The organism is Elusimicrobium sp. An273, assembly GCF_002159705.1.
GTDB lineage: Bacteria > Elusimicrobiota > Elusimicrobia > Elusimicrobiales > Elusimicrobiaceae > Avelusimicrobium > Avelusimicrobium gallicola.
In genome coordinates, this window is the sequence record NZ_NFJD01000004.1 from 57,515 (window position 1) to 171,670 (window position 114,156).

A 114,156-nucleotide genomic window follows, 5' to 3' on the forward strand; every position below is an offset into this window, starting at 1 on the left:
TCAGAAGTGCTGACATAACGCTTTTGGTTTTGCACAAAATGGTTCCAGTTGGTAGCCGGAATTTGCTGTTGCAGCGCCGGCGGAATATACCAAATAAAAGGTACTCTGACTGATTCTTCGTGCAAATCTTGGTTATGGAAATAAGCTCCGTGTTCATAAAATCCTTCGCCGTGATCGGAAGTGAGGACGACAATCGTCCGCTGGAGGTCTATTTCGTTTAACAAATTTGCTTCCAGGTGGGATAAATAATAAATGGCATTGTCGTAGCAGTTAACAGATGCTTGCGGCCAATGCGTGCGCTCCGTTTCGCACGGTTGAAACGGGGTAAAGCCTTCTTGTTGAAAATAAGGGAAATGCATACTGTTGGCATGAAAAACACCTACGAAATGCGGATGCTGTTTAATCACTTGTCCCACCTGCTGGAGAGCAATTTCATCTTGGATGTAGTCCAGTGCGTCTTTTTGCCCAGCATCATCGGCAGCACTCCAGAGGTATTGCATATTAAACGAATTAAAGAACTCATCTAATCGGGCCCATTTTTTCCCGGCCGTTAAGATATAAAACGTAAAAAATTTTTGTGGGAAATAGTCCCATAATGTAAGGGCGTCTTTGATGGCGGAAGGGTGCCGCTGGGGGCCTTGACCGGTGAATAGGGCTGGGATGGCCGTATCGGTATAATTAGCCGGTGAAAGTGCCTGGAAGACGAATGATTTTTGATAAAAAGATTTTAACGGATTGTCCGGGTAACGATCGTATCCATATATGCCCATATTGCGTGCCCGCTGGGCATCGTTAACAATGACCAGCACATTAAATGGGATATCCGGGGCCTGGAAGGCCTGGTACTTGTCAGAGGCAGTTTCGGACTGTTTAAGGCTTTTATCCCGTTCCGGGCTGAACAGACTGTCAAAAATTTCTACCATAAACTGAGCATCAAACGCTAAGCGCGGAACTTGATTTTTGAGCGGCCCTCCTAGCAAAGCGAAAAAAAACGCACTCAAGCTAAATCCGCTTATGAAAAGGATTTTAAGGGAGCGTTGTTTACTCTTGACTATAAATGCGAGGAAAGACACTGTTCCAAATAGGCCCACTATATACAAACTGCGGGGGAATACCTGGTGCAGGTCGTATTTGAAACACCACTTCATTTGTATGAGCCATATTGTCAGGGCGGGCAGCCAGATAAACCATTTTTTTAATAAAGCAAAAGGCTGTTGTTTTTCTCCTTTAAATAACGGGTGAAGGCACCAGCAGGAAAAGAAGGCAAGGCCGCTTCCGGCCAGAATAATCCAGCCTGCATAGGGCAACAGCTGCATTTTGAGCGTAGCAAGCAAAAAAAGCGGCTCGCGCATCAAAGCGGTAAGCAGCTGGGAAGGAATAAAGGCGCCGTAATTTTGGTAATAAAAGAAATTAAGCAGTGGCAAAGCGGCCGCCAGTGAGCATAGCACCGCCCAGCCGCGGCCATATTTGCAAAGAAATAGCGAGGATATAAATAGGGAGAATGTGCCGTACACACAAAGCGAAAAACACCAAGAAACCATTAGCCAGGGTTGAAAAACCGGCTGTAAAACAAGTTGTAAAATGGCAAACAGGAAAACGAAAGAAACTGCCCAAAGCAGATTTTTTTTCATAGAGCTGACCTCGTTATTATTTCAATCTCAAAAATAACAGGCCAGCACGAGAAAAGAATAAGCAGCAGCGACGAGGAAGGCGGTACAAGGCAGTAAAAAACGGCTGTTAAATTTGAGCCAGCTCTAATAACCCAAATATAAACAGCCGTGGCTTTCTGCCATATTATATGGCAGAAAGCACTCGGCACGGCATATTTAAGGGATCAGTTTAAATATGCTGTGCCTAAAAACGACTGCTTTTGGATTAGAGCTGTGCCGTTGGTTTCCCAACAGCGCACCGTATTCTTCATACGGTTCCAAAAACAGATTTAAATTGTATATAAGCCACGTTGAAGGCTTATTTGTGGTAAAAACTCCTTTATTGAATAATAGTTATTATAAAAAATTTTAATGTGCTTTTCAGTTTTAATTTAAGCGGCGGTTGCCGCGGACGTATTCAAAAAAGTGTTTCACGCGCGCGTCGCACAAAATATCTTTGACGGAAATTTCCTTCTTTAAATGCACGCCCGCCAGGGTGCGGCAGCGGCCTTGCTATTTACGGCGGGCATGTCGCCCAAACCTAAAAAACAGGAGACGCAAGTCATGAAAAAAGCACCCATTGATACGATTTTTAACCAAGGAGAACCCAACCCGTACACCAAATAACTTTGGTTCTGCCGCATACCCCGGCCCGCAAAAGGCCGGGGTATTTTTTGTGTTCCCGCCTGCCATAAAAAATAGGTCTTGACCTGGAGCAAGCTCCAGCCTGTATACTAATTTCAGGAGGGTTTATGAATTTAACACAAAAACGCATTACAGGGCTGTTGGCCGCCGGGCTGGTGGGGACGTCCGGCCTGCAAGCCTACGACTGGAAACAAGCCCAGAAAAATCTGTCCCCCAAACAGCAGGCCATTGCCCAAACCGCGGCGCTTAGCGCCGTAGGTAATTTGGAAAAACTGCCCGCCGCTTTTTACCAAGCATTAGACAGCGGCCTTACGGTAAACGAACTGAAAGAAATCGTGCTTCAGCTGTATGCCTACACCGGTTTCCCCCGCTGTTTAAATGCGGCCGGGGTGCTGGAAAGCGTGGTCAAACAGCGCCGCGCCGCCGGGAAGGAGGACGTTACCGGCCTTTTCCCCCAGCCCATTCCCGCCGGAACGGATAAATACGAACTGGGCAAAAGAAATCTGGAAGTATTAACCGCTTCCAAGCTGCCCAGCCACCCGCCGGTATTTATTCAAGGAACGGATACCTTTTTAAAAGAACATTTGTTTGCCGATATTTTTGAGCGCGGCGTGCTGACGTACCCGGAGCGGGAAATCGCCACCGTATCGGCGCTGGCGGCGCTGGGCAATGTAGCCCCGCAGCTGCAAGCCCATATTTCCATGGCTATGAACGTGGGCGTAAGCGCCCCGCAAATAGAAGGCATTATGGCGGTGATTAAAAAAGCCGTCGGGCGCAAAACGGCCGTCAGCGGATTGCACGCTTTAGAAGCCGTACTCTCGGCTCAAAAATAACCTTAGGAGAAAATTATGTGTTCCAAAAAAGCACTTTTGCTCTGTGCGGCGGCGGCCTTGCTGTGTACGGCGGGCATGTCGCCCAAACCTAAAAAACAGGAGACTCAAGTCATGAAAAAAGCACCCATTGATACGATTTTTAACCAAGGAGAACCCAACCCGTACGGTAAATTTTTTACGGGGCAAACCTATTTAAATATGTTAAGCCCCAAAGACGATGTGTTTAATGCGCCCATCGGCAACGTAACCTTTGAACCCGGCGCACGCACCCATTGGCACAAACACGACGGCGGACAGATTTTGCTGGTGCTTAACGGCGAAGGCCGCTACCAGGAAAAAGGGAAAGAAATCCAAATCCTGCACAAAGGCGATATCGTGCGCATTGCCCCCGGCGTAACGCATTGGCACGGCGCGGCGCCGGAGAGCTGGTTTGTGCATATTTCGCTGGAAACAAACGCCCACCAAAACGGTCAAACCGAATGGCTGGACGCGGTAACGGACGAACAATACAAATAAGGAAACTCTATGAAAAAAATGACGCGATTATTTTATTCTGGTCTGATCGTGCTGTCGGCCGCCGCCTGCCGGGCAGACACGCCGGACACGGGAACTTCTTCCGCCGGCGCGGTGCAAAATCCTTTTGCCGGCAAAAAAGTGCTGGTGGCGTACTATTCGCATTCCGGCAACACGCAGGCCGTGGCGCGCCAAATTGCGCAGGCCGCGCAAGGCGACTTGTTTGCCATTGAAACCGTGCAGCCCTATCCCGCCGCGTACAACGACCTAACCGCCCAGGCCAAGCGGGAAATCAACGCCGGGTTTATGCCGGAGCTGAAAAACAAAGTGCCGCAAATGGAAACCTACGACGTGGTGTTTATCGGCTCGCCCAACTGGTGGGGCACCTATGCCCCGGCAGTAAAAACATTCCTGTCGCAATATGATTTCAGCGCCAAAACGCTGGTGCCGTTCTTTACGCACGGCGGCGGCGGAATGCAGCGCTGCGAAAGCGATATGAAAGCCCAACTGCCGCAGGCCCGCTTTCTAAAAGCGGCCTCTTTCCCCGGCCGTTCTTCGGGCGCGTCGCCGGAAGCACTGCAAAATTGGTTGGATAAGCTGGCACAATAAACGCTATAATAAATAAAAAAGGAGAACGGATATGACTGCAAAAACGCGCTTTAAATTCAGTGTGGATTTTGTGATGTCCGTTCTCTTTTTGCTGGCGCTGGGCTACCCGTTTACCGGCAAACTGCCGCACGAATGGTTGGGAACGGCTTTATTTGTAGTTTTTATCTTGCATAACGTGCTTAACGCCGGGTGGTACGCAGCCTTATGGAAAGGCAAATACACGCCCTTTCGTTGGGTGTTAACAACCGTCAACCTGCTTTTGTTGGCCGCCATGATTGGCTTGTGCGTAACGGGCATTTTTCTGTCGCGGGATGTATTTTCCGTTTTGCATTTAGGCGGCTCCTGGACGGCCAGGCGCCTGCACCCCGTATTTGCGTATTGGGGCTTTTTATTATCGGCCGTGCACCTAGGGTTAAACGGCGGCGTTTTTAAGCCGCTTCTCCAGCGCGCCCAACGCCGATTTTCCCGCTGGGCCTTGGGCACAGCGGCCGGCTTGGCGGCGGCGTACGGTCTATTTGCCGTTTTCTACTGGAAAGTACCCACCCAGCTGGGCCTTGCATTTACCCATATGCCTCGGGGGCGGTCTTTTATTTCTTTCTTATCGGCGCACCTGGCCATTTTGTTTCTGGCGGCGGGCGTAACCTACTGGCTGGTAAGCAAAGCTTCATCCAACAAAAAAATTTCAGGAGGGAACCCTCATGCTTAAAACCATTTTACTGCTGGTGCTGGCCGCGGCCGTAATCGGCGGCGGTATCGGCGCCGTGCACTTGATGCGCGTGGCCCAACGAAACAAAAAGGAAATGGCTCCTTTTCAGGGAGAAAAAATCGCCTATACCGCCCAGTTGGGCAAGGCGTTGGTCATTTATTATTCCCGCTCGGGCCATACGCAGGATATTGCCCAGCGGATTCAACAGCGCACCGGGGCCGATTTGTACCGCATTGAACTGCAGGAGCCGCTTTCTTCGGCTCCGTGGATGTATCTTATCCTCAAACGCCAACTCTCCACCGGGCGCTACCCGCCCCTTCAACCCCCCTTGCCCGACGTCTCGCAGTACGACGTGGTGTTTGTCGGCTCTCCTATTTGGTGGTACACGGCCGCCACGCCGGTACTTCAATTTTTGCGGGAAATGGATTTTAAAAACAAAAAAGTGGTTCCCTTTTCCACCCAAGGCAGCAATTACGGCACTTTTTTTGAAGACTTCGCCGCCCGCGCCAAAAACGCTCAACTTCTAAAAGGGGAGTCTTTTAATAACTTGGGCCCGCAGTATAACGACGCCGTAGACAATAAAATCACTTCCTGGCTAAACGCCTTACCTTAGTTCTCCGCTCCCCGGTTTGAAAACCGGGGAGCACATACCTTTCCATAAAAGCTACAATAATAAAAGTGTGATACTTTTTCCGCAGCAGCATAATATAAGTAGCATGACCTCATTTGAAGCATTATATAACCAATACTTTAAGCCCGTTTATGCCTATGTCGTTACCCGCATAAACGACCCGGCCGCCGCAGAAGATATTTGCGCCGGCACTTGGAAAAAGTGCTACGAGCACCTTGCTTCTTATGACGAAGCCAAGGGGACGTTTTCCCAATGGATTTTTACCATTGCCCGCAATGAAACCAATATGTACCGCAGGCTGTTTTGGGTGAAACATTTCTTTTCGCTCGCCCAAACGCCCGATGACCTGCTGCCGGGCAAAGAAAAATCCCCCCTGGAGCAACTGGAGCAAGATTCCCTGCAAAGGCAGCTGCTTGCGGCCATGGCCACCCTTTCCGAAAAAGAAAGGGATTTACTCTCGCTTAAGTTTTACTCCGGCCTGACCAACCGCGAAATTGCCGCCGTAACCCGCTTAAGCGAAAGCAATGTGGGGACTATGCTGTACCGCGCCGTACAAAAAATACGCCGCTATATGGAGCCGCTATGAGCACAGAAAAAGAATTTTTGGAAAAAGTATCCGCCTTGGATTTTGATCCGGCCCGACAAGCCCAGCAACGCGTCTGGGCGCGCGTACTGCACCAAAGTGCGCCGCGCCGTTCCCTTAAGCCGTTGGCTTGGGGCATTTGCACGGGCTTGTTATTAATGCTGGGCGGCATTGCCGGAATGTACTGGAGCGATTCCCTGCAGGACAAGGATTACCCGCAGTCAACCGCCTTTTGGCAGCGCGCCCAATGCAAAAAAGCGGACGGGCGCGTGCTGGTTTCCACCGAGTTGGAATGCCATGGAGAAAAATGCTCCTGTACCAAAACCATGACGATTTGCGACGAACACCCCGTTACCCGCGTAACCCGCAAAAACTGCAAAACGCCGCCTTCCGATTTTGATCCGCAGGATCCGTGGAGCCTGTGGAACGATGATGCTGCAAAACAAACCAAAGACCTGGCTTTCTGCCAAAATCAATGTTAGGAGTTCAACCGATTATGTTAAGACGTATGTTCAAATTCTTGTTACTTACAGCCGCCCTCTTTTGGGGAACGGGCGCATCCGCTTGGGCGGCCCCGGTGCAAGCCGTGCTGTTTACCTCGCCCTATTGCCCGCACTGCCGGCATTTAAAAGAGGACGGGTTTCCCCAGCAATTTAGAGAAAAATATAAGGGAAAAGCGGAACTGTTTGAATATGATTTAACCGAACAAGCCAATAACGTTTTGTTCTTCCAAACCTTGCAAGCCTACGGGCTGGACTCGGCTGGCATTCCTATGCTGGTCATCGGCGAAACGGTACTGCAGGGGTACCCCACCCAAATCGGTTCACAGGCAGACGAAGCCGTCCAAAAAGCGCATTCCAACCGCGAAAAAACGCGCGTGCCCGGCCTGCCGGAACCGAAAGCAGAAACCGCTCCTGTAAAGAAGGCCCAACCAGCCGCCCCCGCCACAACCGAACCGGACCCGGCTGAACCCGCCCCCGTACAAACGGCTCCGCAGCCCGCGCCCGTGCAAGCACCCGCAGCTTTAGCAGAACCCGCACCGACCCCCGCGGCGGCCGCGCAAGAGAACTCCCAACTGCAGGCCCACGAAGCATTGTTTAGCCAAATTACGCTTTGGGCCATTATCGGCGCCGGACTGGCCGACGGCATCAACCCCTGTGCGTTTGCCGTTATTGTGTTTTTTGTATCGTTTCTGGCGGCTTATAAATACACCAAAAAAGAAATTATCGTCGTGGGAACGGCATATTGTACGTCGGTTTTCCTGGCGTATTTGCTGATGGGGCTGGGCGCGTTTCACTTTTTGTACGCGATGAAGGGCTTTCGCTACGTAACACTGGCCGTACAGTGGGGTACCATCGTACTGTGTGTGCTGTTTTTGGCGCTGAGTCTGTATGATTTCATTATTTACCAGCGCACCAAAAAATCCGAAAAAATGCTTTTGCAGCTGCCCAAAAGCTATAAAGAATACATCCACAAGGTCATGCGTTTCTTTTTAAAGGATAAACACAGCTCCATGTGGCGGCTGCTCTTGGCGGCGTTTGCCGTGGGGTTTGTAGTGTCGGCGGTGGAAGCCGTGTGCACGGGGCAGGTTTATCTGCCTACTTGCGTGGTGATTTTAAAAGAAGCGGGCAGCCAGTCCTGGAAAGCGGCCGAATACCTGATTGTGTACAACCTGATGTTCGTTCTGCCGCTTGTGTTGGTGTTTGTGCTGACGCTGTGCGGCAAGGAATCGGCCACGTTTAACAATTGGCTTAAGAAACATTTGGGACTTTCCAAATTTTTGCTTTGCTGTGTGTTTTTAGGATTGTTATTGTTGATGCTCGCCAATATGTTTTAACAAAAATCCCCGGCGAAAGCCGGGGATTTTAATGCTAAACATATTGATAAATATCAATATATTTATTATAATTTAATCTGTTATGACGGAACTTCAACAAACCGCCCGGCTGTTTAAAACGTTAAGCGATGAAAACCGGGTACAAATCGTCCAATTGCTGGCCCGCCGCGGCGAAATGTGCGCGTGCCAATTATTGGAATTACTTCACATCGGCCAGTCCACCCTGTCGCACCATATGAAAATTTTATGCGACGGCGGCATCGTATCGGCCCGAAAAGAAGGCAAATGGATGCATTATTCCCTTCAGGCAAGCGGCCTGCAAAAACTGCTGCATTGCTTAAAGCAGCTGTCCGCCCCCGTCCCTAAAAAGGCCTGTGCGGCCTGCAAAAAATAATTTTTTTGGCATATGCATCTATATATTTAAATATATAGATAATAGGAGAAAAATATATGTTTTCAATTTTTACAAAAATAGCCGACGCCTTGACAGCTTGGATGGGCCTCTCGCCCGATACTCACTTGGGCAGCGCGATACACTTTTTTATAGAGGACATTACCAAAATTTTTGTTCTTATTTACGTTTTAATTTTTATTATTTCGCTCTTTCGTTCCCAGCTCTCGCCGCAAAAAGTGCGGGAATATCTGTCCGGCAAAAACCGATGGTATGGTTACTTTTTAGCGGTCTTTTTGGGCATTGTTACGCCTTTTTGCTCGTGTTCGTCCATTCCGCTGTTTATCGGATTTATCACCGCGGGCATTCCGCTCGGCATCACCATGGCTTTTCTTATCAGCTCTCCGCTGGTCAGTGAAATTGCCACTTTTATGTTGATTAGCATGAAAGGGGCCGGGGTGGGCGTAGCCGCGGTATACGTGCTGTGCGGCTCGTTGATTGCCGTTTTGGGCGGCTGGCTGGCAGACCGGCTGCACTTGGAACGTTTGTGCACGTATCAGGCCCCGCAGACCGTGCAACCGGCTTGTTCGTGCAGCTCCCCTAAAACGAAATCCCAGCAGTTAAGGGAACTGACGGCTTATGCGCACTCTTTTGCATGGGATACTTTAAAAAGCATCTGGCTTTACGTGCTGGCGGGGCTCTTGGTGGGAGCGCTGATTCACGGATATGTGCCGGTAGCCTTTTTAAGCAAATATCTGGGGGCAGACAACCCCTGGGCCGTGCCGCTCGCGTCGGTCATCGGGGCGCCTATGTATGCCAATCACGTAAGTGTTATTCCCGTCATACAGGCTTTGTTGTTAAAAGGCGTTCCGCTGGGAACGGCCCTGGTTATTTTAATGAGTATCACCGCCATTTCACTGCCGGAAATGATGATGCTTAAAAAAGTACTTTCCGTAAAAATGATCGCTTTGTTTACGTTGTATCTGATTGTATCTTTTATCTGTGTAGGATATATTTTAAACTGGATATTATAGGAGGCTGTATGAAAATTCAAATACTGGGCATGGGCTGCAGCAAATGCCATATTTTATTTAACAACACCCAAGCGGCGCTGCAGGAACTGGGATTGCCTGCCGAGTTGGAAAAAGTGGAAGATTTTGACCGGATTGCCCAAGCCGGCGTACTGCAAACCCCGGCGCTGCGGGTGGACGGAAAAGTAATTTTGTCCGGCCAAACGGCAACGGTGGAACGGCTCAAAAGCCTGTTGGCGGATTGCCAAAGCGCAAGTTCTCCGTCGGGAAATGCGCAAGCTAAACATTAATTTGCTATAATAAATAGGTACTTAGTCCGCAACATCCTTTTGGAGAGGTGGCCGAGCGGTTTAAGGCACAGTCCTGGAAAGACTGCATACGGGAAACCGTATCGAGAGTTCGAATCTCTCCCTCTCCGCCATTTCAAAAGCCCCGCAAAGGGGCTTTTTTAACGCTTATTTGAGGTATTTTATGCGCAAACATTTTTTTACTCTTTGCGCACTTTTTTGTGTGCTTCCGTCCTGCGCCCAGCTGCAGGAAAATTTACAGGTGGTCGACCTGCTGCCTACGGAAAATATCACTTCGCTGGAAATTAAACCGCGTTTTAAAGCCAAACACGATTCGGCAAACGATATTTCTTCTACCATTGAAATCAAGCCGTCTTTTAAATTAAACCGGCACTGGAAATTCGGCGCCGAAATTCCGATTGCCCGCGTAGGAAACGATACTGCCGCCGCCAAGGGCTTAGGCGATATTATGGTATCCGGCAGTTATGTGGACTATACGCCAAGTAAAGTGTTTTCGTACGGATTGGCGATGGAACTGACTACCCCCACCGCCACCGACCGCAGCCTGGGAGACGGCAAATGGGTGGCCGAACCGGAAATTTTTACGGTGTGGAAATTAAATTCCTCTTTCTTTATAGAGGCGGAATACCGCCACATTTTTTCGTTCGCAGGCAGCAGCAGACGAGACGACATCAACGAAAGCCGCTACCGGATGATTTTCGGCCTTATCGGGCCGGACGGTTGGTGGTTTGAATTTGACCCGCGCTACACCGTGGATTACCAAAATCCCGGCGAAGCAGAACTGATCGGGGAATTTGAACTGGGAACGATGGTCAATGTGGGCTCGTCTATGTACGTACGCGGCGGGTGGCATTTGGCCGGCAACAAATACTCCTACGATTGGGAACTGATGCTGGGATTTAAAATCCTCTACTTATAACAAAAAAGCCCCGCCAAGGGGCTTTTTTTATAAAGGCTTTTTGTTACCGCCGAAACGTTCGCACCTGCATGCCGAACAATCTCCCCAGCAACATCAGCGGAAGCAAAATACAAATACTGAAAATCGCCACAAAAAGCGTAACGATAAACCCAAACGCCAGCACAAATACGCCGCCTAAAAGGCCGCCAGTGTCCCCTTTGGGGCGGGCGGAGTCTTTAGCCGGTTCCGGAGAAATGGGCCGTCCGTTTTCATCCAAAATTTCGGGCTCTATCACTTCTTCCGTTTGGATGATTTCTTTTTCTTGCATATGTATATTATGGCATAATCGGAAGCACTTGCCCACGGAAATTTTAGGCTGGCTAGGCAAGGGAAAAAGATATTGGTAGAATATTAGATATTTAAACAGGAGACTCTTCTCTTATGCGCAAAATAGCCGCCTTCCTGCATAAACGCTTTTCTATTTCTTCCGGCCATCTGATTACATTGCTTTCTTTCTACTTTTTACTGCTTCTAAACATCAGTTTCTGGCGTTTTATTTTTGTCCACGCCGAACCGGCCGGCCTGACGGGATATTTGTTTATGGCGTCTATTCCGCTGCTTATTTTTACGCTGCTGTATCTGACGTTTAGTTTGCTTACGCTTCCTTATGTAGGCAAACCGCTTCTTATCCTGATTCTGCTTATTTCGGCCGGCGTAAATTATCTGTCGTACCAGTTCGGCGTATTTATAGACGCCGATATGGTGCGCAACACTTTTGAAACCAACCCCGGCGAAGTAAAAGACCTGATCACCCTGCGCTCGCTGTTATGGTTTTTTGTGCTGGGGGTGATTCCGTCCGTTCTGTTGTGGAAAACAAAAATTACGTTTTCCCCTTTTTGGAAAGAACTGCTTACCCGTTTAAAACGCTGCGGCTTGGTGCTTTTGTGTTTAATTCTGTTTACGCCGTTTGTATACAAGCAATACGCTTCATTCGGGCGCAACAACAACCAAGTGCGCCGTCTGGTCATTCCGTTAAATTACATTTATGCCACTTTCCGCTATTTTCAAATTGAACACCAAAACAAACGCCCCTTTACCAAACTGGATGAAGCAGCGGAACACGTGCCTTATCCCGACGAAGAAAAAACGGTATTTATCTTGATTTTAGGGGAAACCGCCCGCGCGCAGAACTTTTCTTTAAACGGATACGTCCGCGAAACCACCCCCCTGCTTAAAAAGCAGGATATCGTCAATTTCCGCCACGTACAGTCGGCCGGCACCGCTACGGCGTTTTCCGTCCCGGCCATATTTTCGTTCACGCCGCGCAGCCGCTTTAGCCCCACCGATGCCAAATATACCGAGAATTTGCTTGATCTGTTGCAGCAAACCGGATATGAAATTTTGTGGAAGGAAAACGACAACGGCTGCAAAGGCGTCTGCCAGCGGGTACCCAACGTGGAAATGGACGTAAAAGACAAACGTTTCTGCGACGGTACCTACTGCCACGACGAAATCCTGTTGGAAGGGCTGGAAGATTATTTAGCCAACTTCCAAGGCAATAATTTGTTCATCGTGCTTCACACCATTGGCAGCCACGGGCCGACCTACTTCCGCCGCTACCCGGAACAATTCAAAAAATTCACCCCCACCTGCGACACGGAAGAAATTCAAACCTGCACCCAGGAACAAATCGTAAACACTTACGACAACACCATCTTGTATACGGACTATATTGTTTCTTCCGTCATTGACATCTTAAAGAAATTCCCCGCCTACGAAAGCGGGCTGCTATACGTGTCCGACCATGGGGAATCCCTGGGGGAAAACGGCGTTTATCTGCACGGTATTCCTTATGCCATTGCCCCCAAAGAGCAGACTTCCGTGCCCATGGTGCTGTGGATGAGCGAGGTCATGAAGAAATCCGACCATTTGGATTACGAATGCTTAAAAAAGAAAGCGCAAACGGGCCAGTTTTCGCATGATAATCTGTCCCACTCCATTTTGTCTCTGATGGAAGTGGACAGCCGGGTGTACGATCCGAAAATGGACTTTTTTGATGAATGCCGCTTAGATCCGCTCCCGCGCAAAGCCAACTGACGTTTTCTTCGGCCGCCGGCAACCGGCGGCCGTTTTGCATATAACCTTTTCTTAGGCTTGCTTAATGGAGCCAAATTGATCAAAATAGGAAAAAACAAACAGGGGGCAATATGGAACGAATTATTTTTTCACCGATGAAATACGTACAAGGGCCGGGGGCGTGGCAGCGGCTGGCGGAGTTTGCCGCCGGGCTCGGCGCAACCGGCGCCTATGCCGTGGCGGGGCCGCACGTGCTAAAGCATAATTGGGAACCGATTGAAAAAAGCTTTCAGGCCCGACACTTGCCGCTGACGGCCCATGCGTTTGCGGGCGAGTGTTCCATGACGGAAATTAAACGCATCGTAAACGAAATTCACGAAAAAAACTGCGGCGTGGTCATCGGCATTGGCGGAGGCAAAGCGTTAGACACCGCCAAAGCCGCGGCTTTTTATGCCAAACTGCCGGTTATTATTGCACCGTCCCTGGCCTCCACGGACGCACCGTGCAGCGCCCTCTCCGTCATCTATACCGAAGAAGGCGCGTTTGAAAGTTACCTCATTTTGCGCAACAACCCGGATGTAGTGCTGGTGGACACGTCCGTCATCGCCCAAGCTCCGGTGCGGATGTTGGTAGCCGGAATGGGCGACGCGCTGGCTACTTATTACGAGGCCCGCGCCTGCTTTGCTTCGGGCAAGAAAACAACCGCCGGCGGCAAATCTTCGCTCTCGGCGCTCGCCATTGCCCGCGCCTGCCGCGACAGCCTGTTTAAAAACGGCCTGCGCGCCAAACTGGCGGCAGAAGCCAAAACCGTTTCCGCCGCGTTGGACGATATTGTGGAAACCAATACTTATATGAGCGGCGTAGGCTTTGAAAGCGGCGGCCTGGCGGCGGCGCACGCCATTCACAACGGGCTGACCGTCCTGCCGCAGACGCATCCGTTTATGCACGGCGAGAAAGTGGCTTTTGGCCTGTTGGTGCAGCTGGCCTTGGAAAACGCCCCGCAAGTGGAATTTAACGAAGTGCTTTCGTTCTGCCGCCGGGTCGGCCTGCCCACCAATTTGGCGGCCTTGGGGCTGGAAAACGTGTCCGACGACGAACTTCAACAAGTGGCCGCCGCCAGCTGCGCCGAAGGCGAAACCATGCACAATATGCCTTTTGCCGTTACGCCGCAGGCGGTGTTTGCGGCCCTTAAAATAGCCGATAAGTTAGGCGCCTGACGGCCCGCTGTTCTGTGTTTTGCCCGCCCCGGGTTTCCCCCCGGGGCGGCTGTTTTTCCCCCTCTTAAATTGGTAAAATGTAAATAAGCGCGTAACGTCACATTACGCGAAGAAACCAAGCAAAGAGGACTTACGAATTATGTTACCCAAAGCGTACGAACCGCAGGAAGTAGAACAAAAACTAGCAGACAAATGGCAAAAAGCCAAATTATTTGCCGCCCATGTAGACCCCGCCAAAAAACCTTTTGTAATCGTCATTCCGCCGCCCAACATTACGGGTGCGCTGCACATGGGGCACGCCTCCACCAATACTTTGCAGGACGTGCTGATCCGCGCCCATCGGATGTTTGGCGAAAACGCCTACTGGGTGCCCGGCACCGACCACGGCGGTATCGCTACGCAAAACGTAATTGAAAAGAAACTCGCTAAAGAAGAACACAAATCCCGCCACGACTTGGGGCGCGAAGCCTTTGTCCAAACCGTATGGGACTGGTACAACGAATGCGGAAACGCCATTTTCAACCAGTTCCGCAAAATGGGCTGGAGTTTGGATCTGTCCGACATCCGCTTTACCATGGACGAAAAACGCGCCAAAGCCGTATACGAATGCTTCCGCCAATGGTGGGATAAAAAATACATCTACCGCGGCAAACGCCTGATCAACTGGTGCGTACGCTGTTCCACCGCGTTGTCCGACATTGAAGTGGAACACGAACAGCACGCCGGCAAATTGTGGTACCTGCGCTATAAAGGCGAAGACGGCTCGGACGGCATCGTCATTGCCACCACCCGCCCCGAAACCATTTACGCCGACGCCGCCATCGCCGTCAACCCCAAAGACGAACGCTACAAAAATATGGTGGGCAAGAAAGTCATCATCCCGCTGGCCAACCGCGCCATCCCGATTATTGCCGACGAGGCCGTAGAACTGGGCTTCGGCACGGGCGCTTTAAAAATCACCCCGGCGCACGACGCAACCGACTACGAAGTCGGCCAGCGCCACAACCTGCCCATTATGACGGTGATCAACGACAAAGGCAAGATGATTAACTGCCCCGAAAAATACCTGGGCATGGACCGCGAACTCTGCCGCAAGGAAACCGTCAAAGATTTAGACGCCGCCGGCCTCTTGGTAAAAGAAGAAAAATACAACAACGCCGTTTCCACCTGCTACCGCTGCCACAGCGCCATTGAACCGTTTATGAGCGAGCAATGGTTCGTCAAAATGGACAAGCTGGCCCAGCCCGCCATTGAGGCCGCCGAATCCGGCGCCTTGCAGTTTCACCCGGCCAACTGGAAAAACCCCTTCTTAAACTGGCTGAAAAACATTCAGGACTGGTGCATCTCCCGCCAGATTTGGTGGGGGCACCGCATTCCGGTGTGGTACTGCCGCCACTGCAGCGAAAAAGGCCTTACCTTTGCGACCGATCAGCAAGGGCGCGAACAATTAACCAAAGTATCGTTTGAAGACGGCGCCCAGCCGATCGTTTCTTACGAAAAACCCGAAAAATGCCCCGTTTGCGGCGGGCACGACTTGGTGCAAGACCCCGACGTGCTGGACACGTGGTTCTCTTCCGCACTGTGGCCGATTTCCGTATTCGGCTGGCCGGAAAAAACGCCGGAAATGGATTACTTTTACCCCACCAGCGTCATGGTAACCGGGTATGAAATCCTGTACCTGTGGGTTGCCCGTATGGTAATGACCGGGCTGGACTTTACAGGCAAACTGCCGTTTAAAGACGTGTATTTAAACGGCATCGTGCGCGACAAACACGGGCAGAAAATGTCCAAATCCAAAGGAAACGTCATTGACCCGTTGGATATGACCGCCAAATACGGCACGGACGCCGTGCGCTTTTCGCTTTTGATGCAGGCCGTCCCCAGCAAAGACATCCCGTATTCCGAAGACAGCATCACCGGCGCGCGCAACTTCTGCAACAAGCTCTATAACGCTTCGCGCTTTATCTTGATGAATATGGAAGGCATCCAAGGCCCGCTGGCTATGCCCAAAGAAGTAACCGAACTGGCGGACAAATGGATTTTAGACCGCTTTGCCCACGCCATTAAAACCGCCCGTGAAGGCATTGAAAAATACAACCTCGCGCTGACGGCAAACACCTTGTACCACTTCCTGTGGGGCGATTTCTGCGACTGGTACGTGGAGCTGGCCAAACAACGCTTCCAAACCCAAGAAAAAGAAAAAGTAATGGCGCTGTGCGTAAACATCCTCTACAACACCTTAAAAGCACTGCACCCGTTAATTCCGTATATCACCGAAGAAATTGCCTCTTCGCTGCGCCCGTATGTGGCGGCCGAAGGCGGGGAATTCCTGCTGCAGCAAGCCTACCCGGAATTTGACCCGGCCCTGTGCGATAAAGAAGCCGTACGCAAAATGGAAATTATCCAAGGCGTTACGCGCGAAATCCGCACCATCCGCGCTCAGTTTAACGTGCCGCCCGCTTTGAAGATCAGCGCCGTTTTAACGGCCAAGGACGAAGCGGATTTGGCCGTCGTAAAAGAATACGAAGGCTACATTAAACTCATGGCCAAAGTACAAAAACTGGATATCGGCGTAAATTTGGCAAAGCCCAAACAAACCGCCACCGCCGTGTTTGAAAACATCGCCATCTATGTCCCGCTGACGGGCCTGATTGACTTTGAAAAAGAAAAGAAACGCCTGGAAAAGGACTTAGCCGCCGCCAAGGCCAACATCGCTTCGCGCGAAGCGCGCCTGGCGCAGGAAAACTTTATCAAACACGCGCCCAAAGAACAAATTGAAAAGACGAAGAACGAACTGGCCGCCGCCAAAGTGGCGCTGGCGCAGGTAACGGCTTCGCTGGAGGATTTGGCCTGATGAACAAATACGTGAAAACCGCACTACTGGCCGCCGTCTGCTTCCTGCCGCTGGCGGCCGCCGCACAGGAAATGGATTGGAAGTCCGTTACCCGCTATAATAAAGCCGAAGCCAAAAAACAACTGACCGAACGCTTTACCAAATACGTAACGTTTGACACCCAATCCAGCGACCAAACGGACAAAGTGCCCAGCACCGAAGGGCAAACGAAATTCGCCAAAACGCTGGTCAAAGAACTTAAGAAAAACGGCGCCAAAAACGTAAAAATGGACAAAAACGGCATCGTGACGGCCGACATTCCGGCCAATTCCGACCGCAACGCCCCGACCGTCGCTTTCTTGGCGCATATGGACACGGCGCTGGAAGTTTCCGGCAAAGACGTCATCCCGCAGGTACACGCCAACTACCAAGGGGGCGACATCGTCATCAACGCCCCGCGCAAGCTGGTGCTAAACGCAGCCAATTCTCCCCAGCTCGCCCGTGCCCGCGGGCACGATATCGTTACCGCGTCGGGCGGTACGCTCTTGGGCGCGGACGACAAAACCGGCATTGCCGTTATCATGACTATGGTGCAATACCTGTATGACCATCCCCAAATGCAGCACGGCCCCCTTAAAATTGCTTTCACGCCCGACGAGGAAACCGGCGCCGGCGTGGCCCGCTTTGACGTGGCTTCCTTCGGGGCGGACTATGCCTATACGCTAGACGGCATGGATACGGGCGCCCTTACGAACGAAACCTTCAACGCCAAAGCGTTTACCGCCGTGTTTGAAGGCATGCGCTCCGTACACCCCGGCGAAGCGATGAATTCCGCGTTTTCCGACAATGTGCTGATGGCTTCCGACTTTCACACCCTGCTTCCCCGCCACCGCCGCCCCGAAACCACTTCGGGCCGCCGCGGGTTTATCTTGGTGGACTCCATTACCACCCAAGGCGATAAAACCGAAGTAAAAGGAATTATCCGCGCCTTTACGGACGAAGAAATGCAGGACTTGGTAAACGAAGTAACCCGCGCGTTTAATACCGTCAAGGGAATGAACTACAAGGGCAAAGGATTCTCGCTTACCTTTACCGACCAATATAAAAACATGAAACAGGCCCTGCCCGAACAAGTGGTTTCGCTGGCGCAGCTGGCCATGCAAAACGAAGATATTACCCCCGTATTAACCGCCGCCCGCGGCGGGACGGACGGCTCCGCCCTGTCGTTTATGGGACTGCCGACGCCGGATCTTTTTGCCGGGCAATTCAACGTCCACAGCGAATACGAATACGCCGATGTGGATGTGATGGAAGCCTCCCTGCGCACGGTGCTGCGGCTCATCTCGCTGTGGCATATGCAGCAGCCCGCCCAATAAAACCCGCTGTTTTGATTGCCCGCCCCGCCTCAAACGGGGCGGTTTTTTATGCCCAAAAAAGACCTAAACCCGCCTAGGTCTTTTGGCCCTTGCGGTTTTTAGCGCCAGATTAATACAATGAGAAAGAAGAGATTGCGTGACGTGTTTTGCAACTATTTTTGAACCAAGGAGAACAACATGAAAAAACTTTTGGCATGGCCTCTTGTTGCGGCGTTGTTTTTAAGCGGCGCAACGGCATTTGCCCAAGGCATGATTGCCGACAAATACCGCGCCGAGATGTTGCCGCGTTTTGTGTCTTATGTGCAAATTGACAGCATGAGCGACAACCGGGCGGAATGGATGACCCCCGGCCAAGAAAAAATGGCCCAGTTTCTGTACGACGAAATCAAGGCGTTTGGGTTTCCGACTTACTTTTCCAAGGACAAATACATCTATGTAAACATCCCGTCCAACCTCAAAACCCGCAAAGCCCCCAAATTGGGTCTCAGCGCCCACTACGACACCACGCCGGACATCATCGGCAACGGCGTCAAACCGCAGGTAATCAAAAATTACGACGGCAATCCGATCGTGCTGAAAAACAACCACGTCATCAATTTTAAAAGCGATCCCTACCTGAAGAACATGATTGGCAAAACCATCGTTACTTCCGACGGCACCACCAACCTGGGTGCCGATGACAAAGCCGGCCTTACCATTATTGTAACGTTGTTGCAAACCCTGGCGGAAAACCCCAAAATGCCGCACGGCCCGATTGATATCGTGCTGACGCCGAACGAAGACGTAGGACGCAGCGCCGAACGCTTGGAGCTGGAATACTATCATCCGGACTATGCGTACGATTTTGACGGCGGCGTGAACGGCGAAGTCGTAATTGCCAACTTCTCAGCCGACCGCGTGGTGGTTACGGCCCAAGGCGTAAACGGGCACCAATCGTATGCGGCCGACAACGGCTACCTCAATTCCGTTAAACCCATCGCAGATTTAATTGCGGTCGCGGTCCCAACCAAATTCCTGCCCAACCACAGCCGCGGGGATCAAGGATATTTGGAACCGCATCATATTGAATACGATCCCGTCAAAAACACCCATATGGTAGATTGCCGCCTGCGCTATTTTGACCCGGAAGAAGGCAAACGCTATTTGCAAGGCATTCAGCACACGGCCGATAGCCTGCAGCAAGTGTTGGGCACCAAAATTACCGTTGAAATCACCAAGCAATACGAAAACGTGGCCTATGGCGTGAAACCGGAAGCGTTGGGCTTGTTGACGGCTGCCATGAAAGAAGCCGGAGTAACCCCCAAAACGCAAAAAGAACGCGCGGGCACCACTTCTGCCATGATTATGGCCAAACACGGTTTTGGCGGATACACGGTATTTACCGGGCAGAACAATCCGCACGCGTTTACCGAATGGCTGAGTGAAGAAGATATGTTTAAAGCTTATAAAGTAGCTTTAAACCTGGTAAAACAAGTAGCCCAGATGAACGCGACCAAATAACGTATGAAAATTTTAATTGCTACGGGCAATCCGCATAAATTTAAAGAGCTCATTCATATTTTGCCCGCCAAATTAAAAAACGGGACGCCGATAGAATATGTAAGCCTGGCTGATTTTAAAGGGCTTACGCTTCCGCCGGAAACCGGAAACACGCTGGAAGACAACGCGGAAACAAAAGCCGTTTATGCCGCGCGCGAGAGCGGTCTGCCGGCGGTGTCGGACGATACCGGCCTAGAAGTAAAATTTTTACATGGCGCCCCGGGCGTCCATACGGCCCGTTACGCCGGCGAACACGCCGACGCGGACGACAACAACCGCAAGCTTTTAGCCGCCTTGGAAGGGCAGTTATTGCCCGCCCGGGCGGCCAGTTTTCGCACGGTAGCCTGTTTGGCTACCCCGCAAGGGCGCGTGCAGCTGTTTGACGGCACGCTCGACGGCTTTATCGGCTTTGGATACAAGGGCGAAAACGGATTCGGTTATGATCCTATTTTTCTGGTGGGATCCTCCCAAAAAACACTGGCTGAATTGACGGAACGTGAAAAAAATCAAATCAGCCACCGAGCCAAGGCATTTAAAAAGCTGGCGGATCATTTAGTCCTTCTTAAAAACAGAAAATAATAAAACCCCCGGTCAAAACCGGGGGTTTTTAACATCGGCACTCTTTGCTAAAGGCAGGCCCTAGAAAAAACTAATTCACTTGCCGAAAGCGGCCTTGCCTGCAAACAATTAAAAACCTCCGACAGATTTATCGGAGGTTTTTTGGAGATATTTCCATACACTTAAATTTCTATCACTAACATCGCCGGCTTAATCAGCCACAGCAGGTTAATCAGGGCGCCCAGGCTTAAAAACGGGCCGAACGGAATGGCGTCGCCGCCTTTTTTCCCTTTAAAAATCATCAAAAACAGGGCATACACCAATCCGAAAAACGAGGCAAACACTACCGTGGTAATCACGCCTTCCCAACCGATAAACGCGCCTACGCCGCCCATCAGCTTCACGTCGCCCCCGCCCATGGCTTCCTTCTTAAACATCCACGTTCCTATCAGCGCTATGGCCAACACGCCAAACAATCCTACGCCCGCACCCAACAGCGAGCTAAGCTCCTTCTGCCACCAAACGCCGGAAAAATTGGGGTTGGCCCACGCAAAAGCAAGGCCCAGCACAATCAGCCCCAGCGAAAACCGGTCTGGGATAATCATTAGTTCCAAATCAATTACAGAAAGAATAATCAGCGCATATACCGCCGCCACGGTAACAAACGTCCATACGCTAAGTCCAAACCGCCACACGAATAACACCGTCAGCGCCCCCGTAAGCAGTTCCACCACCGGGTATTGCAGCGAAATAGGCTGCTTGCAGCTGCGGCACTTGCCCCGCAGCCATAAGTAACTCAGCACGGGGATATTGTCGTACCATTTAATCCGTGCGTTGCAGCCCGGGCACGAAGACGGCGGCCACACGATGGACTTGTCCCGCGGAATGCGGTAAATGCACACATTTAAAAAACTGCCAAACAGCAAGCCAAAAATGCCTGCAAAACATAAAATCAGCGTATCCATAAATCCTCTTTACAGTAAGACATAAAAATCCCCCGCCCAAAAAGCGGGGGCTTAAATCAGTGGGTGTTCCAAGGCTTGCCGTAGCTGTCTTCTTTATCCGTGTTGACAAAGAAGTCGCCGTAGCGCGGATCCGTCGGATCGTTTACATACGCCCAGCCGCCCGTTTTGGTAAAGCATTGTTCGAAGTTCCCGACGGAAACATGCGAAGAGGGCGTATACCCCGGAATAATTGCCTGCGGAATGCTTTCAATATAAGTAGGCACCAAGCTGGATAAGTCATCCGTGGGATAAGTACCCTGATGTTCCCCATAATAAGCGGCAATGGCACTGCGCACTTTCACCAACTGATGTTTGGTGCTTCCTTCCTGCGCTTTATGCACCAGCATGAGAAATTTCGGTACGGTAAACCCCAACAGAAGGGCGAAAACCACCACCGTAATGAGAATTTCCGTTACCGTAAATCCTTTTTTCATAAGCACCTCTACTTAAAGTTCAGTGAAACCAGCGCAAACACCTTTGCATCGCCCAGCGTATTCTTGATGCTGGAATACTCGTTGGGTTGGTGCGCCATTTCATCTAATTTGGAGTATACTACCGCCGGATAGCCCGCATTGCGTAAATAAGCGCCTACGGTTCCGCCGCCCACGCCCATGGTGCGGGGCGTATTTTTATAAACGCTTTTTACGGCCGTATGCGTCAGCTTTACGACCAACGCATTTTTATCCGTCGGCTTAGATCCTTCGTTGATAACGGGCTCTATTTTAATCTTCACTTTAAACTGTTTTTCAACGCCTTTGGCAATTTTGGCAATTTCTTTAAGGACTTCTTCATTGCTATAGCACGGCAAAATGCGGCAGTCCAAATAAAACACATCCGTTCCCGGAATGGTGTTTACATTGGGCACGTTGGCTTCGCGTTTGGTCGGCTCAAAGGTGCTGGCGCTTTCCGGGGCGAACAATTTGTCTTTTTTATTGAACTTTTTGTACAAATCGTCCAATTTGGTTACAAAATAAGCGGAAGCCCGGTGGGCATTGATGCCGCTGTGCGGAGTGGAAGCATGGGTCTGCACGCCGCAAACGGTAAATTTCACCCACAGCATATTTTTTTCGGCCACTTCCACCATCGTGCCTTCGGCGTTGCCGCCGTCCGGCACCAAGAAGACGTCTTCTTTTCCAAACGTCTTACCGTGTTTTTTAAGAATGGCGCTGATGCCATATACGCTGCCGATTTCTTCATCCGCATTGAGAAGCAGGGCATAGTTGCACGGAGGGCGAACACCGCAGTCCATCATGGCTTTCACGGCCAATACGCCCGATACCAAACCTTGTTGGTTGTCTTCCGAACCGCGGCCGTAAATTTTATCCCCTTTGACCACCGCTTTAAACGGATCGGTTTTCCAAAGCGACAAATCCCCCGGAGGCACCACATCCATATGCGCCATTACCCACATCGTTTTTTGTTTATTCTGCCCATAGTATTTGGCTACAATGTTGGGGCGGATGCCGTCTTTGGCTTTAGGATCTTTGATGTTGATCATATAGAGTTCGTCAAACTTCATTTGTTTTAAGACGGACATCAAATAAGCAGCTTTGGCATTTTCCCCCAGGCCGCCGCTATGCGGCGAAACGGCCGGGCAGGCAATCATATGGGTTTGCAAATCAATTACCGTTTGTTTATAGGAATCAATTTTCTTCAGCAAGTCTTTTTCCATTCTTTCCTCCGTGCGCCGGTTTAAATCGGGTTGGGCACGTCAATAAATTCGGTTTGTACGTCAAATCGTTTGGCCACCAGCTCCATCAGAGCCAGCACGCCCGGCTTTTCGGAATTGTAATGCCCTAAGGCGATACAATTCAGTTTTCCTTCCCGGCACCACTCCTGGGCGGGTTCATCCAAGGCACCGGTAACATACAAATCCAACTTTTGGGCAATGGCCTGCGGAATCATACTGTACGCGCCTCCGCTTACCACCCCCACCGTTTCTATGCGTTTAGGGCCGTACGCCAGCACTTGGGCGCGGGCCCCGCAATAGGCTTGCAGCGTGCGGGCAACATCTTCCACGCTGCAGGGCGGCACATAACCGCAAAAACCAATTTGCACGCCGTGATATTCCCCAAACGGCTTTAACCGTTCCGCCCGCAGGGCACGCATCAAACACGCATTGTGCCCCACCACGGGATGAAGATCCAGCGGCAAATGATAACCGGCTAAATTCAAATCGTTCTTGAGCAAAAACGCAATCCGTTCCCGAAACAACCCCGTAATCGGCTGTTCCTGCCCCCATAAAAGGCCGTGGTGCACCACGATTAAGTCCGCTCCCGCGGCTTTGGCTTTTCTAAACAGTTCCAGCGAGGCGGACACGCCAAACACAATTTTCCCCACGCGCGGCGTTCCCGCCACTTGCAAACCGTTGCGGCTGGCATCGGGAATTTGGGCACTGTTTAGGTAAGTATCCAAAAAACGGATGACGTCTTCACAATTGACCATAGAATTATGTTATCATTTTATAAGGATGAAAAGAATACTTTTTTTGCTGTTTTCTCTCTTCGTATTTGAGGCCGCGGTACACCCCCAAAACATCCCCACCGCGCCTTATCTGCCCGCCCAAGGCCGTTCATCCGCTCCAAACGATTCCATTACGGTGCAATTTCCCTATGAAAAAATGACCGTTACCCGGGGCGCCGCGCGCATTTTTTTATTTGGGCAAATTCATTTGTCCGGCCCGGTAAAGCTGGATATCAACGGGGAAAGCGTCCCCGTGCAGGAAAACGGCACTTTTATCGCGTTTTTGCCCGTTAAAAGCGGCGAATTTGAATTTTTGCTTACCGCCTCCAACGGGCGGGAGACGGTGCAAGCCGTCCGGCGCATTGTGGTGCCGGGAGTGGATATTAAAGATTTTTCGTCCCGGGCGGAATTTGACCCGGAGGAAATTTTTCCGCAATCGCCCGCCGAATTATTGCCCGGCGATGTGGTGGGGCTATATGTACGCGGCACGCCGGGAGCGGAAGTAACGTTTACCCTCTCGGGCCTAAAAGACGCCAAAAACATTCCGATGAAAGAAGATGTTTCTTCTCCGGGGATGTACCGCGCCAAATACTTAATCCGCGAAGACCAAAAGCCCAAGACGGCAAAAATAACGTACAACATGGAAAACGGCCCCGACGGCAGCAAGGCCAAAATCACGGCGCCCGCGCGCTTGAAAGTGCTGGACGCCAAAGACCCCTTCACCCGCGCCCAAGTGCTTTCCGCCGGGGTAAAACTGCGCAAAATTCCCACGCCGCGCGAAAATTTGTATCCTTTCTACCGCGCCTACGGGGAAGTGCTGCTAAACGGCCGCATGAACGGGCAGTACCGCATTGCTTTAAACGAAAACGAATCGGCCTGGCTGGAAGAAAAGAATTTAAAAACCTTGCTCTTTTCCGGCTATACGCCCAACCGCATTACCGAACTGAAAACCACCGCCCTGCCGGATAAGACGCGTTTGTCCTTTGCCGGCAGCCGCATCATTCCCATCAGCGTCCACGAATTTAACGACCGCATGGAACTGACGCTCTACTATACAGACGGTTTTGACGAAAACTATAGTTTTGACACCACCAGCCCCATTATTGAAAGCATTACCTGGTCGCAGCCGGCCCGGGATACGCTGTTGTTTAAAATTTATTTTAAAAAAGATTCCCCTCTTTGGGGTCACGCTTACGATTTTGAAGGCAACAACCTGATTATAGATTTAATGCACCGCCCGGGGTTGACCCCTACAAAAGACAAGCCGCTGCAAGGCGCGCGCATTTTATTAGACGCCGGGCACAGCCCCCGCCGCACCGTTCCGTACGACGGCGCCGTCGGGCCGAGCGGCTACTTGGAATACGAGGCCAACCTGGCCTTGGCCGAAGATTTAAAACCGCTTCTGGAAAAAGCCGGTGCCACCGTGATTATGACGCGCCACGGCAACAACCGCATGAGCCTGCAAAACCGCTACCAATTGGCACTTAAGGAAAAAGCGCATATCTTTGTCAGCCTGCACTACAACGCCTTGCCGGAAACCGTCAACCCGCTGGCCCGCGCGCGGGGTTTTTCCGTGTATTACAACTATCCCCACAGCTTTAAGCTGGCCCAATCCGTTTACGACGCGTTCACCCGCCATGTACCCCTGCCCGATAACGGCATGATTGCCAACGACGTACTGTTTATTCCGCGCATTCCGCAGCTGCCCAGTATCTTGGTGGAAAATGCCTACCTGATCCTGCCCGAACAAGAACAAATGGCCAAAACGGCAGACGGCCGCTCGGCTTTTGTACAAGCGCTGTATGAAGGAATTTTAGATTTTTACGGGGTGAAGCCCCGCCCCGAAAAGAAACCGCTCCGGCGCAATGCTTTTAAAAAACCGGGAAGGCGGATTTTTTAAAACATCCACCCGGTGCGCAAGTGCACCGCTGCTTCCCAGCGGTGCGGAAAGTAAAAATACACATTGCGAGCAGACTGCAGGTGATACATGCCGCGCAGTTCCAACCCGCCAAACCAATTTTCGGAAAAAGCAGTTTCCACTCCCGCTCCAAAAGCCAGAAACGGAACCGAAAATTTTTCCTGCCACAAACTAAAATAAGAAACGTCGTGCTGCTGCCACCCCATGCCTGCCGTAATGTAGGAGCGGGGACTGGCCTGCGGCGTAAGGGTAACCTTAAGAAGGGCTTCCAAACGGTAGGTGCGGTACTTGTCCACAAGTTCCGTTTTCTTCAGCGGGCCGGAAACCCCTCCGGATACTCCCACTGCAGCCCAATCGGCCAAGGAATAGAACGCCCGTACTTCCGCGCCCAGCTCTCCCTGCACCAGCCGTTGGCCGGTAAAATCGTGCATTTGCCCCGAAAAAGCGGCCGCCCCGGCCGACACTTCCCACCGCGGGGCCGTAAACCGGGCCGGTTCTTCTTGGGCGGTATAATCACGGGCACGATAAATTTGGGAAAAGCAAGGAATAGACAGACACAACCACACGCTTAAGCACACAAACCGTTTCATATCTTATATTGTAACAAGATCGTTTTTGCGCTTAAATAATGCAATACAGTTATATATCCCGTGGGGCTTGTTTGGGGGATACTGCGAGCCCTTTTGCAAAAAAAAACCTTTGACTTACTCGTCAAAGGGTTTAACTTTTTAAAATCTTACCGGGGAAGGGACTTGAACCCTTAAGCCCGAAAGGGCAATGGTTTTTGAGACCATCCTGTATACCAATTCCAGCACCCCGGCATAACAGCTAATAATTTATTTTAGCAAATTTTTTCCTAAAATAAAATTTTTTTCATTTTTAACCGCCTGCAAAACCGCCTGCGCAGTTAAAATTTCAGCATGGAGACGTATTCTTCCAACCGCTGGTCTACATCCTGTTTGGAAAGATTGGCCAAACGGTCTACGCTAAAGGACTCAATCGTAAACGAAGCCATCACGTTGCCAATCATCATGGCTCTTTTAATCGCCGTCAAGTTATTCCAGTCTTCCAAGCTGGCCAAATAGCCGGTAAATCCGCCGCCGAAGGTATCCCCGGCGCCGGTCGTATCGTGCACATGCTCCAGCACAAAAGGAGGCAGCTGCACCAGGCCTTTGTTGCTTACCAGCATCGCCCCGTTGGAACCAAGCTTAATGACCACATACTTCACGCCCTGTTCCAGCAAAATCCGCCCGGCTTTAATCAGGTTGTACTCGCCGGTTAACTGGCGGGCTTCGCCTTCGTTTAAAAAGAACACGTCAATGCGTTTTACCACTTTCAGCAACGTCTCTTTTTTGGACGAAATCCAATAGTTCATCGTATCGCAGGCCACCAGCGACGGATGCTTTACCTGGTTTAATACCGAAAGCTGCAGCTCGGGGTCTATATTGGCCAAAAACACGGCTCTGGCATTTTTTTGAATGTCGTTTAAAACGGGATTAAAATTTTGAAAAACATTCAAATCCGTAAACCGGGTAACGGCGGTGTTGAAATCTTTGTCATAACTGCCGCCCCAGTGGAAGGTTTTTCCGTCCCGCACTTCCAGCCCGTCCAAGTTTACCCCGCGCTTTACAAACGGGGCCCGGTCTTGCTGCGTAAAATCCGTCCCCACGACGGCCACCACGGCGGGGCTTGCAAAATAGCTGGCACAAATGGAAGCATAGCTGGCCGCGCCGCCCAACACGCGCTGCACGCTGCCATTGGCGTTTTCAATGGTATCAAAAGCTACCGATCCGACTACTAACACTTCGTTATTCACGGCTTAGTCCTGTAAGAAAGTTTTGATTTCCACTTCGCTGTTGAACTGGTCAAAAAAGCCCGTTTGAGCGGTTTGCATTTTCGTATCCATCAACTGAGAGGCAAACTCGTTTTTGTTTTCGTCAAAATTTTTCAAATTGCCGTGCTGTTTTTTGTATTCGTATTTAATTTCTTCGGGCGTCAGTTTGTAATAGGAATACAACACCCCGCGGAAGCGATCCGCCAGTTTGCCTTTGCGCAGCTGGTTTTCAAACTGGGCCGGCGTCATGCCGACGGAGCGTTTTAAGGCATATTCGTAAGCAGTTTTGTTAAACTGCCCGTTTTGCGAAAAGAAAGGAGAGGTTTGAATATCGTAGGCGATTTCGTAATCCGACACTTCCAGCCCCGCCTGATGCGCCGCTTGGTTGAGCACTTCTTCGCTGATCAGCGCCGCCAAAAATTGCTGCTGCAGGAACTTCATCATATTTTCGTCCACATCCACGCCTTGGTTGCGCAGCACGCGGGCGCGGTCTTCGGTAACGCGGTACAAATCGCGGTAGGTAATATCGGCAGATCCCACCTGCGCCGCCGTATTGCTGAAGTTGCCGCGGCGATAGGCATCGGCCCCTAAATACACGATACTGCCCAAAAAGAAGGCCAGCGTGATGATAAGAATTATTTTTTTGTGTTTGATCAGGAACGAAATCATATTCCAAAACTCCCGTTGTTAGTTGTCTTTTTCCGTCTTGTCTTCTTTTTCGGAGGCCGCGGATTCTTCCCCGCCGCCAATGCTGCACTGGCCGTCAATGCGGCCGCCTTCTTCCACAATCATTTTTTTGGCGCGGATGTCGCCTTTAATGGAGGCCGCGGCCAACACTTCCAACATATCGGCGCAGACATTTCCTTCAATCACGCCGCCGCATACCACGATTTGGGCCGTTACGTCTCCCACAATTTTTCCGTCCGTACCCACAATCACGTGGCGGGCGTTATCCACCGAGCCTTCCAGTGTTCCGTCCACGCGCAAAGAGCCCTGCACGCTCAGCGTTCCCTGGAAGTAACATTCCGCGCTGACGACGGAAAAATGTTCACCGGAAGAAAAATCCGAATCCTTCTTTAAAAATCCCATACCTTCCTCCTGAATTATTTAAAATAGTCCCTTGGATTGACGGCCTGCCCGTCTTTCCACACTTCGTAATGCAAATGCGTCCCGGTCGAGCGGCCGCTGGAGCCCATGGTGGCAATCCGGTCGCCGCGTTTGACCACGTCCCCCGCCTTTACCCGAATTTGGGTGGTGTGGGCGTAGAGGGTGGAATACCCCAGCCCGTGGTCTACCAAAATGGCTTGCCCGTAGCTGGGCACCCAGCCGGCATGGCGCACCACGCCGTCTGCGGTAACCACAATGGGGCTGTCGGGCTTGCCGGCAAAATCAATGCCGTTGTGGCGTTTGGTGGTGCGGTGTCCGAACGGATCCAAACGGTAACCAAAGCCGGAGCTGATGCGCGCCGTAGACGGGCGGATAGACGGAATGGAGTTTAAGCCTTCGCGGCGGTTGGCAAAGTACCAGGCAATTTCCTGAAAGCTGGCCAAACGCGTTTTGGCGCTGTCTTCAATAGAATCAATATACTGCTCAAACTCTTCCGTATCCAAGTCTTTCAAATCTTTGCTCATGGCCTCGCTGAAGCGGGCGTCTTCTTTGGCTTTGGCTTCTTCCCAGCCTTTGGGCAAATTGATAAATTTTCCGCCGGGCATGCCCAACATTTGGCGCATTTGCGTATCGGTGGTGCGGGTTAAATCCAAATACTTGCGCCCGCGTTCCAGCTCGTCGGCAATCAGCTTCATTTTAACGCGCATTAAATTGTTGTCGGCTTTGGTAATGTTGTAATCATACGCCCGGATAAAAAACAAAAATCCGCACAGGGTAATAATCAGCCATAGCACAAACACCAGCACGAGCGTAAGCACGCGCACCTTGAACTTTTTGGAAGAACCCATGCGCGGCATAATTAAAATATCCACGCGTTCTGCCAGAAGGCGGCCTAAAGAATTGATTAATTTACCCATCTTTTGTATTCTATCATATACGGAGCCCGCAAGGGCGTTTTTCGCATTGGAAAGGAGAAAAAATGAAAAAATTACTCGTTTTAACCGTTGCCGCGCTCTTGGCGGCGGCCTGTATGAAACTGCCGGAACTTCCCACCATGGGCCTTGTGCAAATACCGATTGCCGGGGAAGAAGAAGCGCTGTGGACGTCCACCGATTACGAAGGAAAACCGGTGCTTATGATGTACATGGGATCGTGGTGCCCGTATTGCAAAATGTCCATGCCCGCGCTGAACACCGTGGCGGAAAAATACGCCGGCAAAGCCGAAGTGGTGGGCGTGTTTTTGGATGCGGATCCGGAAACGGTGTTAAAAGTAGCCAAAGAACACGGCTTAAACACCAAAGTGTTGTACAACGGCCAAGGCCCGGCGGACGTAATGAAGGTAACGGGTCTGCCGCATGCCATTTTATTTGACCGCAAACACCGCGTGGTCAGAATTTGGGAAGGCTTCAGCCCCACGCTGGCGCAAGAGTTTGACGAACACTTGCAGCGCCTGACCAAGTAAGTACTTTCCTGTTAACAAAAAGCCCCGCCAAAGCGGGGCTTTTTAGTGGGCTAAGCGCGTTAAAACGACTGAACCAACCGAGGATCTTCCATACACAAATAAACGTGCGTATGCGGAAACACTTTTCGCAAAAGCGGCAGCAGAAACTGATAGACCTCTTTTCGCTGCGAGTCCCCGTAGCGCATTTTTCCGTCAAAATCCAACAAAAATTCGCCGTCTAAAATCGTATTTTGCGGGAAGCGGTTTTCAATCATCTTTTTTAGCTCCCGGCTAAAGCGCAACGTGCCCACGCTGATCCAAGCCACTTTGTCTTTCGGCAACGTATCGGCCATTTGTTCCACGGTGCGGGCATAGTCCTGCTGCCAGCCGTCATAGATAACCACCGGATCAAAATGGAATCCCAACCGGTAGCCCGCGCGGGCTACTTCGCAGGCGGCCGCCAGCCGGGCGGAAAGGCCGGGCGTAAAATGTTCGGCCGTATCGGTGATTTTGGCGGAATTGACCGACCACGACACCACCACGTTTTCACATCCGCCCGCTTCCAATAATCCGCCGATGTTGACGCTTTTGGTTTTAAACTCAAACTGCAACTGCGGCCGCGCGCGGAAAAACGGCACCAGCTTTTGGGAGTAACGGGTCAGGTCGTCAAACACCAGCGAATCGGTAAACTCCCCGCTGCCGATGCGCGGGCGGTCAAAAGGCCCTTTGCGAAAAGAGGCCCCGTCTATCTTGTTTAAAAACTCATCCAAGTTGGCGGGCAGCAAGACGGCGTGCAGATTTTGGTATTGCTGCAAAAAGCAATACTCGCATTCAAACCGGCAGCCAAAGCCTAAATTAATTAAATTATACCCGCAGCACGCCGCCGCACAGCTGCAGGGGCACGGTTTTAGAAAGTCGTATTTTTCGCGGTGGATAAGCAGGGTGTCTAAGCGGCGGGAAAAGTTGGGGCTGCCCACTTGGGTTTTGCCGTCCGTTTCTTTAAACTGGGCGTTTGGAAATGCGGCGCGCACGCGCGCGGCCAGTTCGCTGTCCTGCACCGACGTTTCAATATAAACGGTTTTGGGGTAAAACGGCCGTGGCGTCAAATCGGCCTGCAGGGCGGGACTCAGTTCCAGTTTGGGCAAGTAAAAGCGGTCTTTGGCGGCGGTTTTAAAATTGACGGGATACCGGCGCGCCAACAACTGCTTTTTGGCGGACTCAAAATTCAAGTTTTTCTGCGCCGGCAGAATTTCCGAAAAAGGCGCCCCGTCCCGCTTGGCGATTTCATACACCAGCCGCACCAGTTCGCGCCGTTTGTTTACGCCTAATTTGGGCAACACGCCCAACACATATTCTTCAGCGGCCTGCACCGTCATTTTCCTTCCTCCAAAAATTTTAATTCCGCCGAACTGACGGCTATATCCGCCGCCGCGGCGTTTTGCAGGGCTTGCTGCACCGTTCTGGCGCCCGTCAGCACGCAGGACACCTGCGGATGTGCCAATGCCCACGCCCCCGCCAGCGAAGCCGCCGCGCAGCCCTTTTTCTGCGCCGCTTCTTTCACACGAAGCACCGTTTGATAAACACTTGCAAACGCGTCGCCCCGGTAGCATTTATAAAAGTAGTTGCGGGCGTCTGCGCGGCGCAGGTTGGGCTCTTTTTTATATTTGCCGCTTAAAATACCGCCGCACAGCGTGCCGTAGCCGATAAAGCCCAGGTGTAATTTCTCACAGGCCGCAAATACCGCCCGCCCTTTTTGCGGATGGAGCAACGAAAATTCGTTTTGCACGCAAACCGCTTGCCCGGCCGCGGCGGAGATTTCTTGTCCCCCCGCATTGCATAAGCCGATATAGCGGATTTTGCCTTGTTCCCGCAACCGGATTAAAACGGCCAACGCTTCTTCCAGCGGCACGCGGGGATCGGGATAGTGAATTTGGTACAAATCAATGTAATCGGTTTGCAGACGCGAAAGGGATTGTTCCAACTGGGAAATAATCGTTTGGGGGCGCAGGTCGTGGTCTGTCCAGGAGCCGTTTTTAACAAGGCCGCATTTCGTGGCCAGTACCACTTGCGGGCGGCGGCCTTTTAAGGCGCGGCCCAAAAAGACTTCACTTTCCCCGTAAATGGGGGCGGTGTCAAAAAGCGTAATGCCGGCGTCCAGCGCGGCAAAAATAGTGCGGCGGGCGTCCGTTTCCTCCGTCGCGCCCCAGTCCGTTGCGCCGCCCAGGGCCCAGCCGCCCAAGCCCACCGCCGAAACGTGCAAATCGGTACGTCCCAAGCGGTTATATTTCATAGGTTACCACAGCCCGTTGTCGGCCATAAAGCAGGAGTCCACCGCTTCCATCCCGGCGTTTACCGCCTGCTCATGCGCCTGTGCAGACTGTGCCCCGGGCTGAAACCAAATTTCTTTTACCCCGGCCGCAGCACACTGCCGCACGGCTCCTTCCAGCGCGGCGGGCGGGATGACCATAATCGCCACGTCCGGTTTAACCGGCAGGAAAGCCAGCTCTTTAAACACGGTCTGCCCCGCCACTTGGCCGCCTTTGGGATTAATGCCAAACACGCGAAACCCTTTATCCAGCAGGGTTTTAAAAATCTTATACCCGTACTTGGAGGGATCTGCCGACACGCCAAACACGGCAATCGTTTTGTTTTCGTACATATTAAGCTTGCGGCATGCCGAAATTGCCCATAGTCTGGGCGGCCATGGTTTGGCTGTCGCGCACGGCTTTGTTGATGACGGCCTTTAAATCTTCGGCAATTTCCGCTTCTTTAAAATTTTTAATCAAGGCGTCCACCCGCACTTCTTTTACTTCCTGCGAGCCGGAAATGGTTACTTCAAACAAATGGCGCGGGCTGTCTACTTTAATGACCATATTGTCCAGCCGTTTTTTGATTTCTTCCATTTGGCTTTTGAGTTTCCACAAATCTTTTAATTGTCCCAATTTATCAAACATAAGTACCTCTTTTTAAAATTTTTTATATTTTATCTTTTATAAGTCCGCCGCCGCAAACGTGCGCAAAAACACCGCCGATCCCCGTACCTTCCGCCCGGCAAACAATTTTTGCGCCGCCCGGACATATACCTCCAGCTGCGGGCGGTATTTTTCGTCCAGCACGGCTTTTTCCGCACCGGGGCGGATCTGATCGGTTTTATAATCCAACACCCACACCGTTCCCTCGGGCGTTTGCAACACGGCGTCCATCACGCCGGAAACGATTTCCCCCTCCGGCTCCGCAAACGAAAAAGGCATTTCGCACGCCAACACGTTACACGCCGTCATTTGACCAAACAACGCGCTTTGCAAAAACGGCTCCAGCAACGCTTTCGCTTCCGGTGCGCGTTCCGGCGCGCCCGCTTGGGCCGCGGCCAAAGAAACGGCGGTCTGCAAATCGGTCTGCGGACGCGTCAGTATTTTTTCCAACGTGCGGTGGCAGACCGTCCCCAATTGGGCGGCCGCCTGCTGGGCGGGCGTTAAGGGGAGATCCTCCAACACCCGTTCGCTGGGGGTTTGGGCAAGCGCCGTTTGAAGCAAGCGCTCATATTGCGTTTTGCGCCGTTCATGCGCCGTGCGCCAGGCGGCAAGTTCCCGTTCGGTTTCGGCCGCCGCGGGGGCCGCGGCATGGCGGTAGAGAAACGTTTCCGGGTTTTGATAAGGAGCGTATACGACAGGCACCTGCAGGGCTTCTTCCTGCAATACCGGCGGGCAGGTTTCCTCGTTTGGAAACAAGCCGGCCGCCGCAAAAGCGGCCGCGGCTTTCAGGGCGCCTTTGCGGCCGTCGGCGGCTAAAATCAATTTTTCGCGGGCGCGCGTCAGCGCCACATACAGCACGCGCACCTCTTCACACTTGCCGTGCTTTTTTTGTTCTTCTTCCAAAAAAGCCAAATTCACGTCGCACACTTTTCCGGCGCGCAGGCCGTGCATATTATACTGCCACGAAAAAATATGCCGCGCCGGCTGGGAAACCGCCGCCGAATCCTTTTTGGACAGATCCGCCAAAATCACCACCGGGAATTCCAACCCCTTGGATTTGTGCACCGTCATTACGGATACGGCGTTTAACGCTTCCTCCGGCAAAGGCGCTCCCAGCCGTTCGGGTTCTTCTTCCAAAATTGTCTGCACCTCTGCCAAAAACTGCTGCAGCGACGCCGCCCCGTCCGCCGCATATCCCTGGGCCAACGTAACCAAGCGGTTTAAATTGGCCAGCGTTTGTTCGCCCTCGTACGCGGCGGCACAGGCTTCGGGCAAAAAGGTTTCGTCCAGCACCGCCTGCAGCAATTCTTTCAGCGGCGTGCGCCCGGCCCGGCGGCCGAATTGTTTTAATAAGGCGTAACTCTGCGCCAAACGCGCATCGGCCGGGCGGGCCGAAAGCGTCAGTTCCCCCCGGCGTGCGATTTGATAAATTTCTTCATCCGTAAACCCAAACAGCGGACTTCGCAAAATGCCCGCCAGCGCGGTGCGGTCTTGCACGTCCTGCGCCGCACGCAAAAAGTTTAAGAAATCGTTTATTTCCTGTTTGCGGTAGAAATTTTTATCGGTTTCCACATTAAACACAATGCCGCGGCGGCGCAGGGCGTCGGTATACGGGCCGGCGGTGGTGGCGGCGCGCGTTAAGAGGGCGATGTCGCGGTATTGCAGTTTGCGGCCGTCCGAAAGGGTCATCCTCCCCACGTTGGCTTCTATCCAGTCCGCAATGCGCTCGGCCTGATTGTCGCGGAAATCATCCGCCCCCGCCGGGCCGTCCGGCGCGGGCGTAACAAACAGCCACTGCACCGCGCCCGTACGGGCCGTTTTTGCGGTGTAAATGGGCTCATACGCGGGCTGGAAAGCCGTTTGCTGAATCATGGCGCGCGAGCAAACGGCGTTGGCGGCGTCTATAATTTCCGCCTCGCTGCGGAAATTTTGCCGCAGGAAACATTTTACGCCGCCTTGTTTTAAAATCAAATCGGTAAACAGTTCATAAGCGGTAATATCCGCCCCGCGGAAGCGGTAAATGGACTGCTTGGGATCGCCCACCACAAACAGCTTGCCGGGCGCCAAGCGCACGTCCTGCCAGCGGCCAGCCGAGGATGCTTTCTCTTCCGCCAAAAACAGCAGCAATTCCCCCTGCACCGGGTCGGTGTCCTGAAATTCGTCAATAAACAATACGTCAAATTTTTCTTTTAGCAGCCGCCGCACATAGAGGTTTTTTTCCAGCAGGTTGCGGGTTTTGACGATTAAGTCGTCAAAACTCAAAATCCCTTCCCGCGCGTAATCGGCGCGGACTTCCTCGGTTACGCGCTGCACCAACTCCAGCGCGGAGAGGAAAATTTGTTGTTTTTCCGGGGCGGTTTTTTCGGCAAATAAAACCAGCGAGCGGGCTTGTTCAAAATCGGCTTCGTCCCAATCTTTGTAAGCGGCCGCCGGAAACGCGGGCGCCGTTTGCGCCGCGGGGGCGGGGACGGGTTGCCCTTTCAAAAAAGCCGCCGTGCGCCGCAAAGACTGCCCCGCCGCCGCCAGTGCCAGTTCCCCGTTGCGCGCTTTTTTGCCCGGGCGCGTCAACGCGGCCGCCAATTCCTCGGCCTGGCGGGCGCGCTCCAAACAAACCGAGGCCAGCAAATCCCGGTGAGTGTAGTAATCGTAGGCTTCTATTTTCCCGCTGCACAACTCTTGCGCAAAGGCTTTTAAATCCGGCAAGGAAATTTCCGCCAGCACCCGCTTCCACGCTTCGGCCCGCGGGGCGTTTACCCCCAATTCTTCGTCTAAAAACGTATTCCAGCGCGCATCAAACAAGCGGGCCGCCCGCTGGCCGGCGTCAATTTCGGCATGGGGCGAAAGCCCCGCTTCCAGCGGGAACGCTTTTAAAATGTCTGCACAGAAGCCGTGAATGGTGCCGATGGCGGCCCGATCCAGGCGGGACAAGGCGGCCTCGGCGCGGGACGCAATGTCCGCATCCGAAACGGAAAAAGAATTTTGCAGCAGCTCCAGCGTGCGATCCGGCTCGTGTTCTTGTACGGCGCGAATCAGATGCTGGAGTTTATCCATAAAACGGGTTTTGATTTCCGCGGCGGCTTTTTCGGTAAACGTAAGCGCCACCAGTTTTTCCACTTGAATGCCGCGCGCCAAAACGGCCAGGCACAGCCGGTCAATCAGCAGGGTGGTTTTGCCGGTTCCCGCGCCGGCCTCCACGACCATATTTACGTCCAGCCGGGTTTGTACTTGGCTGCGGTCTTCCGTAATCATCGGCGGGCCTCCTCCAGCGCTTGGCTGGCGGCGCTTTTGCGCGCGCGCAGCAGGGATTTAAAACTGTCTCGCCGGCAAATGCCCGCATACGGGCAGTAGGCGCATAAATCGGACGGAGAAATAAAGAAAGTGCCGGTTTGAATCATTTCCGCCAGCTGTTTTAAAAATCCGCACGCCCGCGGCTGCATCCGGCGATAAGCGTCGGCGGATAAATCGCGCCGAACATAGCCTTTATTAATGGAAAGCAGGCAGGAGCCGTCCGACTCATACCCCTCAAACGCCGCCAGCCGGCGGGCAATCCATACGTAAATAAAGGGCTGGAAAATAAGATGAGTGAAAAAATCCGAAGCCAAATCTTTGGTGCCTTTGCGGGACGATTTATAATCCGCCACCCGGAAGGTTTTATGCACGCCGTCCACGTCCACCCGGTCTATAATGCCGCGCAGCCGAAGGGGCAGTTCTTCCGACGGTTCGGACGACACCGGCATTTCAAACCACGCCGGCGTATACGGGCCCAGCTCGTGCAGATCTTCCAGCACAAAAGCGGACAGTTTTTCTTTCATTTCCTGCAAAATCAGTTCCCACACCACGGGATAAATGCCAAACAGCCGGTACCCGTCCGCCCGGCAATGTTTTTCAAACGCGCGCTCCAAATACTCCAAGGCGGCCGCGTCGGACACTTCGTGCGTAAGGCCGCGCTGGTACAGGTCTTCATAAAAATCTTTTAAAATTTCGTGATACGCCGTCCCCCGCCGGTCGGGCGAGAGTTCCTGGCGGCTAAGCGGATCGTCGGGTTCTTGCAGATGAAGGCCCTTGTCCAAGAAATACTTCAGCGGGCATTGGCCCAGCTCCTGCAGGGCCGAAGGAGAAAACCCCGCCGCGTTTTCTTTGGCAAAGATTTCCGCCCCGCTTTGCACCACCCCGTCAAACGCGCCCAACGCGCCGCTTTGGCGCAAGGCGGCCGCGGCCGCAAGCGTATGTTCTTTTTCGCCGCTCCACAGCCCCGCGCGGCGGTATTGCGCGGCGGCGGTTTCCGGGTGCAAAATAAAAGAAAGAGAAAGTTCTTTAGGCGTTAAAAATTCGCTTTCGGTTTGGTTGATCCGCTCGGACAGCCGCCCGCTTACGCGCGCAGCGTCCTGGGCGGCCAAATCCAGCCCGCACGCCCGCGCCAGTTCCGCCGCATACAGCGAACGCACGGCCTCTTTTCCGTCCTGCCCCGCGCGGGCATAGGTGGTGTAGAGTTTTTCCGTCCCCGCCGTAGCCGCGGCAAAAAACAGCAGGCGTTCTTCGTCGGCGCGGTCTAAACTTTGGTTGATCCAATAGCCCAATACATCGCGCAGGACGTAGCGGTAATAATCCCGCAGGACGGGGTCTTCGGGCGTAATGAGCGGGAATACTTTGTCGTTAAGCCCCAGCAAAAACACAACCTTAAACTGCAGGCCGCGCGCACGCGAAACATCGGTAACCGTTACCCCGCCTCTAACGGCCTGCGTTTCGTGAAACGAAAGGCCCGTCAGCGCGTCGGTCAGCTCCCGCACCCATTCGCCGGGCTGCACCGTGGGGCGGATGGAAGCATAAAGCGAAAAACTTTTTATCTTTTCGCACACGGTTTGAAAAATTTCCGTTTCTTTTCCCTGCAGTTGGGAAACATCGGTGTTTTGCTCCAAAAACGCAAGCGCCAACGCCGCGCCGCCGGCCCAGTCGCGCACGCGGGCCAAAGCGTCCAGCCGGGCGTGCGTATCCTCCAGCCAGGCCAAAAACGAAGTATCGTCCTCCGGGCCGTGGGGCAGCAAATCGCGCCACTGGCTTAAATCCCGGCTGGCTAACGATTGCGCCGCCTGCCGGCGCCAGACGTTTTTTTGTGCAGGTTTAAAATACGGTGAAGACACCACCGCCAGCACGGTTTGGCGGTCAAAACCGTTGGCCAACAGCGAAAATAAATTTAAGCAAAAAACACCCAGCGGAAATTTGGAAAGCGGATAGGAAAACGAGCCGTTAAACGCAATGCAGTTTTCCGCAAATACGCGCTGAATTTCCTCCTGATACGGCGCCAGCGAACGCGCCAAAACGGCAATGTCCGAGAGGCGGTAGCCTTCTTTTTCGGTTAAACGCAAAATTTCTTTGGCCGCATAAAACACTTCGCCGCGCGCGTCCGCCGCGCTGACGATATGCACCCCCGCCTGGGGCGCACTGTCCGAAGAAGCAAACAAAAATTGACCGCTTTTTCCCAACGCGCCAAAATGCCCCCGGTCTACATTTTCCCCGCTGCCGGCGCCCAGCCAGTTGGTTTCAAAAAATTTCTGGGCAAAGCGGTAGGCCGGATGTTTGAGATACGGGGCAAAGACCGTCACCGCATACAGCGCGCGCAAGCGGTTAAACAGCTCCAGCTGGCGGCCGGTCATATCGTAAAAACCGTAGAAAATAATTTCATCAAACCCGTGCAGAAAATCGGAATTTTCCGCCTGCTGCAATGCCCGCTCAAAGGCTTGCTGATAGGGTCTGAAACCCGGCACGGCGGCGGCCGCCGCCAAATAACGGCGGTAGAGGCGGTTGAACCATTCCAGGCGCGCCCCGTCCTGCTCCAGCACGGCGTCCGGCGCGGTGCGAAGGTGCTCGTCCAGCACATCCGGCTCGGCCAGGGCGTCTTCCAAGTCCCGCAGGGCGCTTTTGACGGCCTGCACAAACCCGCGCGACGCGGGATAACGGTTTAAACCCGGCTCCGCGAGTAAATTTTTAATTAAAAAATCGCGCAGATTATCCTGCGGCAGCAACGCCGGCGGCTGGCCGGGGGCCTCGCGGTCCAGCTCGCTTACCAGCGCGCCCGCCGTTAAAAAATAAAAATTGGCCGCCGCCCCCAACTCCCGCGCCAAACGCTCCCGCAGGCGCTGCGCCAATAGCGAAGAAGAACACACCACCAGCCACCGCGACAAAACGCCCGAACGCCGCGTTTGCACGCGGCGCACAAAAGCGTCTTCCAGCGAAGGATAATGGGCGTAAAAGAGTTCCATAAATTTGTAGAATAAAGGTACTTATTTTTTTATTACATTTTTAAGCATTTAGTCAAACGATATGAAAACACTGCTTTTAATCCGCCACGCCCACGCATTGCCCGCGTATGAGGCCGGCGTGCCCAATGACGCCCTGCGGCCCCTTTCCGAACCGGGCCGGCAAAAAGCCGCCCGCACCGCCAAAGCCATTGCCGGCAAAGGCCTGCACCCGCAGATCGTTTTTTCAAGCCCGCTCCTGCGCGCCGTGCAAACCGCCGAAATCATCGCACAAACGCTCCATGCGCCTCTTTCCAAAGAAACCGTATTGAACGGGTTATACGACGAAAAAGACGTGCGCGATTTTCTGGCCGAACAATTCAACACCTACGACACGATTGCCGCCGTGGGGCACAACCCCAACGTGTCGTACCTGACGCACCTGCTGTGCGCCGAAGTGCATAGCTTTATGCCGGGTTCTTTTGCCTGGGTGGATATGACCGACCCGAAAAACCCGCGCTTAACTTATTTTGGAGAATAGAAATGACGATTTTGGACGCCGTTTTATTGGGACTTTTACAAGCATTGGGTGAATTTCTGCCTATTTCCAGCTCGGCCCATTTGGTGCTTTTGCCCTACTTTCGCGGGATGGAATACCAAGGATTGGCCTTTGACGTACTGCTCCACGCCGCTACGCTGCTGGCGGTGATTCTGTACTTTGCAAAAGACTGGTTTTACCTGTTAAAAGACGGTCTGACGCACCCCACCTCCGCACAAGGGCGAATGCTGTGGTATTTGGCGGCGGCCACCGTGCCGGCGGGGCTCGCGGGGCTTTTGCTAAACGATTGGGCCGAAAGCACTTTTCGCAATCCGCTGATGATTGCCGGCTGTTTAATGGTATTTGCCGCCCTTTTGTGGTGGGCCGACCGAAAAGGAGCCAAAAACGAAACCCAAGAAATTACGTTTAAAACGATTATGCTGATTGGATGCGCCCAGGCGTTGGCCATTATGCCGGGCGTCTCCCGAAGCGGCATTACGATTACCGCCGCCCTGCTGTTGGGGCTTTCGCGGCCGGCGGGGGCGCGGATATCGTTTTTGCTTTCCACTCCCGTTATTGCGGGGGCGGCTTTGTTGGAAATGGGGCAGCTGTCGGCGGCGGATATCCATGCGCCGCTTGTGTGGGGGTTTGTCAGCGCGTTTGCGGGGGCGCTGGCCGTCATCGGCTGGCTGATGAAATACATTAAAACCCACAGTTTTGACATCTTTGTCTATTACCGCTGGCTGTTGGGCGCGGCTATTATCGTATTTTATTTTTGTAAATAATTTAAACCGCCCACAAAAAACCGGAACAGACTTTTCTGTTCCGGTTTTAATTTTTTAACGGGTTTATTTGCCGGCCGCTTCCTGGGCTTTTTGCACCGTCGCGGCAACGGCGCTTTGCAACGCTTCTTTCAGCCCCGCCGCCTGCAAGGCCTCCATTCCCGCCGCCGTACAGCCGCCGGGCGTGGCTACTTTTTGCGCCAGTTGCGCCGGCGCAATTTTTTCCGCCTTCACCATTTGGGCCGCGCCCAATACGGTTTGCACCGCCAGTTCCGCCGCCTGCTTGGCTTCAAGCCCTTGGGTGGCGCCCGCCTGCGCCAGCGCGTCAATAAAAGCATACACAAACGCCGGGCCCGAGCCCGATACGGCCGTCCCCGCGTCAAACAACTGCTCCGCCAGTTCCACCGTTTGGCCTAAGCGGGCAAAAATGGCCTCTATGTCTTGCCGCTGGCGGGCACCCACCCATTTGCCAAAAGCAAACAGCGTTACCCCTTCCCCCAGCGCAAGCGGCGTGTTGGGCATAATGCGCACCACGGGCCAGCCGGGCAAGGCGGCCTGCAACTTTTCAAGCGTCCACCCCAAGGCCATACACACCACCGGTTTTGGCGAAAGCATTTGAATTTCCGCCAATACTTGCGGCACAACGCCGGGCTTAACGGCAAGCAGCACCACATCGGCCTGCTGAGCCGTTTGGCGGTTATCCGTGCCGGCGGCAAGGCCGTATTGCTCCCGCCAGCGCGCGGCCGAAGCCTGCGAAGAAACCGATACCAAAATATCGGCTTTCGGCCAGCCGCTTTTCAGTAATCCTCTAATTATAGCGCCGCCCATTTCGCCGGCGCCGATAAACCCCAGTTTCATTGTTTGCTCCCTATTTTTTTGTGCGTAAACGGCTTGGCGTTGGCACCCACGTAATCGGCCACGACTTGGCCGTTTCCGTACAGCTTATATTTATAAATCGTCAGCCCTTCCAGCCCCACCGGGCCGCGGGCATGGGTTTTGCCCGTGCTGATGCCGACTTCCGCCCCGAAGCCGTAGCGGTAGCCGTCGGCAAAGCGGGTAGAGGCGTTGTGATAAACGCCGGCGGAATCTACCAAGTCCATAAAGATTTGCGCTTCTTCGTGTTCGGCCGTTAAAATACAGTCGGTATGGTGCGAGCCGAAACGGTTGATGTGCGAAATGGCTTCCAGCAAATTTTTAACCTGCTTGACGGAGAGCTTTTTCTCACCGTATTCGGTATGCCAGTCCGTTACCGGGCCCGATACCCGGGCCAACGCCGCAATATCCGCACCGCCAAAAAGCGATACGCCGTTTTTTAATAAAGTTTCCAATAACGCTTTCTTATTTTTCTCCGGCCACCGCTCATCCAGCAAAAGCGTTTCCACCGCGTTGCAGGCCGAAGGATACTGCGTTTTGGCGTCCACGCAAATGCGGCAGGCCATTTCCAAATCGGCCGACGCCGCCACATAAATATGGCATACGCCGTCCGCATGGCCCAGTACGGGGATTTTGGTGTTTGCTTTTACATAGGCAATCAGCCCGTTGCCGCCGCGCGGAATGATTAAATCAAAGTATTGGTCTAAGGCCAGCATCTCGGCGGATTCTTCCCGCGTGTGGATCAGCTGCAGCGCCTGCGCTGGATAGCCGGGCACGGAAGCAAGCGCCGTTTGAAGCGTGCTGGCCAGGGCGTCGTTGGTGTGGGCGGCCTCGCTGCCGCCTTTTAACATCACGGCATTGCCCGATTTTACCGCCAGCGCCGCAATTTGCGGCACCACGTCGGGGCGGGCTTCAAAAATAACGCCAATAAGGCCAATGGGGCAGGAAATCTTATAGAGGCTTAAGCCTTCGTCCAGTTCCGTGGCCGCCAGCACGCGCCCGACCGGGTCGGGCAGTTCCACCAGTTCTTCCACGCCTTTGATGACGGTTTCTAATTTTTCCCGCGTCAATTTCAGCCGTTCATAAAGCGCAGGTTTCATGTGGCCCGCTTCCACGGCCAGCCGGGCTTGCTGCAAGTCCAGCCGGTTGGCGGCTAAAATTTCATCGGCGTGCACGCGCAGGGCGCACGCCATGGCGTTTAACGCGCGGTCTTTGGTTTCGGGCGGCAGGGCGGCCAAGACGTAAGAAGCTTCTTTGGCGCGGGCCGCTTGTTGGGCTACGGTCATAATTTCCTCACAGTAAAACAATGTTATCGCGGTGGACGGCTTCGTCGTAGTTTTTATAGCCGATTTTCTTGGCGATTTCTTCCGAGCGGCAGCCCGCAATTTTGCGGCATTCCTTATCGGAATAGTTGGCCAGGCCTCGGGCAAACTCCACACCGTGTTCGTCCAAAATGGAAATGGCGTCCCCCGCTTCAAATTCGCCGCCCACGGCCACAATGCCCGCCGGCAGCAGAGAAGATCCTTTCTGGCACAGCGCTTTTTTGGCGCCCGCATTGACGGTTACGCCGCCCGCCACATTGGTGGCATACGCCAGCCATAATTTTTTGCCGGGCAAATCTTCCACCGGCAGAAAAAGCGTGCCCGCAAAATCCGGCCCGAACACGGCAGACACCGCCCCCGGCCGTTTGCCGTAGGCAATCACCATGGCCGCACCCGAGCGCGTAACCACTTTGGCGGCTTCCAGCTTGGTTTTCATTCCGCCGCGCCCGCGGGAAGAAGCGCAAAAACCCAAGGACTCTATCTCGGGCGTAACGCCTTTGACCACGTCAATGCGTTTGGCGTTTTTGTCTTTGCGCGGGTCGCCGCTGTACAGGCCGTCCACGTCGCTCATCACACACAGCAAATCGGCATCCATGCCGCTGGCCACCAGGGCGGAAAGTTTGTCGTTGTCGCCAAAGCAGACTTTAATTCCTTTTTCTTTGTAGCCGCGCAGTTCGTTGGTGGAGACGGTATCGTTTTGGTTAATGACGGGAATGCACCCCAGCTCCAGCAGGCGGTTTAACGTATCGCGCAGGCTTAAATAGCGGCTGCGGTGGGAAAAATCGTCCTCCGTCAAAAGTACCTGCGCCGCCACCAGCCCCAACTGTTTAAAACCGTCTTCGTAAAATTTCATCAGGCTGATTTGCCCCACCGCCGCGCAGGCTTGTTTTAAAGCCAGCACGTCGGGGGCGCTTGTAAGCCCCAAACGTTTTTTGCCCAGCCCCACCGCACCGGAAGTAACCACCAAAATTTCTTTCCCCTGGGCGTGCAGGGCGGCAATATCCTCTATAAAAGAATACAGCCTCGACAATGCCAAATCTCCGCTTTCGGTCGTTAAGGCATTGGTTCCGAATTTGATGACAATGCGCTTGGCCTGTTTAATTAAATCTTTCATTTGTTCCCCATAAATAAGAAACCCCGCCCCGAAAGGCGGGGGCTTGGCAATAAAAAAGTTATTCGGCTTTTTCCGGCTTTACGCAGGAGTGCTCACAGCGCGTTTGAAACGGGCAGGAGGCACAATGCTGCAAATTCGGTTCAAAGTCGTTTACTTCTATTTTTTTGCCGATGTCAATAAACGTATCCAAAATTTTGGCTTCGTCAAACGCCTCAAACGGGGCGCTCATTTTTTGGTTAAACGCCACAAAATAAAAGGTGGCTATCCCTTTTTGCATATTCCACGCGCGGCGCGCTCCCACGGCATAAATGCCCAGCTGCAGGGAGTCCGTCACCGGCAGGGACAAATCCACATCCGTTCCGGTTTTGTAGTCAATCACTTCCCAAGACCCGTCGGGATGCTTGTCAATGCGGTCAATTTTGCCGCGCAGCGTCCATTGCCCTTCCTGAAAAATAAATTCGCGTTCGGTGCTGTCTACCGTGGTTTTGCGTTCGTATTCGGCTTGAGCGTACGTCTCCAGCATTTTTTTGCCTTTTAAATACCACTCCATCTGCTCGCCGGCGCTGGCGTATCCGGCGCCCAGCCAGCAATCGTCATAATAAGAAAGCAGTTCGGAAGGATCGTTGCTGCTGCGGTGGTATTCTTCCAGCGCGCGGTGAATGGACACCCCCAGCGAAGACGCCGGCACCAGCCCTTCGCGTTTGCCTTCTATATACTTCAGCTTATACAAGACCGGACATTCCAAATAGGTCTTGATTTTGGAATAGTTCAGTTCGTATACGTCGCTATACATGGCTGTCCTCTTTTAAGGGCTGCGCCGCACGCAGGAAATGCACCAGCGTGTCTCCGTATTTTTCCACGCGGTAGATTTCCAGCCCCTGCGGCACGTCAAATTCTTCGGTTTTGTGGGTTTGCAAAACGATAATCCCGTTGGGCGCCAACAGCCGCGCCGAAGCCACGTTGGCCAAAGCCGGCTGGGAAAACGCCAACATTTTGTTGTTGATGTCGCGGTAGGGCGGGCCCATAAAAATGATGTCGTAGCCTTCGTTGTCGCTGTAGGGCAGCAGCCAGTCCAGCGGTTTTAATACGTCGCCGCGGAGCACTTTGGCGCGGTCTGCAAAGCCCAGGTGTTCCAAATTGCGGTGGATGTTTTTAATGCACGCAGGTTCCCGGTCTACCATCACGGTTTTTTGCGCCCCGCGCGACAAGGCTTCCAGCGACACGTTCCCCGTCCCGGCAAACAAATCCAGCATGATCGCCCCCGTGATGCGCGGGCGCAAAATATCAAACAGGGATTGTTTGATCCGGTCGGAAATGGGTTTTACGGGCAGATTTTTAGAAACGGAAAAGATTCGCCGCCCGCGGGCGGTTCCGGCAATAATACGCATACGAGTCCTTTTTATAACTGGGCAATGCCCTCTTTAATTGCATAGCGCACCAGCTCGGCCTGTTTATGGATGCCAAGCTTTTTCATAATGTTATTGCGGTGCACGTGAATCGTGTTTAACGACAAATTAAACGATTTGGCAATTTGTTTGCTGCTGTAGCCTTCGGCAATCAGCTGCAGCACTTCTTTTTCCTTGGGGGTCAGGCCGGTGGCGTCGCGCTTGCGGGAAGAAGTTTTGCCCAAAAAACCCTGCACGATGTATTTGGATACTTTGCTGCACAAATAAAACCGGCCGGCGGCCACTTCTTCAATGGCGTCCACAATTTCGTCTGCGGTGGAAACTTTTACGATAAATCCTTTGGCCCCCGCCTTGAGGGATTTCTCCACCGATACGCGGTCGTCATACATGCTTAAAATAACGACTTTGGCCTGCGGGTCGTGCTTGACAATCCGCTCCGTGGCTTCAATGCCGTTTAAAAGCGGCATGGAAATGTCCACCACGTACACGTCGGCCTTGTGTTTTTGGGCGTACTCCACCAAATCTTTCCCGTTGGAAATTTCGGCTACGATTTCCATATCTTTGCCCAAATTTTCCAACACCGCCCGTACTCCGTTGCGAACGATGGCATGATCATCAGCTAATACAATTTTTTTCTTCATTCGTTTCCCCCATACACCACGCACGGGCACGCGACCTCGATACGGGTTCCTTTTCCCGGCGTACTTTTGATGGATATCGTCCCGCCCAGCAGGCGTACACTGTCCTGCATGGCCAGAAGCCCTACTTTGCGGATAGAGCGCTGCTTTACCGGCTTAAAACCAATGCCGTCGTCTTCCACCACCAGGCGGATTTGATCGCCCTGCCGGGCCAGCAGCACATAAATTTTGCTGGCGCGGGCGTGTTTGACGATGTTGTTTAGCGCTTCTTGCACAATGCGGTAGAGCAAAATTTTTACACTGTCGGAAATGCCGTTTTCCTTGGTGGCCGGATCATAGTCAAACGTATAGGGAATATGCACATACCCGCTGATATTTTCCAACAGTTCCTGCACCGAGCCTCCCAGCGCACCGTCGTTCTCCAGGCTGGGCGGACGCAGGGACACGATGATATTTTTCACCCGGTCTACGCTGTTTTTAATCTGCGCGTCCAATTTGGCGATATCTTCCAAGGCCTGTTTGCGGTTGCCCTCTTTTACGCTGGCTTTTACCAGGCTAAGCAAAGCCGTTAAAATCACCACGGCCGAGCCGATTTCATCATGCAGCGCTTTGGAAATTTCCTTTTTCTCCGTTTCCCGTGCGGCCAGCAAAATCTGGGAAAACGTCCGCGGGGCCGAGCCTTCCCGCAGCATTTCTCCGCCGCGGTACACGCCGCCCCAATAGGTTATATCACGCGTCAGGAAAAGAATCCGGTCAATTTGGTTATTCTCCCCGCTAAGCGGGATGAGCGTGGTTTGGTAAAAACAATGTTTGCCGGCTTTTTCAAGCCCCCATTCATAATGCTGAATATGGCCTTCCAGCGCCTGTTTAAGCGGGCGGGAATAGGCTGTTAAATTATCAGTAATATCCGCGAGAGAAAGCCGGCCGGAAATGTTGCTGACCACCGTGGCCTGCCGGGTATGAGCGTCCACCACCGCCACCACGTCGTAGCCTTCCACGCCGTGCTTTTGAATGGATTTTAAATCTTCGGGAGCCAACGCCCCCAGCAGCCCCTGTGCCGCTTCTTGCGGGGCCGGCTGTTGTTTATGTTGAGGACAGGAGAAAACGCGACAACGTTCTCCCTTAGATTGGGAAATTCGTTTTTTAGTCATAAGCAGCCTCTAATACATCCTAACTGCTATTTTACAATAGTTTTACCCTTTTTTACTACCCACACGCCGCCCGGAACAAGCAGTTATCAGCGGGTATTTTTGATATAATTTAGTGTATGTATAAACGCTTTCAAAAACTCATTACGTCCAAACCCTTTATCTTCTCCGCGCTGGCGGGGCTGTTTGTACTGATTATTTTATGCGCCGTTTTTATGCGCTATATTTTTTCGGGTCTGCCGCCGGTCTATGAAATGGAAGAATATACCCCTTCCCTCACGACCAAAGTGTTTGACCGAAACAACAAACTCATCCACGAATTTTCCATTGAAAAACGCAGCATGGTGCCGCTGGAAGACATTCCGGTGGATCTGCAAAACGCCGTGGTGGCGATGGAAGACCGCGATTTCTTCTCCCACCCGGGTTTTTCCGTAAAAGGCATTTTGCGCGCGTTGATGCACGATATCTTAACCGGGCAGGCCAAACAAGGTGCCTCCACCCTTACCCAGCAGCTTTCCCGCGGCGTATTTCTTACGCAGGAAAAAAAGATTATCCGCAAAATCCGCGAAATTATTTTGGCCATTCAAATTGAACATCAATTCAGCAAACGCGAAATTTTGCAAATGTATTTAAACCAAATTTACCTGGGAAGCGGCGCCTACGGGGTAAAAGCGGCGGCCAAGAAATACTTTGACAAAGAACTTTCCGAACTGACCACCGGCGAAGCGGCCCTTATCGTGGGGCTGATTCCCGCTCCGGGCCGCTACAATCCGTTTGCCAACCCCGACTTGGCCCGCCAGCGCCGCAATTTGGTGCTGGACGTGATGTACCAGCAAAATTACATTACCAAAGACGAACTGGAAGCCGCCAAGCAGGAACCCCTGCCCGAAAAACCGCCCGTGCCTGAAGACGCCCCCGGCCAATACTTTATTGAACACATCCGCCGCATTCTGGAGCCCAAATACGGCATGGACGTCTTATGGAAAGCGGGTTTGAGCATTTACACCACCGTGGATATTGACCAACAGGCCGCGGCCGAAAAAATCATGAACGAATACCTGCAGCAATACGACGAACAGGTAGCCAAAGGGCTGGGAATTGAAATAGACCCCAACGATACCGAGGCCGACACGGAAGAAACCGCCGCACAGGAGGAGGAACCCACCGACCCCAAGGCCGAATATCCCCGCCTGCAGGGCGCATTTATGGTGCGCGACGTCAAAACCGGCGCCGTGCGCGTGCTGGTGGGCGGACGCGGCTTTGACGAAAGCAAATTCAACCGCGCCACCCAAGCCAAACGCCAGCCGGGTTCTTCGTTTAAACCGTACGTCTGGATGGCCGCCTTGCAAAAAGGCTACACACCGGCCACCTTGGTAAAAGACCTGCCCACCATGTTCTACTACGACGGGCGCAACTGGCGCACCTTTGATGAAAATTCGGATTTGTATTCCTTGGATTTGGCCAAACAATCCTTTATCGCCAGCAAAGATTTCAGCGTCTGGGTGCCGCAAAACTACGGCGGGCGCAACGAAGGATGGATTACGCTGCGCAAAGGGCTGGAAAAATCCAAAAACTTAGTGGCCGTCAACTTAATTGACGCCATCGGCGTGCCGGCCGTGGTGCGCGTAGCGCGCAAAGCGGGCATTACTTCGGCCCTGCCGCGGGTGCCGGCCTTGGCGTTGGGCGTAAGCGTGGTGGCGATGGATGAACATCTGGCCGCGCTGACCACTTTTGCCAACGGCGGCATTCACACCGACAACTATTATATTGAACGCGTGGAAGACGCCAACGGGCGCATTTTGGAACAGCATGTGCCGGTGGAAGAGGCGGCTTTCTCGCCGCAGGATTCTTATTTGTTAATTAATATGATGAAGGGCGTCGTCCAGCGCGGAAGCGGCGCGTACGTATCCCGTTTGGGAAGAAATATCGCCGGCAAAACGGGCACCACGCAAAGCCACCGCGATATGTGGTTCGTCGGGATGACGCCGCACACCGCGGCCGCCGCGTGGATGGGGTATGACGACGACGCTTCCCACGAAAAAGGCGCCCGCTTTACCGGCAGCACCACCGCCCGCTGGTGGACGGCTATTATGCAGGAAATTTTAAAAGACGAACCCAACGACGATTTTGCCGTTCCGGAAGGCATTTCCTTTGCCTACATCAACCCGACCACGGGCAAGCTGGCCATGCCTACGGAGCGCAACAAATTTTTGGAAGCGTTTATCGCCGGCACCGAACCGCAAAGCTTTTAAGCCCTTTGGCGGCGGATAAAAAGTTGGACGTATGACAGACAAAAAGCAGACGTTTCCCTCCCGTTACTACGGCCTGCCAAACGGCGCCGCAAAGGCGTACTTTGTCTGCCAAAAATACCTCAACCGCAACCAAAACGCCCTTTTTGTTACTTCCTCGGATACCGACGATTTTGACAACGCCGCCCACGAATTTGCCCCCCGCGGCGCACAAGTGTTCCACCTGCCCGATACCGACACCGGCCGCATGGACGCCCTGTACGATTTGCTTTCCCCCGCGTCCGGCCCGCGCGTTTTAAGCGCCTCGTATGAAGCGCTTTCTCTGCCGCTGCCCAGCCCGCAGGAATTTAAAGCGCGTCTTTTCACCGTCCGCCGCGGCGATACGCTACGCCGCCAGGAACTGCTGGATAACTTGCAAGCCGCCGGCTACACCCGCGAGGACTACGCCGAAACCCCCGGCCAATACGCCGCACGCGGCAGCGTGGTGGACATTTTTTGCCTAAACCGCCCGGAACCGCTGCGCCTGTATTTTGCCGGCAACCGCGTAGACGTCATCAGCGCGTTTGACCTGGATACCCAAAACACCAAAGAACACGTAGACGAAGCCGTCGTCATTCCGCTGGCGTTTAGCCAAACGCCCGCCACCTTGGCCGATTATACCCCGGGCTACACCTTTATATTTGACGAGCCGGACAAAGAGTTCCCGCTGGCGGACTATCCCGGCTGCGCCGTTACCACCCTTTTGCCCTCGGCCGACGCTACCGACTGCGGGTTGAAATCCAACATTGCCTTCAACGCCAATATGGAACTGCTGGAGCACGAGGTGGCTTCCCTGCAGGAGCGCTCCATGACGGTTACCATTTGCTGTTTAAACCGCGGGGAATTAGACCGCATGACCGAACTGACGGCCGATTACCCGCACCTGAAAAAAGCCGTTTTTAAAATCTCTCCGCTGACGCAGGGGTTCTACAGCCCCGAAGATCATTTTGCGCTGATTACGTCCAACGAAATCTTAGACCGCCGCTACAACACCTCGCGCGTACTGAAGCGTTTTGACGTGGAAGGCGCCAAGCGCGTGCGGTTTAAAGAATTGCAGGCGGGGGATTATGTCGTCCACCAGGAGCACGGCATCGGCCGTTATTTGGGGCTGGAAGTGTTGGACAAAGAAGAAAACCCCACCGACTGCCTGGTCATTGAATACCGGCGGGGCAGCCGCCTGTATGTGCCGATGTACGACTTTAAAAAAGTGCAAAAATATATCGGAGCCGGCGGCAAGCGGCCGGCGCTGTCGGCTTTGGGCGGCGTGGCGTGGAAAGACGTCAAAAAACGGGTCAAAGAAGAAGCCCAAAAAGCCGCCAAAGAAATTTTGCATTTGGAGGCTCTCCGCCAAGCCACGCCGGCGCCCGAAGTGCCCGGAGACCCGCGCATTGAACAGGAATTTGCCGATTCGTTCCCTTACGTGCTGACCCCCGGGCAGGAGCAGGCCATCCGGGATACGCTGCACGATTTGGATCTGCCCAAACCCATGGACAGGGTACTGGTGGGAGACGTGGGCTTTGGCAAAACGGAAGTAGCCATGCGGGCCGCCTTAAAAGTGGCGCTTTCCGGCAAACAAGTGATGGTGCTGGTGCCCACCACCATTTTGGCCGACCAACATTATAAAACGTTTTCCAAACGCATGGCTGGTTTTCCCGTCAATGTGCGGATGCTGTGCCGGTTTCAAACGCCCAAAGAACAAAAAGCCGTCATTGCGGAACTTAAAAGCGGCGTGTGCGACATCATCATCGGCACCCACCGGCTGATGAGCAAAGACATTGAATTTCACGACTTAGGCCTGGTGATTATAGACGAAGAGCACCGCTTCGGCGTCAAGCAGAAAGAAAAAATCCGCTCCAAGCTCACCGGCGTGCATTCCCTGCTCTTAAGCGCCACCCCCATTCCGCGCACGCTCAACCAGTCGCTCTCGTCCCTGCGCGATATTTCGCTCATTGACACGCCCCCCCGCGGCCGCACCCCCATTAAAACCGTCGTTACCGCTTGGAACAACGACCTCGCCGCCGCCGCCATCAACCAGGAACTGGCCCGCGGCGGGCAGGTGTACTATGTCTACAACAGCGTGCAGAGCATGCAGTCGCGCTATTTGTTTTTAAAGAAACTGGTTCCGCAGGCGCGCATTTGCATGGCGCACGGCCAAATGGACGAAAAGGAACTGGAACAAACGCTGTGGGATTTTAATAACGGAAAATACGATATCCTGCTGGCCTCCACCATTATAGAATCCGGCATCGACATCACCAACGCCAACACCTTAATTGTAGAAAACGCCCAGAACTTCGGTCTGGCCCAGCTCTACCAGCTGCGCGGGCGCATCGGCCGCGGCAGCACCAAAGCGTATTGCTATCTATTCCACCCGGATTGGCTGTTTAAAAACAAAGAAGAACCGCAGGACAATTTTGCCGATTTGGCCGCCGTGTACTGGAAACCCAAAGAAGAAAAAGACCCCACCGAAGAGGCCCGCAAACGCTTGGCCGCGCTTATGGAATTTGGCGAACTGGGCAGCGGCTTCCGCCTGGCGCTTCGCGATATGGAAATCCGCGGGGCGGGCGATTTGCTGGGCGTCAAACAGCACGGCTACGTAAACGAAGTGGGGCTGAGCCTGTACTGCGATTTGGTGGCCGCGGAAGTAAAAAAATTAAAAGGCGAGCGGGTGGAGCGCAACCTGCATGCCAAAGTCAATTTGCCAGTAGCGGCTTATATTCCGCCGGATTATATCCCGGACGACGCCGACCGCCTGCGCTATTACAAAGAACTCATGAGCGCGGACGAAACCAAAACGCAAGCGCTGCTGGCCAAATTAAAAGATTTAAGCGGCCCGCTGCCGCCGGAAGTCGTGCACTTGGCGGAGCTGTTTCGGATGTCGGCCCGGGCGGGCGCGTTGGAAATTTACCATGTGGACTGGCTGGACGGCCAGTTGGAACTGTTGTTTACGCGCCGCTTTAAAATGCCGCCCACCCTGCCCGGCGAATTATTCAACCGCTTCGGGGCCGACCGGGTGGAATTTGTAAAATCCAAAAACGGAGACGGCCTGCGCCTTACGGCGCCCGCCGGCAAAGACCCGGTGGCTTTTGCCCGGGAAGTTCTTTTATTTTTTGAACAAATTTTAAAACCGCAAAAATGATATAGTATATGCATATGAAAAGATGTTTGCTTATCGCCGTTTTATGCCTAGCGGTCTGGGGCTGCAAAAAAGCCGCCGACACCATCCCGGACGATGCCGCCGCCCGCGTGGGGCGCGAAACCATCACGGAAGAAGACATTGCCGCCCGTACGGCGCTGCTTTCAGAGGATGACCGCGCCTTCGCCAAAACGCCTATCGGCCGCCAGAATTTGCTGCAGATTATTACGCGCGAAAAACTGATTGCCGCCGCCGCCAAAGACGAACAGCTGGATCAGTCGGACGTGTACCTTTCCATTATGGAAGACAAGCGCGCCCAACTGGCCGACATTTACCGCCAATTCGGCGAGCAAACGCTGGAGCAACTGTGGTATGACGAGCTTAAAGAAAAAGGCGACACGGCCGTAACGGACGAAGAAATAGACGCCTACTACGACAAATACCCGTATGAAATGACCATTCAGCAAATCATCATCGACAATGCCCAAACCGCCGACCAAGTGCTGCGGGCGCTCAAGGCCTCCCCCCGCCGCTGGAACGAACTGGAACGCCAATACAGCTGTGCGCCGGATGCGCTGCGCAAACTTTCGTTTATGCCGGGGGAATACCTGCCGGACATTGAGGTCATCGCCGCCAACTCCCCCACCAACAGCGTGCAAGGTTTTTTCAAAACGGCGCAGGGATTTCATATAATAAAGAAAACAGGCGAGAAACGCCTTTCGCGCAAAGCGGCCGAGCCGCGCATCCGCGAAGTGTTGGAAAATAAAAAGTTGGATAAAATTTTGGATGCTCTTAAAAACAAGTACGAGGTTGTGATATATGAAAAAAGCGAATAAACTGTTTTTAGCCGTCTTGCTGGCGGCGTTAGGGGTAAACGGGCAGGCCAAGGTAATGGAATCTTCCGTTGCCACGGTGAACGGACGCCCGATTCTCTCCTCCGAGTATGACACGTATCTGGACGGCGTCATCGAACAATATGAACTGGCTGCCCCGCAATTTTTGCAGCAGCCCTACGCCAAAGATATTTTAGGGCGGGAAGTGCTTAAAGAACTGATTTCCAAAGAACTTTTGTATCAGGCCGCGGAGGAAGAAAAAATCCAAGTAAAAGATTCCGAGGTGGACGCCGGGTTGAACGAAATCAAGAGCCGGTTTATCGTGGATGAAACCACCGGCAAGCCCGATCCCAAAGGGGCCGACAAACGCTTTACCGAAGCCCTTAAAAAACAGGGCATGAGCCTGAAAACCTACACCAAAAAGCTTTCCCAAGATGTGGCCGTGCGCAAACTGATGGAAGAAAAGCTCAAAGCCACCGTCAAACCCGTGGAAGAGGCCGACGCCAAAGCGCTGTATGACGACGTGGAAGCCGTCATGAAAAATAAAACCAAAAAGATAAAAGAACTGGAAAAAGAAGATCCGGCCCGCCTTAAAGAAGCACAAGCAATCGCCGCCAAACTCAAACAGCTGACGGGCGAACAAGTGCGCATCGGGCACATTTATCTGGCCGTTACCAAAGATATGAAACCGGCCGACGTCAAGAAAAAAGAAGAATTGGCCAAACAAATCAAAAAAGAAATTGACAACGGAATGGATTTCTCGGAAGCGGTCAAAAAATATACCGAAGACAAAAACGCCCTGGCCAGCGGCGGAGATATGATTTTGCTCAAAGGTGTAGCGCCCAAAGCCATTGACGAAAAAGCGTTTTCGCTCGCCGTAGGCAAAGTAAGCGATCCGATTAAAAGCGATGTGGGATTTCACATTATTAAAATTAAAGAAAAACGCGCAGAAAGATCGATTTCCTACGAAGACATTGCCAAAGATTTAGCCCAATACTTGGCCCAGCAGCGCGTACAGCTGGCGATGGCCCAATATATTGAAGAGCTCTACAACAAGGCCGACGTCAAAGTAACCATTGAATTTGAATCGGACGCCCTGCTGCAAGACCAAGCCGCCGACGCCAAAGCGGCCCCGGAGAAATCCGCCGCCAAAGACGCCAAAGCGGACGCCAAAACGGCTAAAGAAGACAGCAAAAAATAAAACGGAGTCTGTCCATTCGTTTCTAAACCTAAAAGGCAAAACGGTTCCTCACCTCCCTTTTGAGTTTAATTAGATTCGGACAATTCATGAAACCCGTTGTATTTATAACCGCGGGCGACCCGTTGGGGATCGGCCCGGAAGTAACCGTTAAAGCTTTAAAAAGCCCGTTAGTACAACACGCCTGCTCTCCGATTGTCATCGGAGAGCCGTGTTCGCTTTTCCGCGCCGGATTTTCTGACCGGCTGGCGCGGCTTATTAGTATGGACACCTGCGAATGCCTGCAGGACGCGCCCCACGGCCCCACCGAAGCCGGCGGGCTTTCTTCCTTTAAATCCGTAGAACTCGCGTGCAAGCTGGCCCTTCGCACCCACTGCCCGTTGGTAACGGCTCCCATTTCCAAACAAAGCTGGTCGTTGGCGCATATCCCGTATGTGGGCCACACCGAACTGCTGCGCGAACGGGCGGGAAAAGAGGGGCTGATGATGTTTGTCAGCGGGCCCATCCGCTGTGCGCTGGTCAGCGAGCATTTTGCCATTTCCGATTTGCCCCATATTCTCACGCGATCGCGCGTTTCTCAGGCCGCCCGGCACTTTGCACAGGCTTTGCAACGCTTGGGCGTCAAGCACCCGCACATTGCGTTTTGCGCGCTTAATCCGCACGCCGGCGACAACGGCAAATTCGGCACCGAAGAACATTCCGTCATTGAACCCGTCATCCGGGCCATGCGCCGCAAAGGAATTTGCGCCGAAGGCCCCTTTCCCGCAGACAGCATTTGGGCGGCCCACGCCCACGGGAAATACGACGGGCTGTTGTGCATGTATCACGACCAGGCGCTTTTGGGCCTTAAACTGGCCGCGCGCGAGCCGATTGTGCACGTAACGGCCGGGCTGAAGTTTTTGCGCACCTCCCCTACGCACGGCACCGCGTTTGACATTGCCGGCAAAAACAAAGCCAACGCCCAAAGCATGACGGCGGCCATCTTGTTTGCTGCCGCCCGCGCCAAATGCCCGGAAATTTAAAGCGACGCCTCATTTCCAAAAAGAGTATAGAAAAAAGCCTTTTCCCCGTCTGTTTTCTTCTGCGTCTCTTTTAAAACTTTTTTCTTCTTTTTGGATGCCAGAAAATCCAGCCCGCTCCTCTTTTTATTTGTTACAATGGGGATATGAGCTCCAGCGTGCATTTTAAGGAAATAGATTCCACCAATAATTACCTCAAAGAACACTGCGCCCAACTGCCGCACGGATTTATTGTAACGGCGGACAAACAAACCGCCGGCCGCGGCCGTTTTAACCGCAAATGGGTATCGCAGGAAGGCGGGCTCTATTTCTCCGTATTAATCAAGCCCGAGCAAACCGATTTTTGGCCCAATTTTACGCAGCTGATGGGCCTTAGCCTCTGCCGCGCAATTGAAAAACGCTACCCTAAAACATATCTCAAATGGCCCAACGACGTGCTGGCCGACGGCAAAAAACTGTGCGGCATTTTAAGCGAAGGCGTGCTCTGCGGCGGGAAATTGGAAGGAATGATTATCGGCACGGGCGTAAACGTGGGGCAAAAAACCATGCCGGACGTGGGACAGCCGGCCACCTCGCTCTATCTGCTGGGCGTGCAGGCGGACAAGCAAACCTTGCTGGGCGAGATTATGGACTATTTTTGGCAGGACTATCCGGCGGTGCAAGCCCGCGGATTTGCCGCCATTTGCGAGCCGTACCGGGCAAGATTTCCCTTCATCGGCAAAGAAATCACCGTTAAAAACGGCGAAAAACCCCTTTGTGGAACAGTGCGGGACGTATCTTCGCGCGGGACGCTTCTGTTGAACACCGCCGACGGCCCGGAAGAAATATACATAGGAGACCTGATTGTATGAGTGCAGATAATCTGATGATGCAATCCGTCAACATTACCATTATCGGAATGTTGGTCGTTTTCGTGTTTCTGATTATAATGGTCGGAATCATGAAAGTGTTGGGCAAGCTGGTAGAGGCGATGGAAAAGTATTTTCCGCAAACCGTACCCGGCGCCGAAGACAACGCACTAATTGCAGTGGCCGTGGCCGCCGCCAGAAGATTTCAAGGAAAATAAACCGGGGGAACCAATATGAAAAAAATTAATTTTATGCTGACCGCGTTTCGCGACGGCTTTCAGTCCGTCTACGGCGCGCGCGTACTGACCAAAGACTTTATGCCGGCGGTAGAAGCCGCCCGCCATGCGGGAATTAACCACATGGAATTTGGCGGCGGGGCCCGCTTCCAGGCGTTGTTTTTCTACTGCAACGAAAACGCTTTTGATATGATGGACACCTTCCGCAAAACCGCCGGGCCGGACGCCAACCTGCAAACCTTGGCCCGCGGCGTAAACGTGGTGGGGTTGGACAGCCAGCCCTCGGACGTGATCAAAGCCCACGCCCAACTGTTTAAAAAACACGGCACCACCACCATCCGCAACTTTGACGCGTTAAACGACGTAAACAACCTGATCTATTCCGGCCAGTGCATTCACGACGCCGGCCTCAAACACGAAGTGTGCGTGAGCATGATGTCCTTGGCACCGGGCTGGGATCCCACGGGCCAAATCCACACCGAAGTTTTCTACGAAAAAATCCTGCGCCAAATTTTAGACTCCGGCGTTCCGTTTGACTCCGTCTGCTTTAAAGACGCCTCCGGCACTTCCACGCCGGCCACCGTCGGCAAAACCATTGCCATGGCGCGCCGCCTGCTGCCCAAAGGCACCAAAATTGTGTTCCACACGCACGAAACGGCGGGCAACTCCATCGCCTGCTGTTTGGAAGCCATCCACGCCGGGGCCGACCAGCTGGATCTTTCCATGCAGCCCGTATCCGGCGGCACCTGCCAGCCCGACATTTTAACCATGTGGCACGCGCTGCGCGGCACGGAATACACCTTGGACATTGACCCCAAGAAAATCCAGGAAGCCGAAAACGTGTTTCAAGACTGCATGAGCAAATACTTCCTGCCGCCCGAGGCCACGGCGGTCAACCCGATTATTCCCTTCTCTCCGCTGCCCGGCGGCGCGCTGACGGCCAACACCCAAATGATGCGCGACAACGGCACCTTTGACAAATTCCCCGAAGTGGTAAAAGCCATGGGCGAATGCGTCAAACTCGGCGGATTCGGCACGTCCGTTACGCCGGTTTCCCAGTTCTACTTCCAGCAGGCCTACAGCAACGTAATGTTTGGCCCCTGGAAAAAAATTACCCCCGGCTACGGCAAAATGGTACTGGGCTACTTTGGCAAAACGCCGGTGGAACCAGATCCGGAAGTGGTCAAAGAAGCCAGCCAGCAGCTGGGCTTGCCCCCCACCAAGAAAACGCCGCTTGAAATCAACGACGCCGACCCCAAGAAAGGGCTCAAAGTGGCCGAGGCCAAACTCAAAGAAGCCGGCCTGCCGGTAACGGAAGAAAACGTATTCATCGTGGCCACCTGCGCCGACAAAGGGCTCTTGTACCTGAAAGGCGAAGCCAAAGTAAACGGCATCCGCTGGGCGGCCGACGCCAAGAAAGCGGCGGCGGCTTCGTCGGGTGCGGTAAAAGTAACCGTCAACGGGAAAGCCTACGAAGTCGTGTTTGACGGGGACAGCGCCGTCGTAAACGGAAAACGCTACAACGTGTCCACCGCCGCTTCGGACGCAAAAGCCGAAGCCAAACCCGCCGCCAATACGGGCGCGGGCGGAACGGTGAAATCCCCCCTGCCGGGCGCTGTGTTGCGCCTGAGCGCAAAAGACGGGGAACACGTCAGCGAAGGGCAGGAAATTATAGTATTGGAAGCCATGAAAATGGAAACGGCCGTTTCCGCCACGGCGTCCGGTACGGTGCATTTCCTGGTCAAACAGGGCGACCAAGTTCAAACCGGCGACGCGCTGGCCGAAATTAAATAAGGGGAGCCGCATATGGATATTTTAACTTCTCTTACGAAAATAGCGCACGCCACCTCGCTTTATGCGCTTACGTGGCAGCAGCTGGTGATGATTGTGGTATGCTGTTTCCTCTTGTGGCTGGGGATTAAAAAGCAATTTGAACCGCTGTTGCTGATTCCCATTGCCTTTGGCGGGCTGCTTTCCAACATTCCGCTGGCGGGCATTGCCGAAACGGGCGGGTTTCTGCGCGTCGTATACGATGCCGGTATTCAGACGGGGCTTTTCCCGCTGTTTATCTTTATGTCCGTAGGCGCCATGACGGACTTCGGCCCGCTGATCGCCAACCCCAAAACGTCCCTTTTGGGCGGGGCGGCGCAGTTTGGCATTTTCGCCACGCTGATTGGCGCCATTGCGCTTTCCTACGTGCACTTTGGGGACGCCCAGCCCTTTGCGTTTGGGCTTAAAGAAGCGGCCTCCATCGGCATTATCGGCGGGGCGGACGGCCCGACGGCCATCTTCTTAACCTCCCGCCTCGCGCCCCAGTTGTTGGGCGCCATTGCCGTAGCGGCGTATTCGTATATGGCGCTGGTGCCGATTATCCAGCCGCCCATTATGAAGCTCTTGACCACGGACGCGGAACGCAAAATCAAAATGACGCAGCTGCGCCCCGTTTCCAAACGCGAGAAAATCTTGTTCCCGCTGGTGCTCTTGCTTTTGTGCGCGTTCCTGCTGCCCGACGCCGCCCCCTTAATCGGCGCGTTGACGTTTGGCAACCTGATTAAAGAGTCCGGCGTGGCGGAGCGTTTGTCCAAAACCCTGCAGAACGACTTCTGCAACATTACCACCATTCTGCTGGGGTTGTCGGTCGGTTCCAAACTGCAGGCCAGCCAGTTCTTAAAAACCGAAACGCTGGGGATTTTGCTCTTGGGCATTATTGCCTTCTCCATTGCCACGGCTTCGGGCGTGTTGCTGGCTAAGCTGATGAACTGCTTCAGCAAAACGAAAATCAACCCGCTTATCGGTTCCGCCGGCGTATCGGCCGTGCCGATGGCGGCGCGCGTTTCCAATAAAATCGGTTTGGAATACGACAAAAACAACTACCTGCTGATGCATGCCATGGGCCCCAATGTGGCGGGCGTCATCGGCAGTGCGGTGGCGGCGGGTGTGTTGCTGTCGCTGTTGGGAAAATAGTATATTTTTCCGCCTGATTGTAAACGCCCCGTGTAAACGGGGCGTTTTTGTGCTACAATAACCCATATGGATTCCCACTTTATCCCCTCTTCTTCTAAAAAAAATACGGCCGTTGTGCTGGGCGCAACGGGCAACCTGACGTTTGCGCTGGGCGTGGTGCTAAAAGGCTTAAAACGCCATAGTGCAGCCCTGTTGGAACGGGCGGACGTCATCATCTACTATCAAAATATGGACGAAGCCTGCCGCCGGGCGCTCAACCAAATTACGCCCTGCCGGTTTGTGGAGTACCACTTTCCGCATATGGAAGGCCTTCGCCCCAAAGCGCTGCGCGACTATGGCGAAATGACCTTCGTGCGCTATGAATGTTTCCGGTTTCTGTATCACTATGAATATGTATTGTGGCTGGATGCGGACATTTTAATTCAAGAAGACATCGCCGATATCGTACAGCACATTCCGCACGGAATCGGGTTTCGTCGCGAGTATTACGATGAGCGCGTACGTATGAATTTTACGCAGGATATCGCCGGTTTTAAAATGGATGCCCCCCACTATAACGCCGGGATTATGGCCATCAGCCGTCAGCTGCCCGCCAAAGACTTTAACGCGCTGGCGGACTGGTGTTACCAAAAAACAGCCGCGATTACCCAATATCTTGTTTTCCCGGATCAGGGGATTTTGCTGCTGATGTGCCAGCACTTTGGCCTGACGATAGACGCTTTGCCGGAAGCCTACAACTGCGAAGCGCGCAGAAAGGCCTCCGCCCTGAAACACGCGGCGATCGTACACGCGGTAGGGCACCGCAAATTTTGGAAGTATTATTATTTTGACGAGTGGTACCAGACCTACCGGGAATGGGTAAAAGAAACGGGGCTGGTGTGCCAGAACGATTTTCCCCTGCTCAAGAAACTCGGCTTACTTAAATACCCGCTGTTTCAAGTGGCGCCCAATCCGGGCAAGCACCCGCTTAAATTGGCTACGTATTTGCTAAAAGCACTGCTGCGAAGAAAATCCTAAACAATTCAAAAAATCCCGCCGTTAGGCGGGATTTTTAATTTAATCAATCAACCAGCAATCGCCGGACACATAACTGCAAGTGGTCGGCTCCTTGCCGCCACTTAAAATTTTGCATAAGTTTTTGCTTTTTTCATCAGTATTGTCCATAGCATTGCATTTAATTTGGAATTTTTTATCCAATCCCGATTCGCCAGCCCAATGCACCGGCAGCATAAGCCGAATATAATACGGCCCTTTTTTATAATACTTATAGGCATGGGCCGTGCCGGTAGCAATAAGAGATTTGTTGCCCATCATAATTTTAGAGTCGCCGTTTACGCAGCTGCCGTCTTCTTTTTTGCCCAGTACACACCCCAACGTAGCACCGGCCGGAAGTTGCAAGTCCGGATAATTGTTTAAATCCTGATCGCTGGTGGATCCGCCCTCCATTAAATATAACTGGCGGGCGCGGTAAATTTCGTACATAATATCACGCGTCTGCACGAACTCCGCTTTGGCCACGGCTTTTTCATATTGCGGAAGCGCAATGGCCGCCAAAATACCAATAATTTAAACAACAACTAACAGCTCTATCAGCGTAAATCCGCTGTGTTTCCCCAAGGGGAAAAAGGAATAAATGTTTTTCATCATATTCTCTTTAACCTCGCTTCAAAAGCAAACCTGCTAAGCCGATATTTTTACCCCTTTTCGCGGGCAGAACCCGGCCAGCGTACAGCGCGAACATTCCGGCTTGCGCGCGTTGCATACCTGGCGGCCGTGCAAAATAAGCGCAATGCCAAACCACGCCCAGTACTTGTAGGGAATCACTTTCATCAAATCTTGTTCCACTTTTACGGGATCGGTTTGCCGGGTAAGCCCCAGGCGAAACGATAAGCGTTTGATGTGCGTATCCACCACAATGCCTTCGGGTTTCTTAAAATAATCGCCCAGCATCACATTGGCCGTTTTGCGCGCTACGCCGCGAAGGGTAAGCAAATCCTTCATATTTTGCGGCACTTCGCCGCCGTATACGTCACAAATGCGTTTGGAACTTTCTATTAAAGACAGCGCTTTACTGTGGTAAAAACCCGCCGAGTGGATTAATTTTTCCACCTCTTTGATATCCGCCCGGGCCATGGCCTGCGGCGTGGGGAACGCCTGAAATAAGGCGGGCGTAATTTGGTTTACGCGTTCGTCGGTGCACTGGGCCGACAAAATGACCGCGCACAACAGCTGCCAGGCATTTTGATGATGAAGCGGAATAATATGCTCGGGGTATAATTTTTTTAACGCTTTTAACAGCTCATTTACATCCGTTTTTTTAGCGGGCATTGGAAGTTCCCCCCATCCGGGCCCAGCCGTACGCGCACGCCAGCACCAGCAAGTTGACCAAAATAATGGTCGCTCCAGACGGGATATTAAACACAAAAGATAAATACACCCCCGCCCACACACTGCCTACCCCAAAACAGGCCGCCAGCCACAGCACCTGCTTAAACGTGCGCGAAACCAACAGCGCCGCCACGGGCGGAATAATAAGAAGCGCCGAAATAAGGAAAATGCCCACCACTTTAAAAGCCAGCACCACCGCCACCGAAGTAATGACCACCAGCCCCGTATTGACGGCCTGCACGGCAATGCCGCGCGTGCGGGCAAAGGGCTCGTCAAAACAGGCGGAAGTCAAATCCCGATAGAAAAAGAACAGCCCCGCCAGCACCGCCGCCAGCAAGAGGGCGCACAGCACGGCTTCGTCTTTGGAAACGGTCAAAATACTGCCAAACAAATACCCCAATAAATCGGTATTAAATCCGCCCGCCAAGGCCGTAATCAGCAACCCGACCGACAGCCCCGCCGCACTGACAATGCCGATTGCGGCGTCCCCGTAGATTTTAAATTTCTGCGTCAGTTTCATAATCCCCAAAGACGCCGCCGCCACCACCGGCACCGATACGTACACCGGATTGGCCGACAGCAACAACGCCGCCGCCACCCCCGTCAGGCATACGTGGCTCATCCCGTCCCCGATTAACGAAAGCCGCTTGAGCACCAAAAACACCCCCAGCAGCGCGCACGAAGCCGCCACCAGCGTCCCGGCCACCAGCCCGCGCTGTACAAACCCGTAGCTTAAAAATTCGGCAATCATTTGTTTGCCTCCCCGCACATTCCGCCCAGCGGGCATTGGCCGTGGTTGTGCAAATGGTCAATAGTATGCTGGGCAAAGGGGCCCAGTTTGGCGGCCACTTCGGGCGAGTGGCAAAATTCTTCTTTGGTGCCGTAAAACACAAGCGTTTTATCAATATACATAAACTTGGAAATATACTTTCCCACTTCGCCGGTGTCGTGCGTAATAAGCAGAATGGTTACCCCCTGCCGCGCATTTAAATCCCCCAGCAAATTAAAAAACATCTCGCGCGATTCGGGATCCAGCGCCGTGGAAGGCTCGTCCAAAATCAACAACTGCGGATTGCTTACCAGCGCCCGCGCCAACAGCACACGCTGCTGCTGCCCGATGGATAAATCGTGAAAAATCCGCCCCGCATAATCCCGCGTGCGGGTTTTTTGCATTGCCTCGTGCACTTGTTTGAGCTCTCCCACCGAAACGCCGCTTCCGTGGCGGGCAGAAAGCCCCATCAGCACCACTTCTTCGGCCGAAACAGGAAACCGGCTCTGCGCCACCGGGCTTTTTTGCGCCAAATACCCGATTTTGTACCACTCTTTAAACGCGTCCAGCGGCTGGCCGAACAGTTTAATTTGCCCTTTGCCTTTTTCCAGCCCCAGCAGTAATTTTAGAAGCGTCGTTTTTCCCCCGCCGTTGGGGCCGATAATGCCCACATAATCGCCCGCCTGTACGGAAAAAGAAACCCCTTCCAACACCGGCACGCGCACATAAGCAAACTGCAGGTTTTCGGCTTCAATTACGCTTGGCATCCAAGCCCCCTTTGCAAGCTGTCCAAATTGCGCCGCATCAGCTCGCCATAGGTAACGCCGCGGTCAAAATCGTCTTTGCTGACGTGTTCCACCGTATAGAGCGGCAGCACCTGCGCGCCCGTTTCTTCGGCTACCGCCGCCGATAAGCGCGGCGAAAGCGTCTCCTCGGTAAAAATGGCGCGGATTTGGTTGTCTTTAATAAACCGAATCAGCTCCGCCACGCGGCGCACGGAATTTTCCCCGTCGTGGGAAGACCCCGCCAACGCCGAAAGTGACAAACCGTAATTTTTCGTCAAATTGCCAAACGCCAAATGCCCCACATGCACCACCTGGCGGCTTTGGCAGGAGGCCAGCCCGGTTTGGTACGCGGCGTCCAGCTCCGCCAGTTCCTTTTCAAACGCTTTTAAATGGGCTTCGTATTCGGCGCGGTGGGAAGGGTCTTTCTGCACCAAGGCAAAAGAAATGGCGCGCGCGATTTGTTTGGCGTTTTGAAAATCCATCCACACGTGTGGATCGTCGGAAGAAGCGGCGTATTTGGCGGCTTGCACCACGGCCGTTTGCTCCCCGGCCGAGGAAAGCACATCTTTGGCCCACGGTTCAATCCGGTCGGAAACGTAAATAAAAATATCGGCGTTTTTGACCGTTACCAACGCCCCGGGGGTGGGCTCAAACGAATGAGGCTCTGCATTGGCGGGAAGGAGCATCGTTACGTCCGCCAGCCCGCCCGAAAGCTGTTTGGCCAGCGTATACGGCACATAGCCGGAAGTAACCACGCGGGGTTTTGCCCCCTCGGCCACCGGCACTTGGTGGCGGCGCGGCGCCAGGGAAAGCCACCAAATCAAGGCGGCGGCTAATAAAAATAAAACGGCGGGCAAGTGTTTTTTCATACGGGAAAATCTCCTTAAAGGCTATAGTATATTATACGATTTTACCCACCCCCCGCGGGAACGGAGCGGGAATTTACTATAATATACAAAAGGAGAATTAAAAATATGAGCTACATACTGGCCTTGTGTTTGGCACTTTGTTGGGGGACGGCTTTTTTGGCGTCCAAAAATATCGTGGAAAGTCTGCCGCCGTACTGGGGTACGTTCTACCGGGTGTTGGCGGGGTTGTGTTTCTTTATCGTTTTGTATGCCGTGCAACGGAAAAATTTGAAATGCCCGATTAAACAGCTTTGGCGGCCGTGGGCGATCGGCCTGCTGCTGATTTTACTGCCGTTTGCCGCCATTTCTTGGGGCCAGCGCTTTGTCGCGCCGACGATCGGCGGTATTTTTAACGGTACGGTGCCGATCTGGTCGTTTATTGCAGGGGCCGTACTGCTCAAAGGCGAAGACCGCTTTACCTGGCGCCGCGCCGCCGGCGTAACGGTGGGGATGATCGGGCTTTTGATTATCATGCACCCGATGATTTCCGCCGCCAAACTAAACGCCAGCCCGATGGCGTTGTACGGCTGTTTTGCGTTCCTCATTATGGCGTGGTCGTACAGCTTGGGCAACGTGCTGACCAAAAAAATTATGGTAGACAGCAACGCCATGACCCACGAAGCCAACACCTTCCACCAGTATTTATTCTCGGCGGTGGTCTTGTTGATTATCTCGTTTTTGGCTGAACCGGTGCCCGCCGCGTCGGCCTTTACCACCAAAGTAGTGCTTTCCATTATCAGCGCGGGGGTGTTTTCCTCGGCGGTGGCCTTCTTATTAATGGTAGCGTTAATCAAACGCTGGGGCGCTACGCGCATGGCCTCGGTAACGTATTTCACCCCTGTGGTGGCCATGGCCAGCGATATGATTGCTTTCGGCCGCATGCCCACCGGGGCGGAACTGGGCGGACTATTACTGATTTTTGCCAGTTTGGTAATGATTCAGAAAAAAGTGGAACCCGAAAGCAAATAACGTATGAAAAAAATCTTAAACCTCCAGTGCATCAACTGCGGCAAGGAACATAAAACCAGCGAAGCCAACTTCGTCTGCACGGCCTGCGGCGGCAATCTGGAAGTCAATTACGATTACAAGCTCATTTCCAAACGCTTCAGCATCGGCAAGCTAAAGGATAACCGCGAATTTGATATGTGGCGGTATATGGATTTGCTTCCTATCAACGACCACGACAAAGTCCCCCACGTGCACGTGGGCTGGACGCCGCTTTATCCCTGCAAAGACCTGGCCAAAGAGCTGCATATTTCCAATTTGTTTATCAAAGACGAAGGCCGCAACCCGACCGGCTCCATTAAAGACCGCGGCAGCGCCGTAGCCGTGGCGCGCGCGCTGGAGTTGGAGCAGGAAGTCATTGCCGACGCCTCCACTGGCAACGCCAGCGACTCTTTGGCCTGCCTCACGGCCAGCATGCCGATGAAAACCGTCATCTTTGCGCCCAAATCCGTGCCCGACCCCAAGCTGGTACAGCTGTTGGTATACGGGGCGGAAGTAATCGGCGTGGACGGCTCGTACGACGAGGCCTTTGAGCTGTGCAAGCAATCGGTGCAGAAATACGGCTGGTATTCCCGCGCGGCGGGGTTCAACCCGTTTACCCGCGAGGGCAAAAAAACCTGCGCTTTTGAAATTTGCGAACAGCTGGACTGGGAAGCCCCCGATAAAGTGGTAGTCGCCGCCGGGGACGGAACCGTTTTGGCCGGGCTGTGGAAAGGATTTACCGATTTTAACAAACTGGGCATTATTGAACGCATGCCGCAGATGATTGCCGTCCAAGCCGAGGGAAGCGCCGCCATTGCGGAGGCGTTTAATACCCACAGCGAAGTAAAATCCGTTTCGGCACATACGGTGGCGGACAGTATCGTCGTCAACTATCCGCGCGACGCCGCCCTGGCCCTACAGGCCTTGCAGGAATCCAACGGCATGGCCTTAACGGTAACGGACGAGGAAATCCTGCAGGCGATTCCGGAACTGGCGCGCAAAGCCAACATCTTTGCCGAACCCGCCGGCGCGGCCACATATGCGGCCCTTAAAAAACTGGTGGCCCAAGGCAAAATAGAGCGCGACGAGACGGTGGTGCTGGTCGTAGGCGGCAACGGCCTAAAGGACATTGATTCCGCCATGCAGGTGCTCCCGAAAGTTTGCGTAATTCCCCCCACCATGGCGGCGGTGGAACAGGAACTCAAAGCCAAAGGCTTCATTAAATAGCTTTACGCCAAACAAAAATCCCCCGTCTTTCCGGGGGATTTTTGTTTTATATCCTGCTATTTGTTCATTTGTTCAAAAGCATCCAAACTGGCGCTGTTTACTTGCGTGGGCACGCAGATGTTGCCCACCAGCCGCCCGTTGCAAGGAGCTGGAGTCTGTTTGGCCCCCGGCGCGGATTTCTTTTGCGGGCTCGTCTGGGCCGGTGCGGTTATCCCCGGCAAGCTAAGTGCCCGGCGGGTTTGCCCGGCATACTGCTTGAGAACCAGCGATAAAAGCACCGCCATAATAATGACCGAAATCAGCAACCCCAATAAACCCATTCCTTTGTTGTTTTTCATACAAATCACCTCTGTTCCTATTATACCACACCCGCTTGCCGGCCCCCCGCGCCGGCAGGCTTAAAAATCCCCTTTTGGGCGTTATAAAATGCTAAAATAAAATGGGGGAAAAAATTCTCTTACAAACTAAAAGGGTGAGGTATTACATAACTATGACGCAAAATTTATCTTCGTCCGCCTTGGTCAAACCCTTGGCCAAAGACGTACACGCCGAAGCGGATATTCCGTCCGGATACGGAAAAACGGAAAGCTTTCTGCTGCCCAAGGATCCCGCTTGGCTGTTTCTGTTTTGGGAAATTACCCCAAACACGCTGGACTGCATTAAAAGCCAGTATAGTGAAGACGTCCTGAAAAATGCCCGCACCGTCATTCGCCTGCACGACGTCACGAACGTACAATTTTTTGACGGGAACAACTCCGTTACGCACTACGATATGCCCGTCATTTTTGAAGCCCGCAGCTGGTACATCAACGCCCCGCAGGCCGGCCGCACCTATCTGGCCGATTTGGGCTACCTGACCGCGGACGGCAAATTCATTTTGGTGTCCCGCAGCAACTCCACGCTGCTGCCGCCGGGCAAAGTGTCCGACATCGTGGACGACAAATGGATGATTGTGGAAGGGGACTTCCAAAAACTTTTGAAACTGGCCGGAGCCGATTATATCGGTCTGGGCGCCAGCGAACTGATGCATGTGCTGGGCCAGCGCTGGAAACTGACGGAACTGACTTCTTCCGGTGCGCCGAGTTCCTGGTCTTCTTTTGCCTTGCACTTAGATAAAGTTCAGCCCGAAGAAAATGAAGACATTTGGCTGCAGGCCGACTGCGAAATCATCATCTACGGTTCCGCCTCCAAAAACGCCATTGTGTCCATCAACGGGAAGGAAATTGAATTAAAAGAAGGCAAATTTTCCATCCGCCAGCACCTGCCCGCGGGCAGCGTGGTGGATCTTCCCATCAAAGCGCGCAACGCCAAAGGCGACAAAACGCGCCAGATAAACATCAAAGCCCTGCGCGAACAAGGAAACTGATATGGGTGAAGAAAAAGGTTATTTAGCACTGGTGCTGCATGCGCACCTGCCGTTTATCAAACACCCGGAATACCCGGACTTTCTGGAAGAAGACTGGTTCTACGAAGCCATGGTGGAAACGTATATCCCCCTGCTTAACGTATTTGAGAACCTGACCGAAGAAGGAACCGATTTCCGGCTGACCATGTCGCTTACGCCGCCTTTGTGCAATATGATGGAAGACCCGCTGCTGATCAGTCGCTTCCGCCATTATTTAAACCAGCGCGTAGAGCTTTCCCAAAAGGAACTCAACCGCACGCAAGGCACCGAATTTGAAGGCGTGGCGCGGATGTATTTCAACAAGTTCCGCCGCTATCAGGACTTGTTTGAAAACCGCTACCACGGGCATGTGCTGGAAGGATTTAAAAAATTCCAGGATATGGGCAAGCTGGAAATTATCACCTGCTGCGCCACCCACGGCTACCTGCCCTTAATGGTGCACAAGGAAAGCGTCAACGCCCAAATTAAAGTGGCCGCCAACGATTACAGAAGCCGCTTCGGCCGCAGCCCCAGAGGCATCTGGCTGGCCGAATGCGCCTATAATCCCGGCGACGACAAATTCCTGCGCGACGAAGGCATCCGCTTTTTCTTTACCGAATCGCACGGCCTTTTGCACGGTACGCCGCGGCCTAAATACGGGATTTATGCCCCCGTATACTGCCCGCAGACGGGCGTGGCCGCCTTTGCGCGCGATATGGAGTCGGCCCAGCAAGTCTGGAGTGCCGAATCCGGCTACCCCGGCGATCCGCGCTACCGCGAATTCTACCGCGATTTGGGCTACGACTTGGATTACGATTACATTAAACCGTACCTCCATTCCGACGGCGTCCGCCGCAATATCGGCATGAAATACCATAAAATTACCGGCAAAGTGGCCCTGAACCAAAAACAGGCCTACAACCCGCATGAAGCGCGCGAAGTGGCCGCCATGCACGCCGGAAACTTTATGTTCAACCGCCAGAAACAAATTGAATACTTAAGCACGCTCTTAGACCGCAAACCGCTGGTAGTTTCCATGTACGACGCGGAACTCTACGGGCACTGGTGGTATGAAGGAATTGATTTCTTGGAATATCTGTTCAAGAAAATCTATTACGACCAGAAAGACATCAAGCTCGTTACCCCCAGTGAATACCTGGAAATGTACCCCGAAAACCAAGTGGTGCAGCCGTCCATGTCTTCTTGGGGCGACAAAGGCTACCACGACGTATGGCTCAACAGCGGCAACGACTGGATTTACCGCCACTTGATTAAGACCTCCGAACGGATGATGGAACTGGCCAACAAGTTCCCCCATGCCGACGGCCTCCTGCGCCGGGCGCTGAACCAACTGGCGCGGGAACTGATGCTGATGCAGTCTTCCGACTGGGCCTTCCTGATGACGACGGGAACCGCCAAGGAATACTCCACCAAGCGCACCAAAGACCACGTCAAGCGTTTCAACGAGCTCTACGAACAAATCCAGGGCAACCGCATTGACGAAGGTTTCGTGTACGACTTGGAACAGAAAGACTCCATTTTCCAACAAATGGATTACAACGTCTATTCCAGCGCGGCCAAAGAAGCCGTCCTCAGAAAGTATTAATCCGAAACGAATCAAAAAATCCCCGGAGATGACTCCGGGGATTTTTGTATATGCTTTCGTACTAAAAGGCCCACCCTCTCCTAGGCCCAAAGGCCCTGGCGCCGCCTTTTTTTTCTTTCTATAGTATAGGTATGAAAACAACTCATTTTATTCTGCCGGCGTGTTTGTGCTGTGTGTTTTTGCTGCCCAGCACTCCCAGCTGCGCCCAAAAAGGGAAAACGGCAAAACAAATTGTTGCCGCGTCCACCCAACCCGCATTGACCGCGCCCGTGCGCGCCTCGCTTGAAAAGAGCCTTGCTCTTCCGGTTGCCAAAACCGTTGAAGCGGCCTTGCCCAGCCGCCAGCTTCCCGCTTTGACTGCGGCCCAAGAAGCGGCACAAGCAGCGTTTCTGAAGGAACAAAGCCGCCACGCCAACGAAATTGCCACCATTATGAATTTTTCCCTTAACAAAAAAATTCTTAATTATTCCTTTACCTTGGAACAGGAACGGGCCAACGCCAGGCGGTTGGTTTCCACTTTGCAAACTTACCAAACCTTAAATTTAAATGAACTGCAAGAAAATAATTTATTAGAAAAAATGAGCGGTTTTCTGGTAAACAAAAGTTTGCAAAATTATTTGTTGGATTCCATGGTCAATAAAAACTACCTGCAGTTTTTGCGGGATTTGGCCAACTATTACAGTCTGTCCGTTAAATTTATGACTTCGTATGAACTGCGGTTTATCGCCGCGCAGGACACCCGTGAAATTTTCGCTCAAACCGCGTTGGACTATATGAAAGCCCACCCCCACAAAATGAACCTAAAGCTGCGGGAAATTATGAAATCTCCTTTCGTAACGGGCGAGTTAAAAGCTTCCCTGCGCAGTTTCATTGCCCTAAACCAGATTCTGCCCCAGCACGAAAGTTCTTTTTTAACCGTTTTGCGCGAAGCGCATAAACAGCACAGCAACGGCTTGGCCCATGCCCGCACCGAGCAGGATATTACCGCTACCATAGAAATTTACCGCTCCAGCGCAAAAGAGCTGGAAGAATTTACCAAGCGCTACAACCGCTCTCCCCGCTGGAATGCCCCGTTAAAAGAACGCCGGCTGTATAATAAGCTGGTACTTTTGATTATGCACAACCAAGCCAATCATTTTAAACAAGTAGTGCCCTATATCGCCCACATCAACCAGCTGTTGGTTCAGTTCCCCCATGTGCGTATGTCGGCCAATGAAACGATGGATCGCCTGCAGAGATTTATCCAAAAGAACCATCGCTTTCCGCGCTCGATTACGGAAGCAACGGAAAAAATAAAAGTTCCGGAAGCCGAATTGGACTTATATGAAAGCGCGTTTTATTGGGAAAGCAAGGACAAGGCGTTTGCCGCCGCCGCATTTGAGTTAAGAAAAGATCTGCAAAATTCCGCAAATCAATAAAATAAAAAACCGGGCCGCTTATAAACGGCCCGGTTTTTATAGCAATAAACCTATTTATATTCCAATTTGACCAATTTGTATTTTTTAGGCCCTTTGGGAAGGATAGCTTCAAAGGTTTCCCCTTCCTTTTTGCCCAACACGCCATTGGCCAAGGGGGATTTAACGGACAGCAACCCTTTCTCCGGGTTGGACTCCATAGACCCTACCAAGGTATAGGTAAACTCAATGCCGGCCGCTTCGTCCCGAATCGTTACCGTAGCCCCGATGCGGGCTTCGCTTTTGTCCACGGTCAAATCATCGGTAATTTGAGCGTTTCGCAAGCGGATTTCCAATTCCTGGATGCGAATCAGCGTTTCCGTTTGTTTTTCTTTGGCGGCGTGGTACTCGGCATTTTCCTTCAAATCACCTTGAGCGGCCGCTTCCCCGATTTCGTTGGAAAGCTCGGCCTTTAAATTTTTCAAATCTTTCAGCTCATTTACCAGAGCTTCATATTTTTTGCGGCTTACGTAAAATGGTTCTCCCATAATGGCAACTCCTTAAATACCTACTCCATAAGTGTACTATTTATCCGCCCGCTTTTCAATGTCTACCCGTTAAAAAGATTTATTGCTATAATCTGGATATGAGAGTTTTTCTGACCCCTTTTCTTCTGCTGGCCTTCCTTACCCTGCCGCTTGCGGCCCAAAACAACCACGTCCTGATTGCGGAACAAAACGCGCCGGCGGTAGTGGCCATAAATGTGGTCAAGAATGACGGCTCCACCTTTACCGGAACGGGCTTTGTGCTGACGCCGGACGGGCTGATTGCCACCAGCCGGCACGTGGCGGAAAACGCCTTGTACATGAACATTACCTTTAATAACGGGGCCGTATCGGGGGAAGCTGTATCGGTGGCGGCCGCCGGAAACGTAGATTTGGCCCTGCTTAAAATAAACGCCCGCAATCTGCCTTATGTTACGCTGGGCAATTCCGATACCGTCCTGCCCGGTCAAAACATCACCGTTATCGGCAATCCGCGCCGCCTGCAAAACACCATTTCCTCCGGCCTGATCAGCCAAGTACGCAAAAAATCAGACGGCGTGATTTGGCATCAAATCAGCGCCCCCATTTCCCCCAGCTCCAGCGGAAGCCCCGTGTTTAACGCCCAAGGAGAAGTGATTTCCGTTGCGTTTGCCAGTTATAAAGGGGAAGGCAACCAAAACCTCAATTTCGCTGTCCCCTCCAATTATTTGACCGAACTGGCCACAGCGGCCGGCTATGTGCTGCCCGGCGCCAAAGCAGGGGCGGCTCCCTCGGAAGAAGCAACTAACCCGTTTATCGCCCATTTGCAAAAATCCTGGCAAATTTTAAAACGTTTATTCCAAAAAATATAATTTTGCTCAAAAAGGGTCTTTTTGCGTTAAATCCACTTGAAAATTTCCCGCTAAATGGGTAGACTATTGCTATAAGCCGGCTACAGGCGCGACCTTCGCGGCCCATGCCGGAAAGTTTTTATTATTTCAATAGGGAGTTTGTATGAAAAAAACGATTTGGAAAATACTTTTATTTATCGTCTGCCTGGCTGCGATTGTATTTTTGTTGCTTCCCTTCTTGGAAACCACTCCCGCGCCGCAAAACACCGCGGCTGCCCCTAAAGCTACCCCGCAGATTTTTACTTCTAACCCGCTGACGGAACTCGTCAACCGGATTGCCCGCTTTTTCGGAAAACGCCAGCAACAGGCGCCGCAAAACGCCCCGGCGCTTACCGCCCAGCAAGCCAACGAACAATTTGGCACGCCTCAAGGGGAAGAAGTCTATGCCGATGCCCGCGCCGCTCAAAATTATATTTCCACCGAGCAAACCCCTTCTTCTACTCCGCAGCGCAAAAACAGCTTTGAAAACGCCGCCTTTCAAGATGAAGAAGGCGAATGGGTGTTAATCCGCCAAAAAACTCCCGAGTTGGGCACTCCGGGTATGCACGAAATCAATACGAAAGACAACGCCTACGACTCTTATGTCCGGCAGGAACGCGCCGCCCGCTTTACGCCGGTGGCCCAAGTCAAAAAGAAAAAAGAAGTGCCGGATTCCAAATTTGCCCGTTTCTTTAACCCGATTAAACGTTTCTTCGGCTTTGGAAACGCCAAAGAAAATCTGCCCGATACGGCCCGCTGGCAAGAACAGGATGCCGCCATGCTGGCCTCTTCGCAGGGCATAGGCCGCTCCCGCAATACCACGGGCAGCCGTTTCGCCCGCGGCGGGAACGTAAATATGGCGGGAATCAACGGCGATTTGCCGACAGAGACTTCAGCAAGCGACAGCCAAACGCCGCTGTTGTCGTATCTGGATCCCGAACAGACGGTGGATGACGTTTCTTCTTTCTTGGCCGATTCCAGATATCCCAACCCGAGAACGAATGAAGAACAACAGGAAAAAGAAAAATACCGCGAGCAACGCCGGGAACAAGCGATGAATTATTTTAACGAACGGGTAGAGGAACGCCTCAACCGGTTGGCGGCCGGGCAAGAACCGCAGGATGAGCTCAAAAAGATGTTACAGCTGGCCTGCTCCAACTCGGCCATGCGCCCCGTGAAAATGAGCGTCTGCGGCTATCCAGCCCCGGCACCCGCTACCCAGGATGAAATTCAGGCCGCCAAAGAGGAAAACCAAGCCTTATTTTCCGAAAAAATTAAAACGCAAATGCCGCCTACGGCGGTGATGCCCATTATCGGAAAAGCCACGGAAATACCGCCGGCACTGGTTTCGGACAAATCGTCGGAAAGTTATCTCCGCACGATGGAAATTTATAACTTTATGTTCAACAACAGCGACTGCGCCAGCCGCCCCTGCTATTGGGTAGCCAACGGCATACAAACCAACACCGAACTGCAGGACGCCACTGCCGGCGCCGCAAACGCCACGCTGAAAGGCGACCCGCTGGGTAAATACAGCACTATTCAGCAACAGTTTATCGAATACAAACAATCCCAGAGCCAAGGTCAGCCGCAAGATCCGCAAACGCTTCAAAAACAGACCGAAGACTTTGCGCCCGCTTATATTTTGTATACGGTAGACGAACTGAAACAATTGCAGGCCCGCAACAAACAGGCGATGATTAATCAAGACCACAGCGCCGGCATTGCGCTGTATGCCTTATCCGCCCCCATTGCCAAGCAATTAACACAGGACTTGCAAAGTCCTACCTTCTTTTACGGCAGAAATGATGCGTTCATTGATGCAGACAACTACCCCACCTTTCAGGAACGCGCTACGGTCTTGACCAACGATTTGGCCGATCAAATCCAGTTCTTCAAGCAAGTTGCGCAGGAGCTGCGCCGCAACGCGGCCCGCGAAGTGGTGGAAGAAAGCACCAAAGCCCGCGCCAAAGAAATCTTTAAACGGGCGCAAGAAGAACGCAAAGCTTTTGACCAAAGCAATAATTTGGGCAACGCCGAAAGAGGCCAGTAACGCGCTATTTTTCAAAAAACGCCTTCGCTTTCTGGCGAAGGCGTTTTTGTTTGGCCTTTTTCAAAAGGCTTTATCCTTCCGCGCCAACAGGGATTTAGTGTTTCTTTTCGGGCCAAAAACGGGTATAATCTATAGTGGTTCCACGCGCGCCCGTACGTACGGGCTATTTCAACACTAAGGAGTCCGGCTTATGAAAAAAATGCTCGGCCTTTTGTTCGTTTCTTCATTTATTTTGCTGGCGGGATGTCAGGCCCAAAAGGAAGAATCCCCCTATAACCGCACCAACCCCAAACAAGACTATGAACGCCTGCTGCGCACCCATGTTTTTGCAGCCTGCCAAAACCCGGGCAAACCCTATGCCCTCTATTCGCTGGCTACCCTCAACAAGCGCCCCTCGGATAACGACCCGCGCTATAAAGTAACCTTTTTTAACGGGCCGTGTGAAGGCCAAACCGTCTGGACAACGGACGTTTTGTTAAAAACGGCCGCGGTAGGCGCCGAACCCCTGCCCAAGGGAACTGTTTTGTTGCGCAATTTCTGGAACCCCAAAGATCCGTACGATACCGAAAAAGCCGACCGCTGGCATATTGGCGTAGTCAGCAGCTCCCAGCGGCTGGACAAAGGCATCGTGGATATGGAATTTCCGCGCGACCGCAACGATTTTATGCCCGCACGCGAAGGCGTTTACCTGCACAACGTGCGCTATATTACAAAACCGGAAGTAAAAGACGTGCGTACCTTCCTGTAAGCGTATAAGAAAAGAGGACTTTTATGAACATCAAAAAACTGATTGCGTTAGTATGCTGTGCCTTTTATCCGCTGGCTTTGCAGGCGGCCCCGGGCGATCCCATCAGCCTGGAAACAATGATTATCGACGTCCCCACCGCCGAAACGTTTGACCGCTACCAGGCTTCTTTTTTAACCCGCGCCTACGACCACGGCACCTTGATGGAAAGCATTGATTTCGGCGTCTTCCCGCGCATCAACATCGGCGTCAGCATCGCCGCACACGAACTGGTGGGCTCTTCCAACGACGTCCGCGTGCTGGATCCGGACTTCCAGGTAAAATGGAAAGTGTACGACGGCAACCTGTACTTGCCGGCCATCGCCATCGGCTACGACGGCCGCCGCTACGGTTACGGCTATAACGACCAGCGCATCTATACCGATTCCAAAGACTATTTGGACGACCGCAAAGGCGGGTATGTTACCTTTTCGCGCGAAATTATCGTGCCGGGGTTAAACGCCACGGCCGGGTTGAATTTATCCGACTGGGAAGATTTGTATTGGTTCACCGGCATGTACTATACGCTGGCGGACAAAGTCAGCTTTTTGGCGGAGTGGGATAATATCCGCAACGTGCGCGACTCCCGTTTAAACATCGGCATGCGTTTTTACCTGCACCCGTCTTTAGCTTTAGACGGCGCCGTACGGCGCATCGGCCGGGGAGACGAAAGCGAACGGATTTTACAAATCCGCTACGTAACCAATTTCTAAGAGGTTTTTATGAGCCAACCGCAATTGCAGCAACAGCCGCCGCAGTTTAAAAGACGGACGATTTTTATTAAAAAAAATCTCCAAATCCGCTATATGATGCTGATGATTATGAGCGTTTTGTGCGGACTGGCGATTATGACGTTTGAACTGACGGCCACCCTAAATGACCTGTTTGACACCTACCCCGTTTTGGTACAGCCCATTTACGACGAATTTTTACCGATTGCCGCCGGATTTTTCTACAAAATTGCCATTTACCTGCTGTTTGTAGTCATTATTTCCGCCATTTTATCCCACAAAATGGCCGGGCCGGTATACCGCTTTGAACAAACCTGCAAAGCCATTGCCAAAGGGGATTTTTCCCAGCGCGTTCACCTGCGCAAAGGCGACCAGCTGATAGAACTGCAGGATGAGTTTAACAAAATGATGGACCGCGTGGAAGCGGAAATCCATAAAAACAAACAACCTTAACGGGGGTCTCATGAAAAAACTAGGAGCGTTTTTGCTGGCGGCACTCTTTTTGGCGCCGGCCGCTTTTGCACAGAAAGAGTACGGACTCAAATTTTCCAGCTTAATGAACGACAACCTTACCTTGGAAAACGCCATCCGGCTGGGGCTGGAAAACAATTCGGATTTTCTTACCGCCAAGCAAGACATCATCATTGCGGAACAAAAAGTAAGCGAGGCCAAATTCCGCTACCTGCCGCAATTTTCCCTGCAGGGAACGGCCACTTGGTACGATCTGGACTATCCGATGGTATTGCCCGATTCGGTAGCCAACCGCTTTCTGCCCGGCAACGGCCTCTATGGCGACAAAGACCAATTCTACGGCGTAGGCATTACCGCCACGCAATACCTGTATTCCGGCGGGCGGATTAACGGCACGCTTAAAATGGCCCGCGCCAATTTAAAACAGGTGCAAAGCCGGTATGAAATCGTCAAAAACCAAGTGGTGCTCAACATTAAAAAAGCCTTTGCCCAACTGCTCTATGCCCAGTACAACGTCAAACTGACGCAGGAAATTTTGGATCTGGCCGAAACCTGGTACGCCCGCCCTTCCGGCGACTTATGGACAAAAGTGCGCATCCGCGCGCTATTGGCCGATTTAAAAAGCTCCCGCAACCAAGCCGCCAGCGAACTCAAAAAGGCCCAGCTCAACATGCTGATCCAACTGAACAAAGAACTCAACTCCCGCATTACCATTACCGGCGACTTTGAACCCGTCAAAACCGACTGGGATTTGCCGCACATGAGCCTGTGGGCCATGGAATTTCGCCCGGAATTAAAATCCGCCATTTACGCGTTGGAAGCGGACAACATCGCCATTGATTTGGCCTTGTCCAAACGCTACCCGGACGTGATTTTAAACGCGTCTTACGAACAGCTGGGCGTGAATGATTTAGACGACGTCAATAAACAGGTTTCGCTGGCGGTGCGCCTGCCGATTCCGTACAATTTTTCCGAACAAATCGCCGAGAAAAAAGCCAGCCAGCAAAAAAGCGCCCTGCGCCGCGCGGCCATTGAAGACAAAATCCGCGTGCAGGTGGCGGAAAGCTTTGAAAATATGCTTTTCTGGCAGAATGAAGTGCTCGACCGCCAGCTTGCCTACAAAGAACTGAACGATTTAATGGAACAGGCCGCCAAAGATAAACCCAAAACGGGCACGGCTCCCTTGGAAGCCTTGCAAGATTATCTGAAGTCGGCCCAAGGCTACTTTCAAGCCATACGCAACAACCATACGGCAAAAGCCGAATTGGAATGGGCCATTGGCCAGGATTTATAATGCATACTCTTTTGCGCCGGATGTTTTACGCGGTTTTAATGGGGCTGATCTTCGCCTGCCCGGCGGGAGCTTTACCCATTCAAACCGATGACGAAATCCTGCGCGATTTTATGTGGAGCCGTTTTACTTCGCTTCCCCAGCAGCAGCGCCCCAAAATCGGGCTTGCGCTCTCGGCCGGCGGGGTGCGCGGCTTTGCCCATGTGGGCGTGCTGGAAGTGCTGGACAATGCCGGCGTGCCCATTGACATGCTGGCCGGCACCTCGATGGGGTCGGTGGTGGGGTCGCTGTACGCGGCGGGCCTGCCGACGGAAAAACTTTGGGAAATCAGCGACCATATGTCGTTTGAGCAAATTACGCCGGATTTTAACGTCATGGGTCTTTTCCGCTTTTTGTTTGCGCAAAAACTTCCTTCGTCGGCCAACCTCGTCAATTTTTTCCACGAGCAAATAGGCGACATGCGTTTTGAAGATTTAAAAACCCCTTTCACCTGCTCGGCCATGGACATTAAAACCGGCGAACGCGTGGTATTTAATTCCGGCCCGCTGGCCATTGCCGTGCGCGCCAGTATGAATATCCCCGGCGTGTTTGAGCCCGTGCAGTACCGCCACCGGGCCTTGGTGGACGGAGCGGTGGTGGATTATCTGCCGGTGGAATCGGTTAAATTAATGGGGGCGGACTACATCATCGCTTCCGTTACCCCGCCGGATTTTGCCTCCACGACGCCGCAGTCGGTCGCCGCGTATTTACTGCGCGTGGGCGACGTGCGCGGCGCGGCGATGATTGAAGAATCTTCGCAAAAAGCCAATTTTGTACTGACCAACCGCGTCTTGGATACCGGCACCCTGGAACTGGACAAACTGCACAAAGCGGGCGAAGTGGGCATTAAAGAAGCCAACCGCCATTTAGGAGAATTGCAGGAAGACATCCTGCTTTTTACATTGCCTTATGTATTTAAACCGTAACGTCATTCTTTTGGTAACGGGCCTTCTTTTCTTGGGCGGCTGTTCGGCCACCCAAACGGGCATTTTGGGCTTGGCCCCGGCGGGAGACCGCAAAGAATACGTCCAAGCGCGCGATTTGTATTCCGCCGGCAACTATCCCGAGGCCATTAGGCACCTGTCGGATTATATTTACAAAACCAAAAACGTCAAACGCCGCGAAGCGCGCGCCTACCGCCTGCTGGGGATGAGCTACGAACAGCTGGGGCAATTAAGCAAAGCGCTGGAAGTGTATTTGGAAGCGTTGGAATTTCACCCGTCCAATGTGCCGCTTTTATTGGCGGCAGCCAGCCTGTACCAGCGGACGGATTTAACCGACCGCTCCATTGAACTTTACGAACAAGTTTTAGCGTTAGAGCCCAATAATTTGGAAGCCCTCAGCGGGCAAGGCGCCAATTACAGCAAAATGGGGTTTTATTCCAAAGCCCGTTCGTTTTACGATAAATTTTTTGAGCTGAACCCGTCGGCCGCGCCCATCTACCGCGCCCGCTATGCCGAAACTTTCCTGCGCCAGCGCAATTATAAAGACGCATTCACCCACATCACCATGGCGCTTGCGGAAGATAATTCCTCGGCCGATTTTTGGCTGCTCAGCGCCAAAGCGGCCCGCGGCTTAGGCCGCCCTCAGGAAGCGCTGGCCAACCTGGAGGCCGCGCTGTTGCTGGCCCCCCAGCGCCGGGATTTGCTGGCCAACAAAGCCCTTTGGCTCTACGAAGCCGGCCGGTATGAGGCCTCCGCCCAAACGGCCCGCCAACTCCTCACGCAATACCCCGAAAATCAACTGGCCGTGCTCATTTTGGCCATGGATGCTTACTACCTAGGCGACAAAAAAGAAAGCCGCCGCCTGATGCAGCGGGCGTTTAAAGAAGATTCGGACTCGTTTACCGGCCAGGTAGCCGGGAAATTGCTTAAACAGCTGCGCTTTTAATGTAATTTTTCTCTAAAAAACCCCGTTCAAAAGAACGGGGTTTTTGTTAAGGTTTGGGAATAAACGGTTTGCGATCCGGTTTTTTATCATCGGGCATCAGTTCAATTTCATCCACCAGCAAAGAAGGCGTAATTAAAGAATAGTCTCTGGAATCGGGGTCGTAGGGATAAAAGACTTCTTCATCGGAGCCCGCCGCCAAAATATCCCGCAGCGACCGGGTGGTTTTATCTTCCACTTTGATGCCGAACACCGGTTCTTTGTGCCCGTCCTTGGTGTAAATGCGCTCGGCTAAATTTACCGAAGCCTCGCCGTCTTCCCAGCCGGGAAATTCTTTTAAGATATAGCAATACTCCAAATCCAGTTCGCGGCAGCGTTCCAAGAGCTTTTGTTCCATTTCCAGGGCAGAGAGCGGATGTTTAGGCTTTATCCACACATTGGAAAGCGCTTCCCGCGGCAAGGTATAGGCGGACATGCGCGCATGTCCATTGCTCTTGCGGCCTTGCTCCGTACTGCGGCGCGAAAGCGGCAGCTGCTGCAGCCGCCCGGCGGAAACAACCGTCAAATCCTGCGCTTTTACCCCTTCGTCATCCACCGGCATAAACCCCGCCAGCGGCAGGCCTTTATAGGTGCGCAGGGAAGGCTTGTCATACACCTCTACCACATTGCTCATAATCCGCATGCCTTGTTTGTTGCGAAAGGAACCGGCCGTCGCGTCGTTTTCGCTGGCCGAAGACAAAAGCGGCTCTATGTTGCGCAGATTGGCTACCAGCAATTCGTTCAAAAAGTCCGCCGCCGCGGCCGGCATCAGCAGTACCGGCCCCAAATACGGTTCCGGCTTTTGGGCCTTATATACGCCTTGCGCGTCCGCCAATAGCTGCCGGGTCGCGTCCATTAAAGCGTTCTCCTGCCACGAATGGTCGGCCGGCAAATAAATCTTGCGGGAAATTTTTTCTTTATACCCCTCCCGGTTGCGCAGGCTGGCGGAAAGAGTTACAAACGAGCCGGGCAGGGCATATTGGTAGAAGCCGCCGTTGCTGTTTAAATAGTACAAATCCCGTTGAATCAGGCACATCTGGGCGGAAAAATCTTCCAGATACGGGACGTCTTTTCCCTGGGCGGATAATTTTTCAACCAACCGGGCCATTTGCGCATGCGGCACGGCGGGAAAAGGCGAAATCTCCTCCGCAAACGACCCTTGCGGGGCGGAAGCAAAGTCGGGCTCGGTTTTGGAAATGTTCTTCTGTCGTTTGTACGCCTGTTTCTTTTCAAACCGATCCAACGCATTAACGTACCCGCTGTCCGTCAGTTTCCAAAACGCCCGGCGGATGCCCCAGTAGCTGTTGGGTACATCGTATGCTTTTTCGGGATCATACGAAGACGAAAGGGAGTTGACAAAGCCCATGCTGTCGCTTTTGGGCGTACCGGCCGAAAGCACCGCACCGGCCATCAGGCTCCAATAAGGCTGCGTGTCGTTTTCCGTCAATTTGCCAAGCGAGGCGGACGAACAAGCGTTAGACATATACCGCAGCCGATAGGCCAAATAATACGGTTTGGGGCTTCCCTTCACGCGCAGTTGGGAAAGGGAGCGCTTCATTTCATCCTGCATGGCGCGGAAATACATATTATCCGGCACGTCCGCCGCGGCGGCCGTGCAAAACCCGCCCCAGAAGAATACGAACAGAAAGACAAATTTTTTCATTTCTTTTTCCCCTTTTTCTCGGCCGAAGGCGGCACCAGCACCGGCGGCTTTAAATTGCTCTTGCCGGTTTTTTCAATTTCCAGCGATTCCAACAGCACGCTCGGAGCAATGGCCGACACCGGCACCCAGCCCGATTCCGCCCCGCAGGTGCCGTTGAACACGGCGTAATCATCCGCCGCCGCCAACACTTTATTAAAGCTGACCAGCGGCGTGCCCACCATATCCGCCCCGCGCACCAGTTCTTTGCGCCCGTCGGGATAGATGCGGTATACCAGTGTGGGCTGCAATTTAAACGCCTGTGGCGAATAGGTGCCCGTCTGCGTAAACCCGCCGGACAAGTCTTCAATAATAAATCCGTACGGCTTGCCCTGCCGCTTGATTTCGCTTAACAGCTGTTTTTCCAGTTGTTCATACGAAACCGTCTGCCGGGCCATAACGCGCGTATTGCCCATTCGGGCCACCGGGCGGTAGCCGGTGGAACGGCGGCCGTGCCCGTTGGACACGGAAAACCCTTTAATGGGGCTGCTGTGCATGAGGAAATTTTTTAATATCCCGTCCTGCACAATATAGACCGGCTGGGATTTGACCCCTTCATCATCGTATTCATAAAATCCGCGCAGGGGAATGCCGTTAAAATAAGCCAGGGTCGGGTCGTCCACGATCGTAAGCAAGGGCGAAACCACCGGCTGGCCCACTTTGTCGGTAAACGTTTTGCCGAAGGAGTCGTCTTTTTGGCGGTGGCCTTCCACCCGGTGCCCCAGCACTTCGTGCACAAAAACGGCCATGGCGCGGTTTTTTAAAATGGCCGGCGCCGTCATCGGCTCGGCCTCCGGGGCGCGGCTCAGCGCCTCCAGCTCCAAAATAGATTGTTTTACCGCCGCCAGGAAGGTTTCTTCATCGGGCAGTTCGCTTGCTTTCAGCACATCATAGCTTTGGCTGCGGTTTAACTGCAGGCCGTCGGCCGTTTTGCCGTACAGCTCATACCCCAGCCGGGCATACGCAAAGGGCGTTTTAAGGCGCGAGCCTACGGAATCCACAAAATACCGGTTGCCTTCCTGCGTGCTGAAATAAAAAGTGCTCTCCAACACAAAATCTTTCCCCTGCACCAGTTCAGACGCTTTCAGCAACAGCGCCCGCAGGCGCTCCCAGTCAAACGAAAGCGGCTCTTCTTCCCGGCAGTAGGTTGCTTCGGGCGGGAAAACGAAATCGTTGGAATCGTCGGTACGTTTGGAAGAATTGATACTGTCTATTTGTACGCGGCTGAAATCCTTTTGGGCTTGTTCCGCCGCCTGTTGGGTGGCGCGCCACACGGCGGTTTCAAACGCGCGGGGATCCCCCTGCCAATCCGGCAGTGTGGTGGCGGGGATATAAAAATTGTCATAATCCGATTTTAAGGTGCGGGTATTGTCCATTTTCGGGCTGCCGGCCCGGGCGGCAATTTGCAGCCGGCGGCTGGGGATTTCCCCCTCCCAAGACACTCCCCCTTCGGCCACTTCCAAACTGTTTTTGGTTTCCTCCGTATAGGTATAGGAAAGGTAGTAAATAGGCGGTTTTTGTTTTTTAAACGTTTTGATACCGCGCGCCAGCTCGGCCTCCAATAGCTGCACAGGCCGCTGGTCTTCTATATTGCACAGGGGCTGCGCCTGCAGGGAACACGCCAAAAATACCCCTAACATCATCAAAAAGAAATGTTTCATCCGTCCTCCTTCTTGTTTATTTTATCATAAAGCGGTTGGGAACTAAATGTAAAAAATGGTAAGATATACTAGGTTTTAATGCCGAGGTAGCTCAACTGGCAGAGCAACGGTTTTGTAAACCGTAGGTTGTGGGTTCGATTCCCATCCTCGGCTGGAATTTCCGCCCGCGGGCGGATTTTATTTGCCTGGCTGTATATCCCTACTTAAGGAGTAAGAATGGAACCTGTAACTACCACCGTGTCCGTCCTCATGTGGATCGCCTTTTGGGTCATCGTGCTGACGGCGTTATTTGTGGATTTGGCGGTGCTTAACAAACACCACGGAAAAGTAAATATGAAAGAAGCGGCCCTGATGGTGTGCGCCTGGGTGTCGCTGGCGTTGCTGTTTGGCGGCGCCATTTGGCTGGTGGAAGGCCCGCGCCACGCCTTGGAGTTCTATACGGGTTACGTGTTGGAATACTCTTTGTCCATTGATAACATGTTTGTGTTTATCATGATTTTCGGCTACTTTGCCATTCCGCACGAATTGCAGCCCAAAGCGCTTTTGTGGGGTATTTTGGGCGCGGTGGTGATGCGCTTTATCTTTATTTTCCTGGGCGTTAAGCTGATTTCCATGTTCTCGTGGACGATTTACGTCTTCGGCGCGCTGCTGATTTTTACCGCCGCCAAAATGCTTTTGCAAAAAGAAGACGAAAAATTTGACCCCAGCCAGGCCTTTGTGCTCAAGGCGCTTAAAAAAGTAATGCCGCTGAAAACCGATTATCACGGCGAAAACTTTTTTGTATTGGAAAACGCCAAACGCTACGCCACGCCGCTGTTTGCGGCGGTGCTGGTGATTGAAATGTCGGACTTGATCTTCGCGGTGGACTCTATCCCCGCCGTGCTTTCCATCACGCAAGACACCTTTTTGGTGTACTCGTCCAACATTTTTGCCATCATCGGGCTGCGCTCCCTGTACTTTTTGCTTTCCGGGATGGCGGGCAAATTTCCGTATCTCAAATACGGCATTTCCGTCATTTTGTTCTTCGTGGGCGTGAAAATGCTGATTTCGCACCATTTCAAAATTCCGGTGCTGGCGTCTTTGGGCGTGATTGTGGCCATTTTGGCTGTTTCCATTTTGGCAAGCAAGTTTTTCCCGCCCAAGCCCGCGCAAGACTAGACAGAACGGACTTTTATTTACTAGAATATAGTAACCAAATTTAATTCAGTTATAAGGAAGGAAACTATGGCGTATAAATGTGCAGTGTGCGGCAAAGCCCCGGTGTCCGGCGGCTCCTACAGCCACTCTAACTTAAGAACGAAAAGAAGCTTTAAACCGAACCTCCAGAAACAAAAAGTAGTCTTGGACGGCAAAACCCAGACTGCCTATGTGTGCACCGGCTGCATCAAGAGCGGTTTGGCAAAAAGACCTACCAAATAAGTCAGTTTTTTGGACAGAACAGCCCGTGCTTATTCCTTAGTGCGGGCTTTTTTATTAAAACACAAGGGGGATACTTTGCCCAAACGTTTTTTATTACTTTTTTTAAGCGGCCTGCTGGCTTTTTCGTACGCGCGCGCGGAGGAAACAGTCTCGCAAGAAGTAGACCCCAACGGCCCGTGGATGATTTGCGACGTAGCCGTCAGCGGGCTTAAAAACATCCGCAAAAAAACGGTTACCAAAGCCTCCCACTCCAAAAAAGGCGAGCTCTACGACCGCTTTACCATTTCCGAAGACATTCACGATATCTCCGCCCTGGGCAACTTTGACCAGGTGGAAATAGACATCTCCCGCATGCCCGGCACCCGCACCGAAAAAGACGGGCAGGAAGCCTATCCCTGCCACCGCATTACGTACCTGGTGCAGGAAAAACCCATTTTTGACCGCCTGACCTACGAAGGGCGCAAACACCTGGGCAAGGGCGCCATTACCCAGGCGATGACGCTGAAGCTTAAAGACCCGTTCAACGAAGCCAAGCTGGAAACCGATTTGGAACGCATCAAAGCCAAATACGCCGAAAAAGGCTACATCAACGCCAATGTAACCTACGAACTGACCCGGGACGAAAAACTGGGCGTGGTGTACGTAAAGCTGATTATTAACGAGGGCGAACGCGTCCGCGTGAGCGCGGTGAATTTTAACGGCGAAGCGCCCGAACTGCCGGTGGAAAAAATCATCAAAAAAGCCTCCAACCGTCCGGGCAAAGTGTTCAAGCCCCAAAACCTGCAAAAAGACTGGGTGAAAATGACGCTCTACGGCCGCAACAAAGGGTATTCCGAGTTTACCCTCTCGGCGCCGCAGGTGGAGATGAACGAGGCCAAAACCGAAGCCGCCATCACCTACGATCTGACCGAAGGCGAAAAAGTGAATTTCGGCAGCGTGTCTTTTGAAGGCAACAACGTATTTACGCAGGAAGAGTTGGACAAACAGGTCTTCTTCCGCGAAGGAAAACTGTACAACCAAAAAGATTTTGACGATACCATCGTTTCCATTCAGGAACAATACGCCAACAAAGGCTACCTGCAGGTGCGGGTAAACCCCGTCAAAAAAATTGAAAACGGCCGGCTGGACATTACGTTTGACATCTCGGAAGGGCATATTTTCTACATCGACAATATCGACGTTACCGGCTACGAAAAAACCAAAAAATACGTCTTTACGCGCGAGCTTTCCATTCATCCCGGCGATTTGTACGACAACGAAAAAATCCGCCGCAGCCAGACCAAAATTTTAAACTTGGGCTTTGTAAACGACGTGCAGATAGACCTCCAGCCCACGGCCGACCCGCAAAAAGTGGACTTGGGCTTTAACATCGTAGAAGGCCGCCCCGGCATGTTTACGGCCGGTTTGGCCATGAGCTCCATGGACGGCTTGTACGGCGAAGTTTCCATCAACCATATGAACCTGTTCGGGCGGGCACAGCGCCTGTCTTTGCGCACGTTGTTCGGGAAAGAAATTTTGGATTACACCGTCAGCTGGTCTACCCCGTGGATTTACGACAAACCCACCTCGCTGGGCATTGATTTGTTCAACACCCGCCGCTACCGTTCGTTCTACACCGAAAACCAGGCCTATACCGAAAAACGCCTGGGCGGACGCATCAAAGTAGGCCCGCGCTTTAACGACGACATTTACCAGCTTTCGTTCGGTTATTCGTTTGAAAACATTGACATTTACGACATAGACGCCCAATTCCTGCCGCCCAACGCCAACCCCGGCGACCCCAACTACCTGCAAAAAGGGGACACGAACATGTCCACCTTCAGCGTAGACTTCGCCATCGATACGCGCGACAACATCTGGGATCCCACCCGCGGCTGGCGCAACTCCCTAGGCTTGGCCTTAGCCGGCGGCCCGATCGGGGGCGACTTGGATTTGTGGTACTTAAACGCACGCTCCATTTTCAACCACACGGTGTGGAACGTGGGCGGAAACTACCCCATTGTGTTTGTCTTGTCCAACAAAATCGGCTCCGTGCAGGCGTACGGACGCACGGAAGAAGTGCCGCCGTATGAAAAGTTCTTCCTGGGCGGGGCGGACACGATCCGCGGGTACGAACGCGCGGGCGAAGTGGGGCCGCTTTACGGTGGGGATATGTACTACGTGATGAATGCGGAACTGCGCTTTCCGCTGGCGCGCGAAGGACGGCGCAACATGGCGCAGCTGGCGTTCTTCTTTGACTTGGGCAACTCGTGGAACAAGTTTGACGATTTGGAATTTTCGCTGGGCCCGGACGTAAACCAGTTTAAAGCCGGCGTAGGCGTAGGTCTGCGGTTTACCACGCCGTCCTTGCCGATCCGCATTGACTGGGGGTATGGCCTCAACCACAAGTCCAACGAAGACCGTTCCCATTTCTACTTCAACATCTCTAACATGATGTAGGAGGCGTATGAAGAAAGTTTGGCTGTTTTTACTGGCACTTGGTTTAAGCGCACCGCTGGCCGCGCAGGAAGCTTCGGCCGATAAGCTCTCGCCCGAAGAAGCGGCGGCCGTGGCGTCCATTTTGGCCAAAACAGCCGCCCAGCAGGCCCCCGAGGAAGACGATAAAATCGTCCTGCCCGAGGAAACAAAAAAACAGGCGTTTGACGAGGTCAACCCGCCCAAGCCCGCCGAAACGTCGGCCGCGGCCGAGGCGCAAACGCCCGCCCAGACGGAGCAAACGAACACCCCTGTTAGGCCGCTAGATCAGGAGGCCTCTTCCTCGCCATCCGATGCGACGGCCAACCCGCCGCAAACGCCGGGGGATCCGTCGGCCACGCAGGAACAGGAACCGCCCGCCAAGTGCTTGACGGTGGCGTATATTGATATAGACGAAGCGTTTAACGAGCACCCGCGCACGATTGCGGTAAAAGAGCAAATCCGGCTGAAGATTTTGTCAAAAGAAGAAGAAGTCCGCGGGGCCAAGGCGCTCATAGCGGCCTTGGAAACCGAAAACGCCCAACTGGCCCGGCAGGTGCGGGAATTAAAACCCTATTACGAGCGCATCGTGGTAGAACCGCAGCCGCTGCTGCCCAAAATAGAAGAAAGCGCCGATGCGCTGCAGCTGGGCAACCTGTTAAACCGACTGACGTTTTCCGGCACGGAAATTTTGTCCACCAGCCCGCTCAACACGCCGGCCGAGCTGGATGACTTAACGGCGCGGATAGCGTCTAACAAAAAAATTATTGCGGAGCGCAGTTTTTTTATTGATAATTATAAATATAACACCCGCGAAGAAATTTTGCAGTTGGAAAAGACAGAAGTAAACGAGATTTTGAAAGACATTTATACGGAAATAAAATCGTTCGCCAAGAAAAGAAACGTCGGCGCGATCGTACGCAAAGACGAGGTCTTGTACGGGGAACGGCCGGTCAACGTAACCAAGGATTTTATAGACCGGCTGAAAAAATCCAAAAAATACCGCAAACGCGGCTAAAACAGAGGTTTTATATGCTCAACCTACCCCTCAGTGAAGTAGCTAAAATTACCGGCGCCGAACCGGGCGCCAAGCAGGACGTAACCGTGCGCGAACTCTGCGCCTTGGAGGACGCCCGCGAAGGCGGCATTTGCTATTTAACTTCGCTGGAAAAAACCGATTTGTTAAAAGACTTAAAGGCTTCCGTCCTCATTGTGCCGCAGGAAGCCAAAGGCAAGGAGCTTCCGTTCCAAGGGGCCCTGCTCTACGCCCAAAACCCGGAATGGGCGTTTATCTTGCTGATGAAATATGCGGACGCCCAAAAACAAAAACATACGCCGGGCATCCACCCCACGGCCGTCATCAGCCCTTCGGCCAAGCTGGGGGCGGACGTTTGCGTAGGGGCCTACACCGTCATTGAAGACGGCGTTACCGTGGGCGACGGAACGGTCATCTTTCCGCAGTGCTATATCGGCAAAAACGTAACCATCGGCAAGAACTGCTATATTTATCCGCAGGTGGTCATCCGCGAGGAATGCGTACTGAAAGATTACGTCATTTTGCAGGCGGGGGCCAAAATCGGCTCGGACGGATTCGGATTTACCTTCCACGAAGGCCGGCACCAAAAAATTCCGCAAATTGGCAACGTGGTGCTGGGCAACGACGTGGAAGTACAGTCCAACTCGTGCATTGACCGCGCCAAAATTTCCAGCACGTATATCGGCGACAATACCAAGATAGATAACCTCGTCCAGGTGGGGCACAACGTAAAAGTGGGCATGAGCACCATTATGTGCGCCCAAGTGGGCGTAGCCGGCACGACGGACATCGGAAACGGCGTTATTTTGGCGGGGCAAGTGGGCCTTGCCGGCCATATGAAAATAGGCGACCGCGTGCAAATTGGTGCCCAGTCGGGGGTTATTTCGTCCATTCCGGCGGGGCAGGTGTACTTTGGCTACCCGGCCATGCCCCAGCGGGAAGCTTTTAAACAGCAGGCGATGCTTCGCAAACTGCCCGAGCTGTACAAAGAGTTCCGCGCGATGAAAAAACAAGCCGACGAAGTGCAAAAATTATCGTTTTTTGGAAAACTGAAAAAATTATTAGGATTGTAATATGAGAAAAACGCTTTCTTCCCCAGCCGTGGTCAGCGGCGTAGGCCTGCATACGGGCGTACCCGCCACCATGACGTTTAAACCCGCCGACAACGGCATCACTTTTCTGCGTACGGATATCGCCGGCGCCAAACCGATTGCAGCGCACGTCAACAGCGTCAGCTCCACACTGCGCGGCACCAACCTCAAGAACGAAACGGCCGAAGTCTGGACGGTGGAACACGCCCTTTCTGCCCTGCACGCCCTGGGCATTACGGACGCAGCGGTGGAAATGGACGGCCCCGAACCGCCCGTAACCGACGGCGCCAGCGACCTCTATATAGAGGCCCTTCAAAAAGCCGGTCTGAAAGAACTGCCGGCCGAGCAGCCGCTTTTAAACATCAAACAAAAAATCACCTACTCCAGCGGCAACATTTCCTACAGCGCCGAACCCGCCGATAAGCTGACGTTTACGTTTTTGTTCCTGCATAAACATCCGCTCGTCAGCCGGCAGGAATTTACGCTGGAATTTACACCGGAAAACTATATCAAAGAAATTTCCCGCGCGCGTACGTTCGGGTTTGAAGAAGAACTGGCCTTTTTAAAGGCGCACGGCCTGGCCAAAGGCGGCAATTTGGAAAACGCCGTCATCGTAGGAAAGGATAAATTTATCAACGAACTGCGCTACCCGGATGAACTGGTGCGCCATAAAATTTTAGACTTGGTGGGCGACTTAAGCCTGACCGGGCGCAAACTGCCGCCGCTTAAAATTACCTGTGCCTGCGGCGGACACAAACACAATATCATTTTTGCCAAAATCCTTTTGGCCAATTCGGAGGACAAATGAGTGCCAAATCTGCCAGTTTAAAAGATTTCCTGACCATGACCCCTGTCAAAATTTACGATCAGGAACATATTAAAAGCAATATCCCCCACCGCGAGCCGTTTTTGCTCGTAGATGAGGTGTGGGAGCTGGATCCCGACAAAAAATACTTGGGCATCCGGCACGTCCGCCCGGACGAATACTACTTTCAGGGCCACTTTCCCGGCCGGCCGGTAATGCCGGGCGTACTGGTGGTAGAAAGCATGTCCCAGGCGTTTGGCGGCGCCATTATGAGCCGCACCGTCGGTGAGAACAAAGGAATCCCGCTGTTTTTAAGTATCGACGAGGCCAAATTCCGCGGGATGGTGCAGCCCGGCGATACGCTGCAAATGCCCATTGAAGTGCTGCGTTTGGGCAAAATTGCCAAAATTTATGCGGAAGCTTACGTGAACGGCAAGTTGTGCGCGCAAGCCACCCTGAACTTCATCCTAGGAGAAACTTCCCATGTCTAACATTCACCCCACGGCCATTATTGATCCGGCCGCCCAAATAGATCCCTCCACCACCGTCGGCCCCTATACCATTATCGGGGCGGATGTGGTCATCGGCAAAAACAATAAAATCGGCCCTTATTGCGTGATTGAAAACACCACCATGGGTGACGGGAACGAACTGATTGCCAGCTCGTTCGTAGGCGTCAAGCCGCAGGATTTGTCGTATAACGACGAACCCACCCGCGTAACCATCGGCAACGGCAACAAAATCCGCGAATGCGTAACGATTCACCGCTCCACCAAGCTTGACTGCCCCACCTCCATCGGCAACAACTGCCTGCTGATGGCCAACTCCCACATTGCCCACGACTGCCATTTAGGCAACAACATTATTATTGCCAACAGCACCGGCGTAGCCGGGCACGTGGTAGTGGAAGACCGTGTCGTGATGTCCGGCATGGTGGGCATTCACCAATTTGTACGCGTGGGCACGATGGCGATGCTTTCGGGCGGGGCTATGCTGCCGCTGGACATTCCCCCCTACTGCATTGCCCAAGGGGAACGCGCCCGCCTGGTAGGCCTAAACATTGTAGGCATGCGCCGCGGCGGCCTTTCGCGCGAAACCATTTTGGAAATCAGACGCGCGTATAAGCTTCTGTTCCGCAGCGGCAAACGCCTGCAGGACGCGATGGACGAACTGGAAGCCACGCACCCTTGCAAAGAAGTGCAGCATATGATTGATTTCTGCCGCGCCTCTTCCCGCGGGGTGGCCACGGCCAAGCGCAAAGTAAACGAGAATGACGACTAAGAAAATAGGCCTCATTGCCGGCGAAGGAAAAATGCCCGTCTACATTGCCCAAAAGGCAACCGCCAACGGGTATGAGGTATACGTCGCCGGCGCTAAAGGCAACGCCAAAGAAGAAGATTTCAAAACCTGCGCCCGTGTGTTCCGTGCGTTTCGGCTGGGGCAGCTGGGCGCAGGCATTCGCTTCTTTAAAGAACACGGCGTTACGCGCGTGGTCATGGCGGGGCGCGTACAGCACACGTCTATTTTCTCTAACTTAATGCCGGATCTGCGGGGCGCCAAGTTTTTGGCTTCGCTTAAAAATATGCAGGCCAAAAACATCCTCTCCCGCGTGATGGACGAATTTAAAAAAGACGGCATTACCTTTGAAAATTCGGCCTTGTTTTTAGAAGATTTTATGCCCCAAAAAGGGCTCCTTTCCGCCCGGCCGCTTACGCCGGAAGAAGAAAAAACGGCGGCCTTCGGCTACAAAATTGCCAAGGCGATTGCCGCGCTGGACATCGGGCTTACGTGCGTGGTCAGCCAAAACGCCGTGATTGCGGTGGAAGGGATGGAAGGCACCGACCGCTGCATTTTGCGGGCGGGAGAGCTGTATAAAAGCTCGGCCGAAAAGAAATCCACCGTGGCGGTGGTCAAAGTGGCCCGCCCGGATCAGGACAGCCGTTTTGATCTGCCCGTCATCGGCAAAGGCACCGTGGAAAGCCTGCATAAAGCCGGGTTTGAAGTCTTGGCTTTTGAAGCGGGCAAAACATTGGTGCTGGATTTGGAAGAAGTCATCCGCCTGGCGGACAAATACCACATTTCTGTAACGGCCATCTAGAAACTGCTTTTTTACAAACCGCAAAAGCGCTTTCCTTTTGCGGTTTTTTGTCGGCCTTTTGCCGGGTTTGTCTTCGGGCGGAAGGGCTTTTCATTTTTCTTTCTTTATGATAGTATGTTAATAGGAAGTCTCTCGCCTTAGGACGGGAGAGCGTTCTATGTACTTTTTATATAAAAGAGGATTTTAAAATGACCAAAAGAACACCTATTATCGCCGGAAACTGGAAAATGCACAATACCTTGGCGGAATCCGCCGCGCTGATCACCGCGCTGACCAAAGCCGGCAACAAAAACCACGTAGAAATCATTGTAGCCCCGTCCTACACGTCGCTGGCCAAAGTAGCCGAACTGGCCAAAGGATCCGAAATCCAGGTAGCTGCCCAAGACGTGCATTGGGAAGACAAAGGCGCTTTTACCAGCGCGGTTTCCCCCGTGCAGGCCAAAGACGCCGGCGCCACCCACACGTTAATCGGCCACAGCGAACGCAGAAGCGTATTTGGCGACACGGATGAAATTTTAAACAAAAAAGTAGCCGCCGCCCTGCGCCACGGTTTAACCGTCATCTTCTGCGTAGGCGAAACCTTGGAAGAACGCGAAGCCGGCAAAACGCTTTCCGTCATTGAAAGCCAGCTTAAAAACGGCTTGAAAGATTTTACCGAAGAACAATTAAAAGGCCTGATTATCGCCTATGAACCGGTGTGGGCCATCGGCACCGGCAAGACCGCCACGCCCGACCAAGCCCAGGAAGTACACGCCGCGATCCGCGCGTACTTGGCCAAAGCCTATTCGCCGGCCTTTGCAGAAGCGACCCGCATTCTCTACGGCGGCAGCGTAAAAGATTCCAACGTGGACGAAATTATGGCCAAAGAAGACGTGGACGGCGCTTTAGTCGGCGGCCAGTCTTTGATTGCGGAAAAATTCGCCCGCATCATTAACTTTAACTAAACAAGGAGTTTCGTATGAACCCGGCAAAACTGATTGACCATACCCTCTTAAAACCCAATGCCACCCGGGCGGACATTCACCGCCTGTGCGAAGAAGCCCGCCAATACGGCTTCTTCAGCGTATGCATTAACCCGGTGTGGGTGTCTTACGCCAAGGAACTGTTAAAAGGCTCGGACGTAAAAGTGTGCACGGTCATCGGTTTTCCGCTGGGGGCCAACACCACGGCCGTAAAAGTTTACGAAACGCAGGACGCTTTAAAAAACGGCGCCGACGAGGTGGATATGGTCATCAACATCGGCGCCCTCAAAGCGCAGGATTACGACACGGTACTGCAGGACATCCAGGCCGTGCGCCAAGCCAGCTTGGGCCATGTGTTGAAGGTCATTATTGAAACGTCGCAGCTGACGGATGAAGAAAAAGTAAAAGCCTGCGAAATTTCCGCTCAAGCCAAGGCGGATTTCGTCAAAACCTCCACCGGTTTTACCGGCGGCGGAGCTACGGCGCCCGACGTGGCGCTGATGCGCAAATCCGTGCCGCCTTCCGTGCAGGTAAAAGCCTCCGGCGGGGTTCGTACCCGTGCGGATTTTGATGCCATGGTCGCCGCCGGCGCCACCCGCATCGGGGCCAGCAGCGGCGTAAAAATTATCGAGGGAAAATGATTAAACAGTGGGATGTTATCTCCCGGTTGGATCCGAAAGACCAAAGCCGCCGTTATACGCTTGTAACGGACGGGACGGAGCATGACGCACGCCTGATTGCCAAAAAATTGGCAGGCTACGTCCAAGCGCCGCAGCCGGCCGCAGCGCCGTTTGTATACGCGTTTGAATTGCCCGCGGATTTAGACGAAGACACCTTGGAAAAAATCCGCACCGCCGTACGGGAAGGGGTGGAACAAACCAATAAAGTAAACCAATTTGTCCCCGGCGGCATTTTGGGAGATCCCCTGTTTAATTCCGAAGTAACCAAAGACGATAAAGCTTTCCCGACCTTTGTAACGTTGGATCCATCGGAAAGTTTCTTCCGCGAGCCGCAGGATGCGCCGTCCGTGCCGCCGCCTGCCCCGCAGGAAGAAAAACCCGTAGCCGATTTTCAGCAGCAAAGCGTCAAAATCAATGCCGAAGATACCCAACAATCTATCGGGTTAGAAAAACAAACGGTTTCCGCCAATCCCACCGGCAAAGAACAATCCGGCGAAATTACCATCAGCGACAAAGACATGCTCATTAAAGACATGGAAGGCACCATGTTGGGGCAAATGCCGCTGGAGGACATTTTTTCCGCCGAAACCAAGTATGATATGTTCTTGGATTTGGAAAACCAAAAGCTGGTGAAGAACTCCCAAGTCCAGCGGGAACAAAAAATGAATAATTTGGCCGACGGAAAAGGCAGTCTGGAAGACTCTTTCAACATTTTCGAACAAAAGATGAAAGACCAGACCTGCATTATTGACCTGGACGATTTAAACGCCATTACCGACCGGCTGCCCAAAAAGGATATGGATTTCTTAAAGCATACGGCACACGGGGAGGCGCTGCAACAGACGCCCGCCGAGCAGGCAGAACAACCCTCCGCTCCGGCAAAACCCGTTCAAAAGCCCCTGCCCGAACCTGCCGACGCGGCGCAAACGCCCAATCAGGCGCCCGAAATTCCGGATTTGGCCCGGCCGACAGACAATGAACCGACTCCCGCTGTGGCGGAGATTACGCCCGAACCGGCGGAATCCGACGGCGTGGAAGATCCCTTTGAGCAAATTGAAAAAACCGCCCGTTTGAAAACGCAATCGGGCGCGGCGGCTGCGCCGCAAGTGCCGCCCGCGCCGCCGCTGCAAGACCTTTCGGCGCCGGTGGCTTCCGTTTCGTTATCTGCAGCAGACGAGGAACCCCTGAATTTGGGCCCTTCGCCGGAAGAGGCGTCCGTAACGGACTTTGCCGAGCATCCCTCCCATGGGGAAATTCCGGAAGAAGTGGCCATTTTAAATACGGTTCCGCCCACGCAGTACTCCCGCAAGACGGTCTCTCCAAGCGCGGGCGCGGAAGATTTGCCGGAAATTACCATTCGCGGCCAGAAAATAGAATCGTTAGACAAAACATTTAATTTGGAAACTACGCTTAACACAGAAGTCATGAAACACCAATACGAAAAATCGTTTCATGACACGACTGTTACGCCGGCCGTCAAACGCCCGGCCGCTCATCCGCAGCCGCCTGCCGCTGCCGAAAAGCCACAGGCTCCTGCGGAACCGAAAGAAAAAACTGCACCTGTTAAATTACATTTAGCCGGCGAGAAAAAACCAGCTGAGCAACCCGCTGCACATCCCAAAATTTCACGATCCGTAACCCCGGGGGAATCTGATATGGAAGAAAACCAAGAACTAAAAACTACTTTTAGAATTAGAAGAAAAATCGATATTCCGCATGCACCGGCGGCACCGGTTCCTCCGCCGCCTGCTGCGCCGGCTGCCCCCCAACCGGCCGCTCCGGCGGCGCCTGCCGCTAAAGCGCCGGCCCAACAGCCCGCTCAGCCCAAGCAGCCGGTTTCCAACCGCCCTGCGCCCAAGCCGGCCGCGGCCAATACCATTATTGAAAAAACCAAAACCATCGACCATTCCATTGAAATTCCGCTCTCGGAACTGAAAAAGCACAACTGGCCGCTGGAAGTACCGTTGGTGCCCACCTATACACTGGAAACGATGGTCATGTCCGTCAACCGTTTTGCACACGCCACAGCCATTTCCGTAATTGAAAACCCGGGCAAGCTGTATAACCCGCTGGTATTGCACGGGGCCACGGGTACCGGCAAAACGCACTTCTTAAACGCCATGGCCTACGCGTTTTCCAAGAAGTACGGTCAGGAAAATATCTTTATGACCAACGGCGTGCGCCTTTCGCGCGGCATTCAGCGCTATGTGATGGAAGGCAATATAGAAAAATTTGAAAAATTTATGGATACGGTGAAAGTTTTGCTTATTGACGATATCCACCTGTTGGCTATCAACGAGCAAAACCGGATGTATATTTCCAAACTGCTTAATAAATTTTTGCAAGACCAAAAACAAATTGTCATTACGTCCAAATATCCGCCGGAAAGCTTGGAAAAACTGGAAGAACTGATTAAGTTCCGCCTGGATTCCGGCTGGATTTCCGAATTAAAACCGGCCAGCGGAAACACGCATTTTAAAATCGTCAAAAAAATGCTGCTGGATAACGGAGTGGACTTAAACGACGCGCAAATTTCCGCCTTTTTTGGCGGCCCGCACATGACGCTGGGCACGGTAACGCGCAGTATCCGCCGCTTGAAAGTGCTGGAAAACTTAATTTTTCCGCACCTGCCGGAAGCCGAGCGCTCCCAAGCGATGATTTTTGAGAAACTGCTGGCCACCGGCGGCGAAGACGAAACCAGCGAAGTTTTGACCCGCGATCCGGAAACGATTACGTCTATCACCACCACCGGCAACGGGGAATGGGGCCGGATCGGTTTCTTCTATCCGCAAAACAGCTCGCATATGATGAATTGGATGGTGTTTGCCCTGCAGCAGCGCGCCAAAGAACTGGGCATTGAAGGCGGTTTTGAAATTGCCGTGCGCTCTTCCTACGCTACGGAAAACATCATTTCTTCCGCGTTTAAAATTGCCAACCTGTGCGACAACAAAAAACTGAAAGGAGCCGTCATTTTAGGCCCCGCATTAACGGTATGCGATCCGTCCGTGCGCGAGAATTTCTACGACATTCTTACGCACATGCTGGAGATTATGCTCATCCGCTGCGGCATTATTAATTACGAAGATGCCAAATCTCCCAGCACCTATGTAAAAGTTCTTTCCGAACTGTTGAGGTAAGTATGAAAAAAGTTCTGGCTTTATTTGCCTTGCTGTGCTGCCTGGTGGGATGCTCGGGCACGATGAAATCCGCCGTGAAAGACGGGGCCATTGCGCCTTCGTTTAACGATACGCTCTTAGACAGCAACTATTTATGGGTGCGCGGTTTTGGCGCGGCCAACCCGGCCCATACCTCCGACTCCCAACGCCGCATCATGAGCCGCGAGGCCGCCATCGCCCACGCGTATCAGCGGGCGACGGAAGTGTTGTTCGGCGCCAATTTGGAGTCGAATGTACAGGTGGTGGATGCGGTTTCTTCTGGCAGTACGATTGATACGTCCGCCCACGGCGTCATCAGCCAGATGGAGCTGGTGTCTACCGAATATATGGATGACGGCGGCTGTGCGGTCATTATGCGCTTAGACCGCAAACGCCTCCAAGCGGCAGGCATTAACCTGGAGGGTAAAAAATAATGAAAAAACTTTTTGTACTCGCTTTCGCGGCGGCGCTCACGCTTTCGGCGTGCAGTTCTTTTCGCATCGGCCCCAAAGGGGAAGGGGAATATGTAGAGGCGGAATCTTTGGTTCCCTACGATGAGAACAATTTAAAACAAATGAAAAAAGACGGCATTCTGGCCGCCCAGCGCGCCGCGGTAGAAAAAGTGGCCGGCATTTTCATTTCTTCGGCCACAACGGTAGATCAAGCCCAACTGGTGGAGGACAAAATTGTCTCCAAAACGGCCGGTTTCATCCGCCGCAGCCATGTGCAAAAATCCTACCGCAAAGGCGATGAGTACTATACCAAAATCAAAGCCATGGTGTTGGTAAAAGACATTGGAGACATCATCAAACAGTCCGAGGCGGACGCGTTTGCCAAAAAGACCAACATCTTAATCACGTCGCGCGAAATGACCGGGGACGACATCTCCCTGCGTCAGGACTGCAAGCAGGCCATCTACCGCGCTCTGAAAGACCAGCCTTTTGCCTTAATCAACGGCGATAATTTAAGCCAAAATAATATCGAAAACCCCAACCCCACCATTGACCAAGCCCGCCAGGAAGGCGCCCGCTTTGTCATTATGGCGGACGTTCAGGCCAATCCGCTGGTGGCGCTTCCGGGCACGGTTTCTCCGTTTAAATCGTACCGGGCCCGCGCCAACATCCGCGCCTATGCCACCAACAACTATGCCGTGGTGGCGGAAGGAGCCGAACAGTTAAGCGGGCTGGATCCTATGGACGAAATCGCCTCGCAAAAAGCCATTTCCGCCGCGTGCGAAGCGGCTGCCAAACAGCTGGTGGAACCGATTAATTCGGCCATCAATTCGGCCAAAGTGTTTGACGTAACCGTTAAAGACATCGGCAACATCGAACGCCTTAAACAAGTGCAGGATATTTTGCGCGACCTGCGCGAAATTGAAGATTTTAACTTAGTCCGCTACGCCAATTCCTCGGCGCAGTTTGAAATCTCGGCCAATATCGGCACTCCCGAAGAATTGGCCGCCAAAATCATCCGCAAATATAACATTAATTTTACGGTGGTTTCCATTACACCCAACGCCCTCGTATTGAGTTTTAACTGATATGCTGGCCAATGTATGCACCGGCGCGATTAAAGGAATAGAAGGCTTTGCCGTTTCCGTAGAAGTAGACATCGCCGCAGGAATGCCTACATTGGCCGTTGTCGGCCTGCCGGACGCCGAAGTGCGCGAAAGCAAAGAACGCGTGGTGGCGGCCGTCCGAAACAGCGGTTTTGATTTTCCCGCCAAACGCATTACCGTAAACTTAAGCCCGGCCGAACTGCGCAAGAGCGGCACCCAGTTTGACGTGCCGATTGCCTTGGGCATTTTGGCGGCCAGCGGGCAGCTGTCCGAAGAAGCACGTGAAAAAATTTCCCGTTTTCTTGTGCTGGGGGAACTGGCGCTGGACGGCACCCTGCGCCCGTGTGCGGGCGTGCTTCCTATGTTAATTTCCTGCAAAGCCTTGGGCAAAACGGCCGTCATTCCGCCGCAAAACGTGTTGGAAGGGCAAGTGTCCGGCGTACCGTTTATCACGCCGCATACGCTAAGGGAATTGGCGGATTTTCTGGAAGGCAAGCTGGAAGAGAGCGCCGTAAAAATGGCCTATGTGCCTCAGCCGCCGCAAGAGCCCGAAAGCGAGTTGGATTTTTCGGAAGTAAAAGGCCAAGCCTTGGCCAAACGCGCCCTGGAAATTGCGGCCGCGGGCGGGCACAACATTCTGATGATCGGCCTGCCGGGCACCGGCAAGAGCATGCTGGCCAAACGCTTCCCCGGCATTTTGCCGCCGCTGACGCAAGAAGAATCTTTGGAAATTACCAAAATTTATTCCATCTGCAATTTAATGGGCAAAAGCAGGCTCTTAACCCGCCGCCCGTTTCGCGACCCGCACCACACCATTTCCGACGTGGCCCTGATCGGCGGGGGCTCCACGCCGCGCCCGGGCGAAGTGTCCTTGGCGCACAACGGCGTGCTGTTTTTGGATGAATTTGCCGAGTTTTCCCGCTCCGCATTGGAAGTATTGCGCGAACCGCTGGAAAACGGACGCGTAACCATTTCCCGCGCCAAAGAAACGGTTTCCTACCCGGCGCGTTTTACGCTGGTAGCGGCCATGAACCCCTGCCCCTGCGGCCACTTGGGCGACCCGCACACTCCCTGCACCTGCTCGCCCATGCAAATCAGCCGCTACAAGGCGCGCCTGTCGGGCCCGCTGTTAGACCGTATTGATTTAACCGTTAATTTAAACCCCGTCAAATACACGGATTGGAACCAGTCCAGCGAGGGCGAAACCTCCGCCCAAATCCGCGCGCGGGTGCTGCAGGCGCGCGAAATTCAGCACCGCCGGTTTGCGGGCTCTTCCACGCCGGCTAACGCCTTTATGACGCCGCGGGAAATCAAAATGTTCTGCCCGCTGCCCGCCGGGGCAGACCGTATTTTGGAAGCTGCCATGCGCAAGTTTGGCTTAAGCGCGCGCAGTTTGGATAAAATTTTAAAAACCGCCCGCACCATTGCCGACTTGGCCGGCAAAGAACAAATTGAAACCCAGCACCTGGTGGAAGTCATGCAATACCGCCCGCTGGACAGAAAAGGAGTGGCCGACCTCGGATGAACGCTTCCATCTCCGCCGCCGAACGGCTGGCACGCATTCAATTAAACGCTTTTCTGTATTTCCGGGCGGACTGGCTGGAGCGGCTGATTGAAATTTTCGGCTCCGCCCAAGAAATCTTGCGCCAAGACGCGCAAACTTTGGCGCGGGAAGCCAATTTAAACCCCTCTACCGCCGCCCATCTGCTGCGGGATGCGTTTTCCATTCATCCGCAAGAGGAGTGGGACAAAACCGCCGCCTTGGGCGGGCATATCTATATTCCCGAAGACGAAGAATACCCCCAATCGCTAAGAAACATCAAAGAGGCCCCCATTGCGCTTTATGTTTTAGGCCGCCTGCCCGCGCCCGAGCAAGCCTGCACCGCTCTGGTGGGTACGCGCAAAATTACGCCCTACGGGCGGCGCGTGGCCGCCAAATTGGCGGGCGATTTGTCCGCCTGCGGCGTAACGGTCGTAAGCGGGCTGGCCCGCGGGGTGGACAGCGAATGCCACGCCGCCGCGGTGCGCCTGCAAAAACCGACGGTGGGCGTAATCGGCACGGGCGTGGGGCGCTGCTACCCGCCGGAAAACCGCGCCTTGGAAAAAGCCATTTTGCAGCACGGCGGGGCCATTGTCAGCGAGCTGCCGTTTAACAGCCCGCCCAATGCATTTCACTTTCCGCGCCGAAACCGCATTATTGCGGCCTTGTCACAGCCGGTGGTGGTGATAGAAGGGGAAATTAAATCCGGCGCCCTGATTACCGCCAAGCTGGCCTTGGAAATGGGCAAAGACGTGCTGGCCGTCCCCGGGCCGATAGACAGCCCGCAGTCCGCCGGCCCCAATGCCCTCATTCGGGACGGGGCGGGGGTTGTAACCGCCGTGTCAGATATACTAGACTATATACCACAGCAACTGCGCTTTGGGCTGGATGCGCGCTTTTTTGAAAAGAAGGATGACTCCGCCCCCAAACCGCAAGAGGAACTGACCCCACGCCAGCGCGAGGTAATGAACGCCGTGGGCGGCAGTCAGGCCAGTTTAGACCAAATTGCCGAGGCTCTCGGCGCGGATGTGCCGGAAACGGCCTCCCTGCTGTTTGAACTGGAAGTAAAAGGCTTCCTGGCCTGTGAAAACGGCCTCTACAGCAAAAGCAAATTTTAAATTGATAAGGAAGTGAATTATGGCCACCACCAATCCGAAAGGCAAAAAGCTGGTTATCGTAGAATCTCCTACCAAGCAGAAGACCATCAGCAAAATTTTGGGCAACGACTATATTGTGCGCAGCTCCTTCGGGCACGTGCGGGATTTGCCGTCCAAAGACATTGGCGTGGATATTGAGCACGGGTTTAAACCCACCTATGTCGCGGTAGACCGCGCCAAACGCCTCATTGCCGAGCTGACGGCCGCCGCCAAAAACGCCAGCGAAATTTACCTCGCTACCGACCCTGACCGCGAAGGGGAAGCCATTGCGTGGCACTTGGTGGAACTGTTAAAACTGCCCAAAGACCGCTACCAGCGCATTTACTTTCACGAAATTACCCCCGCGGCCATTAAGGAATCGTTTGCCCACGCCCGCAAGATTGACGACAACCTCGTTAACGCCCAACAGGCGCGGCGCATTTTAGACCGCATTGTGGGCTACAAATTATCCCCCCTCTTGTGGAAAAAAATCACTTCCGGCCTTTCCGCCGGTCGGGTGCAGTCCGTGGCCGTGCGGCTGCTGGCGGAACGCGCCAAAGAAATTGCCGAATTTAAGGAACAGGAATACTGGACGATCGGCGCCCAGTTTGAAAAGCCCGGCGCCGCGCCTTCCTTCTGGGCGCGCGTAACCAAATGGCAGGGCAAAAACGTGGAACAAACCACCACCTATAAATTGTTTGCCGAAGATTACAAAGTAAAGACAACCGTTTTTGACAAGCCGGAAAAACTGGCCCCGCTGTCGGAGTTGCTGCGCAAGGGGCCCAACACGGTTTTAAAGGTGGAAAAGAAAGAAGTCAAACAAAAGCCCAAACCGCCTTTTATCACCAGCTCCATGCAGCAGGACGCGTATAACAAACTCGGTTTCCCTTCTCAAAAAACCATGATGACGGCCCAACACCTCTACGAAGGGATTGACGTGCAGGGCCAGACCGTCGGTTTAATTACGTATATGAGAACGGACTCGTTTAACGTATCCAAACTGCTGCAGGAACAAACCAAAAAATTCATCGGCGAGAAATACGGCCCCGCCTTCGTGCCGGCCAAACAGCCCGTATACAAAAGCAAAGTGATGGGCGCGCAGGAAGCGCACGAATCCATCCACCCGACCGACGTGCGCCGCACGCCGCAGGCCATGAAACCCTTTTTAACCAGCGACCAATACAAACTCTACGAGCTTATCTGGCTGCGCTTTGTGGCCAGCCAAATGGCCGACGCGGTGTTTAACACGGTAGCCATTGATATCGCCTCCGGCAGCAAAGAACAATGCGTCTTGCGCGCCAGCGGGCGGACGGTGAAATTCCCGGGCTACTTGTCCATTTACAAAGACCAGGAAGAAGACTCTTCGGAAGAAAAAGAAGACGGAAGCGCACTGCTGCCGATTTTGGCGGAAGGAGACGAACTGAAACTGTTGGACATTAAAACCAAAGACCACAAAACGACGCCCCCCCCCTGCTACAACGAAGCCAGCCTGATTAAAACGCTTGAAAAACACGGCATCGGCCGTCCGTCCACCTATGCGCCTACCATCAAAACGATTTTAGACCGCAAATACATCGCCCGTCAGCCCAAAACCAGCAAACTAGTAGCCACGGATTTGGGCATTACGGTAACGGACAGTTTAAAAGATTTCTTTAAAGAAATTATGGATCTTTCCTATACCGCCGGCGTGGAAGAGCAGTTAGACCAAGTGGCCGAAGGCAACCAGCAATGGGTAAAGCTCCTGTCGGACTTTTATACCAACTTTAAAAAAGAATTGGACGAAGCCGAACAGGGCATGCAGCGCCCGGCCGCCAAAGAAACCGACGAAAAATGCCCCATCTGCGGCAAAATGATGCTAAAGAAAAGAAGCCGCTTTGGGGAATACCTGGTGTGCAGCGACCCGCAGTGCAAAGGGAAAATTAATTTAACCAGCTCCGGCGAAAAAGTCCAGCCGGAAAAAACTGACGAAATCTGCGACAAATGCGGCGCCCCCATGGTGATCCGCACGGGGCGGCGCGGCAAATTTTTGGCCTGCTCGGCCTATCCCAAATGCAAAAACACCTATTCGTTGGACGCGCAGGGCCACAAAGTGGCCTCCACGGGCCCGATTATTACCGACCGCCTGTGCGAAAAATGCGGCAAACCCATGGTGCTGCGCACTTCCAAACGCGGGGAGTTTTTAGGCTGTTCCGGCTATCCCAAGTGCAAAACGATTGTTACCGTAACGCCGGAAGAAATTGAACAAATCAAAGCGGCCCATGCCGCCAAAACGGCCGCCGAAGCAAAAAAATAACCGGGCAGGGGAAGGGTATGGAAAAATGGGTGGATGCTTTTTTACTGCATTTGCAAAATAAAAATTTTTCGCCTTACACCCTGAAAAGTTACCGGGCGGATTTGCAGGAATTTTTGCTCTTTTTTAAACAGCGCCGCCAGGACGACCTGCGCTATTTCACGTCCGCCAACATCCGTTCGTTTTTGGCGGCGTTGCAAACGCAGCATCATCCAGCGCGCAATACGGTTTTGCGCAAGATTGCTTCGCTTCGTAGCTTTGCCGCGTATTTATTGGAGCAGGGGCAGCTGGAGCGAAACCCGTTTAAACTGCTGCCGGCCCCCAAGCGGGAAAAAATCCTGCCCAAGTTTTTATCCGTGCCGGAAACGCAGCGCCTGCTGGAAACCGCCGCCCACAGCAAACATTTTGCCGCGCGCGACAAGGCGCTTTTTGAACTGATGTATTCCAGCGGGCTGCGCCGCAGCGAAGTAACGGGGCTGTGCGTAAAAGACGTGGATTTTTTTAACGGCATCGTCAAAGTGTTCGGCAAAGGCGCCAAAGAGCGGCTGGTGCCGGTAACGGACGCCGCGCTGGACGCCATTAGAACCTATTTGGCCAGCCGGCCCCATCCGCAGCCGCAAGACCCGTTGTTTTTAAATAAAAACGGCAAACGCCTTACGGGAGACGGCTTGGCTTATATTTTTAAGCACACGGCCATCGCTTCCCATCTGGCGCGCAAAGTTACCCCGCACAGCCTGCGGCATTCGTTTGCCACGCACTTACTCAACAACGGCTGCGACTTGCGCAGCCTGCAGGAAATGCTGGGCCACAAAAGTTTAGCCGCGACACAGGTATATACACACGTGTCGCTTGAAAAGTTAAAAAGCGTGTATGACCACGCGCATCCCAAAAGCAAGGAGTAACCTATGATCGGCGTAGGCGTAGACATTGGCGGAACCTTTGTAAAACTGTTTGTGATGAACGAACACGGGGAAATTTTCCGCAAAGAAAAAATAGAAACCGATTATTCCAAAGGGGCCAAAGGATTTATTACGCAAATTGGCGATTATATAAACGCCATTCAAAAAGAATTTCAAGACCAGCAGGTTGCCGTAGCGGTAGGCGCCCCCGGCGACGTAGACAACCAAAAAGGGGTGCTGCGCTATAACCCCAATTTAAAATTTAAAGACATCGCCAACTGGCCGCTTGCCCAGCTGCTCTACAAACACACCGGCATTATGCCCTGCGTCGCCAACGACGCCACCCTGGCCGCTTGGGGCGTGTACGAAGCCGATTTAAAACACCAAGGCACCAACATTTTGGTGGTTACCTTGGGTACGGGCGTAGGCGGCGGGCTGATTTTAAATAAAGAACTCTACCAAGGATCCAACGGCACCGCCGGCGAAATCGGGCATACCAAAATTGCCGATACCGCAACCGGCCCCCTGTGCGGCTGCGGGGCAAGGGGATGTTTGGAAGCGTTTGTGGGTACCATCGGCATCAAACGGCGGGTGCTGGAAGCCGTAACCGATTACCCCGATTCCATTTTGGCCCAACTGGTGGCGGCGGAAAAAGATTTTAAGATAGAAATCGTCTCCCGCGCGGCCGAAAAGGGGTGCAAAACGGCCCTGAAAGTGTGGGAAGATACCGGCCACTACTTAGGCATCGGCCTGGCCAATTTTACCTTGGTGCTGGATATAGACACCATTGTGCTGACCGGCGGCGTGTCCGGCGCGGCGCCGTATTTTCTGCCCGCCGTCAAACGCGTGTTGGCGGCCCAGCAAATTCAAACGCCGTTTAAACGGCTTAAGATTTTAGTTTCCCAAAACCCGAATATCGGCGGAGTAGGCGCTGCCATGTACGCCATCTACCGCGCGAAAAAAGATACACTTAAATGAAATCCGCTTCCTTCTTTTGCTTATGCGCTTTTTTGCTCTCCGCCGCGCCTGTATTGGCGGCGGACAATGTCCTTCCTAAACCGGATGACCCGGCCTTTGTCTTTTTTACGTCCGACAAAGCCACCGCCGAGCCGGATAACAAAAAAGTAACCCTGGAGGGAAACGTAACCGTCATTCAAAAAACAAAAGACGGCAAAACCCGCACCGTAACGGGCGAAAGCATTACGGTAGACCAATTAAACACGCAAATTTCTTCCGTCGGCCCGATGACCGTCCAAGACAGCCAGGGCAATGTGCTGAAAGGAAACAACGTTTCCGTCAACTACACCACCAAAGATTTTACGGCCGAAGACATCAGCACCGAATACCCTCCCCTCCGGGTGCTCTCGGCCAAGGAAATTTCCTCCATTACCCAAAAACAAACGCTTAAAGACGCTACGCTGACGTGCTGCGACATTCCTGACCCGCATTATACGCTTTCCGTGGGCAAGCTGACCGTTTCCCCCCAAAAGCGCGTCTTCGGCACCAACGCCGTACTGCGGCTGGACGGATTTCCGGTGTTTTACCTGCCGGTATTTTGGCGGTCGCTGGCGTCTCAAAAACCGTGGACGACTTACGTGGATTTTACGCAAAGCAACAAAACCGGTTTCGGCATTTTAACCTCCACCGTGTTTCAGCCGGTGCTTAATTTGCGCCCGAAATTAAACTTAGATTACTACACCAAATCCGGCTTCGGCTTTGGCGGCGGCCTGACGGCGGTTACCTCCCCCACCTTGCGCGGAAGCGGCGAGTTCTATTTTATTCACGACCTGGCCGATAACGACGACACCCGCAAACTGACCGACAAAAACCGCTGGGGCGTACAGGGCGGCTATTGGTGGGAAATGTACGACTCGTCCGACCACTTTAACAACCCGGACGGCGCCCTCTATCAATTTCAAACCCAATTCCGCATGGTTTCCGATCCGTACTTTTATGATACTTTCTTCCGCGGCAACCCTTATATTTTTATGCCGGATCAGGAAACGAACTTCTCCGTTTCGCGCCAAACCCGCCGCTCCACGCTGCGCGTCAGCTACCAGCAAAAAGATATTTACGCGTGGAATAAGCACGAATTTATGGCCGAGCAGCGCACCTTGCCGGAAATTAAATTTATGCTCCTTCCGTTTAATGACCCGCTGTTTAAAACGGCTAACCGCTTGGAAGTGGATTTTGACAATACTTCCCGCATTCAATATCAAAACGGACGCCCCAACGAAGAAGGCCCCTACCAGCGCCAAGCGCATGCCAAGTGGACGACGGAAAAATCGTTCCGCCTCAGCCGCGCGTTTACCTTCACTCCTTCCGTCTTTTACGATCAGACCGTTACCTTTGCCGATTCCCAATACAAAAACGGGCAGGATGCCTGGGTGGCCCGCGTGGGGACGGATGTCAACCTGCAAACGCATTCCTTTTTGGGCACCACGGATTTCGGCTACCAGTTTACCAAACGCCTCTCTACGGGTACGTTGTCTTCCGACCAACTGTCGCCCGACAAAGGCATTGAACTCAACCGCCTCTACCTCAACAATTACTACCGCCCTACTTTTAACACCTACGTCCGCTTCGGCACCGGGTTTGACTTGTCCGATTACGCCTACAGTTTAAAGGACGGCTTCGGCTACGAGCAGGGGTGGAAACATTTAAAATCCCGCATTGAACCGTTCTTATTGGAATGGGGCTACAAGTCGCCCAACGGCAAGTTCAACTTCTTCGTGCAAGACCAATACGACTTGGAAGAAAAGAACGTCAGCTTTATCGCCCAGTCTCACTTCTTCTACAAGCACCACATCATCGGGCTGGGATTTAACAATTTTGCCGATTATACCGACCCCGGCTCCCGCTACCGCACCTATTCCGACCAATACACCCTGACCACCACCTGGGGCATTCGCCCCACGGGCGCCAAGTGGTTTATGGATTTGGGGATAGACGCCGTATTGGAGCCGCACAGCCTGGTGGGCTTTAATAAAATGTTCCGCTTCTCCTACACGTTACACGATGCGCAGGCCGAATTTACCATCCGCGACCGCAACGACAACCTGTCGTTTGCGTTTCGCATCAACATTCTGTGCGGCGGAAACAAGCGGATCAAAGGGCAAATTCCCGAAGATACGTACTGGTACCCGTGGAGAAGCCAAGGCGATTTGAGAGATATGTAAAAGGAGCTTGTATGGCAAACCCGCTTATTTACCACAAACAAGGTTGGATAGAAGTTATCTGCGGATGTATGTTTTCGGGGAAAACCGAAGAACTCATCCGCCGCGTACGCACGGCCCTGATTGCCAAGCAAAAAGTACAGTTGTTTAATTCCAAAATAGACACCCGCTACGGCATAGACAGCATCATCAGCCACAACCAAAACAAAGTAGCCGCCACCTGCGTGAAGAAATCGGATGAAATTTTACCGCTGGTGGAAAAAGACACCCAAGTCATTGCCATTGATGAAATCAACTTTTTTGATATGGGCATCGTATCCGTCTGCGAAAAACTGGCCAACGCCGGCAAGCGCGTTATTGTGGCCGGGCTGGATACGGACTACCGGGCCGAACCGTTTGAAGTAACGGCCGCACTTTTGGCCAAAGCCGAATACGTAACCAAAAACTTGGCCGTCTGCACCAAATGCGGCAACCCCGCCAGTTTTACGCAGCGCACCAGCAAGGACAAAAAACGCATCGTAGTAGGCACTACGGACGCCTACCAGGCCCGTTGCCGCCGCTGCTATAAAAAACCGCGCAAATAAGCTTTTAGGCTCATTAATTGACTAAGGAGAATGATATGAATACTACACCGTATGCAGGTTTTTGGAGACGCGCCATCGCTTTTGTGCTGGATTCCGTTTTGGCAGCACTGCCGGCGGCGATTCTGTGTCTGCCGCTTTTGCTGTGGCAGGCCACGCAAGTTCAACCGGGCAATTTAGACGGCCATTTTATCGCCGTGGTGCTGATTTATTTTGCCTGGCAAGCCTTGGCGGTAGTCTGCCTGTGGCTGTATTTTGCAGGCTTTGAAAGCAGTGCCAAGCAAGCCACTTGGGGCAAACGGCTGATGAAAATTAAAGTCGTGGGCAAACAAGGCCAACGCATCAGTTTTGCCCGGGCCAGCGGCCGCTTCTTTGCGAAAATTTTGTCTTATGTAACGCTCTATGTGGGCTTTTTTATGGCGGGGCTTACCAACCGCAAACGCGCCCTGCACGATTACGTGGCGGAAACGTATGTCGTCCGGCAGGATTTTCAGCCTGAAGACGCACTGCCCGATACGCCTTCCCACCCGTGGTGGCTGGGCTTTATTATCGTCGTCTTCGCGTTGTTTTTTGCCTTTATGTTAGTGTTGGGCATCGCCGCCGAACAGCCCGGCGCCCGGGCCAACCAGGTGGCTTTCCAACTGCAGACCTTGGCCGAAAATGACGCCTTAGACTACGGCTCGCTGGAAGCGGGCGATATCGTATTTTCGCATTTTACCGGCGGCTACCGGGCCGTATTTACAGATAACGACGGGCAAGAGTATTCCCTCTTTTTGCCGCAAGCCGGCGAAACCGTCTGCTGTGAAAGCTACCCCGGCGTAAATTGCGCCGATATCGGCTTTGACGAATGTGAATAGCCTTTGCCAGCTTACCCAAAACCCCCGGCCGCATGGCCGGGGGTTTTCTGTTGTAAAAATAAAAACGGGCGGAAATTCCGCCCGTTTGCATCTTTATTAAAAGCTCCAATGCGGGGTAAAGGAATCCCCCTTCAAGTCCGCCAACAGGTGCGGGGCGCTGCCGTCCATATCCATCATATACAGCTGGCGCTTGCCGTTGCGGGTGGTAGTAAAGGCGATAAATCTTCCGTCCGGCGACCAGGTGGGATCTTCGTTGGAGCCGGCGTCTGTCGTCAACCGGCGGATTTGCGTCCCCGTTAAATCCACCAGAAAAATATCCATCGGGTGATACGGCGATTCCCGGCCGGTAAACACAATCCATTCCCCGGTGGGAGACCATTGCGGACTGTCCGACCAGTTAAACGTTTTGGTCAGCGGGCGGGTGTCCCCGGTGGCCAGTTCCATGACGTAAATTTGCGGGTTTCCGGCGCGGTTAGACACAAAGGTAATGTACTTGCCGTCCGGAGAATACGACGGCGAACCGTCCACCGACGCTTTATTGGTAATGCGCCGTTTTTCGTGCGTTTCCAAGTTATAAATGTAAATGCTGGGGTTGGTGCCGCCCGAGCTGGTAAAAGCCAGCGCCTTTCCGTCCGGCGATACGCCGCCGATCAGCGACAGGCCGCCGCGGATAATAATGGGGGCAATTTTCCCCGCGCGCAGGTCAATGGCGAAAATATCCGGGTTTTTGTATTTGTACGTGGTGTAGAAAATCTTTCCGTCTTTAGACCAGCGGGGCAAAATGGAAATGCTTTTGTCGTTGGTCAGTTTTTGTAAATTTTCGCCGTCATAATCCACCACATAAATTTCTTTGTGGCGGGTGGCATTGTTGGCAAAGGCGATTTTCGTATCGGCAATGCCGCGCTTGCCGGTTAAGGCCGAAACGATTTGATCCGACGCAATATGCGCCAAGCGCCGCAGGCTGCTTTCCGTCCCTTTAAACGCCTTGGCGAAAACCGCCGTGCGGGTGGAAAGGTCATACACGTAAATTTTGATGGTATAGTAGGGGGCCGCGTACGAAATATCGCCGGCCAATAAATAGCTGGCACGCAGCTGGGCCCACTGCGAAAGCGTCTGGCTGACGTTTTGCGGATCAAACGCCGGGCCCTGTTCGGTTACGTCAAAATAGCGCGCAAACAGCAAGTCCGCCCGCATCACGTCATGCACTTGCACGGCGGCGGCTTGGGCTTTATTGTCCGCAAAGCGGAAGGGCGGCATGGCAATGGCAGGCAGCTTGCGGTCGCCCACCGACGTAATGCCGATGTACACATCCGTTTGAGGCCGCGCGGCAAACGCCGAAACAGCCGTCAACACAACAGCCAATACTGTAAAAAAAGAGAAAATTTTTTTCATGCAACGCTCATTCCGCACGGCGGGAAAAGCCTGTTATTTGATTTTGGCCAATTCCGCTTTGGCGGTTTGCGCTTCGGGCGAAGAAGGAAACTCCTGCACGACGGAAGACAAATAGCGCTTGGCCTCATCGTTTTTACCCAGCGGCACAATACTCAAGGCGTATTTCACGCGTGCGGCAGGAATAAATTTGCTTTTGGGAAATTTTTGCAGCAAGGTGGCATAGGCAATGGCCCCCTGCTTGGTTTGCCCGGCGGCGATGTAGGCATCGCCCATATACATATAGGCCTGCTCCACATTTTCGCTGTCGGGGTATTTGGAAACGTACAATTTAAATCCCATCGCGGCCGGTTCGTAGGCACCTTTGTCCAAATGGCTTTTGGACTCGGCAAATAAATCCGAAGGCAACAGAGCCGCCGGCTGGGCGCCTTCCGCCGCACCGCCGGAAGCGGGGCGGACGGTGGCTGTTAAATCGTCCAACTTGGCAGACAGTTTGAAAATTTGCGCGTCCACCTGCGAAAGGTTTTCGTTGGAGACGGACAAATTGCGGTTCAGCTCGTCCATTTTGCTGGCCAGCTCTGCCTGGTTGGCCTGCATTTGCACGATGGTGGAGTTCAACTCCTGCAGCTGCAGTTTAAGCGTGCTCATATCGCGCTCGCTGGCAATGCAGCCGGACAACAGAAAGCCCGAACCTGCCATAAAAAGAAGTTTGGTAACGTTTTTCATAGAGATTCGGGCTCCTTTTAGCAAAACATCAATTAGTTGACTTTCAGCAAGGTATCAGCTCTGCGGTTTTTGGCCCAGCAGGACTGAGTGGCTTCGTAGCAAACCGGTTTTTCTTCACCGTAAGAAACGGTGGTGATGTTCGCGGCCGGAATGCCGAGGCGCACATAGTAAGCCTTTACTTCGTCAGCTCTTTTTTGGCCCAGCGCAATGTTGTAAGCGATGGTGCCTCTATCGTCGCAGTTGCCTTCGACGGTAACTTTGTAAGAAGCAACAGCGCCGGCGGATTTAATGGCCTGTACGTTGGCTTCCACGATTTTGCGGGCTTCGGCGGACAGATTGTATTTGTCCAAAGCAAAGTGCACCACACCGAGGGATACTTCCTGGGCGGGAACTTCTTCCGTAACCGTGGTTTCTTCCAACACCATTTCCGTGCCGGTACCGGCGGTCAGGTCGGCGTTGGCGTCATCTTTCACGTTCTTTTTGCAGGCGGTCAAGCCGGCGGCCAAAGCCAAAACCAAAACTACTCTGAGTAAGTTTTTCATTTCTTTCTCCGTTATAGATTTTTACTTCTACACATAAATGATAGCAGACTTTGTGCCACCGGGTCAATGTATTGCCCTGCTGCCAAAAGGCTTAAATTTATGTGTATTTTATTGTAACCTATTTTGAGCTTTTTGGGTATCTTTTATTTAAGTTAGGAACTGCCCGCAAAAAAGCCGGCCCGCAGGCCGGCTTTTAGGACATCTAAACGATTAGGACAGCAGCTTCGTAAGCAACTGGCTGATAAGCCGCGGGTTGGCTTTGCCCTTGCTCATTTTCATAACCGCCCCCACCAACGGGCCTACGGCGGCCTTGTTGCCGGCCTTAAAATCGGCCACGGCTTTGGGGTTGGCGGCAATAGCGGCTTGGGCCCATTCTTCCAGCTGGCCTTCGTCGCTTACCTGCACCATGCCGCGTTTTTCCACCACGGCGGCCGGGGCTTCGCCGGTTTTCCAAATTTCGTCAAACACTTCCCGTGCCTGTTTGCGGTTAATTTTGCCGCTCTCGGTCATTTCCAACAGCTCCGCCAAGCGGGCCGCGGGGATGGGAGAATCCTGGATTTCCTTTTTCTCCGCATTTAACATGCCGAGCAAATCCGTCTGAATCCAGTTGGAAGCGGTTTTTAAAGACACCTTGCCGCTTTTGGTCACTTCTTCAAAATAGTCCGCAATTTCGCGCGAACTCGTCAGCACGCCCGCATCATACGCCGAAAGGCCCGCCTTCATAAACCGCGCTTCTTTGGCGGCCGGCAGTTCCGGCATGCGGGATTTAACGCCTTCCAGCCACGATTTTTCCAACACCACCGGCGGCAGATCCGGCTCCGGGAAATAGCGGTAGTCCAGTGCGTCTTCTTTAGAGCGCATGGGTTTGGTAACCAATTCTTCTTTATCCCACAGGCGCGTTTCCTGTTTTACCTGTCCGCCCGCATTTAAAATTTCGGTCTGGCGGTTGATTTCATAGTTCAGCGCGTCGCGCACCGCTTTAAACGAGTTTAAGTTTTTGATTTCCGCGCGCGTACCGAATTTTTCCTGTCCTTTGGGACGCAGGGAAATGTTCACATCCACGCGCAGTTCGCCTTTTTCCATATCGCAGTTGGACGCGCCCACCCAGCGCATCAGGCGTTTAATTTCGGTTAAATAGGCATAGGCTTCGTCGGGAGAGCGTAAATCCGGCATGGACACGATTTCCAACAACGGGCATCCGGCGCGGTTAAAATCAATCAGCGAATACGTCCCTTCGTGGGACGATTTGCTGGCGTCTTCTTCCAAGTGGGCGTGATGAATGCCGATCCGCTTTTTTTGCAAATGGTCTTTGGGGCCGAACGTAATTTCAATAAACCCGGCTCCGTTGATTGGTTCGTCATACTGGGTAATTTGGTAGCCTTTGGGCAAATCCGGATAAAAATAGTGTTTGCGCGAGAAGGAGGAGTATTCATTGGTTTTGCAGTTCATACTCAGGCCCGCGCGCACGGCAAGCTCCAGGGCGCCTTCCGTCAGCACCGGCAGTACGCCGGGGTGTCCCGTGCAAACGGGGCAAATGGCCGTATTGGGTTTTGTATCCTCGCCCACGCCGTTGGGGCAGGAACAAAACAGTTTGGTTTTGCTGGCGAGCTGGACGTGTATCTCCAGCCCGATAACAGGTTCAAATTCAGTGTTCACGATATTCTTCTCCTAAATTATTATAATATCAAATATGGTTCATCTTTTTAAGCCCACCTCCTATACAGCCGGGGCCGCGCTGGCGGTAGGCGCCACCTTGGCGTGGAAGCTGGTGTCCTTTGCCAATGCGCTCTTAATCGCGCTTTATTTTGGCGCGGGACGCACGACGGACGTGTATTTTTACCTCCTGATGGTAATGGGCTTTGGCGTTACGTTTTTGCAGCGGATGAACGCCGCCGTGATTATTCCGGAAGCCATGGCGCAGGAAGCCCGTGCGCCCGGGGCCGGGCGGCCGCTGTTAAACAGCTTTTTATATTTTTATATTCTCCTCTTGCTGCTCCTGGGTGCGGCCGGGTTTCTGGCGCCGGTGGGGCTGGCCCGTTTATTTTCCCGCTTTGACGCCCCTCAGCTGCTCGCGAACCAGTTGCTCATCACACTTTGTTTTGTGTTGTTTGGCCTGCAGCTGCTGACGGCGTATTTGACGGCCGTGCTGGAAATGTACCGCCGGTTTGCTTCCGCCCTTTTAACGCCGCTAAACGCGCTGTTGCCGCTGGTTTTTTTAATCGCGTGCGGGCGGACGGCGGGAATTATCAGCATGGTGTACGGCTTTTTGACGGCGAATTTGGTGCAGATAGCGGTGTTTGGGTGGATGATGAGAAAGGAACTGAAGTGGAATTTCCGCCCGGCCCGAGTGCAGTGGCAAAAACACCTGACCAAAAATTTAGCCAGCAACCAACTTATTGAACTGGCCAATATCGTCAGCAGTGTGCTGCCGCTGTATTTGCTAAGCGGCCTTTCGGCGGGGCTCGTCAGCGCGTTAAACTACGCTAGACAGCTCTCCGACTCGCCGACCGAAATCTTTACTTTCCGCGTGGCCAACGTTTCCAAAATCCAGCTGACCGAAGACGCTTCCGCCCGGGCGGAAGCGAAACTAAACGCGGATTTTCTGTCCACCCAGCATTTTTTGCTTTTTGTGCTGACGCCCCTGGCCGTATTTACCGCCTTCTTCGCGCCGGAAATTGTTACGCTGTTTTTTAAGCG

107 protein-coding genes and 3 tRNA genes (2 of these 110 only partly in view) are annotated in these 114,156 nt (G+C 53.0%); 71 read left to right on the forward strand and 39 right to left on the reverse strand.

The features are described 5' to 3' along the window. A protein-coding gene (locus tag B5F75_RS05905; protein ID WP_087288944.1) for a sulfatase-like hydrolase/transferase crosses the window boundary here: on the reverse strand, positions 1 to 1,631 show its 5' portion. 379 nt of this gene lie to the left of the window's left edge; only the first 1,631 of its 2,010 coding nucleotides appear in the window; the start codon lies at positions 1,629 to 1,631; its stop codon lies off the left edge, out of view. A gap of 498 nt (positions 1,632 to 2,129) precedes the next feature. On the opposite strand from B5F75_RS05905, the gene B5F75_RS07395 reads away from it, so the two are divergent. The 14 genes from B5F75_RS07395 to B5F75_RS05970 all read left to right on the forward strand — a co-directional run bounded on the left by B5F75_RS07395 (position 2,130) and on the right by B5F75_RS05970 (position 10,655). Next, positions 2,130 to 2,276, forward strand: a complete 147-nt coding sequence (locus tag B5F75_RS07395) for a hypothetical protein (RefSeq protein ID WP_158093795.1) — start codon at positions 2,130 to 2,132, stop codon at positions 2,274 to 2,276. Positions 2,277 to 2,401: 125 nt separating this feature from the next. Then, entirely contained in the window at positions 2,402 to 3,127 is a 726-nt protein-coding gene (locus B5F75_RS05910; RefSeq protein WP_087288946.1) for a carboxymuconolactone decarboxylase family protein, read from the forward strand. Positions 3,128 to 3,238: 111 nt separating this feature from the next. Then, the gene (locus B5F75_RS05915; RefSeq protein ID WP_087289355.1) at positions 3,239 to 3,643 is read left to right on the forward strand and encodes a cupin domain-containing protein; all 405 of its coding nucleotides are present in this window, start codon (positions 3,239 to 3,241) and stop codon (positions 3,641 to 3,643) included. Between the two features lie 9 nt (positions 3,644 to 3,652). Next, on the forward strand, positions 3,653 to 4,249 hold the full coding sequence (locus B5F75_RS05920; protein ID WP_204201213.1) for a flavodoxin: 597 nt from the start codon (positions 3,653 to 3,655) through the stop codon (positions 4,247 to 4,249). Between the two features lie 31 nt (positions 4,250 to 4,280). Then, on the forward strand, positions 4,281 to 4,955 hold the full coding sequence (locus B5F75_RS05925; protein ID WP_087288948.1) for a DUF4405 domain-containing protein: 675 nt from the start codon (positions 4,281 to 4,283) through the stop codon (positions 4,953 to 4,955). After that, entirely contained in the window at positions 4,948 to 5,568 is a 621-nt protein-coding gene (locus B5F75_RS05930) for a flavodoxin (RefSeq protein ID WP_087288950.1), read from the forward strand. Before B5F75_RS05925 ends, B5F75_RS05930 begins: the two co-directional genes overlap by 8 nt. A gap of 103 nt (positions 5,569 to 5,671) precedes the next feature. Beyond that, positions 5,672 to 6,172: an RNA polymerase sigma factor gene (locus tag B5F75_RS05935; RefSeq protein WP_087288952.1), complete on the forward strand. Its 501-nt coding sequence runs from the start codon at positions 5,672 to 5,674 to the stop codon at positions 6,170 to 6,172. Continuing rightward, positions 6,169 to 6,651, forward strand: coding sequence for a hypothetical protein (locus tag B5F75_RS05940; protein ID WP_087288954.1), 483 nt, complete (start codon positions 6,169 to 6,171; stop codon positions 6,649 to 6,651). Before B5F75_RS05935 ends, B5F75_RS05940 begins: the two co-directional genes overlap by 4 nt. Positions 6,652 to 6,665: 14 nt before the next feature. Continuing rightward, complete coding sequence (locus B5F75_RS05945) at positions 6,666 to 8,006, forward strand: cytochrome c biogenesis protein (protein ID WP_143351267.1); 1,341 nt, start codon at positions 6,666 to 6,668, stop codon at positions 8,004 to 8,006. Positions 8,007 to 8,088: 82 nt separating this feature from the next. Beyond that, complete coding sequence (locus tag B5F75_RS05950) at positions 8,089 to 8,400, forward strand: ArsR/SmtB family transcription factor (RefSeq protein ID WP_087288958.1); 312 nt, start codon at positions 8,089 to 8,091, stop codon at positions 8,398 to 8,400. A gap of 56 nt (positions 8,401 to 8,456) precedes the next feature. Beyond that, a complete protein-coding gene (locus tag B5F75_RS05955; protein WP_087288960.1) occupies positions 8,457 to 9,431 on the forward strand; it encodes a permease in 975 nt (324 codons plus the stop codon). 8 nt (positions 9,432 to 9,439) lie between these two features. Continuing rightward, positions 9,440 to 9,718, forward strand: coding sequence for an MTH895/ArsE family thioredoxin-like protein (locus B5F75_RS05960; RefSeq protein WP_087288962.1), 279 nt, complete (start codon positions 9,440 to 9,442; stop codon positions 9,716 to 9,718). A 41-nt stretch (positions 9,719 to 9,759) separates the two neighbouring features. Continuing rightward, a tRNA-Ser gene (locus B5F75_RS05965) sits at positions 9,760 to 9,849 on the forward strand. 89 nt (positions 9,850 to 9,938) lie between these two features. Further along, positions 9,939 to 10,655: a hypothetical protein gene (locus tag B5F75_RS05970; RefSeq protein ID WP_143351268.1), complete on the forward strand. Its 717-nt coding sequence runs from the start codon at positions 9,939 to 9,941 to the stop codon at positions 10,653 to 10,655. Between the two features lie 43 nt (positions 10,656 to 10,698). Here the strand turns inward: B5F75_RS05970 and B5F75_RS05975 are convergent, their stop codons facing one another. Continuing rightward, positions 10,699 to 10,962 carry a hypothetical protein gene (locus B5F75_RS05975; protein ID WP_087288966.1) on the reverse strand — a complete coding sequence of 88 codons (264 nt, stop codon included), beginning with the start codon at positions 10,960 to 10,962 and terminating at the stop codon, positions 10,699 to 10,701. 113 nt (positions 10,963 to 11,075) lie between these two features. Here B5F75_RS05975 and B5F75_RS05980 point away from each other — a divergent pair, with 113 nt between their 5' ends. From B5F75_RS05980 to rdgB, 6 genes are all read left to right on the forward strand, one after another. Continuing rightward, positions 11,076 to 12,731, forward strand: a complete 1,656-nt coding sequence (locus tag B5F75_RS05980; RefSeq protein WP_087288968.1) for a phosphoethanolamine transferase — start codon at positions 11,076 to 11,078, stop codon at positions 12,729 to 12,731. Positions 12,732 to 12,841: 110 nt separating this feature from the next. Further along, on the forward strand, positions 12,842 to 13,927 hold the full coding sequence (locus tag B5F75_RS05985) for a glycerol dehydrogenase (protein ID WP_087288970.1): 1,086 nt from the start codon (positions 12,842 to 12,844) through the stop codon (positions 13,925 to 13,927). 139 nt (positions 13,928 to 14,066) lie between these two features. Next, positions 14,067 to 16,781: a valine--tRNA ligase gene (locus tag B5F75_RS05990; RefSeq protein WP_087288972.1), complete on the forward strand. Its 2,715-nt coding sequence runs from the start codon at positions 14,067 to 14,069 to the stop codon at positions 16,779 to 16,781. Beyond that, positions 16,781 to 18,136 (forward strand): peptidase T, encoded by a 1,356-nt coding sequence (gene pepT, locus B5F75_RS05995; protein ID WP_087288975.1) that lies wholly within the window; start codon positions 16,781 to 16,783, stop codon positions 18,134 to 18,136. The genes B5F75_RS05990 and pepT (B5F75_RS05995) overlap by 1 nt, the downstream gene beginning before the upstream one ends. Positions 18,137 to 18,313: 177 nt before the next feature. Continuing rightward, on the forward strand, positions 18,314 to 19,636 hold the full coding sequence (gene pepT / locus B5F75_RS06000; RefSeq protein WP_087288977.1) for a tripeptide aminopeptidase PepT: 1,323 nt from the start codon (positions 18,314 to 18,316) through the stop codon (positions 19,634 to 19,636). 3 nt (positions 19,637 to 19,639) lie between these two features. Further along, positions 19,640 to 20,254 carry an RdgB/HAM1 family non-canonical purine NTP pyrophosphatase gene (gene rdgB, locus B5F75_RS06005; protein WP_087288979.1) on the forward strand — a complete coding sequence of 205 codons (615 nt, stop codon included), beginning with the start codon at positions 19,640 to 19,642 and terminating at the stop codon, positions 20,252 to 20,254. 161 nt (positions 20,255 to 20,415) lie between these two features. On the opposite strand, the gene B5F75_RS06010 is transcribed toward rdgB, so the two are convergent. From B5F75_RS06010 to B5F75_RS06025, 4 genes are read right to left on the reverse strand one after another with little or no spacing between them, the layout of a single operon-like run. Then, on the reverse strand, positions 20,416 to 21,198 hold the full coding sequence (locus B5F75_RS06010; RefSeq protein ID WP_087288981.1) for a prepilin peptidase: 783 nt from the start codon (positions 21,196 to 21,198) through the stop codon (positions 20,416 to 20,418). A gap of 56 nt (positions 21,199 to 21,254) precedes the next feature. Then, entirely contained in the window at positions 21,255 to 21,671 is a 417-nt protein-coding gene (locus B5F75_RS06015; RefSeq protein ID WP_087288983.1) for a type II secretion system protein, read from the reverse strand. A gap of 8 nt (positions 21,672 to 21,679) precedes the next feature. Beyond that, complete coding sequence (locus tag B5F75_RS06020; RefSeq protein ID WP_087288986.1) at positions 21,680 to 22,909, reverse strand: M20 family metallo-hydrolase; 1,230 nt, start codon at positions 22,907 to 22,909, stop codon at positions 21,680 to 21,682. Positions 22,910 to 22,929: 20 nt separating this feature from the next. After that, a complete protein-coding gene (locus B5F75_RS06025) occupies positions 22,930 to 23,682 on the reverse strand; it encodes a Nif3-like dinuclear metal center hexameric protein (protein WP_087288988.1) in 753 nt (250 codons plus the stop codon). A 25-nt stretch (positions 23,683 to 23,707) separates the two neighbouring features. Between B5F75_RS06025 and B5F75_RS06030 the strand changes: the two genes are divergently transcribed. Then, positions 23,708 to 25,600 carry an N-acetylmuramoyl-L-alanine amidase family protein gene (locus B5F75_RS06030; protein WP_158093796.1) on the forward strand — a complete coding sequence of 631 codons (1,893 nt, stop codon included), beginning with the start codon at positions 23,708 to 23,710 and terminating at the stop codon, positions 25,598 to 25,600. Here B5F75_RS06030 and B5F75_RS06035 read toward each other — a convergent pair. The 6 genes from B5F75_RS06035 to B5F75_RS06060 form a co-directional block, all read right to left on the reverse strand. Beyond that, on the reverse strand, positions 25,597 to 26,208 hold the full coding sequence (locus B5F75_RS06035) for an outer membrane protein (protein ID WP_087288992.1): 612 nt from the start codon (positions 26,206 to 26,208) through the stop codon (positions 25,597 to 25,599). The two genes, B5F75_RS06030 and B5F75_RS06035, sit on opposite strands and share 4 nt — an antisense overlap. 147 nt (positions 26,209 to 26,355) lie before the next feature. Beyond that, positions 26,356 to 26,439 (reverse strand) — tRNA-Leu (locus B5F75_RS06040). 86 nt (positions 26,440 to 26,525) lie between these two features. Then, positions 26,526 to 27,434, reverse strand: a complete 909-nt coding sequence (locus tag B5F75_RS06045; protein WP_204201214.1) for a PfkB family carbohydrate kinase — start codon at positions 27,432 to 27,434, stop codon at positions 26,526 to 26,528. Positions 27,435 to 27,437: 3 nt separating this feature from the next. Beyond that, the gene (locus tag B5F75_RS06050) at positions 27,438 to 28,121 is read right to left on the reverse strand and encodes a SurA N-terminal domain-containing protein (protein ID WP_087288994.1); all 684 of its coding nucleotides are present in this window, start codon (positions 28,119 to 28,121) and stop codon (positions 27,438 to 27,440) included. 18 nt (positions 28,122 to 28,139) lie between these two features. Next, entirely contained in the window at positions 28,140 to 28,541 is a 402-nt protein-coding gene (locus B5F75_RS06055; RefSeq protein ID WP_087288996.1) for a bactofilin family protein, read from the reverse strand. A gap of 14 nt (positions 28,542 to 28,555) precedes the next feature. Further along, positions 28,556 to 29,476, reverse strand: coding sequence for a M23 family metallopeptidase (locus B5F75_RS06060; protein ID WP_087288998.1), 921 nt, complete (start codon positions 29,474 to 29,476; stop codon positions 28,556 to 28,558). A 62-nt stretch (positions 29,477 to 29,538) separates the two neighbouring features. Here B5F75_RS06060 and B5F75_RS06065 point away from each other — a divergent pair, with 62 nt between their 5' ends. After that, a complete protein-coding gene (locus B5F75_RS06065; protein ID WP_087289000.1) occupies positions 29,539 to 30,021 on the forward strand; it encodes a TlpA family protein disulfide reductase in 483 nt (160 codons plus the stop codon). A 59-nt stretch (positions 30,022 to 30,080) separates the two neighbouring features. Here B5F75_RS06065 and B5F75_RS06070 read toward each other — a convergent pair whose 3' ends face one another. From B5F75_RS06070 to B5F75_RS06095, 6 genes are read right to left on the reverse strand one after another with little or no spacing between them, the layout of a single operon-like run. Next, positions 30,081 to 31,376: an SPL family radical SAM protein gene (locus B5F75_RS06070; protein ID WP_087289002.1), complete on the reverse strand. Its 1,296-nt coding sequence runs from the start codon at positions 31,374 to 31,376 to the stop codon at positions 30,081 to 30,083. Continuing rightward, positions 31,373 to 32,290, reverse strand: a complete 918-nt coding sequence (locus tag B5F75_RS06075) for an aldo/keto reductase (protein ID WP_087289004.1) — start codon at positions 32,288 to 32,290, stop codon at positions 31,373 to 31,375. Before B5F75_RS06075 ends, B5F75_RS06070 begins: the two co-directional genes overlap by 4 nt. A gap of 3 nt (positions 32,291 to 32,293) precedes the next feature. Next, entirely contained in the window at positions 32,294 to 32,659 is a 366-nt protein-coding gene (locus B5F75_RS06080; RefSeq protein ID WP_087289006.1) for a CoA-binding protein, read from the reverse strand. 1 nt (position 32,660) lies between these two features. Then, entirely contained in the window at positions 32,661 to 32,954 is a 294-nt protein-coding gene (locus B5F75_RS06085) for a YbaB/EbfC family nucleoid-associated protein (RefSeq protein WP_087289008.1), read from the reverse strand. A gap of 36 nt (positions 32,955 to 32,990) precedes the next feature. Continuing rightward, positions 32,991 to 36,221 (reverse strand): UvrD-helicase domain-containing protein, encoded by a 3,231-nt coding sequence (locus B5F75_RS06090; RefSeq protein ID WP_087289010.1) that lies wholly within the window; start codon positions 36,219 to 36,221, stop codon positions 32,991 to 32,993. Then, on the reverse strand, positions 36,218 to 39,229 hold the full coding sequence (locus B5F75_RS06095; RefSeq protein ID WP_087289012.1) for a PD-(D/E)XK nuclease family protein: 3,012 nt from the start codon (positions 39,227 to 39,229) through the stop codon (positions 36,218 to 36,220). Before B5F75_RS06095 ends, B5F75_RS06090 begins: the two co-directional genes overlap by 4 nt. A 61-nt stretch (positions 39,230 to 39,290) precedes the next feature. Between B5F75_RS06095 and B5F75_RS06100 the strand changes: the two genes are divergently transcribed. Together B5F75_RS06100 and B5F75_RS06105 are read left to right on the forward strand one after the other, a co-directional pair. Then, positions 39,291 to 39,746, forward strand: coding sequence for a SixA phosphatase family protein (locus B5F75_RS06100; RefSeq protein WP_087289014.1), 456 nt, complete (start codon positions 39,291 to 39,293; stop codon positions 39,744 to 39,746). A gap of 2 nt (positions 39,747 to 39,748) precedes the next feature. Next, the gene (locus tag B5F75_RS06105; protein WP_087289016.1) at positions 39,749 to 40,528 is read left to right on the forward strand and encodes an undecaprenyl-diphosphate phosphatase; all 780 of its coding nucleotides are present in this window, start codon (positions 39,749 to 39,751) and stop codon (positions 40,526 to 40,528) included. Between the two features lie 63 nt (positions 40,529 to 40,591). Here B5F75_RS06105 and proC read toward each other — a convergent pair whose 3' ends face one another. The 7 genes from proC to B5F75_RS06140 are packed head-to-tail and all read right to left on the reverse strand — an operon-like array spanning position 40,592 to position 47,029. Then, on the reverse strand, positions 40,592 to 41,383 hold the full coding sequence (gene proC, locus B5F75_RS06110) for a pyrroline-5-carboxylate reductase (RefSeq protein WP_087289018.1): 792 nt from the start codon (positions 41,381 to 41,383) through the stop codon (positions 40,592 to 40,594). Further along, positions 41,380 to 42,684 carry a glutamate-5-semialdehyde dehydrogenase gene (locus B5F75_RS06115; protein ID WP_087289361.1) on the reverse strand — a complete coding sequence of 435 codons (1,305 nt, stop codon included), beginning with the start codon at positions 42,682 to 42,684 and terminating at the stop codon, positions 41,380 to 41,382. Before B5F75_RS06115 ends, proC begins: the two co-directional genes overlap by 4 nt. Before the next feature lie 7 nt (positions 42,685 to 42,691). Then, positions 42,692 to 43,834, reverse strand: coding sequence for a glutamate 5-kinase (gene proB, locus B5F75_RS06120; RefSeq protein WP_087289021.1), 1,143 nt, complete (start codon positions 43,832 to 43,834; stop codon positions 42,692 to 42,694). Between the two features lie 58 nt (positions 43,835 to 43,892). Then, complete coding sequence (locus B5F75_RS06125; RefSeq protein ID WP_087289023.1) at positions 43,893 to 44,627, reverse strand: RecB family exonuclease; 735 nt, start codon at positions 44,625 to 44,627, stop codon at positions 43,893 to 43,895. Beyond that, complete coding sequence (gene rsmD, locus B5F75_RS06130; protein ID WP_087289025.1) at positions 44,620 to 45,222, reverse strand: 16S rRNA (guanine(966)-N(2))-methyltransferase RsmD; 603 nt, start codon at positions 45,220 to 45,222, stop codon at positions 44,620 to 44,622. The genes B5F75_RS06125 and rsmD overlap by 8 nt, the downstream gene beginning before the upstream one ends. 11 nt (positions 45,223 to 45,233) lie before the next feature. Beyond that, positions 45,234 to 45,881: a response regulator transcription factor gene (locus tag B5F75_RS06135; protein ID WP_087289027.1), complete on the reverse strand. Its 648-nt coding sequence runs from the start codon at positions 45,879 to 45,881 to the stop codon at positions 45,234 to 45,236. Further along, entirely contained in the window at positions 45,878 to 47,029 is a 1,152-nt protein-coding gene (locus tag B5F75_RS06140; protein ID WP_087289029.1) for a sensor histidine kinase, read from the reverse strand. The genes B5F75_RS06135 and B5F75_RS06140 overlap by 4 nt, the downstream gene beginning before the upstream one ends. Positions 47,030 to 47,145: 116 nt before the next feature. Between B5F75_RS06140 and B5F75_RS06145 the strand changes: the two genes are divergently transcribed. From B5F75_RS06145 to B5F75_RS06190, 10 genes are all read left to right on the forward strand, one after another. Next, on the forward strand, positions 47,146 to 49,278 hold the full coding sequence (locus B5F75_RS06145) for a penicillin-binding protein 1A (RefSeq protein ID WP_087289031.1): 2,133 nt from the start codon (positions 47,146 to 47,148) through the stop codon (positions 49,276 to 49,278). 31 nt (positions 49,279 to 49,309) lie between these two features. After that, positions 49,310 to 52,453 carry a transcription-repair coupling factor gene (locus B5F75_RS06150; protein ID WP_087289033.1) on the forward strand — a complete coding sequence of 1,048 codons (3,144 nt, stop codon included), beginning with the start codon at positions 49,310 to 49,312 and terminating at the stop codon, positions 52,451 to 52,453. A gap of 14 nt (positions 52,454 to 52,467) precedes the next feature. Further along, a complete protein-coding gene (locus tag B5F75_RS06155; protein WP_087289035.1) occupies positions 52,468 to 53,286 on the forward strand; it encodes a peptidylprolyl isomerase in 819 nt (272 codons plus the stop codon). Then, complete coding sequence (locus B5F75_RS06160; protein ID WP_087289037.1) at positions 53,270 to 54,484, forward strand: peptidylprolyl isomerase; 1,215 nt, start codon at positions 53,270 to 53,272, stop codon at positions 54,482 to 54,484. The genes B5F75_RS06155 and B5F75_RS06160 overlap by 17 nt, the downstream gene beginning before the upstream one ends. Positions 54,485 to 54,570: 86 nt before the next feature. Next, the gene (locus B5F75_RS06165) at positions 54,571 to 55,503 is read left to right on the forward strand and encodes a PdxA family dehydrogenase (protein ID WP_087289039.1); all 933 of its coding nucleotides are present in this window, start codon (positions 54,571 to 54,573) and stop codon (positions 55,501 to 55,503) included. Positions 55,504 to 55,646: 143 nt separating this feature from the next. Next, a complete protein-coding gene (locus B5F75_RS06170) occupies positions 55,647 to 56,351 on the forward strand; it encodes a biotin--[acetyl-CoA-carboxylase] ligase (protein WP_087289041.1) in 705 nt (234 codons plus the stop codon). Continuing rightward, entirely contained in the window at positions 56,348 to 56,566 is a 219-nt protein-coding gene (locus B5F75_RS06175) for an OadG family protein (protein WP_143351270.1), read from the forward strand. The genes B5F75_RS06170 and B5F75_RS06175 overlap by 4 nt, the downstream gene beginning before the upstream one ends. Positions 56,567 to 56,581: 15 nt before the next feature. Beyond that, positions 56,582 to 58,378 carry a biotin/lipoyl-containing protein gene (locus tag B5F75_RS06180; protein ID WP_087289045.1) on the forward strand — a complete coding sequence of 599 codons (1,797 nt, stop codon included), beginning with the start codon at positions 56,582 to 56,584 and terminating at the stop codon, positions 58,376 to 58,378. A 12-nt stretch (positions 58,379 to 58,390) separates the two neighbouring features. After that, positions 58,391 to 59,548 (forward strand): sodium ion-translocating decarboxylase subunit beta, encoded by a 1,158-nt coding sequence (locus tag B5F75_RS06185; RefSeq protein WP_087289047.1) that lies wholly within the window; start codon positions 58,391 to 58,393, stop codon positions 59,546 to 59,548. 66 nt (positions 59,549 to 59,614) lie between these two features. Beyond that, complete coding sequence (locus B5F75_RS06190) at positions 59,615 to 60,565, forward strand: glycosyltransferase (protein WP_087289049.1); 951 nt, start codon at positions 59,615 to 59,617, stop codon at positions 60,563 to 60,565. 39 nt (positions 60,566 to 60,604) lie between these two features. Here B5F75_RS06190 and B5F75_RS06195 read toward each other — a convergent pair whose 3' ends face one another. Genes B5F75_RS06195 through B5F75_RS06220 form a run of 6 tightly spaced genes read right to left on the reverse strand, consistent with a single transcriptional unit; the run spans position 60,605 to position 64,359 of the window. Beyond that, complete coding sequence (locus B5F75_RS06195; RefSeq protein WP_087289051.1) at positions 60,605 to 61,102, reverse strand: hypothetical protein; 498 nt, start codon at positions 61,100 to 61,102, stop codon at positions 60,605 to 60,607. 12 nt (positions 61,103 to 61,114) lie between these two features. Next, a complete protein-coding gene (locus B5F75_RS07775; protein ID WP_087289053.1) occupies positions 61,115 to 61,195 on the reverse strand; it encodes a prepilin-type N-terminal cleavage/methylation domain-containing protein in 81 nt (26 codons plus the stop codon). Positions 61,196 to 61,228: 33 nt separating this feature from the next. Then, positions 61,229 to 61,876 (reverse strand): endonuclease III, encoded by a 648-nt coding sequence (nth, locus tag B5F75_RS06205; RefSeq protein ID WP_087289055.1) that lies wholly within the window; start codon positions 61,874 to 61,876, stop codon positions 61,229 to 61,231. Then, positions 61,866 to 62,687 (reverse strand): metal ABC transporter permease, encoded by an 822-nt coding sequence (locus B5F75_RS06210; protein WP_087289057.1) that lies wholly within the window; start codon positions 62,685 to 62,687, stop codon positions 61,866 to 61,868. Before B5F75_RS06210 ends, nth begins: the two co-directional genes overlap by 11 nt. Next, entirely contained in the window at positions 62,684 to 63,472 is a 789-nt protein-coding gene (locus B5F75_RS06215; protein WP_087289059.1) for a metal ABC transporter ATP-binding protein, read from the reverse strand. The genes B5F75_RS06210 and B5F75_RS06215 overlap by 4 nt, the downstream gene beginning before the upstream one ends. Continuing rightward, positions 63,460 to 64,359 (reverse strand): metal ABC transporter solute-binding protein, Zn/Mn family, encoded by a 900-nt coding sequence (locus B5F75_RS06220; protein ID WP_087289062.1) that lies wholly within the window; start codon positions 64,357 to 64,359, stop codon positions 63,460 to 63,462. The genes B5F75_RS06215 and B5F75_RS06220 overlap by 13 nt, the downstream gene beginning before the upstream one ends. A 105-nt stretch (positions 64,360 to 64,464) precedes the next feature. Here B5F75_RS06220 and B5F75_RS06225 point away from each other — a divergent pair, with 105 nt between their 5' ends. Both B5F75_RS06225 and B5F75_RS06230 read left to right on the forward strand, forming a co-directional pair. Continuing rightward, positions 64,465 to 65,367 (forward strand): DMT family transporter, encoded by a 903-nt coding sequence (locus B5F75_RS06225; protein WP_087289064.1) that lies wholly within the window; start codon positions 64,465 to 64,467, stop codon positions 65,365 to 65,367. Between the two features lie 3 nt (positions 65,368 to 65,370). After that, positions 65,371 to 66,612 (forward strand): threonine synthase, encoded by a 1,242-nt coding sequence (locus tag B5F75_RS06230; RefSeq protein ID WP_087289066.1) that lies wholly within the window; start codon positions 65,371 to 65,373, stop codon positions 66,610 to 66,612. 56 nt (positions 66,613 to 66,668) lie between these two features. Here the strand turns inward: B5F75_RS06230 and B5F75_RS06235 are convergent, their stop codons facing one another. Next, complete coding sequence (locus B5F75_RS06235) at positions 66,669 to 66,950, reverse strand: type II secretion system protein (RefSeq protein WP_087289068.1); 282 nt, start codon at positions 66,948 to 66,950, stop codon at positions 66,669 to 66,671. Positions 66,951 to 67,102: 152 nt separating this feature from the next. On the opposite strand from B5F75_RS06235, the gene B5F75_RS06240 reads away from it, so the two are divergent. The 3 genes from B5F75_RS06240 to B5F75_RS06250 all read left to right on the forward strand — a co-directional run bounded on the left by B5F75_RS06240 (position 67,103) and on the right by B5F75_RS06250 (position 71,020). Beyond that, entirely contained in the window at positions 67,103 to 67,978 is an 876-nt protein-coding gene (locus tag B5F75_RS06240) for a DUF4912 domain-containing protein (RefSeq protein ID WP_158093797.1), read from the forward strand. Between the two features lies 1 nt (position 67,979). After that, the gene (locus B5F75_RS06245; RefSeq protein ID WP_087289072.1) at positions 67,980 to 69,602 is read left to right on the forward strand and encodes a glycoside hydrolase family 57 protein; all 1,623 of its coding nucleotides are present in this window, start codon (positions 67,980 to 67,982) and stop codon (positions 69,600 to 69,602) included. Between the two features lie 131 nt (positions 69,603 to 69,733). Continuing rightward, positions 69,734 to 71,020, forward strand: a complete 1,287-nt coding sequence (locus B5F75_RS06250; protein WP_087289075.1) for a hypothetical protein — start codon at positions 69,734 to 69,736, stop codon at positions 71,018 to 71,020. Positions 71,021 to 71,070: 50 nt separating this feature from the next. Here the strand turns inward: B5F75_RS06250 and B5F75_RS06255 are convergent, their stop codons facing one another. Continuing rightward, complete coding sequence (locus B5F75_RS06255; RefSeq protein WP_087289077.1) at positions 71,071 to 71,544, reverse strand: GreA/GreB family elongation factor; 474 nt, start codon at positions 71,542 to 71,544, stop codon at positions 71,071 to 71,073. 98 nt (positions 71,545 to 71,642) lie between these two features. Between B5F75_RS06255 and B5F75_RS06260 the strand changes: the two genes are divergently transcribed. From B5F75_RS06260 to B5F75_RS06295, 8 genes are all read left to right on the forward strand, one after another. Then, positions 71,643 to 72,392, forward strand: coding sequence for a S1C family serine protease (locus B5F75_RS06260; protein WP_087289079.1), 750 nt, complete (start codon positions 71,643 to 71,645; stop codon positions 72,390 to 72,392). Positions 72,393 to 72,534: 142 nt separating this feature from the next. Beyond that, a complete protein-coding gene (locus B5F75_RS06265) occupies positions 72,535 to 74,463 on the forward strand; it encodes a hypothetical protein (protein ID WP_087289081.1) in 1,929 nt (642 codons plus the stop codon). 190 nt (positions 74,464 to 74,653) lie between these two features. After that, positions 74,654 to 75,211, forward strand: a complete 558-nt coding sequence (locus B5F75_RS06270) for a hypothetical protein (protein ID WP_087289083.1) — start codon at positions 74,654 to 74,656, stop codon at positions 75,209 to 75,211. Between the two features lie 23 nt (positions 75,212 to 75,234). Beyond that, positions 75,235 to 75,960, forward strand: a complete 726-nt coding sequence (locus tag B5F75_RS06275) for a hypothetical protein (protein WP_087289085.1) — start codon at positions 75,235 to 75,237, stop codon at positions 75,958 to 75,960. Between the two features lie 9 nt (positions 75,961 to 75,969). Then, positions 75,970 to 76,431 carry a HAMP domain-containing protein gene (locus B5F75_RS06280; RefSeq protein WP_087289087.1) on the forward strand — a complete coding sequence of 154 codons (462 nt, stop codon included), beginning with the start codon at positions 75,970 to 75,972 and terminating at the stop codon, positions 76,429 to 76,431. Between the two features lie 10 nt (positions 76,432 to 76,441). After that, on the forward strand, positions 76,442 to 77,743 hold the full coding sequence (locus tag B5F75_RS06285) for a TolC family protein (RefSeq protein WP_087289089.1): 1,302 nt from the start codon (positions 76,442 to 76,444) through the stop codon (positions 77,741 to 77,743). Next, entirely contained in the window at positions 77,743 to 78,705 is a 963-nt protein-coding gene (locus B5F75_RS06290; protein WP_158093798.1) for a patatin-like phospholipase family protein, read from the forward strand. The genes B5F75_RS06285 and B5F75_RS06290 overlap by 1 nt, the downstream gene beginning before the upstream one ends. Further along, positions 78,689 to 79,669, forward strand: a complete 981-nt coding sequence (locus tag B5F75_RS06295; RefSeq protein WP_087289093.1) for a tetratricopeptide repeat protein — start codon at positions 78,689 to 78,691, stop codon at positions 79,667 to 79,669. The genes B5F75_RS06290 and B5F75_RS06295 overlap by 17 nt, the downstream gene beginning before the upstream one ends. A gap of 46 nt (positions 79,670 to 79,715) precedes the next feature. Here B5F75_RS06295 and B5F75_RS06300 read toward each other — a convergent pair whose 3' ends face one another. Together B5F75_RS06300 and B5F75_RS06305 are read right to left on the reverse strand one after the other, a co-directional pair. After that, positions 79,716 to 81,368, reverse strand: a complete 1,653-nt coding sequence (locus B5F75_RS06300; RefSeq protein WP_087289095.1) for a metallopeptidase TldD-related protein — start codon at positions 81,366 to 81,368, stop codon at positions 79,716 to 79,718. Beyond that, positions 81,365 to 83,065 (reverse strand): TldD/PmbA family protein, encoded by a 1,701-nt coding sequence (locus B5F75_RS06305; RefSeq protein ID WP_087289097.1) that lies wholly within the window; start codon positions 83,063 to 83,065, stop codon positions 81,365 to 81,367. The genes B5F75_RS06300 and B5F75_RS06305 overlap by 4 nt, the downstream gene beginning before the upstream one ends. 80 nt (positions 83,066 to 83,145) lie before the next feature. Between B5F75_RS06305 and B5F75_RS06310 the strand changes: the two genes are divergently transcribed. The 23 genes from B5F75_RS06310 to B5F75_RS06420 all read left to right on the forward strand — a co-directional run bounded on the left by B5F75_RS06310 (position 83,146) and on the right by B5F75_RS06420 (position 108,802). Continuing rightward, positions 83,146 to 83,218: transfer RNA gene (locus B5F75_RS06310), tRNA-Thr, on the forward strand. 63 nt (positions 83,219 to 83,281) lie between these two features. Beyond that, complete coding sequence (locus tag B5F75_RS06315) at positions 83,282 to 84,223, forward strand: TerC family protein (RefSeq protein ID WP_087289099.1); 942 nt, start codon at positions 83,282 to 83,284, stop codon at positions 84,221 to 84,223. A gap of 66 nt (positions 84,224 to 84,289) precedes the next feature. Continuing rightward, a complete protein-coding gene (rpmB, locus tag B5F75_RS06320; RefSeq protein WP_087289101.1) occupies positions 84,290 to 84,484 on the forward strand; it encodes a 50S ribosomal protein L28 in 195 nt (64 codons plus the stop codon). A 75-nt stretch (positions 84,485 to 84,559) separates the two neighbouring features. Next, a complete protein-coding gene (gene bamA / locus B5F75_RS06325) occupies positions 84,560 to 86,923 on the forward strand; it encodes an outer membrane protein assembly factor BamA (protein ID WP_087289103.1) in 2,364 nt (787 codons plus the stop codon). A gap of 7 nt (positions 86,924 to 86,930) precedes the next feature. After that, a complete protein-coding gene (locus B5F75_RS07400; protein WP_087289105.1) occupies positions 86,931 to 87,956 on the forward strand; it encodes a RodZ family helix-turn-helix domain-containing protein in 1,026 nt (341 codons plus the stop codon). A gap of 14 nt (positions 87,957 to 87,970) precedes the next feature. Beyond that, positions 87,971 to 89,047, forward strand: coding sequence for a UDP-3-O-(3-hydroxymyristoyl)glucosamine N-acyltransferase (lpxD, locus tag B5F75_RS06335; RefSeq protein WP_087289107.1), 1,077 nt, complete (start codon positions 87,971 to 87,973; stop codon positions 89,045 to 89,047). 1 nt (position 89,048) lies between these two features. Continuing rightward, positions 89,049 to 89,873, forward strand: coding sequence for a UDP-3-O-acyl-N-acetylglucosamine deacetylase (gene lpxC, locus B5F75_RS06340; protein ID WP_087289109.1), 825 nt, complete (start codon positions 89,049 to 89,051; stop codon positions 89,871 to 89,873). Next, positions 89,870 to 90,361 carry a 3-hydroxyacyl-ACP dehydratase FabZ gene (fabZ, locus tag B5F75_RS06345; protein WP_204201215.1) on the forward strand — a complete coding sequence of 164 codons (492 nt, stop codon included), beginning with the start codon at positions 89,870 to 89,872 and terminating at the stop codon, positions 90,359 to 90,361. The genes lpxC and fabZ overlap by 4 nt, the downstream gene beginning before the upstream one ends. After that, positions 90,354 to 91,151: an acyl-ACP--UDP-N-acetylglucosamine O-acyltransferase gene (gene lpxA, locus B5F75_RS06350; protein WP_087289111.1), complete on the forward strand. Its 798-nt coding sequence runs from the start codon at positions 90,354 to 90,356 to the stop codon at positions 91,149 to 91,151. The genes fabZ and lpxA overlap by 8 nt, the downstream gene beginning before the upstream one ends. Further along, a complete protein-coding gene (locus B5F75_RS06355) occupies positions 91,141 to 91,968 on the forward strand; it encodes an LpxI family protein (RefSeq protein WP_087289113.1) in 828 nt (275 codons plus the stop codon). Before lpxA ends, B5F75_RS06355 begins: the two co-directional genes overlap by 11 nt. Positions 91,969 to 92,156: 188 nt before the next feature. Next, positions 92,157 to 92,912 carry a triose-phosphate isomerase gene (gene tpiA / locus B5F75_RS06360; protein WP_087289115.1) on the forward strand — a complete coding sequence of 252 codons (756 nt, stop codon included), beginning with the start codon at positions 92,157 to 92,159 and terminating at the stop codon, positions 92,910 to 92,912. 14 nt (positions 92,913 to 92,926) lie between these two features. Beyond that, a complete protein-coding gene (gene deoC / locus B5F75_RS06365; protein ID WP_087289117.1) occupies positions 92,927 to 93,571 on the forward strand; it encodes a deoxyribose-phosphate aldolase in 645 nt (214 codons plus the stop codon). Next, positions 93,568 to 96,747 (forward strand): DnaA ATPase domain-containing protein, encoded by a 3,180-nt coding sequence (locus tag B5F75_RS06370; protein WP_087289119.1) that lies wholly within the window; start codon positions 93,568 to 93,570, stop codon positions 96,745 to 96,747. The genes deoC and B5F75_RS06370 overlap by 4 nt, the downstream gene beginning before the upstream one ends. Positions 96,748 to 96,749: 2 nt before the next feature. After that, a complete protein-coding gene (locus B5F75_RS06375; RefSeq protein WP_087289121.1) occupies positions 96,750 to 97,199 on the forward strand; it encodes a hypothetical protein in 450 nt (149 codons plus the stop codon). Further along, entirely contained in the window at positions 97,199 to 98,305 is a 1,107-nt protein-coding gene (locus B5F75_RS06380; RefSeq protein ID WP_087289123.1) for a hypothetical protein, read from the forward strand. Before B5F75_RS06375 ends, B5F75_RS06380 begins: the two co-directional genes overlap by 1 nt. Before the next feature lies 1 nt (position 98,306). Next, positions 98,307 to 99,848: a YifB family Mg chelatase-like AAA ATPase gene (locus tag B5F75_RS06385; RefSeq protein ID WP_087289125.1), complete on the forward strand. Its 1,542-nt coding sequence runs from the start codon at positions 98,307 to 98,309 to the stop codon at positions 99,846 to 99,848. Further along, positions 99,845 to 100,981 (forward strand): DNA-processing protein DprA, encoded by a 1,137-nt coding sequence (dprA, locus tag B5F75_RS06390; protein ID WP_087289128.1) that lies wholly within the window; start codon positions 99,845 to 99,847, stop codon positions 100,979 to 100,981. Before B5F75_RS06385 ends, dprA begins: the two co-directional genes overlap by 4 nt. A gap of 19 nt (positions 100,982 to 101,000) precedes the next feature. Further along, positions 101,001 to 103,292: a type I DNA topoisomerase gene (gene topA / locus B5F75_RS06395; RefSeq protein ID WP_087289130.1), complete on the forward strand. Its 2,292-nt coding sequence runs from the start codon at positions 101,001 to 101,003 to the stop codon at positions 103,290 to 103,292. Positions 103,293 to 103,309: 17 nt separating this feature from the next. Beyond that, complete coding sequence (xerA, locus tag B5F75_RS06400) at positions 103,310 to 104,191, forward strand: site-specific tyrosine recombinase/integron integrase (protein WP_087289131.1); 882 nt, start codon at positions 103,310 to 103,312, stop codon at positions 104,189 to 104,191. 3 nt (positions 104,192 to 104,194) lie between these two features. After that, positions 104,195 to 105,166 (forward strand): ROK family protein, encoded by a 972-nt coding sequence (locus B5F75_RS06405; protein WP_087289133.1) that lies wholly within the window; start codon positions 104,195 to 104,197, stop codon positions 105,164 to 105,166. Further along, entirely contained in the window at positions 105,163 to 107,367 is a 2,205-nt protein-coding gene (gene lptC / locus B5F75_RS06410) for an LPS export ABC transporter periplasmic protein LptC (RefSeq protein ID WP_087289135.1), read from the forward strand. Before B5F75_RS06405 ends, lptC begins: the two co-directional genes overlap by 4 nt. Positions 107,368 to 107,378: 11 nt before the next feature. Continuing rightward, the gene (locus B5F75_RS06415; protein ID WP_087289137.1) at positions 107,379 to 107,948 is read left to right on the forward strand and encodes a thymidine kinase; all 570 of its coding nucleotides are present in this window, start codon (positions 107,379 to 107,381) and stop codon (positions 107,946 to 107,948) included. A 35-nt stretch (positions 107,949 to 107,983) separates the two neighbouring features. Continuing rightward, positions 107,984 to 108,802, forward strand: coding sequence for an RDD family protein (locus B5F75_RS06420; RefSeq protein ID WP_087289139.1), 819 nt, complete (start codon positions 107,984 to 107,986; stop codon positions 108,800 to 108,802). 96 nt (positions 108,803 to 108,898) lie between these two features. On the opposite strand, the gene B5F75_RS06425 is transcribed toward B5F75_RS06420, so the two are convergent. The 4 genes from B5F75_RS06425 to gatB all read right to left on the reverse strand — a co-directional run bounded on the left by B5F75_RS06425 (position 108,899) and on the right by gatB (position 113,115). Further along, complete coding sequence (locus B5F75_RS06425; protein ID WP_087289141.1) at positions 108,899 to 110,194, reverse strand: DUF5050 domain-containing protein; 1,296 nt, start codon at positions 110,192 to 110,194, stop codon at positions 108,899 to 108,901. Between the two features lie 33 nt (positions 110,195 to 110,227). Further along, entirely contained in the window at positions 110,228 to 110,917 is a 690-nt protein-coding gene (locus B5F75_RS06430) for a tetratricopeptide repeat protein (RefSeq protein WP_087289143.1), read from the reverse strand. A gap of 32 nt (positions 110,918 to 110,949) precedes the next feature. Next, entirely contained in the window at positions 110,950 to 111,459 is a 510-nt protein-coding gene (locus tag B5F75_RS06435) for an OmpA family protein (RefSeq protein ID WP_087289145.1), read from the reverse strand. Between the two features lie 210 nt (positions 111,460 to 111,669). Next, positions 111,670 to 113,115 (reverse strand): Asp-tRNA(Asn)/Glu-tRNA(Gln) amidotransferase subunit GatB, encoded by a 1,446-nt coding sequence (gatB, locus tag B5F75_RS06440; RefSeq protein WP_087289147.1) that lies wholly within the window; start codon positions 113,113 to 113,115, stop codon positions 111,670 to 111,672. A 34-nt stretch (positions 113,116 to 113,149) separates the two neighbouring features. Between gatB and B5F75_RS06445 the strand changes: the two genes are divergently transcribed. After that, a protein-coding gene (locus B5F75_RS06445) for a lipid II flippase MurJ (RefSeq protein WP_087289149.1) crosses the window boundary here: on the forward strand, positions 113,150 to 114,156 show its 5' portion. 511 nt of this gene lie beyond the right edge of the window; the window shows 1,007 of its 1,518 coding nt (coding positions 1–1,007); the start codon lies at positions 113,150 to 113,152; the stop codon falls past the right edge of the window.

Excerpts from the sequence above, each read along its gene's own strand:
- B5F75_RS07395 (WP_158093795.1), top strand. The coding sequence starts at position 2,130 with ATGCACGCCCGCCAGGGTGCGGCAGCGGCCTTGCTATTTACGGCGGGC.
- B5F75_RS05910 (WP_087288946.1), top strand. The coding sequence starts at position 2,402 with ATGAATTTAACACAAAAACGCATTACAGGGCTGTTGGCCGCCGGGCTG.
- B5F75_RS05915 (WP_087289355.1), top strand. The coding sequence starts at position 3,239 with ATGAAAAAAGCACCCATTGATACGATTTTTAACCAAGGAGAACCCAAC.
- B5F75_RS05920 (WP_204201213.1), top strand. The coding sequence starts at position 3,653 with ATGAAAAAAATGACGCGATTATTTTATTCTGGTCTGATCGTGCTGTCG.
- B5F75_RS05925 (WP_087288948.1), top strand. The coding sequence starts at position 4,281 with ATGACTGCAAAAACGCGCTTTAAATTCAGTGTGGATTTTGTGATGTCC.
- B5F75_RS05930 (WP_087288950.1), top strand. The coding sequence starts at position 4,948 with ATGCTTAAAACCATTTTACTGCTGGTGCTGGCCGCGGCCGTAATCGGC.
- B5F75_RS05935 (WP_087288952.1), top strand. The coding sequence starts at position 5,672 with ATGACCTCATTTGAAGCATTATATAACCAATACTTTAAGCCCGTTTAT.
- B5F75_RS05940 (WP_087288954.1), top strand. The coding sequence starts at position 6,169 with ATGAGCACAGAAAAAGAATTTTTGGAAAAAGTATCCGCCTTGGATTTT.
- B5F75_RS05945 (WP_143351267.1), top strand. The coding sequence starts at position 6,666 with ATGTTAAGACGTATGTTCAAATTCTTGTTACTTACAGCCGCCCTCTTT.
- B5F75_RS05950 (WP_087288958.1), top strand. The coding sequence starts at position 8,089 with ATGACGGAACTTCAACAAACCGCCCGGCTGTTTAAAACGTTAAGCGAT.
- B5F75_RS05955 (WP_087288960.1), top strand. The coding sequence starts at position 8,457 with ATGTTTTCAATTTTTACAAAAATAGCCGACGCCTTGACAGCTTGGATG.
- B5F75_RS05960 (WP_087288962.1), top strand. The coding sequence starts at position 9,440 with ATGAAAATTCAAATACTGGGCATGGGCTGCAGCAAATGCCATATTTTA.
- B5F75_RS05975 (WP_087288966.1), bottom strand. The coding sequence starts at position 10,962 with ATGCAAGAAAAAGAAATCATCCAAACGGAAGAAGTGATAGAGCCCGAA.
- B5F75_RS05980 (WP_087288968.1), top strand. The coding sequence starts at position 11,076 with ATGCGCAAAATAGCCGCCTTCCTGCATAAACGCTTTTCTATTTCTTCC.
- B5F75_RS05985 (WP_087288970.1), top strand. The coding sequence starts at position 12,842 with ATGGAACGAATTATTTTTTCACCGATGAAATACGTACAAGGGCCGGGG.
- B5F75_RS05990 (WP_087288972.1), top strand. The coding sequence starts at position 14,067 with ATGTTACCCAAAGCGTACGAACCGCAGGAAGTAGAACAAAAACTAGCA.
- pepT (WP_087288975.1), top strand. The coding sequence starts at position 16,781 with ATGAACAAATACGTGAAAACCGCACTACTGGCCGCCGTCTGCTTCCTG.
- pepT (WP_087288977.1), top strand. The coding sequence starts at position 18,314 with ATGAAAAAACTTTTGGCATGGCCTCTTGTTGCGGCGTTGTTTTTAAGC.
- rdgB (WP_087288979.1), top strand. The coding sequence starts at position 19,640 with ATGAAAATTTTAATTGCTACGGGCAATCCGCATAAATTTAAAGAGCTC.
- B5F75_RS06010 (WP_087288981.1), bottom strand. The coding sequence starts at position 21,198 with ATGGATACGCTGATTTTATGTTTTGCAGGCATTTTTGGCTTGCTGTTT.
- B5F75_RS06015 (WP_087288983.1), bottom strand. The coding sequence starts at position 21,671 with ATGAAAAAAGGATTTACGGTAACGGAAATTCTCATTACGGTGGTGGTT.
- B5F75_RS06020 (WP_087288986.1), bottom strand. The coding sequence starts at position 22,909 with ATGGAAAAAGACTTGCTGAAGAAAATTGATTCCTATAAACAAACGGTA.
- B5F75_RS06025 (WP_087288988.1), bottom strand. The coding sequence starts at position 23,682 with ATGGTCAATTGTGAAGACGTCATCCGTTTTTTGGATACTTACCTAAAC.
- B5F75_RS06030 (WP_158093796.1), top strand. The coding sequence starts at position 23,708 with ATGAAAAGAATACTTTTTTTGCTGTTTTCTCTCTTCGTATTTGAGGCC.
- B5F75_RS06035 (WP_087288992.1), bottom strand. The coding sequence starts at position 26,208 with ATGAAACGGTTTGTGTGCTTAAGCGTGTGGTTGTGTCTGTCTATTCCT.
- B5F75_RS06050 (WP_087288994.1), bottom strand. The coding sequence starts at position 28,121 with ATGATTTCGTTCCTGATCAAACACAAAAAAATAATTCTTATCATCACG.
- B5F75_RS06055 (WP_087288996.1), bottom strand. The coding sequence starts at position 28,541 with ATGGGATTTTTAAAGAAGGATTCGGATTTTTCTTCCGGTGAACATTTT.
- B5F75_RS06060 (WP_087288998.1), bottom strand. The coding sequence starts at position 29,476 with ATGGGTAAATTAATCAATTCTTTAGGCCGCCTTCTGGCAGAACGCGTG.
- B5F75_RS06065 (WP_087289000.1), top strand. The coding sequence starts at position 29,539 with ATGAAAAAATTACTCGTTTTAACCGTTGCCGCGCTCTTGGCGGCGGCC.
- B5F75_RS06070 (WP_087289002.1), bottom strand. The coding sequence starts at position 31,376 with ATGACGGTGCAGGCCGCTGAAGAATATGTGTTGGGCGTGTTGCCCAAA.
- B5F75_RS06075 (WP_087289004.1), bottom strand. The coding sequence starts at position 32,290 with ATGAAATATAACCGCTTGGGACGTACCGATTTGCACGTTTCGGCGGTG.
- B5F75_RS06080 (WP_087289006.1), bottom strand. The coding sequence starts at position 32,659 with ATGTACGAAAACAAAACGATTGCCGTGTTTGGCGTGTCGGCAGATCCC.
- B5F75_RS06085 (WP_087289008.1), bottom strand. The coding sequence starts at position 32,954 with ATGTTTGATAAATTGGGACAATTAAAAGATTTGTGGAAACTCAAAAGC.
- B5F75_RS06090 (WP_087289010.1), bottom strand. The coding sequence starts at position 36,221 with ATGATTACGGAAGACCGCAGCCAAGTACAAACCCGGCTGGACGTAAAT.
- B5F75_RS06095 (WP_087289012.1), bottom strand. The coding sequence starts at position 39,229 with ATGGAACTCTTTTACGCCCATTATCCTTCGCTGGAAGACGCTTTTGTG.
- B5F75_RS06100 (WP_087289014.1), top strand. The coding sequence starts at position 39,291 with ATGAAAACACTGCTTTTAATCCGCCACGCCCACGCATTGCCCGCGTAT.
- B5F75_RS06105 (WP_087289016.1), top strand. The coding sequence starts at position 39,749 with ATGACGATTTTGGACGCCGTTTTATTGGGACTTTTACAAGCATTGGGT.
- proC (WP_087289018.1), bottom strand. The coding sequence starts at position 41,383 with ATGAAACTGGGGTTTATCGGCGCCGGCGAAATGGGCGGCGCTATAATT.
- B5F75_RS06115 (WP_087289361.1), bottom strand. The coding sequence starts at position 42,684 with ATGACCGTAGCCCAACAAGCGGCCCGCGCCAAAGAAGCTTCTTACGTC.
- proB (WP_087289021.1), bottom strand. The coding sequence starts at position 43,834 with ATGAAAGATTTAATTAAACAGGCCAAGCGCATTGTCATCAAATTCGGA.
- B5F75_RS06125 (WP_087289023.1), bottom strand. The coding sequence starts at position 44,627 with ATGTATAGCGACGTATACGAACTGAACTATTCCAAAATCAAGACCTAT.
- rsmD (WP_087289025.1), bottom strand. The coding sequence starts at position 45,222 with ATGCGTATTATTGCCGGAACCGCCCGCGGGCGGCGAATCTTTTCCGTT.
- B5F75_RS06135 (WP_087289027.1), bottom strand. The coding sequence starts at position 45,881 with ATGAAGAAAAAAATTGTATTAGCTGATGATCATGCCATCGTTCGCAAC.
- B5F75_RS06140 (WP_087289029.1), bottom strand. The coding sequence starts at position 47,029 with ATGACTAAAAAACGAATTTCCCAATCTAAGGGAGAACGTTGTCGCGTT.
- B5F75_RS06145 (WP_087289031.1), top strand. The coding sequence starts at position 47,146 with ATGTATAAACGCTTTCAAAAACTCATTACGTCCAAACCCTTTATCTTC.
- B5F75_RS06150 (WP_087289033.1), top strand. The coding sequence starts at position 49,310 with ATGACAGACAAAAAGCAGACGTTTCCCTCCCGTTACTACGGCCTGCCA.
- B5F75_RS06155 (WP_087289035.1), top strand. The coding sequence starts at position 52,468 with ATGAAAAGATGTTTGCTTATCGCCGTTTTATGCCTAGCGGTCTGGGGC.
- B5F75_RS06160 (WP_087289037.1), top strand. The coding sequence starts at position 53,270 with ATGAAAAAAGCGAATAAACTGTTTTTAGCCGTCTTGCTGGCGGCGTTA.
- B5F75_RS06165 (WP_087289039.1), top strand. The coding sequence starts at position 54,571 with ATGAAACCCGTTGTATTTATAACCGCGGGCGACCCGTTGGGGATCGGC.
- B5F75_RS06170 (WP_087289041.1), top strand. The coding sequence starts at position 55,647 with ATGAGCTCCAGCGTGCATTTTAAGGAAATAGATTCCACCAATAATTAC.
- B5F75_RS06175 (WP_143351270.1), top strand. The coding sequence starts at position 56,348 with ATGAGTGCAGATAATCTGATGATGCAATCCGTCAACATTACCATTATC.
- B5F75_RS06180 (WP_087289045.1), top strand. The coding sequence starts at position 56,582 with ATGAAAAAAATTAATTTTATGCTGACCGCGTTTCGCGACGGCTTTCAG.
- B5F75_RS06185 (WP_087289047.1), top strand. The coding sequence starts at position 58,391 with ATGGATATTTTAACTTCTCTTACGAAAATAGCGCACGCCACCTCGCTT.
- B5F75_RS06190 (WP_087289049.1), top strand. The coding sequence starts at position 59,615 with ATGGATTCCCACTTTATCCCCTCTTCTTCTAAAAAAAATACGGCCGTT.
- B5F75_RS07775 (WP_087289053.1), bottom strand. The coding sequence starts at position 61,195 with ATGATGAAAAACATTTATTCCTTTTTCCCCTTGGGGAAACACAGCGGA.
- nth (WP_087289055.1), bottom strand. The coding sequence starts at position 61,876 with ATGCCCGCTAAAAAAACGGATGTAAATGAGCTGTTAAAAGCGTTAAAA.
- B5F75_RS06210 (WP_087289057.1), bottom strand. The coding sequence starts at position 62,687 with ATGATTGCCGAATTTTTAAGCTACGGGTTTGTACAGCGCGGGCTGGTG.
- B5F75_RS06215 (WP_087289059.1), bottom strand. The coding sequence starts at position 63,472 with ATGCCAAGCGTAATTGAAGCCGAAAACCTGCAGTTTGCTTATGTGCGC.
- B5F75_RS06220 (WP_087289062.1), bottom strand. The coding sequence starts at position 64,359 with ATGAAAAAACACTTGCCCGCCGTTTTATTTTTATTAGCCGCCGCCTTG.
- B5F75_RS06225 (WP_087289064.1), top strand. The coding sequence starts at position 64,465 with ATGAGCTACATACTGGCCTTGTGTTTGGCACTTTGTTGGGGGACGGCT.
- B5F75_RS06230 (WP_087289066.1), top strand. The coding sequence starts at position 65,371 with ATGAAAAAAATCTTAAACCTCCAGTGCATCAACTGCGGCAAGGAACAT.
- B5F75_RS06235 (WP_087289068.1), bottom strand. The coding sequence starts at position 66,950 with ATGAAAAACAACAAAGGAATGGGTTTATTGGGGTTGCTGATTTCGGTC.
- B5F75_RS06240 (WP_158093797.1), top strand. The coding sequence starts at position 67,103 with ATGACGCAAAATTTATCTTCGTCCGCCTTGGTCAAACCCTTGGCCAAA.
- B5F75_RS06245 (WP_087289072.1), top strand. The coding sequence starts at position 67,980 with ATGGGTGAAGAAAAAGGTTATTTAGCACTGGTGCTGCATGCGCACCTG.
- B5F75_RS06250 (WP_087289075.1), top strand. The coding sequence starts at position 69,734 with ATGAAAACAACTCATTTTATTCTGCCGGCGTGTTTGTGCTGTGTGTTT.
- B5F75_RS06255 (WP_087289077.1), bottom strand. The coding sequence starts at position 71,544 with ATGGGAGAACCATTTTACGTAAGCCGCAAAAAATATGAAGCTCTGGTA.
- B5F75_RS06260 (WP_087289079.1), top strand. The coding sequence starts at position 71,643 with ATGAGAGTTTTTCTGACCCCTTTTCTTCTGCTGGCCTTCCTTACCCTG.
- B5F75_RS06265 (WP_087289081.1), top strand. The coding sequence starts at position 72,535 with ATGAAAAAAACGATTTGGAAAATACTTTTATTTATCGTCTGCCTGGCT.
- B5F75_RS06270 (WP_087289083.1), top strand. The coding sequence starts at position 74,654 with ATGAAAAAAATGCTCGGCCTTTTGTTCGTTTCTTCATTTATTTTGCTG.
- B5F75_RS06275 (WP_087289085.1), top strand. The coding sequence starts at position 75,235 with ATGAACATCAAAAAACTGATTGCGTTAGTATGCTGTGCCTTTTATCCG.
- B5F75_RS06280 (WP_087289087.1), top strand. The coding sequence starts at position 75,970 with ATGAGCCAACCGCAATTGCAGCAACAGCCGCCGCAGTTTAAAAGACGG.
- B5F75_RS06285 (WP_087289089.1), top strand. The coding sequence starts at position 76,442 with ATGAAAAAACTAGGAGCGTTTTTGCTGGCGGCACTCTTTTTGGCGCCG.
- B5F75_RS06290 (WP_158093798.1), top strand. The coding sequence starts at position 77,743 with ATGCATACTCTTTTGCGCCGGATGTTTTACGCGGTTTTAATGGGGCTG.
- B5F75_RS06295 (WP_087289093.1), top strand. The coding sequence starts at position 78,689 with ATGTATTTAAACCGTAACGTCATTCTTTTGGTAACGGGCCTTCTTTTC.
- B5F75_RS06300 (WP_087289095.1), bottom strand. The coding sequence starts at position 81,368 with ATGAAAAAATTTGTCTTTCTGTTCGTATTCTTCTGGGGCGGGTTTTGC.
- B5F75_RS06305 (WP_087289097.1), bottom strand. The coding sequence starts at position 83,065 with ATGAAACATTTCTTTTTGATGATGTTAGGGGTATTTTTGGCGTGTTCC.
- B5F75_RS06315 (WP_087289099.1), top strand. The coding sequence starts at position 83,282 with ATGGAACCTGTAACTACCACCGTGTCCGTCCTCATGTGGATCGCCTTT.
- rpmB (WP_087289101.1), top strand. The coding sequence starts at position 84,290 with ATGGCGTATAAATGTGCAGTGTGCGGCAAAGCCCCGGTGTCCGGCGGC.
- B5F75_RS07400 (WP_087289105.1), top strand. The coding sequence starts at position 86,931 with ATGAAGAAAGTTTGGCTGTTTTTACTGGCACTTGGTTTAAGCGCACCG.
- lpxD (WP_087289107.1), top strand. The coding sequence starts at position 87,971 with ATGCTCAACCTACCCCTCAGTGAAGTAGCTAAAATTACCGGCGCCGAA.
- lpxC (WP_087289109.1), top strand. The coding sequence starts at position 89,049 with ATGAGAAAAACGCTTTCTTCCCCAGCCGTGGTCAGCGGCGTAGGCCTG.
- fabZ (WP_204201215.1), top strand. The coding sequence starts at position 89,870 with ATGAGTGCCAAATCTGCCAGTTTAAAAGATTTCCTGACCATGACCCCT.
- lpxA (WP_087289111.1), top strand. The coding sequence starts at position 90,354 with ATGTCTAACATTCACCCCACGGCCATTATTGATCCGGCCGCCCAAATA.
- B5F75_RS06355 (WP_087289113.1), top strand. The coding sequence starts at position 91,141 with ATGACGACTAAGAAAATAGGCCTCATTGCCGGCGAAGGAAAAATGCCC.
- tpiA (WP_087289115.1), top strand. The coding sequence starts at position 92,157 with ATGACCAAAAGAACACCTATTATCGCCGGAAACTGGAAAATGCACAAT.
- deoC (WP_087289117.1), top strand. The coding sequence starts at position 92,927 with ATGAACCCGGCAAAACTGATTGACCATACCCTCTTAAAACCCAATGCC.
- B5F75_RS06370 (WP_087289119.1), top strand. The coding sequence starts at position 93,568 with ATGATTAAACAGTGGGATGTTATCTCCCGGTTGGATCCGAAAGACCAA.
- B5F75_RS06375 (WP_087289121.1), top strand. The coding sequence starts at position 96,750 with ATGAAAAAAGTTCTGGCTTTATTTGCCTTGCTGTGCTGCCTGGTGGGA.
- B5F75_RS06380 (WP_087289123.1), top strand. The coding sequence starts at position 97,199 with ATGAAAAAACTTTTTGTACTCGCTTTCGCGGCGGCGCTCACGCTTTCG.
- B5F75_RS06385 (WP_087289125.1), top strand. The coding sequence starts at position 98,307 with ATGCTGGCCAATGTATGCACCGGCGCGATTAAAGGAATAGAAGGCTTT.
- dprA (WP_087289128.1), top strand. The coding sequence starts at position 99,845 with ATGAACGCTTCCATCTCCGCCGCCGAACGGCTGGCACGCATTCAATTA.
- topA (WP_087289130.1), top strand. The coding sequence starts at position 101,001 with ATGGCCACCACCAATCCGAAAGGCAAAAAGCTGGTTATCGTAGAATCT.
- xerA (WP_087289131.1), top strand. The coding sequence starts at position 103,310 with ATGGAAAAATGGGTGGATGCTTTTTTACTGCATTTGCAAAATAAAAAT.
- B5F75_RS06405 (WP_087289133.1), top strand. The coding sequence starts at position 104,195 with ATGATCGGCGTAGGCGTAGACATTGGCGGAACCTTTGTAAAACTGTTT.
- lptC (WP_087289135.1), top strand. The coding sequence starts at position 105,163 with ATGAAATCCGCTTCCTTCTTTTGCTTATGCGCTTTTTTGCTCTCCGCC.
- B5F75_RS06415 (WP_087289137.1), top strand. The coding sequence starts at position 107,379 with ATGGCAAACCCGCTTATTTACCACAAACAAGGTTGGATAGAAGTTATC.
- B5F75_RS06420 (WP_087289139.1), top strand. The coding sequence starts at position 107,984 with ATGAATACTACACCGTATGCAGGTTTTTGGAGACGCGCCATCGCTTTT.
- B5F75_RS06425 (WP_087289141.1), bottom strand. The coding sequence starts at position 110,194 with ATGAAAAAAATTTTCTCTTTTTTTACAGTATTGGCTGTTGTGTTGACG.
- B5F75_RS06430 (WP_087289143.1), bottom strand. The coding sequence starts at position 110,917 with ATGAAAAACGTTACCAAACTTCTTTTTATGGCAGGTTCGGGCTTTCTG.
- B5F75_RS06435 (WP_087289145.1), bottom strand. The coding sequence starts at position 111,459 with ATGAAAAACTTACTCAGAGTAGTTTTGGTTTTGGCTTTGGCCGCCGGC.